The sequence below is a fragment of the Ruegeria sp. BE10 genome (assembly GCF_056538905.1).
Genome location: NZ_JBQFTX010000007.1, coordinates 1 through 115,343, shown reverse-complemented (window position 1 = coordinate 115,343; position 115,343 = coordinate 1). Strand labels below are relative to the sequence as shown.

At 57.4% G+C, this 115,343-nt stretch carries 91 protein-coding genes and 1 tRNA gene (1 of these 92 running past the window's edge); 44 read left to right on the top strand and 48 right to left on the bottom strand.

Annotated elements, in window-relative coordinates:
• The 3 genes from ACR0M2_RS15760 to ACR0M2_RS15750 form a co-directional block, all read right to left on the bottom strand.
• Window positions 1–670, bottom strand: the 5' portion of a protein-coding gene (locus ACR0M2_RS15760) for a M24 family metallopeptidase (RefSeq protein WP_480705922.1). 425 nt of this gene lie to the left of the window's left edge; the window shows 670 of its 1,095 coding nt (coding positions 1–670); its start codon is at window positions 668–670; its stop codon lies beyond the left edge, outside the window.
• A gap of 68 nt (window positions 671–738) precedes the next feature.
• On the bottom strand, window positions 739–2,322 hold the full coding sequence (locus tag ACR0M2_RS15755; protein WP_170350058.1) for an ABC transporter substrate-binding protein: 1,584 nt from the start codon (window positions 2,320–2,322) through the stop codon (window positions 739–741).
• Window positions 2,323–2,625: 303 nt separating this feature from the next.
• Window positions 2,626–3,546, bottom strand: coding sequence for a LysR family transcriptional regulator (locus tag ACR0M2_RS15750; RefSeq protein WP_425081990.1), 921 nt, complete (start codon window positions 3,544–3,546; stop codon window positions 2,626–2,628).
• A 339-nt stretch (window positions 3,547–3,885) separates the two neighbouring features.
• Between ACR0M2_RS15750 and ACR0M2_RS15745 the strand changes: the two genes are divergently transcribed.
• The 3 genes from ACR0M2_RS15745 to ACR0M2_RS15735 all read left to right on the top strand — a co-directional run bounded on the left by ACR0M2_RS15745 (window position 3,886) and on the right by ACR0M2_RS15735 (window position 10,260).
• Window positions 3,886–7,089 (top strand): beta strand repeat-containing protein, encoded by a 3,204-nt coding sequence (locus ACR0M2_RS15745; protein ID WP_480705920.1) that lies wholly within the window; start codon window positions 3,886–3,888, stop codon window positions 7,087–7,089.
• 61 nt (window positions 7,090–7,150) lie between these two features.
• Window positions 7,151–8,893, top strand: coding sequence for a type I secretion system permease/ATPase (locus ACR0M2_RS15740; RefSeq protein WP_480705919.1), 1,743 nt, complete (start codon window positions 7,151–7,153; stop codon window positions 8,891–8,893).
• Window positions 8,890–10,260, top strand: coding sequence for an HlyD family type I secretion periplasmic adaptor subunit (locus ACR0M2_RS15735; RefSeq protein ID WP_480705917.1), 1,371 nt, complete (start codon window positions 8,890–8,892; stop codon window positions 10,258–10,260). Before ACR0M2_RS15740 ends, ACR0M2_RS15735 begins: the two co-directional genes overlap by 4 nt.
• A gap of 86 nt (window positions 10,261–10,346) precedes the next feature.
• Here the strand turns inward: ACR0M2_RS15735 and ACR0M2_RS15730 are convergent, their stop codons facing one another.
• Window positions 10,347–10,964, bottom strand: coding sequence for a TetR/AcrR family transcriptional regulator (locus ACR0M2_RS15730; protein WP_170350053.1), 618 nt, complete (start codon window positions 10,962–10,964; stop codon window positions 10,347–10,349).
• 182 nt (window positions 10,965–11,146) lie between these two features.
• On the opposite strand from ACR0M2_RS15730, the gene ACR0M2_RS15725 reads away from it, so the two are divergent.
• From ACR0M2_RS15725 to ACR0M2_RS15700, 6 genes are all read left to right on the top strand, one after another.
• The gene (locus ACR0M2_RS15725) at window positions 11,147–12,076 is read left to right on the top strand and encodes an AEC family transporter (RefSeq protein ID WP_170376847.1); all 930 of its coding nucleotides are present in this window, start codon (window positions 11,147–11,149) and stop codon (window positions 12,074–12,076) included.
• Window positions 12,077–12,177: 101 nt separating this feature from the next.
• Window positions 12,178–13,011 (top strand): S-formylglutathione hydrolase, encoded by an 834-nt coding sequence (gene fghA / locus ACR0M2_RS15720; RefSeq protein ID WP_480705915.1) that lies wholly within the window; start codon window positions 12,178–12,180, stop codon window positions 13,009–13,011.
• A 3-nt stretch (window positions 13,012–13,014) separates the two neighbouring features.
• Window positions 13,015–14,472: a Si-specific NAD(P)(+) transhydrogenase gene (gene sthA, locus ACR0M2_RS15715; RefSeq protein ID WP_480705913.1), complete on the top strand. Its 1,458-nt coding sequence runs from the start codon at window positions 13,015–13,017 to the stop codon at window positions 14,470–14,472.
• Window positions 14,469–14,924 (top strand): YaiI/YqxD family protein, encoded by a 456-nt coding sequence (locus ACR0M2_RS15710; RefSeq protein ID WP_480705912.1) that lies wholly within the window; start codon window positions 14,469–14,471, stop codon window positions 14,922–14,924. The genes sthA and ACR0M2_RS15710 overlap by 4 nt, the downstream gene beginning before the upstream one ends.
• 136 nt (window positions 14,925–15,060) lie before the next feature.
• Window positions 15,061–16,155, top strand: coding sequence for an S-methyl-5-thioribose-1-phosphate isomerase (gene mtnA / locus ACR0M2_RS15705; RefSeq protein ID WP_170361669.1), 1,095 nt, complete (start codon window positions 15,061–15,063; stop codon window positions 16,153–16,155).
• Window positions 16,156–16,230: 75 nt separating this feature from the next.
• A complete protein-coding gene (locus tag ACR0M2_RS15700) occupies window positions 16,231–18,267 on the top strand; it encodes a bifunctional aldolase/short-chain dehydrogenase (RefSeq protein WP_480705910.1) in 2,037 nt (678 codons plus the stop codon).
• Window positions 18,268–18,287: 20 nt separating this feature from the next.
• Here the strand turns inward: ACR0M2_RS15700 and ACR0M2_RS15695 are convergent, their stop codons facing one another.
• Window positions 18,288–19,526 carry an MFS transporter gene (locus ACR0M2_RS15695; RefSeq protein ID WP_480705908.1) on the bottom strand — a complete coding sequence of 413 codons (1,239 nt, stop codon included), beginning with the start codon at window positions 19,524–19,526 and terminating at the stop codon, window positions 18,288–18,290.
• A 150-nt stretch (window positions 19,527–19,676) separates the two neighbouring features.
• Between ACR0M2_RS15695 and zapE the strand changes: the two genes are divergently transcribed.
• Window positions 19,677–20,735, top strand: a complete 1,059-nt coding sequence (zapE, locus tag ACR0M2_RS15690) for a cell division protein ZapE (RefSeq protein WP_170350046.1) — start codon at window positions 19,677–19,679, stop codon at window positions 20,733–20,735.
• 78 nt (window positions 20,736–20,813) lie between these two features.
• Here zapE and ACR0M2_RS15685 read toward each other — a convergent pair whose 3' ends face one another.
• From ACR0M2_RS15685 to ACR0M2_RS15670, 4 genes are read right to left on the bottom strand one after another with little or no spacing between them, the layout of a single operon-like run.
• The gene (locus ACR0M2_RS15685; RefSeq protein ID WP_480705906.1) at window positions 20,814–22,088 is read right to left on the bottom strand and encodes a bifunctional folylpolyglutamate synthase/dihydrofolate synthase; all 1,275 of its coding nucleotides are present in this window, start codon (window positions 22,086–22,088) and stop codon (window positions 20,814–20,816) included.
• The gene (accD, locus tag ACR0M2_RS15680; RefSeq protein ID WP_170361659.1) at window positions 22,085–23,017 is read right to left on the bottom strand and encodes an acetyl-CoA carboxylase, carboxyltransferase subunit beta; all 933 of its coding nucleotides are present in this window, start codon (window positions 23,015–23,017) and stop codon (window positions 22,085–22,087) included. Before accD ends, ACR0M2_RS15685 begins: the two co-directional genes overlap by 4 nt.
• A gap of 58 nt (window positions 23,018–23,075) precedes the next feature.
• The gene (locus ACR0M2_RS15675) at window positions 23,076–23,966 is read right to left on the bottom strand and encodes a CPBP family intramembrane glutamic endopeptidase (RefSeq protein ID WP_170361657.1); all 891 of its coding nucleotides are present in this window, start codon (window positions 23,964–23,966) and stop codon (window positions 23,076–23,078) included.
• Window positions 23,959–27,066: an ABC transporter transmembrane domain-containing protein gene (locus tag ACR0M2_RS15670; protein WP_480689037.1), complete on the bottom strand. Its 3,108-nt coding sequence runs from the start codon at window positions 27,064–27,066 to the stop codon at window positions 23,959–23,961. Before ACR0M2_RS15670 ends, ACR0M2_RS15675 begins: the two co-directional genes overlap by 8 nt.
• A 241-nt stretch (window positions 27,067–27,307) precedes the next feature.
• On the opposite strand from ACR0M2_RS15670, the gene ACR0M2_RS15665 reads away from it, so the two are divergent.
• The 3 genes from ACR0M2_RS15665 (at window position 27,308) to ACR0M2_RS15655 (ending at window position 30,040) form a co-directional block, all read left to right on the top strand.
• The gene (locus ACR0M2_RS15665; protein ID WP_170376866.1) at window positions 27,308–28,069 is read left to right on the top strand and encodes a DUF6478 family protein; all 762 of its coding nucleotides are present in this window, start codon (window positions 27,308–27,310) and stop codon (window positions 28,067–28,069) included.
• 11 nt (window positions 28,070–28,080) lie between these two features.
• On the top strand, window positions 28,081–28,434 hold the full coding sequence (locus tag ACR0M2_RS15660; RefSeq protein ID WP_170376868.1) for a hypothetical protein: 354 nt from the start codon (window positions 28,081–28,083) through the stop codon (window positions 28,432–28,434).
• Between the two features lie 79 nt (window positions 28,435–28,513).
• A complete protein-coding gene (locus ACR0M2_RS15655) occupies window positions 28,514–30,040 on the top strand; it encodes an MFS transporter (protein ID WP_480705904.1) in 1,527 nt (508 codons plus the stop codon).
• 43 nt (window positions 30,041–30,083) lie between these two features.
• On the opposite strand, the gene ACR0M2_RS15650 is transcribed toward ACR0M2_RS15655, so the two are convergent.
• The 7 genes from ACR0M2_RS15650 to ACR0M2_RS15620 all read right to left on the bottom strand — a co-directional run bounded on the left by ACR0M2_RS15650 (window position 30,084) and on the right by ACR0M2_RS15620 (window position 37,452).
• A complete protein-coding gene (locus ACR0M2_RS15650; RefSeq protein WP_170394663.1) occupies window positions 30,084–31,424 on the bottom strand; it encodes a S41 family peptidase in 1,341 nt (446 codons plus the stop codon).
• A gap of 6 nt (window positions 31,425–31,430) precedes the next feature.
• Window positions 31,431–32,561, bottom strand: a complete 1,131-nt coding sequence (locus ACR0M2_RS15645; protein WP_480705902.1) for a murein hydrolase activator EnvC family protein — start codon at window positions 32,559–32,561, stop codon at window positions 31,431–31,433.
• On the bottom strand, window positions 32,558–34,075 hold the full coding sequence (gpmI, locus tag ACR0M2_RS15640) for a 2,3-bisphosphoglycerate-independent phosphoglycerate mutase (RefSeq protein WP_480705900.1): 1,518 nt from the start codon (window positions 34,073–34,075) through the stop codon (window positions 32,558–32,560). Before gpmI ends, ACR0M2_RS15645 begins: the two co-directional genes overlap by 4 nt.
• Window positions 34,076–34,163: 88 nt before the next feature.
• Window positions 34,164–35,852, bottom strand: a complete 1,689-nt coding sequence (locus ACR0M2_RS15635; RefSeq protein ID WP_480705899.1) for a sulfatase-like hydrolase/transferase — start codon at window positions 35,850–35,852, stop codon at window positions 34,164–34,166.
• A gap of 64 nt (window positions 35,853–35,916) precedes the next feature.
• On the bottom strand, window positions 35,917–36,159 hold the full coding sequence (gene nqrM / locus ACR0M2_RS15630; protein ID WP_170350034.1) for a (Na+)-NQR maturation NqrM: 243 nt from the start codon (window positions 36,157–36,159) through the stop codon (window positions 35,917–35,919).
• Between the two features lie 15 nt (window positions 36,160–36,174).
• Entirely contained in the window at window positions 36,175–37,200 is a 1,026-nt protein-coding gene (locus ACR0M2_RS15625) for an FAD:protein FMN transferase (RefSeq protein ID WP_480705897.1), read from the bottom strand.
• A gap of 66 nt (window positions 37,201–37,266) precedes the next feature.
• Window positions 37,267–37,452, bottom strand: coding sequence for a hypothetical protein (locus ACR0M2_RS15620; protein ID WP_170361640.1), 186 nt, complete (start codon window positions 37,450–37,452; stop codon window positions 37,267–37,269).
• 125 nt (window positions 37,453–37,577) lie between these two features.
• Here ACR0M2_RS15620 and ACR0M2_RS15615 point away from each other — a divergent pair, with 125 nt between their 5' ends.
• On the top strand, window positions 37,578–38,102 hold the full coding sequence (locus tag ACR0M2_RS15615; RefSeq protein ID WP_170350031.1) for a CBS domain-containing protein: 525 nt from the start codon (window positions 37,578–37,580) through the stop codon (window positions 38,100–38,102).
• Between the two features lie 74 nt (window positions 38,103–38,176).
• Here the strand turns inward: ACR0M2_RS15615 and nqrF are convergent, their stop codons facing one another.
• From nqrF to ACR0M2_RS15585, 6 genes are read right to left on the bottom strand one after another with little or no spacing between them, the layout of a single operon-like run.
• Window positions 38,177–39,400, bottom strand: coding sequence for an NADH:ubiquinone reductase (Na(+)-transporting) subunit F (gene nqrF / locus ACR0M2_RS15610; protein ID WP_170516240.1), 1,224 nt, complete (start codon window positions 39,398–39,400; stop codon window positions 38,177–38,179).
• 10 nt (window positions 39,401–39,410) lie between these two features.
• Complete coding sequence (gene nqrE / locus ACR0M2_RS15605) at window positions 39,411–40,019, bottom strand: NADH:ubiquinone reductase (Na(+)-transporting) subunit E (RefSeq protein ID WP_170350029.1); 609 nt, start codon at window positions 40,017–40,019, stop codon at window positions 39,411–39,413.
• The gene (locus ACR0M2_RS15600; RefSeq protein WP_170350028.1) at window positions 40,019–40,672 is read right to left on the bottom strand and encodes an NADH:ubiquinone reductase (Na(+)-transporting) subunit D; all 654 of its coding nucleotides are present in this window, start codon (window positions 40,670–40,672) and stop codon (window positions 40,019–40,021) included. The genes nqrE and ACR0M2_RS15600 overlap by 1 nt, the downstream gene beginning before the upstream one ends.
• Window positions 40,672–41,499, bottom strand: coding sequence for a Na(+)-translocating NADH-quinone reductase subunit C (locus tag ACR0M2_RS15595; RefSeq protein ID WP_480705895.1), 828 nt, complete (start codon window positions 41,497–41,499; stop codon window positions 40,672–40,674). Before ACR0M2_RS15595 ends, ACR0M2_RS15600 begins: the two co-directional genes overlap by 1 nt.
• The gene (locus ACR0M2_RS15590) at window positions 41,492–42,700 is read right to left on the bottom strand and encodes an NADH:ubiquinone reductase (Na(+)-transporting) subunit B (RefSeq protein ID WP_170350026.1); all 1,209 of its coding nucleotides are present in this window, start codon (window positions 42,698–42,700) and stop codon (window positions 41,492–41,494) included. Before ACR0M2_RS15590 ends, ACR0M2_RS15595 begins: the two co-directional genes overlap by 8 nt.
• Before the next feature lie 5 nt (window positions 42,701–42,705).
• Window positions 42,706–44,049 (bottom strand): Na(+)-translocating NADH-quinone reductase subunit A, encoded by a 1,344-nt coding sequence (locus ACR0M2_RS15585; protein ID WP_480705893.1) that lies wholly within the window; start codon window positions 44,047–44,049, stop codon window positions 42,706–42,708.
• Window positions 44,050–44,337: 288 nt separating this feature from the next.
• Between ACR0M2_RS15585 and ACR0M2_RS15580 the strand changes: the two genes are divergently transcribed.
• Both ACR0M2_RS15580 and ACR0M2_RS15575 read left to right on the top strand, forming a co-directional pair.
• Entirely contained in the window at window positions 44,338–45,453 is a 1,116-nt protein-coding gene (locus tag ACR0M2_RS15580) for a THUMP domain-containing class I SAM-dependent RNA methyltransferase (protein WP_480705891.1), read from the top strand.
• Window positions 45,454–45,567: 114 nt separating this feature from the next.
• A tRNA-Pro gene (locus tag ACR0M2_RS15575) sits at window positions 45,568–45,644 on the top strand.
• Window positions 45,645–45,692: 48 nt separating this feature from the next.
• Here the strand turns inward: ACR0M2_RS15575 and ACR0M2_RS15570 are convergent.
• The 4 genes from ACR0M2_RS15570 to ACR0M2_RS15555 all read right to left on the bottom strand — a co-directional run bounded on the left by ACR0M2_RS15570 (window position 45,693) and on the right by ACR0M2_RS15555 (window position 49,805).
• Entirely contained in the window at window positions 45,693–46,799 is a 1,107-nt protein-coding gene (locus ACR0M2_RS15570) for a lyase family protein (RefSeq protein ID WP_480705889.1), read from the bottom strand.
• Window positions 46,792–48,306 (bottom strand): tripartite tricarboxylate transporter permease, encoded by a 1,515-nt coding sequence (locus ACR0M2_RS15565; RefSeq protein WP_170412145.1) that lies wholly within the window; start codon window positions 48,304–48,306, stop codon window positions 46,792–46,794. Before ACR0M2_RS15565 ends, ACR0M2_RS15570 begins: the two co-directional genes overlap by 8 nt.
• Window positions 48,307–48,312: 6 nt before the next feature.
• Entirely contained in the window at window positions 48,313–48,780 is a 468-nt protein-coding gene (locus ACR0M2_RS15560) for a tripartite tricarboxylate transporter TctB family protein (protein WP_480705887.1), read from the bottom strand.
• A 65-nt stretch (window positions 48,781–48,845) separates the two neighbouring features.
• Window positions 48,846–49,805, bottom strand: a complete 960-nt coding sequence (locus ACR0M2_RS15555) for a Bug family tripartite tricarboxylate transporter substrate binding protein (protein ID WP_170412150.1) — start codon at window positions 49,803–49,805, stop codon at window positions 48,846–48,848.
• A gap of 103 nt (window positions 49,806–49,908) precedes the next feature.
• Between ACR0M2_RS15555 and ACR0M2_RS15550 the strand changes: the two genes are divergently transcribed.
• The 3 genes from ACR0M2_RS15550 to ACR0M2_RS15540 all read left to right on the top strand — a co-directional run bounded on the left by ACR0M2_RS15550 (window position 49,909) and on the right by ACR0M2_RS15540 (window position 54,187).
• Window positions 49,909–50,826 carry a LysR family transcriptional regulator gene (locus ACR0M2_RS15550; protein WP_480705885.1) on the top strand — a complete coding sequence of 306 codons (918 nt, stop codon included), beginning with the start codon at window positions 49,909–49,911 and terminating at the stop codon, window positions 50,824–50,826.
• Between the two features lie 324 nt (window positions 50,827–51,150).
• Window positions 51,151–52,881: a type I secretion system permease/ATPase gene (locus ACR0M2_RS15545; protein ID WP_170350011.1), complete on the top strand. Its 1,731-nt coding sequence runs from the start codon at window positions 51,151–51,153 to the stop codon at window positions 52,879–52,881.
• Entirely contained in the window at window positions 52,871–54,187 is a 1,317-nt protein-coding gene (locus ACR0M2_RS15540) for an HlyD family type I secretion periplasmic adaptor subunit (protein ID WP_425082019.1), read from the top strand. The genes ACR0M2_RS15545 and ACR0M2_RS15540 overlap by 11 nt, the downstream gene beginning before the upstream one ends.
• A 12-nt stretch (window positions 54,188–54,199) precedes the next feature.
• On the opposite strand, the gene ACR0M2_RS15535 is transcribed toward ACR0M2_RS15540, so the two are convergent.
• Window positions 54,200–56,239, bottom strand: a complete 2,040-nt coding sequence (locus ACR0M2_RS15535) for a beta-propeller fold lactonase family protein (RefSeq protein WP_480705883.1) — start codon at window positions 56,237–56,239, stop codon at window positions 54,200–54,202.
• Between the two features lie 156 nt (window positions 56,240–56,395).
• On the opposite strand from ACR0M2_RS15535, the gene ACR0M2_RS15530 reads away from it, so the two are divergent.
• From ACR0M2_RS15530 to ACR0M2_RS15510, 5 genes are all read left to right on the top strand, one after another.
• Window positions 56,396–60,292, top strand: coding sequence for a beta strand repeat-containing protein (locus tag ACR0M2_RS15530; RefSeq protein ID WP_480705881.1), 3,897 nt, complete (start codon window positions 56,396–56,398; stop codon window positions 60,290–60,292).
• Window positions 60,293–60,348: 56 nt separating this feature from the next.
• Window positions 60,349–61,167, top strand: coding sequence for a SapC family protein (locus tag ACR0M2_RS15525; protein WP_170376918.1), 819 nt, complete (start codon window positions 60,349–60,351; stop codon window positions 61,165–61,167).
• A 106-nt stretch (window positions 61,168–61,273) separates the two neighbouring features.
• A complete protein-coding gene (locus ACR0M2_RS15520; protein WP_480705879.1) occupies window positions 61,274–62,518 on the top strand; it encodes a TolC family protein in 1,245 nt (414 codons plus the stop codon).
• Window positions 62,515–64,662: a type I secretion system permease/ATPase gene (locus ACR0M2_RS15515; RefSeq protein WP_480705878.1), complete on the top strand. Its 2,148-nt coding sequence runs from the start codon at window positions 62,515–62,517 to the stop codon at window positions 64,660–64,662. Before ACR0M2_RS15520 ends, ACR0M2_RS15515 begins: the two co-directional genes overlap by 4 nt.
• Window positions 64,646–65,956 (top strand): HlyD family type I secretion periplasmic adaptor subunit, encoded by a 1,311-nt coding sequence (locus ACR0M2_RS15510; protein WP_480705876.1) that lies wholly within the window; start codon window positions 64,646–64,648, stop codon window positions 65,954–65,956. Before ACR0M2_RS15515 ends, ACR0M2_RS15510 begins: the two co-directional genes overlap by 17 nt.
• Before the next feature lie 66 nt (window positions 65,957–66,022).
• Here ACR0M2_RS15510 and ACR0M2_RS15505 read toward each other — a convergent pair whose 3' ends face one another.
• From ACR0M2_RS15505 to ACR0M2_RS15490, 4 genes are all read right to left on the bottom strand, one after another.
• The gene (locus ACR0M2_RS15505; protein WP_480705875.1) at window positions 66,023–67,789 is read right to left on the bottom strand and encodes an ABC transporter ATP-binding protein; all 1,767 of its coding nucleotides are present in this window, start codon (window positions 67,787–67,789) and stop codon (window positions 66,023–66,025) included.
• Between the two features lie 270 nt (window positions 67,790–68,059).
• On the bottom strand, window positions 68,060–68,761 hold the full coding sequence (locus ACR0M2_RS15500) for a response regulator transcription factor (protein ID WP_170350002.1): 702 nt from the start codon (window positions 68,759–68,761) through the stop codon (window positions 68,060–68,062).
• Window positions 68,761–70,626: a hybrid sensor histidine kinase/response regulator gene (locus tag ACR0M2_RS15495; protein ID WP_480705873.1), complete on the bottom strand. Its 1,866-nt coding sequence runs from the start codon at window positions 70,624–70,626 to the stop codon at window positions 68,761–68,763. The genes ACR0M2_RS15500 and ACR0M2_RS15495 overlap by 1 nt, the downstream gene beginning before the upstream one ends.
• 94 nt (window positions 70,627–70,720) lie before the next feature.
• A complete protein-coding gene (locus tag ACR0M2_RS15490; RefSeq protein WP_480705871.1) occupies window positions 70,721–72,253 on the bottom strand; it encodes a sulfatase-like hydrolase/transferase in 1,533 nt (510 codons plus the stop codon).
• A gap of 275 nt (window positions 72,254–72,528) precedes the next feature.
• Between ACR0M2_RS15490 and ACR0M2_RS15485 the strand changes: the two genes are divergently transcribed.
• The 4 genes from ACR0M2_RS15485 to ACR0M2_RS15470 all read left to right on the top strand — a co-directional run bounded on the left by ACR0M2_RS15485 (window position 72,529) and on the right by ACR0M2_RS15470 (window position 76,427).
• Window positions 72,529–73,641 (top strand): ABC transporter permease, encoded by a 1,113-nt coding sequence (locus tag ACR0M2_RS15485; RefSeq protein WP_480647372.1) that lies wholly within the window; start codon window positions 72,529–72,531, stop codon window positions 73,639–73,641.
• 1 nt (window position 73,642) lies between these two features.
• Window positions 73,643–74,458, top strand: a complete 816-nt coding sequence (locus tag ACR0M2_RS15480; protein WP_170349998.1) for an ABC transporter ATP-binding protein — start codon at window positions 73,643–73,645, stop codon at window positions 74,456–74,458.
• A gap of 5 nt (window positions 74,459–74,463) precedes the next feature.
• Window positions 74,464–75,780 (top strand): MlaD family protein, encoded by a 1,317-nt coding sequence (locus ACR0M2_RS15475; RefSeq protein WP_480705869.1) that lies wholly within the window; start codon window positions 74,464–74,466, stop codon window positions 75,778–75,780.
• Between the two features lie 95 nt (window positions 75,781–75,875).
• Entirely contained in the window at window positions 75,876–76,427 is a 552-nt protein-coding gene (locus ACR0M2_RS15470; protein ID WP_254428493.1) for an ABC-type transport auxiliary lipoprotein family protein, read from the top strand.
• Window positions 76,428–76,473: 46 nt separating this feature from the next.
• Here ACR0M2_RS15470 and ACR0M2_RS15465 read toward each other — a convergent pair whose 3' ends face one another.
• The 3 genes from ACR0M2_RS15465 to ACR0M2_RS15455 all read right to left on the bottom strand — a co-directional run bounded on the left by ACR0M2_RS15465 (window position 76,474) and on the right by ACR0M2_RS15455 (window position 80,601).
• A complete protein-coding gene (locus ACR0M2_RS15465) occupies window positions 76,474–78,423 on the bottom strand; it encodes a vWA domain-containing protein (protein ID WP_480705867.1) in 1,950 nt (649 codons plus the stop codon).
• Complete coding sequence (locus tag ACR0M2_RS15460; RefSeq protein ID WP_170361811.1) at window positions 78,420–78,959, bottom strand: RNA polymerase sigma factor; 540 nt, start codon at window positions 78,957–78,959, stop codon at window positions 78,420–78,422. The genes ACR0M2_RS15465 and ACR0M2_RS15460 overlap by 4 nt, the downstream gene beginning before the upstream one ends.
• A gap of 61 nt (window positions 78,960–79,020) precedes the next feature.
• Entirely contained in the window at window positions 79,021–80,601 is a 1,581-nt protein-coding gene (locus tag ACR0M2_RS15455) for an FMN-binding glutamate synthase family protein (protein ID WP_480705865.1), read from the bottom strand.
• Between the two features lie 197 nt (window positions 80,602–80,798).
• Here ACR0M2_RS15455 and ACR0M2_RS15450 point away from each other — a divergent pair, with 197 nt between their 5' ends.
• Entirely contained in the window at window positions 80,799–81,206 is a 408-nt protein-coding gene (locus tag ACR0M2_RS15450; RefSeq protein WP_226689417.1) for a fluoride efflux transporter FluC, read from the top strand.
• Window positions 81,203–81,565, top strand: coding sequence for a fluoride efflux transporter FluC (locus ACR0M2_RS15445; RefSeq protein WP_170361810.1), 363 nt, complete (start codon window positions 81,203–81,205; stop codon window positions 81,563–81,565). The genes ACR0M2_RS15450 and ACR0M2_RS15445 overlap by 4 nt, the downstream gene beginning before the upstream one ends.
• Here ACR0M2_RS15445 and ACR0M2_RS15440 read toward each other — a convergent pair.
• Genes ACR0M2_RS15440 through ACR0M2_RS15415 form a run of 6 tightly spaced genes read right to left on the bottom strand, consistent with a single transcriptional unit; the run spans window position 81,562 to window position 88,058 of the window.
• Entirely contained in the window at window positions 81,562–83,085 is a 1,524-nt protein-coding gene (locus ACR0M2_RS15440; RefSeq protein WP_170361809.1) for a DHA2 family efflux MFS transporter permease subunit, read from the bottom strand. The two genes, ACR0M2_RS15445 and ACR0M2_RS15440, sit on opposite strands and share 4 nt — an antisense overlap.
• Window positions 83,082–84,056 carry an HlyD family secretion protein gene (locus tag ACR0M2_RS15435; protein ID WP_480705863.1) on the bottom strand — a complete coding sequence of 325 codons (975 nt, stop codon included), beginning with the start codon at window positions 84,054–84,056 and terminating at the stop codon, window positions 83,082–83,084. The genes ACR0M2_RS15440 and ACR0M2_RS15435 overlap by 4 nt, the downstream gene beginning before the upstream one ends.
• 22 nt (window positions 84,057–84,078) lie before the next feature.
• The gene (locus ACR0M2_RS15430; RefSeq protein WP_170376942.1) at window positions 84,079–84,405 is read right to left on the bottom strand and encodes a cytochrome o ubiquinol oxidase subunit IV; all 327 of its coding nucleotides are present in this window, start codon (window positions 84,403–84,405) and stop codon (window positions 84,079–84,081) included.
• Window positions 84,398–85,030 carry a cytochrome c oxidase subunit 3 gene (locus ACR0M2_RS15425; RefSeq protein ID WP_170349988.1) on the bottom strand — a complete coding sequence of 211 codons (633 nt, stop codon included), beginning with the start codon at window positions 85,028–85,030 and terminating at the stop codon, window positions 84,398–84,400. The genes ACR0M2_RS15430 and ACR0M2_RS15425 overlap by 8 nt, the downstream gene beginning before the upstream one ends.
• Window positions 85,027–87,111, bottom strand: a complete 2,085-nt coding sequence (locus ACR0M2_RS15420; RefSeq protein WP_170349987.1) for a cbb3-type cytochrome c oxidase subunit I — start codon at window positions 87,109–87,111, stop codon at window positions 85,027–85,029. Before ACR0M2_RS15420 ends, ACR0M2_RS15425 begins: the two co-directional genes overlap by 4 nt.
• Window positions 87,108–88,058, bottom strand: a complete 951-nt coding sequence (locus ACR0M2_RS15415; RefSeq protein ID WP_480705861.1) for a cytochrome ubiquinol oxidase subunit II — start codon at window positions 88,056–88,058, stop codon at window positions 87,108–87,110. The genes ACR0M2_RS15420 and ACR0M2_RS15415 overlap by 4 nt, the downstream gene beginning before the upstream one ends.
• 186 nt (window positions 88,059–88,244) lie before the next feature.
• Between ACR0M2_RS15415 and ACR0M2_RS15410 the strand changes: the two genes are divergently transcribed.
• From ACR0M2_RS15410 to ACR0M2_RS15380, 7 genes are all read left to right on the top strand, one after another.
• Window positions 88,245–89,480: a lytic murein transglycosylase gene (locus ACR0M2_RS15410; RefSeq protein WP_480705859.1), complete on the top strand. Its 1,236-nt coding sequence runs from the start codon at window positions 88,245–88,247 to the stop codon at window positions 89,478–89,480.
• Window positions 89,481–89,871: 391 nt separating this feature from the next.
• On the top strand, window positions 89,872–91,500 hold the full coding sequence (locus tag ACR0M2_RS15405) for a peptide ABC transporter substrate-binding protein (protein WP_170394809.1): 1,629 nt from the start codon (window positions 89,872–89,874) through the stop codon (window positions 91,498–91,500).
• A gap of 66 nt (window positions 91,501–91,566) precedes the next feature.
• Window positions 91,567–92,490, top strand: a complete 924-nt coding sequence (gene oppB / locus ACR0M2_RS15400) for an oligopeptide ABC transporter permease OppB (protein WP_170349984.1) — start codon at window positions 91,567–91,569, stop codon at window positions 92,488–92,490.
• 10 nt (window positions 92,491–92,500) lie between these two features.
• Entirely contained in the window at window positions 92,501–93,430 is a 930-nt protein-coding gene (locus ACR0M2_RS15395) for an ABC transporter permease subunit (protein WP_170349983.1), read from the top strand.
• Between the two features lies 1 nt (window position 93,431).
• Window positions 93,432–95,237 carry an ABC transporter ATP-binding protein gene (locus ACR0M2_RS15390; protein WP_170349982.1) on the top strand — a complete coding sequence of 602 codons (1,806 nt, stop codon included), beginning with the start codon at window positions 93,432–93,434 and terminating at the stop codon, window positions 95,235–95,237.
• Between the two features lie 305 nt (window positions 95,238–95,542).
• A complete protein-coding gene (galU, locus tag ACR0M2_RS15385; protein ID WP_170349981.1) occupies window positions 95,543–96,436 on the top strand; it encodes a UTP--glucose-1-phosphate uridylyltransferase GalU in 894 nt (297 codons plus the stop codon).
• A gap of 206 nt (window positions 96,437–96,642) precedes the next feature.
• The gene (locus ACR0M2_RS15380; RefSeq protein ID WP_480705858.1) at window positions 96,643–97,719 is read left to right on the top strand and encodes a DUF2793 domain-containing protein; all 1,077 of its coding nucleotides are present in this window, start codon (window positions 96,643–96,645) and stop codon (window positions 97,717–97,719) included.
• Between the two features lie 33 nt (window positions 97,720–97,752).
• Here the strand turns inward: ACR0M2_RS15380 and fcl are convergent, their stop codons facing one another.
• The 3 genes from fcl to ACR0M2_RS15365 all read right to left on the bottom strand — a co-directional run bounded on the left by fcl (window position 97,753) and on the right by ACR0M2_RS15365 (window position 100,888).
• Window positions 97,753–98,730, bottom strand: a complete 978-nt coding sequence (gene fcl / locus ACR0M2_RS15375; RefSeq protein ID WP_226689422.1) for a GDP-L-fucose synthase — start codon at window positions 98,728–98,730, stop codon at window positions 97,753–97,755.
• Window positions 98,731–98,740: 10 nt separating this feature from the next.
• Window positions 98,741–99,865 carry a GDP-mannose 4,6-dehydratase gene (gmd, locus tag ACR0M2_RS15370; RefSeq protein WP_170349978.1) on the bottom strand — a complete coding sequence of 375 codons (1,125 nt, stop codon included), beginning with the start codon at window positions 99,863–99,865 and terminating at the stop codon, window positions 98,741–98,743.
• Window positions 99,866–100,006: 141 nt separating this feature from the next.
• Window positions 100,007–100,888 carry a phytanoyl-CoA dioxygenase family protein gene (locus ACR0M2_RS15365; protein ID WP_480705856.1) on the bottom strand — a complete coding sequence of 294 codons (882 nt, stop codon included), beginning with the start codon at window positions 100,886–100,888 and terminating at the stop codon, window positions 100,007–100,009.
• Between the two features lie 103 nt (window positions 100,889–100,991).
• Here ACR0M2_RS15365 and ACR0M2_RS15360 point away from each other — a divergent pair, with 103 nt between their 5' ends.
• Complete coding sequence (locus tag ACR0M2_RS15360; protein ID WP_480705854.1) at window positions 100,992–101,882, top strand: LysR substrate-binding domain-containing protein; 891 nt, start codon at window positions 100,992–100,994, stop codon at window positions 101,880–101,882.
• Here the strand turns inward: ACR0M2_RS15360 and ACR0M2_RS15355 are convergent.
• The 3 genes from ACR0M2_RS15355 to ACR0M2_RS15345 are packed head-to-tail and all read right to left on the bottom strand — an operon-like array spanning window position 101,855 to window position 104,302.
• On the bottom strand, window positions 101,855–102,934 hold the full coding sequence (locus ACR0M2_RS15355) for a helix-turn-helix domain-containing protein (protein WP_480706064.1): 1,080 nt from the start codon (window positions 102,932–102,934) through the stop codon (window positions 101,855–101,857). The two genes, ACR0M2_RS15360 and ACR0M2_RS15355, sit on opposite strands and share 28 nt — an antisense overlap.
• Before the next feature lie 58 nt (window positions 102,935–102,992).
• The gene (locus ACR0M2_RS15350; RefSeq protein ID WP_480705852.1) at window positions 102,993–103,733 is read right to left on the bottom strand and encodes a hypothetical protein; all 741 of its coding nucleotides are present in this window, start codon (window positions 103,731–103,733) and stop codon (window positions 102,993–102,995) included.
• Window positions 103,730–104,302, bottom strand: coding sequence for an RNA polymerase sigma factor (locus ACR0M2_RS15345; RefSeq protein ID WP_226689425.1), 573 nt, complete (start codon window positions 104,300–104,302; stop codon window positions 103,730–103,732). Before ACR0M2_RS15345 ends, ACR0M2_RS15350 begins: the two co-directional genes overlap by 4 nt.
• Window positions 104,303–104,350: 48 nt before the next feature.
• Here ACR0M2_RS15345 and ACR0M2_RS15340 point away from each other — a divergent pair, with 48 nt between their 5' ends.
• From ACR0M2_RS15340 to ACR0M2_RS15330, 3 genes are all read left to right on the top strand, one after another.
• Window positions 104,351–105,289: a c-type cytochrome gene (locus tag ACR0M2_RS15340; protein ID WP_480705850.1), complete on the top strand. Its 939-nt coding sequence runs from the start codon at window positions 104,351–104,353 to the stop codon at window positions 105,287–105,289.
• Window positions 105,290–105,374: 85 nt separating this feature from the next.
• On the top strand, window positions 105,375–106,397 hold the full coding sequence (locus tag ACR0M2_RS15335) for an Ldh family oxidoreductase (RefSeq protein WP_480705849.1): 1,023 nt from the start codon (window positions 105,375–105,377) through the stop codon (window positions 106,395–106,397).
• A 73-nt stretch (window positions 106,398–106,470) separates the two neighbouring features.
• Window positions 106,471–108,777, top strand: a complete 2,307-nt coding sequence (locus ACR0M2_RS15330; RefSeq protein ID WP_480705847.1) for a Tex family protein — start codon at window positions 106,471–106,473, stop codon at window positions 108,775–108,777.
• Between the two features lie 35 nt (window positions 108,778–108,812).
• Here the strand turns inward: ACR0M2_RS15330 and ACR0M2_RS15325 are convergent, their stop codons facing one another.
• A complete protein-coding gene (locus ACR0M2_RS15325) occupies window positions 108,813–110,072 on the bottom strand; it encodes a replication initiation protein (RefSeq protein ID WP_170394840.1) in 1,260 nt (419 codons plus the stop codon).
• Between the two features lie 580 nt (window positions 110,073–110,652).
• On the opposite strand from ACR0M2_RS15325, the gene ACR0M2_RS15320 reads away from it, so the two are divergent.
• Together ACR0M2_RS15320 and ACR0M2_RS15315 are read left to right on the top strand one after the other, a co-directional pair.
• On the top strand, window positions 110,653–112,038 hold the full coding sequence (locus tag ACR0M2_RS15320; RefSeq protein ID WP_170349970.1) for an AAA family ATPase: 1,386 nt from the start codon (window positions 110,653–110,655) through the stop codon (window positions 112,036–112,038).
• Window positions 112,031–113,116 carry a ParB/RepB/Spo0J family partition protein gene (locus tag ACR0M2_RS15315; RefSeq protein WP_480705844.1) on the top strand — a complete coding sequence of 362 codons (1,086 nt, stop codon included), beginning with the start codon at window positions 112,031–112,033 and terminating at the stop codon, window positions 113,114–113,116. The genes ACR0M2_RS15320 and ACR0M2_RS15315 overlap by 8 nt, the downstream gene beginning before the upstream one ends.
• Before the next feature lie 175 nt (window positions 113,117–113,291).
• On the opposite strand, the gene ACR0M2_RS15310 is transcribed toward ACR0M2_RS15315, so the two are convergent.
• Window positions 113,292–114,323 (bottom strand): LacI family DNA-binding transcriptional regulator, encoded by a 1,032-nt coding sequence (locus ACR0M2_RS15310; RefSeq protein WP_480705842.1) that lies wholly within the window; start codon window positions 114,321–114,323, stop codon window positions 113,292–113,294.
• A gap of 104 nt (window positions 114,324–114,427) precedes the next feature.
• On the opposite strand from ACR0M2_RS15310, the gene ACR0M2_RS15305 reads away from it, so the two are divergent.
• On the top strand, window positions 114,428–115,343 hold a 916-nt coding region (locus tag ACR0M2_RS15305; protein ID WP_480705841.1), incomplete at its 3' end, for a DUF1989 domain-containing protein.

Here is a 115,343-nt window from a genome sequence, read left to right as displayed (position 1 = left end):
CACCGAAATCGAACAACAGCGCGTCGCCGGGTTTGATCCTGTAATCCGCCCGCGCCTTGCCATGCGGTTGAGCCGAGTTATCGCCCGCGGCGACAATCGGCGCAAAAGCCAGCGAGGCGGCGCCTTCGGCAAACAACGCCTGGATCAGGGCCTGTTCGATCTGAACCTCGGTCTGACCGATACGCACATCTTCGATGACGCGCGCCAGCGCTCGCTCCGAGATATCAATTGCCGCCTGTAGCGCCGCGATGTCCTCATCGGTCTTGATGATACGCAGACCGGAAATCTCACGCTCGCCGTCTACAATGCGCAGATCCGGCATCGCGCGGGTCAGCGCCTTTGAAACGAAAACCCGCATCACCTGACCTTCGACCGCCAGTGACGACAGTGGCATATGCGCGGCCAGCGCGGCAAAGGCTTCGTCATAGCCTGCTTGATCGCGCCAATCAAAGACAGCGCTGTCGAACCCGACCAGCGCCCAAGACCCCAGCTCAAGATTTGGCACAATCGCGGCCGGGGCACCTTCGGCTGGGATCACAACCACGAAAGGCCGTTCGTGGCTCATGAAGGGTTTTCCCAAAGCGCGTGTGAAATTCGGGCCAGGCACCAGCGCCACGGCGTCTACTGACATGTCCTTTGCCAGTTGACGGTACTCGGACAAATCCGGCATTCGCGCCGACCTCCAGAAATAGAAAACCGGAGCCGCCAATTGGGCGGCTCCGGTCAGTGAGTGGTGATTTATTCGACGCTCACGCCATAGAAGATGTGGCCACCCAGCGGATGCACCTTGTAGCCCTGCACCTTATTGCTCATCGGCATGTAAACGACCGAGTGTGCGATGGTGGCCCATGGCGCCTGCTCTTTGAAGACGACCTGAGCATCCTCATACAGCTTGGTGCGTTCAGCCTGATCGGTGGTTTGCTTGGCTTTCAGGATCAGATCTTCGAACGGTTCGTGGCACCATTGTGCCCGGTTCGATGCTTCGCGACCGTCACAGCCCAGAAGCACGGCCAGGAAGTTGTCTGGATCGCCGTTGTCACCGGTCCAACCCAGCAGAACAGCGCCATCGCGGTTCAGTTCTTTCGAGCGCGACAGATACTCGCCCCATTCATAGGACACGATCTCAACATCCACACCGACCTTAGCAAAATCCGCCTGGATCAACTCCGCCATGCGGCGTGCGTTCGGGTTGTACGGACGCTGTACCGGCATCGCCCAGATCTTCATCGACAGATCGGAAACACCTTCGGCTTCCAGCATCGCCTTGGCCGCTTCGGGGTCATAGGCATCGTCGGTGATGGCGTCGTTATAGCCCCACATGGTCGGCGGGATCGGGTTCTTGGCCACCTGGCCCGAGCCCTGGAACACAACGTCGATAATGGCGTTCTTGTCGATCGCCATGTTCAACGCCTTACGGACGTTCGGATTGTCGAACGGCTCCATAGTGGTGTTATACGCCAGATAACCGACGTTTAGGCCTTCCTGCTCCATCATGTTGATGTCGCCGTCATCCTTCATCGCCTGAATGTCAGCCGGGTTCGGATAAGGCATGATGTGGCATTCGCCGGCCTTCAGCTTTTGATAACGCACCGAAGCATCTGGAGTGATCGCAAAGATCAGGTTTTCCACGTCTGCCGGGTCTTTCCAGTAGTCGGCATTCTGCGCATAGCGGATCACGGCGTCTTTCTGATAGGCCACGAACGAGAACGGACCAGTGCCGATGGGCGCAGTGTTCAGCTTTTCAGGTGTACCTGCCGCCATCATCGCATCGGCATATTCAGCCGACAGGATCGAGGCGAAATCCATCGCCATGTTGGCCACAAACGGCGCTTCGGGCTTGGTCAGAGTGAATTTGACCGTATAGTCATCGACCTTTTCGATGGACTCGACCAGATCTGGCATGCCCATACCCTGGAAGTATTCCCAGGTGCCGCCGGACACCTGATTGAACGGGTGACCTTCGTCCTTCTGACGCATGAACGAGAAGATCACGTCATCGGCGTTAAAGTCACGGGTCGGGGTGAATTCGTCGTTGGAATGGAACTTGACGCCCTGACGCAGCTTGAACGTGTACTCCAGACCGTCATCGCTGGCTTCGACGCTTTCGGCCAGACCGGGAATGACGTTGGTCGTTCCGGTTTCGAATTCCAGCAGGCGGTTGTAGATCGGGTGCGAAGACGCATCAAAAGTCGTCCCGGCGGTGAACAGGGCCGGATCGAACCCTTCGGGCGATCCTTCAGAGCAATACACCAGAGTGTTTGCCTGTGCCGCGGCAGCCGACAAGGCGATCGCAGCAGTTGCGGCCATCAATTTCAGTTTCATGTGGGTCTCCCAGAAATGAATTTATTCAGACATTCGCGTTGCTCTTTGTGGTCAGAGCATTCCTAGACGACTCGTGTCATCGCGATATCTCTGCCCAATGTATCCAAAATACAAAATCCATTGTCAACTGACTTGCACACGCTAATTTGAGCAACCCGTTAACAAGGCGGATACCCCCACACGTTCGGCCTTTTGGGTCGTTCGGGCAAGAGGATAATCACCATGACCTAACGGCCCATGTCTTGCTACGTGACAGCGTGCCGGCCGCCATCGCAGGTCAAGATACAAGAGATCAGTTGGCGCTCAGTGCGAAAAAGTGGGCGTAACCCCGACAGGTGGCCGTTCATTAATATAGGCACCGATACGGTCCAAAAGCGGTCGGCGGGGACAGCCCGGACGCGTTGCCGCGCCCAAGTTTCGCAGATTGCCGGGGCCTTCGAATGGGACAAAGCACAAAGGCCACTTGTCCCGTTTGAACTGTTCCGCCGCCAATGCCGAGACGATGGTGCAATCATCCGAGTGGCAGATATGGCGGCAGATCGTCTCGAACCGAAGCGCACTTAGATCAAACCGCTTGCTGGCCCGGTTCGAGGGGTCTGATTCAGGCAACCGGTCTTCCAGTTCATAACCAAAACTATGGGGAAGCCGAATAAAGTCATGCACCGGCACATCTTCTGGCGCGATGGTTGGCAACATGCACAGTGGGTGGCCCTCGCGTACGGCCAGAAACAGGGGTTCAGACCAGATCGAAGTGAAATCCAGCGCTTCGCTGTTGTTGACCTTTGCCACCAGGGCGACGTCAAGCGTGTGATCTTCAACCATTTGCAACATGTTCTGTGGCAGATCTTCGACCATGGTGACACGCATGTTGGGAAAAAGCGCGCTGAACAGCTCGGAAAAGTACTGCGTCAGATAGGGGGCCAGTGTCGGGGTCATACCGATATTGAAAGGCACTGCCTCGGGGTTGCGAAACTGAGTCGCGGTATCTCGGATGTTCTGGGCGTCTTTCAGGATGCGCTCGGCAATGGCGATCACGCGATTGCCACAAGCAGTGGGGCGCACTTCGCTATTCAGGCGCAGGAACAGATCCGTTCCCAATTCCTGTTCCAGCTTCTTTACCTGATTAGACAAAGCGGGCTGCGAGACATTGCAGGCCACAGCCGCCTGACTGAACTGGCCGTGTCTGGCAATGGCGAGCACATATTCCAGGTCTCTGAAGTTCATAGTTTTGAGCCCGTGATCCGTTTCCGATCCCGCTGGAGATGCCCTTTACATACGCCAACCGGCGCGCCGCTGCAGAAAATCGGCATCACAATCACTGACAAAACCGTCAATCCGCGCCATTGAATAGAAGGGCACTGCGGAGACATGCCACGTAACCAATTGAAAAGGAACGAGGAACGGTGGCCAGATATCACGCCATCCGTGACTATTTGCATTGGTTATACCGCCAATTCGAAGGATGAATTTTAGCTGCGCCGTGGAGGTGACTACCCCTTTGCTACGTGGAATGCCCAGACCAGCGGGCGGACCGCATTACGCAAACCCATGATGGAGTCCCCCATGCTGTCCCAACTTATGGAAAGCTTACGCGCACGTCTTTTAACCACGTCCACATTGGCACAAGAGACCAGCCGCGATGGCCAAACCCTTTTGAACAACTTTTTCCAAAGCACGGTTGTCGATGACACTCCGGCCTTTGTGCTGGCCAATGATTTCTCGCGCCTGCTGAACTTTGGTGAGATAGTCACCAACAACGCCGTGGCCGCTGTGCAGGCGCAGGGTGAAGATGTCGACATCTTCAACTTTGCCTCGGGCCGGATCGAAGCAAATAACGGTCCCGAAGTTCTGGCCACCGGCGTTCAGGTGACCGGCAGCGCCGCAGTCCGAAACTTCGGAGAGATAGCCGGGGAATTTAACGGAGTGCAGTTTGCCGGGCCTGACAGCTCTGGCAGCCTGGATAATTTCCGCGGCGGCGTGATCAGTTCGGACAGTCGTGCGGTTGATATTCAGGGTCAGGGCATTGATGTGCGCAACTTTGGCGACATCATCGGCACCGGCGATCAGCGCAACGGCACGATTTATACCAACAGCACCGCCGAGGATGTTTCGATCTCGAACTTCTCAGGCGCCACGATTGATGCCGGTGACGGCAATCAGGGCGCCGGTATTTCGCTGCAAGTCGGTGATGAGGTCGGAGACCGCGTGGAGACCGACGTGTTCAACGGCTTTGGCGCGACCATTCAAGGCCGCGGTCAGGCGGCGGCAAATACAGGTCTGGCCGGAGACGGCATCCGCATCGATGATGGTGCCGAAGGTGCCATTCTTGAAACCGAGATCATCAATAGCGGTCTGATTTCGACCGAAAGCAATCAGGGCACCGCCGCCGGTATTCGCATTGCCAATGGCGCAAATGCCGAAGGTGAGATTCTGAACACCTCGACCGGTGTGATCGAAGGGCCTCGCAACGGTCTCTATATCGGTGAAGGCGAACATGATCTGGATGTGCTGAACCTTGGCACCATCCAATCAGGCAGCCGCGCGGTTAATATCGACGGCTCCGGCGTTGATCTGGTCAATGGCGGTGACATTCTGGGCTCTGGCGATCAGCGCAACGGCACGATCTACGCCGACGACACCGCGTCTGATTTCTCGATCAACAATCTGGCAACCGGCTCAATCGATGCAGGCGAAGGCAACCAAGGCGCTGGCGTTTCACTTTCCCTGTCTGCCGAAGGCAATGGTGAGGTCGAAGTGACCAACGCAGGCTCCGTCGCCGGTCGCGGCAATGCAGGCGCTGGTCTGGGCACCGCCGGAGATGGCATCCGTCTGGAAGGCGCCCGGCTGGAAGGCGGCGGCTTTGGCCCTGCTCTGTTCACCGGAACGATCACCAACACAGGTTCGGTCTCGTCCGAAGGTGCAAATGGCACTGTCGGCGCGTTCCGCGCTGTAAACAACGTCAATTTCCAAGGCCAACTGGTCAACGAGGAAACCGGCGTCTTTGCGGGTGGTCAGAACGGTGTCTACTTTGGCACAGGCGATCATTCGGGCGGGTCCTTCGTCAACCGGGGTATTGTCACCTCGGACAGCCGCGCGCTGAATATTGACGGAGAAGGGCTCGAGGTCATCAACGAAGGTGACATTCTGGGCACCGGCAACCAGCGCAACGGTACGGTTTATGCCGATGGTACCGCCGACAACTATACCTTTACCAACACCGGTCTGGTTGACGCGGGCGAAGGCAATAACGGCTCAGCCGTCTCGTTGCAAACCGGCGATGTTTCTGGGGATGTGGTCTCGGCCGCTGTCGTCAACGAAGGCACGCTGCAAGGCCGCGGAGACGCCGCGGAGGGCAACCAGGTGGGCGATGGCTTGCGCCTGTTCACCAGCCAGGATGACGCGTCCTTTGCCGGAGTTGTCGTCAACGAAGGTCTGATCGCGGGATCCGAGGACTCGGACGCTGCGGCGGGCTTGCGCGTTGATGGCGGTCTGAACCTTGTTGGTGCCGTCCTGAACGAGGGCGAAATCCGCGGCACGGTCAACGCAATCGACGCCTCGGACGCAGGCACCGTCACCATCGTTAACGACGACGAAGGCGTGATCAACGGTGACGTTCTGCTGAGCGATGGCGACGATATCTTTGTCGATCTGGGCACTACCAATGGTGACATCGACGGCGGCGCAGGTGATGACGTTCTGATTGCCGGCGATGCCGACAATGTTCTGACCGGTGGTCTGGGCAATGACTTCATCGACGGTGGAGACGGCATCGACACGGCCGACTTCTCGGATCTGGACGTCGCGGTCGAGGTTCGTCTGGACGCCAACGGCAATGGCACCGCCACCCGCGATACCGGGTTCAACATCTCGGTCACCGATGCGGTTATCGCGGCACCGGATCAGTTCGGGTCCAACATTGCCGATGGTGCCGGTTTTGTTGAGCAGGCGGTTCAAGGCAACCTCTACTACAACATCCACACCAACCAGTTCCCGGCGGGTGAAATCCGCGGGCAGCTATCGGTCGACAGCGACGTGACCGAAAACGGTATCCGCACCGTTAGCCTGAGTGGCGGTTTGGACGCGGCGCAAGAGCCAGGGCCGCTGTCAAACAGCGAAGCGACCGGTGAGGCCACCGTTGTCATCACGCAGAACCTGAACACTGGTGAGGTCACCTATTCCAGCGAGCTGAGCGTTGTTGGCATCAGCGAAGCAGAGCTGGGCACCCCAATCCCCGGCGCTGTTTCGGCGATCCATCTGCACAATGCTCCGGCGGGCGTGAACGGCCCGGTGGTGCAGGACACTCTGGTCGACGCAGGTGCAACGCTGGATGTGAATGCGACCGGGGGCACCGGTGTCATCGGTCAGGACGTTGTCGAAAACCAGTTCGAGACCGACGTGCTGCAGTCCATTGAAAACGTCATCGGGTCCGATGATGGCGATGTGATCGTCGGCAGCGATCTGTCCAACGTGCTGAATGGCGGCGCGGGCGGAGACCTGATCTCGGGTGAAGGCGGTGATGACATCCTCATCGGCGGGCTGGGACGAGACACGTTCTCGTTCGGTGAAGACTTCGGCAATGACGTGATCCAGGACTTTGAGATCGGTCGCGATCAGCTGCAGTTCGGCGACCTCGGACCCGATTTCGGCGGCGCGGTGAATGTTGCGCAGGATGGCAATGACACCCTGATCACCTTTGGCAACGAAGGCTCGGTCCGTCTGGCTGGGATCAACAGCGCAGACCTAACCGAAGACGACTTCGTCGCCTAAGCGATCCACAACGGGGCGGTCTTGTGGCCGCCCCGCTTGCCAAACCGGAAAGGGCTATCCGATGTTCCAGAATTCCAATCCCGTCAAAACCGCCTGGGGATCGCTGCGCAAAGGCTTTGTTGCGGTTGCGATCTTCAGCCTGTTCCTGAACCTCTTGATGCTGGCCGGGCCGCTATACATGCTGCAGGTCTATGACCGGGTTTTGACCAGCCAGAACATAGACACATTGATCGCCTTGTCCGTGCTGCTGGCGGGGGTATTCATCGTCATTGCGTGCCTCGACCTGATGCGGATGCGCATTCTGGGCCGCCTGGCCGCCCGGTTCGAACTCAGCGTCGGCGCGCCCGTCCTGAGTGCCGCCATGCGCCGCCGGGTTCAAGGAGAAGCTGAGGCAGGCGAAAACCTGGTCGAGGATGTGAACGGGTTCCGCGAATTCATTTCCGGCACCACCCTGACCGCCTTTTTCGATGCTCCGTGGATACCCATCTATCTGATGGTTCTTTATGTGCTGCACCCGTTTCTGGGTCTGTTGGGTCTGGCCGGAGCGCTGACCTTGACATTGATGGCGCTGATCAACAACGCCCGATCCCGAGGCCCGATGCAGCAGGCCGCGCAGGCACGAGGGCGGTCGGATGCGCTGTTCAAGATCAGCGACAGGAATGCCGAACTGGTCCATGCGCTGGGTATGAAATCCGATCTGGTACGCCGCTGGACCGCGCTGCAAACTGACGCGCATCAACACAAAACCCGCGCCGCTGATCGAGTGGCCAGCTTTTCCGTATTGTCCAAGACCATACGTATGGGCCTGCAATCAGCGGTTCTGGGGATGGGTGCGGCACTGGCCGTGATCGGCGAGTCCACCGCAGGCGTCATGATTGCCGCCACGATTGTTCTGGCCCGCGCGCTTGCTCCGATTGATCAGTTGATCGGGCAGTGGCGCACTTTTCTGGCTGCACGCGGATCCTATAGCAAAATCAAACAATTGACCGAAGATTTTGCCGAGGCGCCTCCAAACCTGAACTTGCCGCGTGCGTTCAAATCGATGGACGTCCGCATCGCTCAGGCAGGCCCTCCACTTGCGCTCAATGCCACCATCCGGGCGATTGATTTCAGCCTCACGGCCGGGGACGTTCTGGCAGTGATTGGCCAGAGCGGTTCGGGCAAGACCACGCTGGGCAAGATGCTTGCGGGCATCTGGCATCCGCAACGGGGCGAGGTTCTGCTGGACGGCAGCCCGATGTCGAAATGGAATCCCGAAGACTTGGGCAAACAGATCGGATACCTGCCACAGGATGTCGAGCTGTTCGATGGCACAATCCGCGAAAACATTGCCCGGTTCTCCACCGCGATCGACGATGCCGAGGTCCTGCGTGCCGCGCGCGAAGCAGGGGTTCACGAACTGGTCAGCGGTTTGCCCGACGGGTACGAAACCAGGCTTGGCCGCGGTTTTTTCCTGTCCGGCGGTCAGCGTCAGAGGCTGGCTCTGGCACGTGCGCTATACGGTGATCCGTTTGTTCTGGTTTTGGATGAACCCAACTCGGATCTGGACGCCGAGGGCGAACAGGCCCTGCGCGATGCTTTGCTGGCTGTGCAGGAACGCGGCGGGATTGCCATTGTCATGACGCATCGCCCAGCCACGCTGCAGGCGGCGAACAAGGTGATGGTGTTGCGCAATGGCAATCAAACCCAGTTCGGCGACAAGCAGGACGTTCTGAAAGTCAAACGCCGCAACGTTCTGGACAAACCAACACAACCGGCACCCAGCCGGGTGGATGAAACTCAGATCACAGGAGCGGCCCAATGACTGACCTGGTCAAATACTCAGCCCCTCGAACTGCCGTGGGATTTCACGACGCACAGCTGAAAGAGATTTCGGACAGTTCCCCTGGCATCGCCCGCTATGTCCTGTTCGGCCTGTTCACCCTGGCGGTATTCGTCGGTGGTAGCGCCTATTGGGCCTTTGCCTCGAAACTCGATGGTGCCGTGGTTGCACCCGCATCCTTTGTGGTAGAGGGCCAACGCAAAACGGTCGAACATCTGGACGGCGGCATAATTCAGTCGATCCTGGTCACAGACGGCCAATTTGTGCAGGCAGGGCAGCCTCTGGTTCAGCTCGACAGCACCGAGATTAACGTGGATCTTAGCGTTCAGGGTAGCCAGTTGGGTGAGCTGTCGGTTCGCCGCGCGCGCCTGCTGGCGCAAATGAGCGGGCAGAGCCAATTTGAAGAAACCACCGCCCTGGCGGGATTCCGCGAAGGAATGGACCGCCTGCATTGGGTGTCGCCTTACCTGACCCAGAAACAACTATTTGACGCCGAAGCCCGTGCCCGCCGGACCGAAGCGCAGATCAACGCGCAACGTATCGCGGGCCTACGCAACCAGGTCACGGGTCTGGATGAACAGCGCCGCGCGGCCCGGAACCAGATCAAGATCACGCGGGTTGAGTTGTCCAACTTAGAGACGCTGTTGAATAAGGGGCTGGTCGCCGTCACGCGGGTCAGCGCACGGCAGATCGAGTTGGAACGGCTGGCTGGCGTTGACGCATCATTGCGCACCCAGATCGCCCAGGCCGAAGATCAAGTGCAAGAGTTGGAGCTGTCCCTGCTCAGCCAGCAAAAACTACGCGATGAGGTCCTCGCCGGGGAGCTGGCTGTTGTTGAGGCCCAGCTTGATCTGGTTCGACCGCAATTCGCGGGCACGCTGGCACGCCTGAAGCGAACACAGGTTCTGGCCCCGACCAGCGGACGCGTTGTGAATTTGGAAGTGTCAACCAATGGCGGGGTGATCCGCCCGGGTGCGCCGATCATGGATATCGTCCCAGCCGATCAAGCCCTGATCGTCGAGGCACGAGTCAAGACCGGCGACATTGATAAGCTGCGGATCGGTCAATCCACGCGCATCCGCCTGTCGGCCTTTGCGCAAGCGGACGTGCCCGAAGCTGTGGGGCATATCTTCGACATCTCAGCCGATGCGCTTGAGGATGAACGCACCGGCGAAGCCTATTACAAGGCGCGGGTAAAGCTGAATGCCGAACAACCGCGAGACGTGGCCGCATTGGAACTGGTGCCCGGCATGCCCGCAGATTTGTTCGTCAAGACCGGCGAACGCGCCGTCATAAGCTACCTGTCGCAACCCATCAGCGATCGGTTGGCCAAGACCTTTATCGAGTGATTACGGCTGCCTGCGCCCGCGATTTGGGCGCAGGCATTTCTGAGATCGTTGTCCCGATCCAACCAGTATCAATGCGTGCTTAAGTGTCAGACGCCGTAACGCGCCATGAACATGTCCACTGCGTGCAACGCGATCTCATCAATCTCGGATTGTTTGAAATTGGTCTGGATGCCCAACGCGGCTTTGGTCCAGAAGCGAACCTTGCACAGTTCTGAGAACTGTTCGGCTGCAATCTGAACATCTTCGATTACCAATTCGCCTTTTTGAACGGCCTTTTCCAAATATTCGACCATATGACGCTGGCCATTCTGAGGTCCGGATTCGTAAAACGCTTGGCCCAATTCAGGGAACCGATCCCGCTCGGCCACGCAGATACGAAATACCTGCTGCGCGAAATCGGACACTAGAAATGCGGTTAGCTGCGTCGCCGTGATCGTCAACACTTCGCGCGCAGGTTTGGAGTCGTCGATCATCGAAATGACTCTTTCAGCCATACGCTTGCATTCGGTCTGGGCGACTTCCATGAACAGCAGACGCTTGTCAGGGAAATAGCTGTAGAGCGTCGCCTTGGACACGCCCGCCGCCCGCGCGATGTCATCGACGCTGGCACCTTCGAACCCATCCGCCATGAAAACTTCTCGGGCTCCGCGCAAAACCTGATCGAATTTGCGGCCCGTGCGAAGGATGGCGGCTGTCTGAGTCATGAGCTCTCCTAGGGTTAGTGTTCCCCTCAAACTATAAACCGATCAGTACAGATACAACGATTCGCGTTGTCCCGTTGCGTAACGGAATGTGAATTCTGAATGTTTTGCCCCGCAAACCCGCGGCTTCCGGTCGTTGTCGTTCAAGGCTTGCTGCGCGGTCAAACGATGCTAACACTTTGGGCATGGTCGAAATATTTCTGCGCACGCTTCCGTTTTTTGCAATCATCGGCCTGGGATACTGGGCCGGGCGCAGCCGCTTTTTCACCGAAGACGCGACAGCCTATCTGACAAAGTTCGTGTTCTATTTCGCACTGTCGGCGATGCTGTTTCGCTTTGCCGCCACCCTGCCCTTTGCCGACATTTTCAACGGTCGGCTGATGGCGGGCTATCTGCTGGGAACTCTCGCCGTGTATGGTCTGGCAACTGGAGTGGCCTGGGTTCGCAGGCTTGATATTCCTACCGCGGCGGTCGAGGCCCAATGTGCCGCCATCGGAAATGTCGGCTTTCTGGGACTACCGATGCTGGCGCTGTTGTTGTCCGAGGCCGCCATTGGGCCGGTCATGCTGGTTCTGACCGTTGATCTGGTGGTGTTTTCGTCCTTGATCGTGATTTTGATCAACGCGGGGCGCGACGGACGGCTGACCCCGGCAACGTTGCGCCTGATTGGGTTGGGATTGTTGAAGAACCCAATGATCGTTTCGATTTCCGCAGGGCTTCTGTGGTCGGCTTTGGAAATGCCGGTTCCGGCGGCACTCAATGATTTTCTGACCATTCTGGGCGGGGCGGCCACACCGGGGGCTTTGTTTGCAATTGGGGCCTCTTTGGCGTCCAAGTCCGCCGAACGCATTCAGGTTGCGGCATGGCTGAGTTTTTGCAAGTTGGTCATTCACCCGGCTTGTGTGGCCGTGGTGCTGCTGTGGTTGATGCCCGTCGATGCCTTTTCCGCCACGGTCGCAATTGCGGCAGCGGCGCTACCGGTGGCCGGAAATGTTTACATGCTGGCAGCCCACTACCGTGTGGCCCCGCACCGGGCCTCAGCAGCGATCCTGCTGTCGACTGCGGTCAGTATCCTGACCGTGCCGGTGGTCATCGCCTGGGTTGGGACGCTCTGAGCCAAAGCATTCAAAAAAACGCGCGCCGAAGTCGTGCGGCCTTTACGCGGCGTCCTTGGATCGTTAGCCATAACGCGATCTAAATTTAAGGACTCTGCCAGATGGAAACCCTTTCGGAAAACGCCTGTTTCGGTGGCGTGCAGGGCGTCTACCGCCATGCGTCGCCAGCCTGCCAATGCGACATGACCTTTGGTCTGTTTCTACCTGCCGAAGCAAAGGACGGCCCGGTTCCCGTCCTGTGGTATTTGTCTGGCCTGACCTGCACACACGAAAACGCCATGACCAAGGCCGGTGCGCAGGCCTGGGCAGCCGAACAAGGCATTGCCGTCGTGTTCCCCGACACCTCTCCACGGGGTGAAAGCGTGGCCGATCACGATGACTATGATCTGGGCCAGGGCGCCGGGTTCTATGTGAATGCAACACAAACCCCATGGGCACCGCATTTTAACATGTGGAACTACGTGGCCGAGGAACTGCCGAACCTGCTGGCAGAAAACTTCGCCATCGACATGGATCGTCAAGCGATCACTGGTCATTCAATGGGTGGCCACGGGGCGCTGACCCTGGCGATGAACTTGCCAGGTCGGTTTCGGTCGGTTTCGGCCTTCGCGCCGATTTCGAACCCGACCGGCGCGGATTGGGGGCGCAAACAGCTGAGCGCCTATCTGGGTAATGACGAAGCCACTTGGGCCAAGCACGATGCCTCGCTGATGATGAAAGAGGTTGGCTTTGACGGTCCAATCCTGATCGACACAGGTGCCAGTGATCAGTTCATCGACCTTCTACGCCCCGAGGCGCTGGCGACAGCCATCGCGGAACGACGCCAGCAGGCAACCTATCGTTTACAGCCGGGCTATGATCACTCGTATTTCTTTGTATCGACCTTCATGGAAGACCACATCACCTTCCACGCCGAAGCGATGTACGGGGACTGACGGATGAGCAAATTTGACTATGACCTGATCATCATCGGGTCAGGGCCATCAGGGCGTTCCGCGGCAATCCAGGCGGGCAAACTGAAACGTCGTGTGCTGGTGATTGACCGCAAAGACCGATTTGGCGGCGTGTCGGTTCATACCGGCACAATCCCCTCGAAAACCTTGCGCGAAACGGTGCTAAACCTGTCCGGCTGGCGCGAGCGCAGTTTTTATGGCCGATCTTACCGGGTCAAGGATCAAATCCGCGCCGAAGACCTCAAGGCACGTCTGCACATGACGCTGGATCACGAGGTTGACGTGCTGGAACATCAGTTCAACCGCAACCACGTGGAAACCCTGAACGGTCTGGCCAAGTTCGTCGGCCCGCATGAGATAGAGGTCGCCACTGATGCCGGTGAAACCACACGCCTGACGGCAGCCAAGTTCCTGATCGCTACAGGGACCAAAACCTACCGCCCGGATTACGTGCCCTTTAACGGCAAAACCGTGGTCGACGGCGATGACTTTCTGGAAATGGCCGAGATTCCGCGCTCGCTTGTCGTGATCGGCGCGGGGGTAATCGGCGTTGAATATGCCACGATGTTCTCGGCACTGGATGTGCGCGTGACCCTGATCGAGCCGCGCGAAACCTTCCTTGATTTCATCGACAAGCGGTTGATCCACGATTTCACCCATCAAATTCGCGAAAACGGCGTCGATCTGCGGCTGGGCTCTGCCGTGGAAAAGATCGAGGACACAGGGGATCATGTCGAAGTCACACTGGATAATGGCCGCCATGTCCGTGCTGAAATGCTGCTGTTTGCGGCCGGGCGCATGGGTGCGACCTCAGCGCTGAATTTGAACTCAGTTGGTTTGGAGACGGACCATCGCAACCGCATCAAGGTGGACCGCAAAACCTATCAGACCACTGTGCCGCATATCTATGCCACCGGCGATGTGATCGGGCACCCGTCGTTGGCCTCAACCTCGTTGCAACAGGGCCGTGTGGCGGCCTGTCATGCGTTGGACACCCCCACCCTGCCAGAAAGCCCTTGGTATCCCTATGGCATCTATTCGGTGCCCGAGATTTCCACCTGCGGTATGTCCGAGGAAGAATTGGAGGAACGCGGCATCCCATATGAGGTTGGTGTGGCGCGGTTCCGCGAAACCTCACGCGGGCATATCATGGGGTTGGAGCATGGCATGCTGAAAATGCTGTTCTCGCTGAAAACCCGCCGGGTGCTGGGCGTGCAGATCGTTGGCGAAGGGGCGACTGAGTTAATCCATATCGCGCAGGCGGTGCTGAACCTGAAAGGCACGGTGGACTACTTCGTGCAGAACACGTTCAACTACCCGACCTTGGCCGAAGCCTACAAGATCGCCGGTCTGGACGCGTTCAACCGGATGCCGATCCCCGAAGAGTTCAAGGTGCGCAAGAAACCCGCAGAACCCGCCAAGAAACAGGCAAAGAAGGCGTGACCACCCTGTATGTCGATGGCGATGCCTGTCCTGTGAAGGCCGAAGCCGAGCGGGTGGCGACACGCCACAAGGTGCCGATGGCGTTGGTCTCGAATGGTGGGTTGCGGTCATCGGCCAATCCATTGGTGCAGGTCGTCATCGTTGCGGAAGGTGCGGACGAGGCGGACAAGTGGATCGCCGAGCGTTGTGGATCAGGGGATGTGGTGGTGACGTCGGACATCCCTCTGGCTGCAAAATGCGTCGAGGCCGGCGCGCGGGTGTTGCGCCCCAATGGTGAGGCATTCACGGCTGCCAATATAGGTCAGCAACTGGCGATGCGCGATCTGATGGCCGATCTGCGCGCCGCCAACCCGCTGGGTGCCGGTGGTGGCGGTAAACCTTTTGGGAAAGCCGACCGATCCCGGTTTCTGGACGCGCTGGAACGCGAGATCAGGGCCGCGCTTCGCCGGTAGCCTATCCATCTGTCGAGCGGGAAAGGCCAAAACGTCACATCCCTGATTTGGCGGCAGCTTTCACTTGCGCATTACGACCACAACCCGGACACTCAAGCCCAAACTGGAGCGCGCATTTGAAACGGGAGACGGCATAATGAAGGTGAACGGCGATCATTACCGGTCGATTTGGTGGGACAAAGCGGCCAGAGAGGTTCGGATCATCGATCAGCGGTGGTTGCCGCATGAGTTTCGGGTTGTCACGATCAAATCGTTGGACGAATTTGCCGCGGCGATCCGCGAGATGTGGGTTCGTGGCGCGCCGCTGATTGGCGCGACCGCCGCTTTCGGGATTGCCGAGCAGATGTCGCGCGACGCTTCTGATGCCTCATTTGACGCCGCTTACGAGATTCTGTATGCCACGCGGCCCACGGCGATCAACCTTCGTTGGGCGCTGGACCGGTGCCGGGACGCGTTGATGCCTTTGGCCCTCAGCGACCGTGCGGGCTACGCCTGGGCGCTGGCGCAGGAGATTGCGGATGAGGATGTCGAAATCAACGCGTCAATCGGAAGGCACGGGCTGGACCTGATCAAGGAGATTGCCGCTCGCAAGCCTAAAGGCGAGCCGGTGCGTCTTTTGACCCATTGCAACGCCGGATGGCTGGCCACAGTAGATTGGGGCACCGCCACCAGCCCCATGTACCACGCACATGAGGCCGGCATTCCAGTTCAGGTCTGGGTCGATGAAACCCGGCCCCGCAATCAGGGCGCGCTGACCTCGTGGGAGCTGGGCGAGCACGGTATTCCCCATCGCTATATCGTCGACAATGCAGGCGGGCATTTGATGCAGCACGGGCTGGTCGATGCGGTAATCACCGGAACCGATCGCACAACAGCACAAGGGGACGTCTGTAACAAGATCGGGACCTATCTCAAGGCACTGGCGGCCAATGACAACGGTGTACCATTCTATGTCGCCCTGCCCTCGCCCACCGTCGACTGGACCGTGCTGGACGGCGTGGCGGAGATTCCGATTGAAGAGCGCGATCAGCGCGAAGTGACTCACATCATGGGCGTGGACGATCTCGGGGCCGTTGAAGATGTCCGGATCACACCAAACGGAACCGAGGGCGGCAACCCGGCATTTGATGTCACCCCCAACCGGCTTGTGACGGGTCTGATCACCGAACGCGGCATCTGCGATGCATCCGCCGAGGGGCTTGCGGAGCTGTTTCCCGAGCGCGCCGGTTAACAAATTGTTTTCAGGCATTCCGGAAGGTGCGGCCACCGCTTGTAGAGGCGTTGAAGAAATGGGCTGGGAAAAGCGATGATTGAAAACTGGTACAAGGCGGATGAGGCCGAGAAATGGCGTCAGAACGCGGGTGCGGACCCTGCGGATCAGGAGCTGGGCGAGCGTATCTACACGTCGCGTCTGATCGGTCAAAACCCCGACCTGCTGATGCATGGGGGCGGAAACACCTCGGTCAAATTGGAACGCCCCGATCTGTTTGGTCACATGCAGCGTGTCCTTCACGTAAAGGGCTCGGGCTGGGATCTGGACACGATTGAGCCACCGGGGCTTCCCGGCGTTTGGCTTGATCCACTGATGAAGCTGCGCGCACTGGATCGTTTGTCTGATTTCGACATGGTGAACGTGCAGCGCGCCAACTTGCTGGATTCAGGTTCACCCAATCCGTCGGTCGAAACGCTGCTGCACGCGTTTCTGCCGCATAAATACGTCGATCATACGCATGCTACACCGTTTCTGGTTCTGGCAAACCTGCCCAACGCTGCCGAGGTTTGCCGCGAGATTTTTGGTGATCGTTTGGGCATAGTCCCTTACATCATGCCGGGCTTCGGGCTGGCAAAAAAAGCCGCTGAGGTATTTGAGGAAAACCCTGAGGTCGAGGGGTTGCTGCTGCTGCAGCACGGGCATTTCACTTTCGGAGAGAATGCGCGGGAAAGCTATGACCGGATCGTAGCGCATACCAACGAGGTCGCCGCCTATTTTAGTATGAAAGAGTTAACGCCCCTGGGTGTGCGCGATCCTGCGGATAATCTGGATGTGCTGCCCGCCCTGCGCGGAGCCATTGCCGATGTCTCAGCCGGGCGCGACGATCCAATGCCGGTGTTTGACCTGCGCAACGGATCTGACGTGATGGCGTTTTTTAACCGGACGGATATTGAGGCCTTGGCGGCGCGCGGTATGGCTTCGCCCGACCATGTCTTGCGCACCAAGGGGGTTCCGCTGGTGCTGCGCACGCATGATCTGTCGGGTGGGCCTGCGCGACTGAAGGAAAAGGTCAAGGCATTCGCCGAATCCTACCGCGCCTATTTTGAACGTCAGGCGGCGCAGACTGATGAGCCCAAGAAAATCCTATCGACCGACCCGAAACATGCCTGGGTCGAAGGGATCGGCGTGGTCGGAATGGGTGTGAATGCCAAGGCGGCCTCCATCGCCGCTGATCTGGCCGAACAAAACCTGCGGGTCCGTGCTGTTGGAGAGGATGCAGGTGGATACTACCCGCTGGACGAGAAAGACCAGTTCGACTGCGAATACTGGTCACTAGAACAGGCCAAACTCGGTAAGGGTAAGCGCCCTGCCTTTCAGGGCAAGGTGGTCGTGGTCACGGGAGGAGCAGGGGCAATCGGACTGGCAACGGCGAAGGCGTTCGCCCGTGAAGGGTCAAATGTTCTGCTAGTGGACCGGGACGAAACCGCTCTGGCCGAGGCAGGCAAATCGCTGGGACGGTGGCATGCCACCCATGCCTGCGACATCACGCAGGAGGGTGCGGCCAATGCTGCGGTTCAGGCTGCCGTTCAGCGGTTCGGAGGCCTCGATATCCTTGTCAGCAATGCAGGGTCTGCCACCGGCGGCGCGCTATTGGAGCTGAGCGATCAAGCGTTCCGCGCCGCGTTTGAGTTAAACTTCTTTGCGCACAAATCTTTTGCCCTCAGCGCGGCCCGCGTGATGCAGGCGCAGGGTCGCGGCGGGCAAATTCTGTTCAACATCTCAAAACAAGCGATCAATCCAGGCCGGAACATGGGCGCCTACGGCACGCCCAAGGCGGCCACTCTGTTCCTGCTGCGGCAACTGACACTGGAACTCGCTGAGTTCGGGGTGCGGGTAAATGGCGTCAATGCCGACCGCATCCGGTCCGGGTTGCTGACGGATGATTTCATCAATGAACGCGCCAAGGCGCGCGGGGTTACGACCGATACCTATATGGAAGGCAACCTGCTGCGGCGCGAGGTCGAAGCCGTCCATGTCGCCTGCGCCTTTGCGGCACTGGCCAAAATGGAACGGACCACGGGTCATGTCGTAACCGTCGATGGCGGAAACACCGAAGCGGAACTACGCTGACAAATCCGCAGTGGCCCGGATCAGGCCGCCACTGCAACCGGTCGATTTTCACGGATGGGCAGGTGAACTATAGCGCTGAAGGCGCCAACGGCTACGCCAATCCACCAGACCATCGTGTAATCGCCATAGACGTCATACATGTGCCCGCCCAGCCAGACGCCCAGGAAACCGCCAATCTGGTGGCTGAGGAAGATGAAACCGTAAAGAGTACCCATATAGCGCAGCCCGTACAGATGCGCGACAAGACCCGAGGTCAGAGGCACAGTCGCCAGCCAGAGCGAGCCCATGACAATCGAAAATACGATGACCGACATTGGTGTAATCGGCATGAGGATAAAGACCGCAGCCGCCAATGTGCGGGCGGTATAGATCGAAGCCAGCAGGTATTTCTTGGGGAAGTGATTACCGGCCCAACCGGCCAGTAAGGTGCCACCAATATTCGCCAGCCCCACCAGCGAGATTGCCACAGCCCCCAGGGCCGAGGTGGTGGTGATGCCCAGCGAATGCAGCACACCACCGGGTTGGATCGGGCCGCACATCTCGGTCACGAAGGCTGGGAAATGGGCGGTGATGAACGCCAGTTGATAGCCGCAGCTGAAGAACCCCAGAAAGATCATCGCATAAGAGGGGTCACGGAACGCACGGCTCAGAATCTGGCTCATGCTCTCTTCCAGTTCGGCCTTGCTGACCGGTTGTGATGCGCGCATGAAAGGCAGCGTCAGCCCAAGGGCTAGAATCGCAGCTGCAAAGACAAGAAACACCTGTTGCCAGGGCAGGAAGCTGAGCAACCATTCTGCCGTCGGTGCGCCAATCACCTGTCCGAAACTGCCCGCCGCCGTGACAATGGCCAAAGACATCGAGCGGTTCTTGTCGGACGACGCACGCCCGACCACCGCCAGTACGACACCAAAACCCGTGCCCGCGATGCCAAATCCAACCAGCCACGCATACATTTGATGACCAAACGGCGTTACAGACCAAGCCGACAGAACCATACCAGCCGCATAGGTCAACGCGCCAAGAATGATGGCTTTTCGGTCGCCAATCTTTTCAGCCATTGCAGCAAAGATCGGCTGTCCAATCCCCCAGGCCAGGTTCTGGATCGCGATGGCCAGCGAGAAATCGGTGCGTAGCCACCCAAACTCAGTGGCAATTGGAATCTGGAACACTCCGAACGACGCCCGCACGGCAAAGCTGACCGTGATGATAATACATCCTACGATCAGGATCGGATTCAGCAGGCGCGTAGAATGCGACATAGGGACCTCGGGGGTATCGGTTCGACGGACGGTAGTGGATTTGAGCAGTCGGTCAAATCAGCAGATTTGCGGTCACGGATAAGGAAATTTGATGGGTCGTGGGAAATGGCCGCTTTTCAAGGCTCAACGCGGGCGCTATGGCTCGAATCCATGACGGATCTGATTTCGATTTACAACGCCCGCATTGCCGAGGGCAGCCTGACCCGGGACGATGCGCAAGAGGCCGTCCTACCCCATTTCGAACGCATCCGCGCGGCGCTGTCCGCCCCGGTTAAACGCGGGTTGTTCCGCAAGGCTCCGCCCCCGCCCGAGGGGTTGTATCTTTGGGGTGGCGTGGGGCGCGGGAAATCCATGTTGATGGATATGTTTGTCGATGCGCTGGAGGATATTCCTGCGCGTCGAGTGCATTTTCATGCGTTCATGCAGGAAATTCATGCCGGCATGCACAAAGCCCGTCAGGATGGGGTCGAGGATGCCTTGGCTCCGGTGGCGAAAGAGGTCGTGAATTCGGTCAGGCTGCTTGCTTTTGACGAGATGCAGATTATCGATATCACCGATGCCATGATCGTCGGGCGTCTGTTCGACCTGCTTTATGAAGGCGGCGTTGTGGTTGTGACCACGTCAAACCGGCACCCTGACGATTTGTACAAGGACGGGCTGAATAGGCAGTTGTTCCTGCCTTTCATCGCCCGCATCAAGGAACAGCTTCAGGTGTGGGAGCTGGTATCTCCCACAGATTACCGCCAAAACCGGCTGGAGGGCGCACCGGTATACTTCACCCCAATCGGACCCGAGGCACGGCAGAACATTCGTGACGTCTGGACCGATTTGTCGGGCGGTGCGGCGGAACCGCTAGTCTTGCAGGTCAAAGGCCGGTCGGTCGAGCTGCCGGCCTTTCGGAACGGAGTTGCCCGGGCCACGTTCTACGATCTGTGTGGTCGCATGTTAGGCCCGGCGGATTACCTAGCAATTGCAGATGAGTTGAAGGTTCTGGTGCTAGAGGACATCCCGCGCTTGTCGCGCAACAACTTCAACGAAGCCAAACGGTTCGTCACATTGATTGACGCCTTGTACGAGGCCAAGGTTCGGTTGATCTGTTCCGCCGCGGCTGAGCCCGAGATGTTGTATGTCGAAGGCGAAGGGACGTTCGAGTTTGAACGCACTGCCTCGCGACTGCGGGAAATGCAGGATCAGGACTGGGGGAAATAGGGGGCTCAGCCCCCGCCGCGCTTTGCGTGGCTCCCTCGAGGTATTATTGGCCCGATGAAGCCCCTGCGGGCAGAGAATTTAGCCGTTTTCGCGCAAGATGTTTCCCGCCAGATACAGCGAGCCGCAGATCAGAACGCGGGCTTGTGGGTTTTCCCCGACAATTGCTTTCAGAGCGTCGGCAACACTGTCGGCGGTTGTGGCGGTTAGGGTGACTTTAGCCGCGGCAGCGGCCGTGTCTTCGGCACTCAGCGTTGCGGCCTCGCCGGGGATCGATACTGCGGTCAGGCTTTGGACCTGTTTCGCGAGCGGTGCGAGGTAACCCGTCACGTCTTTGGTGTTGAGCATTCCGCAGATCATATGCGTCGGGCGCTCTGGCAGTTTGGTCAAAACATCCGCCAGTGCTACTCCGGCGGCGGTATTGTGACCACCATCCAGCCACAGCTCAGCTTGTGGCGCAGCCTCGACCAAGGGACCGGTTTTCAGGCGCTGCATACGGGCGGGCCATTCGGCACGGGTCACTGCGGCCTCGTAGGCGTCGTCGCCCAGATCAAGGTACCGTAGAACGGCCAGCGCAGCACCTGCGTTCTGCATCTGATGCGCACCCAGCAGGTTGGGCAATGGCAGGTCACGCAACCCGGTTTCGTCCTGATAGATCAGGCGCCCGTTTTCCTCATGCACATGCCAGTGCTGACCGTGGACCAGCAGCGGCGCTCCCAGGCGTGCGGCGGTGTATTCGATGACCTCTAGCGCCTCGTCCTGTTGCGGGCCGACGATACAGGGCACACTAGGTTTTATGATGCCCGCCTTTTCGGCTGCGATCTTGCCCAGCGTATCTCCCAGAAACTGTTCGTGGTCGATCGAAACTGGCGTGATCACCGTTACGGCCGGTTCGTGTATGACATTCGTGGCATCCAGACGGCCACCCAAGCCGACCTCAAGCAGCGTGTAATCTGCCTGCGTCCGTGCAAAAGTCAGCAGGGCCGCGCAGGTCGTGATCTCAAAATAAGTGATGTTTTCGCCATCATTGGCGGCGTAGCATTCATCCAGAACGGCGGTCAAAGCGGGTTCCGAAATCAGCTCTCCGGCCAATCGGATGCGTTCGTGAAACCGCGCGAGGTGGGGCGAGGTATAGGCGTGGACTGACAGCCCCGCGCCCTCCAACCCGGCACGGATCATCGCCTGGGTCGAGCCCTTGCCATTGGTTCCGGCGATATGGATCACCGGTGGCAGCTTGACCTGCGGATTGTCCAAAGCTGCCAGCAAACGCCAGACACGATCCAAGGTCAGGTCAATGATCTTGGGATGCAGCGCCATCATCCGGTCGAGGATGACGTCAGATGTCGGGCTGGTCATTCTTCGACCGTTTCCTCGGCTGGGGTTTCGGCCTTGGCCTCTTCGGGCTGGGGCGCGGGAAGATCGCCTTTGACTGCTGGCGGCTGGTTCATCAGCATCCGGGTAATGGTGATCAGTTCCTCTCGCATCTCGGTCCGCTTGGTCACACGGTCCAACATGCCATGATCCAGCAGGTATTCCGCGCGCTGGAACCCTTCGGGCAGTTTTTCACGGATGGTCTGTTCAATCACGCGCGGCCCTGCAAAACAGATCAGCGCATTGGGTTCCGAAATATGTACATCGCCCAGCATCGCGTAAGATGCGGTCACGCCACCGGTAGTGGGATGCGTCAGCACGACAATATAGGGCAGGTTCGCCTCTTTCAGCATCTCAACGGCCACGGTTGTACGCGGCATCTGCATCAGGCTGAGGATACCTTCTTGCATCCGTGCGCCACCTGCGGCTGAGAACAGAATCAAGGGGCGCTTCAATTTTACCGCCTCTTGTGCGGCGGCGATGATGGCGTTGCCGACATACATGCCCATCGATCCACCCATGAACGAGAAGTCCTGTGCGGCAGCCACAATCGGGGTGCGCCCGATTTCGCCCCGAGCAACCAGCATTGCCTCAGATTCGCCGGTCTTTTTCTGAGCTGCTTTCATGCGATCCGGGTATTTCTTCTGGTCCCGGAATTGCAGCGGGTCAGCTGTTGGTGCGGGAACTTCGACCTCGGTGAAAATACCACCGTCAAACAGGTGTGCGAAACGGTCCCGCGGGGTGATCGCCATGTGGTGATCACATTGGGTGCATACATTCTGGTTTTCCGCCAGCTCGCGGTGGAACAGCATCGTGCCGCATTCATCGCACTTGTGCCAAAGGTTTTCGGGCACTTCCCGGCGCGAGAAGATCGAATTGATCCGGGGACGGACGTAGTTTGTGATCCAGTTCATGTCGGAACCTTGTTTTGCGGCATTGACGTCAAATAAGACGCAACGGAAAGAAATGCAATCAACGCCTGAGCGCAAGACGTGCAGTTAACCAGCTGACAGTCATTACCGCAAAATCAACGAACAGCCATTGCCGTAACGAGCCGGTTTCGGACATGTCGTAAGGCAGCAGATACAATGCCAACCCGCTTAACGTTTCAGGCAGCGAAATGAACAGAAGCGCGACCGCATTGTTCAGAAAATGCAATGCAATAGCAGGTCCTAATGTTCCCGACCTTGCGGTCAAATCCGCCGCCAGCAGGCCGAAAATACACGCCCAAATGGCCACCAGAAGGGCATTCTCGCCGGTGACACCGGGCGCATAATGCCCTGCTGCGAACAGTACCGAAGGTACTCCCATCCAGATCGCCGGAGATCGGAATCTAGCCGCCAAGCATTGCTGGATATAGCCGCGAAACAGCACTTCTTCGGCGCTGGTCTGAATCAGGACCGCAATCACCGACACTGGCAGCAAAAGCAACCATGTGGACAGGGCCAGGTTTTGCGTCAGCGTCTCACCCATACCATAGGGTGGCAGGGCCGCCATGATCAGGCCCAGAATCACCAAGGCACGCAGGACCATCCAGAATTGTTGCAATAACAGGCGGCGCGGGCCAAGGATGGCGGCCAGAGACCGGTGCTGCATTTGACGGGCGGCGATAGCCACGCCCAGCGTCAGGAAACCGAAACTCAACAGCAGAATCAGCGCGGCCGACGTTGAGGTTCCTTGCAAAAGACCTTGCGCCTGATCTGGTTGAAGCAATTGCCCGACAAAGGCAAACAACACTGCGTTCAACGTCACATAGAGAACAAGGACAATACCCAGACCCGCCGCGAGGCGCCACAGTTCGGGCCGGGCGCGTGCGTCGCCCACAAGCCCCTCATGGGCGGCATATGCGTGAGGGTCAGGCATTGTTGCCAGAGCTTTCACCTTCGATGGATTGTGGGATTTCAGGGAACACCTCAGATGCGTGTTGGATGGTGTTGATCCTTGTGGACAACGTGGTCAGATACCCGGCAACGGTTTGCAGCAACTGAACCGCGACCGACGCATCGCTTTCGATCACAGCGCGCAATTCCTCTGCTCCGATGCGCAGGAACGTACAATCTGTGGCCGCTGTCAGATCCAATTGACGGACATCGCCGGTGATAATTGACAGATCGCCGATCAACCGACCGGGTTCAATGATTGATATAGTGCGCGTGCCACCGCTTTCATCGGTCCAGTCCAGATTGGCCTGCCCCTTGATGCACAGATACGCCGCGTCGGGTGCCTGCCCACGGGAAAAGATCATCTGCCCCGACGCAGCCTCGTACCATTGTGCCGAAAAGGCCAGCAGCCGCTGATTGCGCGCATCCAGCCCCGAAAACAGCTCGGTCGAGGATATGATCTGCAGCTTACGACTCAGATCAGCCGAGGCCCCGTCTTCGTGGTGGGTTTGGGTGCGCGAGACACCGTCAATCCGACCATCCTTGATCTCGATGAACAAGTCATAGGCCTCAGGGTGAGCAAAATGATCCTCCATGAAGATCATGATCGAGTCGGGCAACAATTCACGCAGCCGCAGACGTGTACGCAGACGGCTTTGGGAATCGTGGCTGGCCAATGCCTTGTCGAGGATCAGGATATCGGGACGTTTGATCCCCGCGCGGGAAAACGCCGCGCGCTCTTGAAACACGGTTGGCAGGTTGTTTCCGCCCAACCCGGTCGGCAGATCGTACAAGGTCGACGCGGCCCGACGGCGCAGGCCCGCCTCGTTTACGGCCTGAGCAACGACATCTTCGATCTCATCGGCATGGGCACCGGCCATCAGGGACACCCGGCCATAAATCGCATTCTCCATCACCGTCAGGCGCGGGATGTAGCTGTCGGGCGACAGCGGCACGAACATACCATCCAGCGCCCCACGAAGCCGTTCGGCCTGATCCTTGCGGATTGACAGAATCTTGTCCTTGTATTCCTCGGGAAAATCCGGGCCGATCTGCTCAGCCGTCAGCAGGAACGGCAGCGTCAGCAGCAACGCGCGCTCATCCTCGGAAATTCCGTTGTCTCCTCTCGACTTACGCCGATCCTTGATGTCGAGCAGACGGTGATACATGTCCTTGGACATCCCCAGACGCAGGAACAGCGGGTGATCGGTGCCGTCGCGGCCAAAGGCCTGATCCAATGTTTCCATCACGGCGCTGGCCATGGACATGGCGTCATCGGCAAGATCATGCATCCCAAGCATGTTCTTGAACCGCCGATCATCCGCCATAGACTCGGGCGTGATATCCCGAGACGGGGTCGCATAGAGCAGGTTACCCCCCAAAGGAACAGCCGGGTTAAAACGATCCGGGTCGAACCGGTAAACGTGTTGGTCCAGCCCTTTTTCCTGCAGCTTTTCCGCAATCGTCCCCCGCAGGTTGACCACGTCCTGCGCCAGATCGGGATGCAAAATGGGATCAAATTGTGTGCGCAGGGTACGGCGCAGCATAAGTTCGTCAGTACCCATCGCTTCGACCAGTTGGAACCACCAGGCGCGAATGTCATCAACATCATCCAGCCCGGCAAGCCCCGGATCAATCCATTCATCCGTCAGCGAATCCGTCGGGTTTCCGGCGCGGGCAGCTTCGATTTGCCAGCGAGTCGGCGCCACGGCGGCATCGGCCTCATGCTGAGGATGCGGACGCAGGGGCATCAACAGATTGTCGCCCAGCGTGCCGTCGAACAGATAGGGCCGCGAATAGGCATAGCCGATCCGGGCCGCAATCACGACCTGATGCAGGTCTTTCAGATTGTGGCCCGCCATGATCACGTCGCCCTGCACCGGCAGGACTTCGCGGGTCAGGACCTGCGCCAGCGCATTTCGTTCCGCGGCATGGGTCGATTGGATGGCGACCCGCGCACCCTTGGGTATGGTCAGGTCGATATCTTCCAGAATGGTCTTGCCGTCATCATCGCGCACGGTGACGTTTCGCAACTCGATATCGCCCGTCAGATGCGGAATAGTCTCAGGCTCACCCACGAACAGATTTTCAGGGATCATGTTTGAAGGCGCAAAGCGTTCGGTCACGACCTCCCACCGCAGGGACATGTCCTGTACCTGATTGTAGTAGGTCAGCAGGTCCTTCCACGGGCCGCTCAGATCCTTATAGGCCCCAAGTGCAGCAACCAGCGCCCCGACTGTCACCTCACCCGTGATCGCCAGATAGCCGCCTACCGAATAGAACAGAAACGGCGTCATCTGCGTAATCAGGTTGTTGAGGAACTTCATGAAGAACTTCTTGTTGTAGATCTTGAACCGGATCTCGAACAAAAGCCCCAAACGATGACTGAACTGCGCCTGCCGATACCGCCAGCCGCCATTGGTGCGCAGATCGCTGATCCCAGCCGCACTTTCGCCAATTTCTGAACTGAGGTTGCGGACCTCTTGAATACGTTCCTTGTTCAGCAGGTTGATCTGGCGTTGCAACTTTGGAATCAGCCAGGCCTGCAGAGGGATCAGAGCCACACTGGCAAGACCGAACCAGACGCTCTGCATGAACAGGAAGGTGACGATGGTCATCATCTGCCCGAACTGGAACACCGGCTGCGCGATCGCGTCGCCCATCAGGCCACCCATCGGTTCGGCCTCAGAAGTGATCATCGACACCAGCTCACCCTGGCTGGTGGTGGCGAAATAGGATTTCGGAAACCGCATCGTGCGATGGATCAAAGTGAACCGCAAACGGCGCAACATGCGTTCAGCAAGGATGCCCTTCATCGTGTTGATGCGCATTTTCATCAACCCGCTGGCAATCACGGTTGCCAAAAAGGCGAAACACAGGATCAACAGATACTGCACCTGCGTTACCGAGAAGCCCAGGAAAGTCACCGTATCACTGGGCGCGCCAATGGCCCCGTTGATGATCTGCTTGGGCAACTCCAGCGAGGCATAGAGGAACGGGAATGACAGAACCGTCAGAAACAGCAGCACAAGCTGTTGTTTCTTCGAATGTTTCCATATGAAAGCGAATAGAGTGGGTTCCATGCCCCGGCCTTGCCTCAAATCTATTGGATGCGTTTTCGGATGATCCACTGCAATCAGGTATCAGACGGTACGCACTGACCTTTACGATTGCAAGAATGGCTGGGCTAACAGGTTTCAAATCGATTGCCCATCCGCCCCATTAGTCACAAATTCGCGAGATTTGCCCCCCAGTATCGTTTATTCTCCTTTAAACCCTGCGTTGTCTTTGACTAAACAGGGTCACACTTTGAATGATGGGGCCATGGGCAGACTTCTGGATCGCTATATTCAACGCCGCGCCGTCGAACGCTGGCGTCAGGCCCTGCGTGGTGCGTCTGCTGCGCCTGAACCGCAACTACGGCAACAGCGTGATGATGCGCGCAAGCTGCGCACGCATCTGCAGTTGCTGATTCATGAGGCCGACAGCCGTCTGGCCCGACCTCGAATTGGGTCGACCCAATTCCCAAAACCCCTTGGCACCGATTGGTGCTGGCGACCGGATCTGTGGCGCGGGCCATTGGCGCGTCCGGGTGTGGCCTCGGCCGCACGAAAGGCGCAGATGGACCGGCAGGTGACCTTGTTCCACGACTGTTCCCTGGCCGAAATAGCAATGCGGCAGACCCGGAATTCCCGCGACAAGGATCTGGCCGCATATGGGATGACAGTTGAAGTGTTCGGGTTTTCCGGTTCTTTCCTGTCCCTGTCTGTGGAATTGCCCTACGAGGCTGCTCAGGGCCTGACCAAACAGCATCTCATGCGTGTGGATACCCTGATCGAGGCCGAGCAGCCGCTTGAGATATTCGCCCGTCTCAACATCCAGCACGGACCCAACGCTGAACAGGTTCTGCGCAAGCTGGACCTGTCTGCAAGCTCCTGCTCAGTCGATTTCGATCTGGCACATTTGCCCTTGAATGAGTCGCGGATCGAGAAGATCTGGCTGGACCTGATCTTTGAAAACCCGCAGATGAATCGCGTTTCCCTGCGCGATCTGACCTTCTGCCGCCACCATCGCGCCGATTTGTAAGAGGTTCGGCCATGACGCAACCGACATTGACACCCATCCGGTTCGAGAACGGCCTCTGGCAGGGTCACCTGCAAGCCGAGGTGGCGGTTGAGGTTCTGTACTTGGGCGAACCTTTGGAAGACGTGCGCGTGACACCAGCAGATGACGGATGGGCACTGACTGTCCCTGTACCCGTGAAGGCACTGTCCGATGGCGTGCATTGCTTTGTCATCGTGGACGCAGGCACGTCCGAAAAACTTGGCGATTTTACCATTATCGCAGGCGCCCCGGCAGCGGATGATCTTCGCGCTGAGGTCGAGCTGCTGCGCGCGGAACTGGATATGCTGAAACGGGCATTTCGGCGGGCGCAGAGCGTGGGCGAATAGCCCGTATAGGGCCAAGTCCCTATCTTTTCATCAGAATCCCGTGCATCCTTGAGCGACCCGCAGCAACTTGGGCAAGCTCATGGATCGCAGCAGCATCATTAAACTCATCGCGCTGATGGTGACGGGGTTCGGGATCGGCATCGACTTTACCGGCGCGTTGATCCTGGTTCCGGCTATCGAAAACAGTTTCGACGCCGATATCACCAGCACCCAATGGGTTTTGAACATCTATGCCCTGTTCTTTGCCATGACGATGGTTGCCGGGGGGCGGCTTGGCGACATGTACGGGCACCGCAAGTTGATGCTGATCGGCCTGTCGATCTTTCTGTTTTCCTCAGTCATGTGTTTTGTATCGCCTAGCCTGGATTTTCTGATTGTCTCACGCGCATTACAGGGGATCGGCGCGGGATGTGTCTGGCCCTGCACGCTGGCCTACGGCGCCACCAAAGTCTCGCGCCCTGAACATCGCGCCATGATCATGGGGCTTATTCTGGCAGGCGTCACATGCGGTAACGTCATCGGCCCGCTGATCAGCGGTACGGTCGTGAACCTTGGGGATTGGCGGCTATTTTTCCTTGCAAACGTGGTGTTTGCGACCATTTCGATGGTCACCGCCTTAGTGTTGATGGAGCGCGAAACCCAGCACAAAAAAGGCGAACACATCGATGTCGCAGGTATGGGCGTACTGTCTTTGGCTGTCCTGCTGTTGCTTTATGGGTTGGACGTGGGTGCAGATTGGGGCTGGACCTCATCGCCGTTGCTGATGTTGTTCTTCGTCTGCGCTGTTCTGTTCGTCTTGTTCCCACAAGTGGAAAAACGAGTGAAAGAACCCCTATTGCTGCCCCAGATGATGGCAAACAGAGAGTTTCGCATCACGCTGGGCCTGAACATGTTCAATGTCTCAGCAGCGTTCGTAGGGTTGATGTATTTCCCCCAATACATGCAAAAGGTATTGGGCTGGTCGACGTTGCAATCTGCATTCGGGTTGGCCCCGCTTACTGTTCTGCTTGCCGTGGGGTCCATCTTGTCGGGCAAACTGTACAACGATTTCGGTCCCAAACGGCTTTTGTTCTGGGGTTACCTGTGCGCCACTATCGGTGCGGCCAGTGTTGTCGTGTTGCCCGCAGGGTTGGGCTATTTTCAGATTCTGCCCGGTATGGCGATGATTGGGTTGGGGGCCACGCTGACGGTTGGCCCATCAGGCACCGCTGCGGTTTGCGCGGTGAAACCGGAACGGGCCGGGTTGGTCGGTGGGCTGAGTTTCATGACACACCTCGTCTATGGTGCCATCTCGGTGGCCTGCGCGACCGCGATCATGTATCTGGCCAGTCTGCGCAGCCTGGGTGAACGTCTGGCGACCGCCGGGATTGATATGTCGGAATCCGATCAGCGGGCCATCAACGGCGGGACGCTGACCACAACCTCTGCACGCGCGATCATGGACAAACTGGGCACGGCCGAGGCCGAAAAGGTCAAAACCGCCATCACCGCAGCGTTTGACACTGGCATGAACATGGCGTTCATTTTCGCCACTGTGTCAGTATCTGTCGGCGTCTTATTGGCGATGTTGCTGGATGAGGAAAAGCTGCACAAAGTGGAAAGCTGATCCACCAAAGAAAAAGGGCCGCCTGATTGGCGGCCCCGTTGGTTTACTGCGACGGCCCGTTCGGGTTGAAGGCCGACAAACCTTTGAGGATATCGATGGCATAGGCCATTTGGTAATCCTCTTCCCGAAGCTCAGCTGTGGCTTCGGCCCGGGCGCGGTCTTCCTCGATCTGACGAATCTCATCTTCGCTGAGGCTGTCATTGTTCAGGCTGCCGCGCAGGTCGGCTTCGGACCGGGCGGGACGGTTCGAATCTTCCTCTTCCGAATCCGGCACCGGGCGCGGTTGCTCGACAATGATGTCGGGGCTGACGCCAAGCGCCTGGATCGAACGACCCGACGGTGTGTAATACCGCGACGTAGTCAGGCGCATGGCCCCGTCGCCACGCAGCGGCATGACCGTCTGAACAGAACCTTTGCCAAAGCTTTTGGTGCCGACCACGATGGCGCGGCGGTGATCCTGCAAGGCACCGGCAACAATCTCGGACGCCGAGGCCGAACCCCCATTGATCAGAACCACAATCGGCTTGCCTTCGGCCAGATCGCCTGGGGATGCGTTGAACCGCTCGCCCTCGCCCGGGTCGCGGCCACGGGTAGACACGATCTCACCCTCGTTCAGGAAGGCATCGGAAACCTTGATCGCCTGCGTCAGCAGACCGCCCGGGTTGTTGCGCAGGTCCAGAACAAAGCCATTGACCTTTTCGATGCCACCAGCCTCTTCGATCTGTTCGTTCAGCCCTTCCTGCAGGTTGGGGAAGGTCTGGTCGTTAAAGGTGGTCACTCGCAGCACGACGCTGGTGCCTTCGGTGCGGGCACGCACAGCGGTCAGCTTGATCGTGTCGCGAATGATCGTGACGTCAAAGGGTTCCTGTTCCCCTTCGCGCACGACCGTAATCACGATTTCCGAACCCACAGGTCCGCGCATAAGATCCACCGCCTTGTCCAGCGTCAGGCCCAGAATGCTTTCGCCATCGACATGGGTGATGAAGTCCCCAGCCTCGATCCCAGCCGCATCCGCCGGGGTGTCATCGATCGGAGAGACAACTTTCACAAAGCCCTCTTCCTGCGTGACTTCGATACCCAGACCGCCAAATTCGCCGCGTGTCTGCACGCGCATCTGTTCAGCATCGTCAGGCGACAGATAGCTGGAATGCGGGTCCAGCGATGTCAGCATTCCATCAATCGCTGCTTCGATCAGCTCCTCGGGCTCTACCTCTTCAACATATTGCGCACGGATGCGTTCGAAAATGTCCCCGAACAGATCAAGCTGCTCATAGACGCTGGCCTTGTTTTCGGCCTCTTGTGCCAGCAGGGGTCCTGCGATCTGAGTAGTTGCGAGTATGCCTGCCACGGTTCCGGCCAAACCGGCCATCACAAATTTCTTCATATGTATTTATCCATCCTTGCTGGTCCGAAACCACGATTCCGGGTCCACGGGGCTGTTATCCTGTCTTACCTCTATATAGAGCGTTTCTGACCGGTCAGTTCCAGTGCCATCACTGCTTGTTGACAAAATAGCGCCGATTTCGGGCGTTTCACCAGGCATCAAGCCGACCGGAGTGCCCTCGGGAATCACCTGACCGGGGTTGCCGTAGACCTCTTGCAGCCCCGAAAATACGAATAAAAGACCGGGTTGAGGCTCTAGGATGACCAGATTCCCCAAATCCAGCAGCGGCCCGCGATAACGTATCGTAGCCGCAGTCGGCGATGTCACAATCGCGCGTGGACGTGTGCCCACCACCACACCCGGGCGCTTGACCCCTGCTGCATCCGTGTCACCAGCGCGGTGCAGCACAACACCCTGAGCGGGCAAGGCAACTTCACCCTTGCGCTGTGAAATATCCGCGTTGGTTTCAGCAATCTCCCCTTCTGAGATTTCCGACAGTCCGCTGGCAAACCCTTCCAGCGTTTCTGTGGACGAGATCAGGATCGCCGTTCGAACCGGATCTTCGACAAAACGCACTGGCAAATCGGTCCGATCTGCTATGGCGGTACTGAGTTTCGTACGCGCGGTCTGCACGCCGGTCAGACCTTCGGTCAGTGTATCAGCGGCGCTTTGTTGTAGCTGCCGCAGGGTCTGGACCTCTTGCAGGTCGTGGGCCAGTTCTTGCGCGCGAGCGTTCAAACCTGGCGTGACCTCGGACAGCATCATACCTGCGCGGGCCGATCCCAACGGGCCAGAGGGGTGCAGCATCAGAACCGGTGGCGCGGTTGTTTCGATGGTTTGCAACACGCCCAGCAACTGCGCAATTTCATCCTCGCGGCTGCGCAATTCAGTGGTCAACTGTGCCTCGCGCGTGGCGGCGCGGCGCAGACCCTCGCGCATGGCGGTCAGACCGGCCTCATAGGCCTGAATGGTTTCGGTCAGGGCACGCACGCGGTCACGGGCGCTGTCGGCCTCGGTCAAAGCGACGGATGCATCTTCCAGCATTTGCGCCGCATTCAGCGCCGCTGTGGACGGGTCGGTCTGGGCGTGGACCGGCGTCGCAAACAGCACTGCCCAAAGAAGCGCGCGCAAGGTCATAACAACAGACTCTTGCCGGTCATTTCGGGTGGCTGTTCAAGGCCCATCAACTGCAACAGGGTCGGTGCCAGATCGGACAGACGCCCATTGCGCAACGTGGAACCTTCCGGCCCACCCACCAGCGCCACGGGAACGGGATTCAAGGTATGCGCGGTGTGCGGTCCGCCGGTTTCGGGATCCACCATCATTTCACAATTACCGTGGTCGGCAGTGATGATCATCGCACCGCCTGCCTTTTTCAGCGCGGCAACCACCTGTGCCAGGCCCTGGTCCACCGCCTCGCAGGCTTTGATTGCGGCTTGAAGATCACCGGTGTGACCCACCATATCGGGGTTGGCATAATTGGTGACGATCAAGTCGTACCCGGCCTCAATCGCCTCGACAAACTTGGCGGTAACCTCGGCCGAGGACATTTCGGGCTGCAAATCATATGTCGCCACTTTTGGTGACTTCGGCATATAACGATCTTCACCCATTTCGGGCGTTTCTTTTCCACCGTTGAGGAAAAACGTAACATGCGGGTATTTCTCGGTCTCGGCCAGGCGGAACTGACGCAGCCCCTGTTTGGCGACCCATTCGCCCAGCGTGTTCACGATATCGCGCTTTGGGAACACGGTTGTCATATAGGCATTGTGACCGTCCGAGTATTCCACCATCCCCAATAGCGCAGACAGGTGCGGGCGCGGACCGGTGTCGAAATCAGCAAAATCCGGCTCGCCAATCGCGCGTAGAATCTCGCGCGCCCGATCAGCGCGGAAGTTGAGGCAGAAAACACCATCGCCATCACTTACGCCGTCATAGCCTTGTAGAACCGTCGGCACAATGAACTCGTCGGTTTCCGACTGGTTATAGGCGTGGTCAACCGCACCGTGGGCTGTGGCCGCAGTCCGCCCCTGCCCCTTGATCATCGCCTGAAAGGCCTCACTGACGCGTTCCCAGCGGTTGTCGCGGTCCATCGCGAAATATCGCCCGCTGACAGTCACAACGCGCGCACCTTCGGGCAGTCGGTCCTCAAGCTCGGCAATGTAAGTGAAAGCCGATTTCGGGGCCACATCGCGCCCATCCGTGATCGCGTGCAGCGCGACAGGAACGCCCGCATCGGTGATGGCTTTGGCCGCTGCGATGATGTGGTTCAGATGCCCATGCACCCCGCCATCCGAAACCAGCCCCATCAGATGCGCTGTACCACTCGCGGCCTTCACCTTGGCGATGAAGGCCTGCAGGGCGTTGTTGTCGAAGAATGAGCCATCTTCGATCGCCAGATCAATCTGACCCAGATCCATGGCCACGATGCGGCCCGCGCCAATATTGGTATGGCCGACCTCGGAATTGCCCATCTGACCGCTGGGCAGGCCAACATCGGGCCCGTGCGTTATCAAAGTGGCATGCGGCCCGTTGGCCATGATTGCGTCGAACGTAGGGGTATTGGCCAGATACGGCGCGTTGGCTTTGGTGTCCTCGGACAGGCCCCACCCATCGAGAATGCACAGGACAACGGGTTTGGGGGCGGTCATTATAGCTCTCCGGGTTTCTGCTCTTGGTCGATCTTTTACCGCCTGACCATCGGCGGGTGAACCGCCTTTTGACCTGTGGTGGGCAGATTTAATGCCGGGGCGGTTTTTCATTGCCGAAATATTCGGTGAATGGCCGAGCCTTGCGCCCCCGGTACTTGACGGTCAGATCCAGCGGGGCATCGTTTTCGTCATAGACCCCGACAACAACACCCCTGCCGCGGCTTTTGGTCCGCATATCGATCAGTTGTTGTTCCGAGCGCGTGGTCCGTTGCGAGGCGCGGCGCGTCCACGCGAAAAGGTAATCGTACATACGGTCGATAATTTCGGCATGATCCGCGCTTTCACCAAGATCGATCAACTCGTCCGGGTCGTTTTCCAGATCAAACAGGATTGGCCGATGGCCACCTTCACAATGGATCAGCTTCCACTTTTTGTCGGCAACCATGAACATCACCGCATCCCGGACCGAGGCGTTCAGCGTATCGGCAATCGGTGAGGCCGAATAGTCATATTCACAGATCACCACTTCGCGCGCGGTCTCTTCCTGCTGCCCGTATAGGATCGGCAGCAAGGAATGCCCTTCGAGGATGTGCAAAGGCGCATCGCCCCCCGCAACCTCCACAAAAGTCGGGGCAAGGTCGATGGATTCGACCAGCGCATCACTGACAGTACCGCGCGTGGCGTCGGCCTCGGCTGACGGGTCGTAGATGATCAGGGGCACTTTGGTCGAGGCATCGTGGAAGAAGGTCTTCTCCCCCATCCAGTGATCGCCCAGAAAATCCCCATGGTCCGAGGTCAACACGATCATCGTATCGTCCATCTGGCCGGTTTTCTCCATCCAGTCGAACAGGCGGCCCATCTGGTCATCGGCCTGTTTGATCAGGCCCATATAGGCGGGGATCACCGCCTCGCGCACATCCTGGCGCGAGAATGTCTGGCCGATCTTCGTGTCCATAAAGGCCCGCAGCACTGGGTGGGCTTTTTGGCGCTCGACCTCGGATCGCACCACAGGCAGCACATGTTCGGGACCATACATCGAGGCATAGGGCTCGGGCACGATATAAGGCCAATGCGGCTTGATGAAGCTCAGGTGACAACACCATGGACCGTCCTGCGATTGCATAAAGTCTATTCCGCGACCCGTCAGATACGGGGTTTCGCTGTCTTCTTCGGCTATATTGGCGGGTTCGGGGGAATTCTTCAGGAACCAGCCCGACAGGACGTTGCCATCCGCATCCAGCCCCGAGTTGGCAAAGTCGTGCCAGGGGTTGTCGCTCTCATATCCCTTGGCGCTGAGGTATTTATTGTATTCCCTGGCCCCGTCCGGATCGTAAAACCCGTCCGGCCCCTCGGGACGCATCCCATCATCGCGTTCAAACACGTCAAAGCCGCATTCTGCCACGCGGGCACCGATCAGGCTGTCGGGTTCCAGCCCCAGCCGTGCCATGCCTTCGGCATCCGCACGCATATGGGTTTTGCCGACCAGCCAGCACCCCATCCCGGCCTTGCGAAGATGATCGCCCATCGTCATCTCGCCCACTTTCAACGGGATGCCATTCCAGGACGCACCATGCGAATGCACATAGCGCCCGGTATAGGTCGACATGCGTGAACTACCGCAAATGGGGGACTGGATAAAAGCCCGGTCAAACCGCACACCCCGCGCGGCCAAACGATCAATGTTCGGAGTGTGCAGATGCGGATGGCCGTAGCAACTCAGATAATCCCAGCGCAGCTGGTCGAACATGATGAACAGAATGTTTTTGGCTTTGGCCAACGCGGCACCTCCCCGATAGTCAGGGACTTAGTTAGCCAATTCCCGGCCCGCAGCGAAGCGTAATTTATGCCTCGGCCTGCCGCTCCATCTGTTCCAGCATCTTCTTGGCGCGTTTGCACTGCAACTGATCACGCAGCGGGCTGTCAGGATCAATGTCTTTGTGGCAGACCACACATTTGTCCGCGCCGGAGATCGCGTTCAGGCCACCACAACTGCCTTTGATGGTTTTGCCCATCAGCATAACACCCAACGACATACCTACCATCACAAGGGCAAGCAGAATAAAGGCCAGAATAAAGGTGCTCATTGTGGTACCTACCAGTCAGTTGGTCTCAAGCGCGTCTTTGAACGCGGTGCTGTGTACCGTGATATAGGCATCTTCGCCACCCGTCACATCCCGCGAGATGAAATACACAGCAAGTTTATGTTCTTCGGCCAGCTCAAGGCCCTTTTCCTGCCCCAGCGCAAGCATTGCGGTTGCCCATGCATCCGCCATCATAGCGTTTTCAGCCAGAACAGTCACCGATGTTGTCCGATGCGTGATCGGGCGCCCGGTTGTTGGATCGATGATATGCGAATACCGCACACCGTCTTGTTCAAAGAAATTCTTGTAATCGCCCGAGCTGGCCATGCCCAGATCGCTGACCGACACAATCAGCTGATAGGTCTGCGCTCCCGCTTGTGGCTTTTCGATACCGATGCGCCAGGCCTCGCCCTTGTCGTTCTGCCCCATGGTGACCAGATCGCCACCGATCTCGACCAGATAATCTTCAATCCCGGCGTCGCGCAGGGTCTTGGCCACCGCGTCGATACCATAACCCTTGGCAATAGCGGACAGGTTGATCCCAACACCGGGTTCGGATTTGGTCAGCGTTCCCGCCTCGGCATCCAGAGTTAGCAAACGCCCCTGCCCGACACCGTTGAGTGCTTTCAGAATTTCGACATCCGCAGGCACCGGGTCTTCCGGTTTGCGGGGCCCAAAGCCCCACAGTTCGATCAAAGGTCCAAGGGTGACATCAAAGGTGCCGCCGGTTTTTTCATGCACATCATTCGCGGCAGCCATCACCTGTGCGAATTCTGCGGAAACCTGCACCGGTTCGGTGCTTGTCGCGGCGGAAAAGGTCGAGACCTCGGAATTTGGGTCCCAGTTGGACATCTTGGCGTTAACGTCTGCAAGAGTTTCTTCGACCGCCACAGCCAGCGCGTTTTCGTCCAGGTCCTGGCCAATTGCTGTGATGTTGAAGGTTGTTCCCATCGTTTCGCCCGATAGGCGAACCACCTCTGGCTCTTTGTCGAACAGACAGCCGGACAGCAAAGTGACGAAGGCCAAAACTGGCACAAGACGCATGGGGCGATCTCCTGGAAAATCAGTGTCCGGCATATGCCAGCCACCCCCGCCAGAGTCAAACCGACTTCACAGTTTCAGCGGCAAAAAGCCCAGTACCAAAAGGCCAATTCCTGCCGGCACACCAAACAGCCAGGCCCGTTTCTGCCATCCCGGCGGCTGCTGTTTCCACGTCTTGCGGAAATTATGGCCGCACACGACCACCACAAAGAAAATCAAGGCAGCCACCGGCGGGGTAAGATACAGATCGTTCAAAGGCTTAAGCGTCCTTTTTTTGATGGGGGTTTCTGCCGATCAGCGCAATTGCACCCTATACAGGTCGTTTAGCTGCGCTAAGGTAAAAGGGAAAGACTTTGCAAGAACCACGAAGGAGATTGCCCATGGCCCCGACCTCTTACCAAGCCCCCAAACGTGGCGACAAGGCTGACAAGACCACGTACAGCCAATCGACTGAATCGAACTTGTCGCATGCGCAGACAACTGTGGCCAAGCTGATGGATGGTAAAGGGGATGCGGTGTTTTCGGTCCGCCCGAACGATACGATCCATTCGGTGGTCAATACGCTGAAAGAAAAGCGGATTGGGGCTGTGCTGGTAACCGACCAGAACGGCACATTGCAAGGCATCCTGTCCGAGCGCGACATTGTACGGCGCATGGCGGATACGCCCGGCCAGACGTTGCCTCAAGCGGTCGAGGATCTGATGACGCGCGAGGTCAAGACTTGTTCGCCGGACGATCTGCTGGATGATGTTCTTAAAACCATGACCGACGGTCGGTTCCGCCACATGCCAGTGCTTCGCGATGGCAACCTGTGCGGCGTGATCACCATTGGAGACGTTGTGCATTTCCGTCTCAAAGAGCTGGAATACGAGGCGCTTCGCATGAAGCAGATGATCGTCGGCTAATGGCTTTGATCTAGAAAGCCAGCAACCTTGCGGCTTAAAAAAAACCGGCGCTGAATGCGCCGGTTTTTCGTTTCCTACCCGCCGAAATCGTCGAGCATAATGTCTTCGCGGTCCACACCCAGATCCAGCAGCATGTTGATGACCGACTGGTTCATGATTGGCGGGCCACACATGTAGAACTCACAATCTTCGGGCGCGGGGTGGTTTTTGAGGTATTCCTCGAACAGCACATTGTGGATGAAGCCGGTATAGCCTTTCCAGTCATCCTCGGGCTGCGCATCGGACAGGGCCACGTGCCATTCGAAATTGTCAAATTCCTTGGCCAGCGTGTCGAAATCCTCGACAAAGAACATCTCTTTCTTGGATCGCGCACCATACCAGAAGCTGATCTTGCGGTCTCGGTTTTCAAGACGTTTGAGCTGGTCAAAGATATGGCTGCGCATCGGCGCCATACCGGCACCACCACCGATGAAGACCATCTCTTTTTGCGTGTCGCGGGCGAAGAATTCGCCGAACGGACCCGAAATGGTGACTTTGTCGCCTGGTTTCAGATTGAAGATGTACGACGACATCTGACCCGCCGGAATACCTTCGGAACCCGGAGGCGGTGAAGCAACCCGGACGTTCAGCATGATCATGCCTTTCTCATCCGGATAGTTGGCCATCGAGTAAGCGCGTTCGATCGGTTCATTTACCACAGATTCGTACTGCCACAGATTGAAGCGATCCCAATCCTCGCGGTATTCCTCTTCGACGTCGAAATCAGTGTATTTCAACTGGTGCGCGGGGGCTTCGATCTGGATGTAACCACCGGCCCGGAAATTTACATCCTCACCCTCGGGCAGGTCCAGCGTCAGCGCCTTGATGAAGGTCGCCACGTTCTCATTCGAGCGGACGGTGCATTCCCATTTCTTGACGCCAAAGACCTCTTCGGGGACTTCGATATCCATGTCCTGTTTGACCGCAACCTGACAGGACAAACGATCGCCGCATGCAGCCTCACGCTTGGTGATGTGACTTTCTTCGGTCGGCAGGATCGACCCGCCGCCCGAATGCACCTTGACCCGGCATTGCGCGCAAGTGCCGCCACCGCCGCAGGCTGATGGGACAAAGAGCTTCTCAGCCGCCAGCGTTTGCAGCAACTTGCCGCCTGCGGGCACCGAGATGGTTTTTTCGCCATTGATAGTGATGTTCACATCACCGGTGGATACAAGTCTGGAGCGTGCCGCCAGAATGATCGTTACCAGCGCGATAACGATCAGGGTAAAGAGGATGACGCCAAGGCTAAAAGTTTCCATTCGTCCCTCCTTAAAGTTTCACGCCCGAGAAGGACATAAAGGCCAGCGCCATCAGTCCTGCGGTGATGAAGGTGATCCCCAGACCCTGCAGGCCGTCAGGAATATCCGAATACTTCAGCTTTTCCCGAACCCCTGCCATCGCGGTGATCGCCAGCGCCCAGCCAAAGCCCGAAGACAGACCATAGGTCGCGGCTTCGGCAAAGTTATAGTCGCGTTCCACCATGAACAGCGAACCACCCAGAATTGCGCAGTTCACCGTGATCAGCGGCAGGAAGATCCCCAGCGCGTTGTAGAGCGGCGGAAAATACTTATCCAAGATCATCTCTAGGATCTGCACCATCGCCGCGATCACACCGATATACGAGATAAGGCCAAGAAAGGTCAGGTCCACATCCGGGAACCCGGCCCAGGCCAGCGCGCCCGGTTTCAGCAGATAAGTCAGCAGCAGGTTGTTGGTAGGCACGGTGATCGCCTGAACCAGCATCACCGAAATGCCCAGACCCAGCGCGGTCGAAATCTTCTTGGAAACGGCGATGAAGGTACACATCCCCAGAAAGAAGCTTAGCGCAAGGTTTTCGACAAAGATGGCCTTTACGGCCAATGAAATCAGACCTTCCATTAGTGGGCCTCTACCTGCTGAATTTTGTATTCACGTTCTTCAACCTGGCTCGGCTTCCACGTGCGGAAGGCCCAGATGATCAGACCGATGATGAAGAACGCCGATGGCGGCAGCAGCAGCATGCCGTTGGGCACATACCAGCCACCATTGTTGACGGTTTGCAGAATGGTCACGCCAAACAGCGACCCCGCCCCGAACAATTCGCGGAAGAAACCGACCAGCAGCAGGATCAGGCCATAGCCCATCCCGTTGCCCAATCCATCGATGAACGATGCGACCGGAGGGTTCTTCATCGCAAACGCCTCGGCGCGGCCCATCACGATACAGTTGGTGATGATCAGACCGACAAACACCGACAGGGTTTTCGAAATCTCAAAGGCATAGGCCTTGAGAACCTGATCCACCAAGATCACCAGCGAGGCGATGATCACCATCTGCACGATGATCCGGATCGAGCTGGGGATCTGGTTGCGCAGGCACGAGATAAAGAAGGACGAGAACGATGTCACGAAGGTCACCGCCAGTGCCATCACGAACGACACCTGCAGTGACGAGGTCACCGCCAAAGCCGAACAGATGCCAAGCACCTGCAGGGTGATCGGGTTGTTGTCGACAAGCGGGTCGACCAGCATTTCTTTCTTGGTCTGGGACATCAAATCTCTCCTGCTTGCAGTTTGGCCAGGAACGGAGCGAAGCCCGCATCACCCATCCAGAATTTCACCAGGTTATCGACACCAACCGAAGTCAGCGTGGCACCGGCCAGCGCGTCGACGTAAAAGTCGGGGCCAGCTGCCGGTTGCGATTTCGCAACGGTAATCTGCAGATCACCCGCGTCATCACGCAGTTTCTTGCCGCTCCACAACGCTTTCCAGCGGGGGTTGTCCACCTCGGCCCCAAGGCCCGGCGTTTCACCATGCTGATAGAATTGCAGGCCGTAGATATCGTTGCCGTTGTTTTCCAGCGCGATAAAGCCATAGAGCGTGGACCACAGACCATAGCCGTGCAGCGGCAGGATCACCTTGTCCAGATCGCCCGCATCATCACGCAGCAGGTAGATCACGCGATACTTGGCCTTGCGGCCGATCCCGGCAGGGTCGTCGTCCAGCACAACGCTCAATTCGGGGTCGCTTGCGGCAGCGATGTCATCGAAAGTGGCCGGATCAAACTGGTCATCGACGAATTCGCCGGTGGACAGTTCCACAACATGCGGCTCAAACGCGGCGAAGGCTTCAGTCACGTCGACGCCGGGTTCATAAACACCCGCGACCTGCAGGACGTTGATCTGCTTGTCCTTCAGCTTGTTCGCTTCTTGCACGGGGCGCAGACTTACAGCAGCCGAGGACACGACCATCGAGGCGACAAGGCAGACAGCGACGGCGATAAAAATCGTCTTGCCGACCGAATCCGGCGAGGCTGCCAGGAACTTGGCAATCGCCCCCTTGGGTGCCTCGTTATTGTCTGGGGATTGCGTATCAGACATGGCGACGCGCCCTCCGTTTGATGTTGGCCTGAACGACGAAATAGTCGATCAGCGGTGCAAAGACGTTGCCGAACAGAATGGCCAGCATCATGCCTTCGGGGAAAGCCGGGTTAATCACACGGATCATCACAACCATGACACCGATCAGCGCGCCATAGATGTAGCGGCCCAGATTGGTGTGGCTGGCCGAAACCGGTTCGGTGACCATGAAGGCCAGACCAAAGGCATAGCCACCAACGACCAGGTGCCAGTACCACGGCATTGCAAACATCGGGTTAGTGTCCGAACCGATCAGGTTCAGCAGCAGGGAAAAGACGATCATGCCCCCCAGACAGCCAACGATCAGGCGGAAGTTCGCAATACGTGTCACCAACAGGAAACCCAGGCCAATCAGACAGGCCAGTGTGGAAGTTTCGCCAAAGCTGCCCTGCATGAAGCCCATGAAGGCATTCCACCAGGTCAGTCCTTCGGCTGCCAGCGCCTGATAGCCTTCGGATGCTGAAACCGACAGCGCAGTTGCACCTGAAAAACCGTCAACCGGGGTCCAGACCGTGTCACCCGACATATTCGCCGGATAGGCGAAATACAGGAAGGCACGCCCGACCAGCGCAGGGTTAAGAAAATTCTTACCGGTACCGCCAAACACCTCTTTGCCGATGACCACACCAAAGATGATGCCCAATGCCACCTGCCACAGCGGGGCGGATGCGGGCATGATCAGCGTGTAAAGCATTGAGGTTACGAGGAAACCTTCATTGACCTCGTGCCCACGCACGGTGGCGAAGATCACCTCGAAAATACCGCCCGCAACCAGTGTGACAATGTAGATCGGCAGGAAATACATCAATCCGTGCATCACGTTGGCGAAGATGCTGGACGGGTCCAGCGAGATGCCAAATGCCTGTAGGATGGCGATACGCCAGCCAGTTGCCGCATCCGGGCCAAGGGCTGCAATTGCACTGTTGGCTTGATAGCCGGTATTCCACATCCCCCACAGGATACAGGGGATCGTCGCGATCACGACATAAGTCATGATCCGCTTCATATCTATGTAGGACCGCGCGTGCGGTGCGACGGTGGTAACGGTTTTCGGAGTGTAGATAAAGCTTTCTACCATCTCGTAGATGGGGAAATACTTCTCGTACTTGCCGCCTTTGGTAAAGTTCGGCTCGATCCGATCGAAGAAGCTGCGCAAACCCATTTGGATCAGCCCTCCTTTTCAATCTTGGTCAGGCAGTCGCGCAGCGCCAGCCCGTATTCATATTTCGCGGGACAGGCAAAGCCGACAAGGCCCAGATCCTCTTCGTCCAACTCCATCGCACCCAACGCCTGGGCGCTGTCAGTATCCATCACCAGCAGCGCGCGCAGCAGTTGTGTTGGCAGATAATCCTGCGGCATCAGCCGCTCAAACACACCCGTCGGCACCATCGCGCGGCGACCGCCGTTCAGGTTGCTGGTGAACTTATAAAGCTTGTGAGAAAACGCCGAGCCCAGCACCGGTTGAACTGAGTATTTCGACGGCATCGGACGAATCCAGCCCATTGGAATCTGGTCGTGATCTTCGCGGATGATGCTGATCTGACGCGCGAAACGTCCCAGATACGCGGTTGGTCCTTCAGCCTGCGTACCTGACAGGATCGACCCCGAAATGATGCGCGGAGTGCCATCCACGTCGATCTCGTCGTTGGTCAAATCGTCGGTCGAAGCACCCATGACGGTGCGGATCAGACGCGGCTGACGCGCGGCCGGGCCGCTGAGTGCGATCACGATGTTCGGATCCAGATGACCGGACTGCATCAAGCGACCAATGGCGATCACGTCCTGATAACCGATGGTCCAGACCTGCTTGTCCCCCGCTAGGGGCTCAAGGAAATGAATATGCGTCCCGGCCAATCCGGCGGGATGCGGGCCCGAGAAAGCCGCAGCTTCGACCCCCGGCACTTCCGCGCCCGGAATGGCGTCGCCTTCCTTGTGGCACAGATAGGTCTTGCCTTCGGTCAGCTTGGTGATTGCGGCCAACCCGGCTGCAAAGGCCTCACCGGCATCGGCAATGATTACGGCCGCGTCTGCCGCCAACGGTTCACTGTCCATGGCGGTGACGAAAATCGCGGCCGGAGTGGTACCCGGCATCGGCAATTTCGAATAGGGCCGGGTACGGAAGGCGGTCCAAAGACCGGCCGCGCACAGCTTTTCCGTCACGCCTTCGGCACTGTCCGCATTGCCCACACCCGAGAAATCAATCCCTGTATCGTTCGGGTCCGAAACCTCGATCACGACGCTCTGCAATACACGGCGCGCACCGCGATTGATTGCCACGATCTTACCACTCAGCGGGGCGACCATCATCGCCTCGGGCGCATCCTTGTGGCAGAACAACGGCGTACCGCGCCGAACCGCGTCACCTTCCTGCACCAGCATGCGCGGTTTCAGGCCTAGGTAATCCCCGCCCAATACCCCAACGGTTTTAAATTCAGGTCCCGGCTGGATGGTTTGATCCGGCGCGCCTTGCACCGGCAGCTCCAACCCTTTTTTCAGTTTGAAAGTTTGCATGTTGCTACTGTCTTCCAAGCCTCTTTATCTGCGCCGGTTAGACCAACACTTTAACAGTGTCGGACAATAACGCAGGATTTTTTAACAGTCGTCGCAAAAGCGTCGAAATGCGTCCAAATTCCGCGGGCGTAACTCCGATTTGGGCTCCTTTACGCGGGGATGATGCTAAAAGCAAACCCGTTGCCGCCAAAATCACACAATGATTTTCACTTTCCTTTGAAATGTTTCCATTTTAGCGCCCAAAAATTGCTGGTCGCGCCCAGTGCCCTTCCAGTGTAAGCACGCCCAATGGAACAGACGCGCGAATTTGAGATTTTTCTGGTGGCCACCCCCGGGCTTGAGGCGCCTTTGCAGGCCGAAGCCGTCGAAAAGGGATTCGCAGATGCCAAAATTGTACCCGGCGGGATAAGCTGCCATGGCGGTTGGCCCGAGGTTTGGCGAGCAAACCTGTGTCTGCGCGGTGCCAACAAAGTACTGGTCCGGATGGGCAAGTTTCCGGCAGTACATTTGGCGCAGCTCGACAAGCGGGCGCGCAAGTTCCCCTGGTCCGAATTTCTGCATGCCGACATCCCGGTCAAGGTTGAGGCTACAAGCCGGAAATCCCGCATCTATCATGCCGGGGCCGCCCGCCAAAGGGTCGAGCGGGCGATCTCCGAAACGCTGGGTGCGCCGATTTCGTCCGACGCCGGGCTGCGCGTGTTGCTTCGCATCGAAAAAGACATTTGCACCTTCTCGGTCGATACCTCTGGCGAGCCCTTGCACAAGCGTGGCCACAAACCGGCGGTGGCCAAGGCCCCGATGCGCGAAACCATGGCTGCTATGTTTTTGCGCGAATGTGGTTTCGACGGGGCTGAGGCTGTTCTGGACCCGATGTGCGGTTCGGGTACTTTCGTTATCGAAGCGGCCGAGATCGCAGCCGGGCTGAATCCAGGCCGATCCCGCTGTTTTGCCTTCGAAGACCTGCACGGATTCGATTCGCGCGCTTGGGCCGAACTGCGCAAAGACGGACCGCCGGTAAACTTGGACACTGTCTTTTACGGCTCGGACCGGAATGCCGGGGCCGCCGAGGCCGCCGCCACCAATGCCGATCGAGCTGGGGTTGCCGCACACACCCGGTTTCAGTGCCGGTCGGTCAGTGACATCAAGCCGCCACCGGGCTCCACGGGTCTGGTCATCGTCAACCCGCCCTATGGTGCAAGAATCGGGGACGAGAAACGCCTGCGCTCTCTGTACGGCAGCCTGGGCAAGGTTCTGATGTCGCGGTTCAGCGGCTGGCGGGTGGGTATCGTGACCAGCAATCAATCACTAGCCCGGGCCACGCGCTTGCCTTTGCTCCCTGCCGGGCCAGTCGTCGATCACGGTGGCACGAAAATCCGGCTGTACCGCACGGATCCCCTACCCTAATTGCTAATGCAGCGGTGGCGCAAAGGACAGTTTCTGCTGGGCACGAAATCCTGCATTTGGTCCCATAATCCCCTTGCACATCCGATTCCTCGGGTATAGATCACCCGCCACGGTCGGAGTGTAGCTCAGCCTGGTAGAGCACTGTCTTCGGGAGGCAGGGGTCGGAGGTTCGAATCCTCTCACTCCGACCAATATCATCTAACAGACTAACAGATCTAAACGGTGCAACCGCGTCTCTACTAATGATGCGTTTGCTGTTCGGCAGTAAGTTTGGCCGAGAGCGATCTGCTCATCGCGTCCGTATCAAAAACCAAGTTTTTTAACATCCGTTCCAACCACTGCAATGCGCCCGAGGTCAGAAGAAACGTCTCGGGCACCGTCACCCATTCAGCAATCCAAACGCCACCGGATCGTTCGTGTTCATGCAGGGTCAGTTCGCCTATTTGCTCGGCGCGTTGGCGCCCAAGGCGGGCTACGGCTTCGCCGAATTCCGATGCACGTTGGTTTCGTTTGTGGGCCATTGCGGAAGACGCGCCTTGACCAGGTTCCTGAACCTCAAGAAATTCTCCGATGTCAGACGACGACAACTGATTGACGTTATGTGCAATTTTACAAAGCGTCCCGCACAGCGCACCTAGGGCAGTGATGATGTCAGCCACCCCGTCCCGCGCATTCTGCCAATGAGGCTCGACCACATTCAGTCCAAGAGATGCGGCGATACCTTGTTTGATGCGCTGACCGGTCCCGCTTTCATAGCCACGCAAATCGCCAACAGGTCCACCAATCTGGACATTCAACCCACGTCCTGACGCATCTTTCAGCGCCTGTGAACGGCGTTCAAGTTCCGATCGCCAAACCAATAACTTTGTGGCCAGCTGAATCGGCACTGCGAATTGCCCGTTTGTGCGACCCATCATCATTGTGTCGGGATGAGAAGAAATATGATGATCAATGGCCGCGATAACGCCATCCAGAGCGTCTTGAACAAACTCTAGCCCCAGCCTCATCTGCAAAGCCATCGCAGTATCCATAATGTCCTGCGTGGTAGCACGGAAATGCACATAGGCGGCGTATTCCGGAAGGAGGGTGCGCATCTGTTTGACCAATCCGACAATCGGGCGACCGACAAACATCATTTCCTTTTGCAGATCGGGCTTGTTAAGATCGCAGATTGACAGGGAATTTATTGCCTTCGCCGCCTCATCTGGGATCACGTTGGCCATTGCCTGATGCTCGGCTAGCACCTGCTCCACGCGCAACCAGGCCGAGATGACTGTATGTTCCGACCAGATGGACCGCATGTCGGCGCTGGAAAAACAATCCCGGTAGATACCATAATCAAGCATCTCCAAGCCCTCCTTGTGCGATCCGGCGTTCCTTGACGATACCGCGAATTCGGAATGCCATCGCCGCAAGCCCGACCAGCAGGAACGCAAGCGCGATGGGGCGTTCCACAAAGACCAACGCCCCACCTTCGGACATCAGCAACGACTGGCGAAAGGTTTCTTCCGCGCCTTTGGCCAACACAAAAGAGATGACGAATGCGGCAACATTGAAATCAAATTTGCGCATCAGCCAACCGGCGAAACCTGCAACTGTCATGACGGTCACATCAAACATCGACCCACGTGTGGAATAGGCAGCCACAAACGAGGTCAGAAAGATCAGCGGATAAAGAACATTGGTAGGTATCTTCAGGATCAACCGCGCAACCTGCGTAGCCCCGAAATAGCCGATCAGACCGTAGGCAAGAATGCCAAGCATTCCACAGGCGAACAGTTTATAGACCAGTTCCTTATCCGTAAGGAACAGGGTCGGGCCAACCTGAATGCCGTGGATCAGGAAAACACCCAGCAGGATTGCACCGATGGTTGAACCCGGAATACCAAGCGTCAACAGAGGTGCCATTGATGGGCCGGAAACCGCGTTATTGGCGGCCTCGGGCGCGGCCACGCCTTCCAGCGCGCCCTTGCCCCACATTTCCGGGTTATTGGCGCGGCGCTTGCCTTCACCATATGAGATGAACGCGGCAATGGCTGAACCCAGTCCAGGCAGAACACCGATGCCCGCACCGATGAACCCGCCTCGGAAGGCGTGCGGCAGGCAGGGTTTGTACTCTTCCCATGTCAGAGTGTTTCCGTCCGCCGTGCTTTCGTTCTCTTTGGTGTCACCCGTGGCTTTGCGCCGGGTTTCAAGCTGTGCAAAGACCTCACCCAGAACGAATACGCCGATCATCAGCGGCACAAGACCGATGCCGTTGGACAGCTCGAATGAGCCGAACGTATAGCGTTCTTCGCTTGAAATCGGATCCAGTCCGACCATTGCAATCAGGATGCCCATCAGCGCCGACGCCAAACCTTTGACGATGGAGTTTCCGATGACCGATCCAATCACCACAAAGGCTGCAAAATAGATGGCGAAGGTTTCCGGCGGGCCCAGTTTCAGTGCAATGGCCGCAATGAAACCGACGCCAATGACCAATAGAATGTCACCCATCAAATCCCCGATGATCGATGAGATTGTCGCCACCTTCATCGCTTTGCCCGCCTTGCCGGCGCGTGCCAGCGGATAGCCGTCAATCTGGGTCGCCGCGCTGGCCGCAGTACCGGGCGTATTGAACAGGATCGCCGCAATCGACCCGCCATAGCGGCCGGATTTTCCGATCACATAAAGAAAGGCGAGCGCAAAAATCGGCGACATGTAAAAGGTAATGGGCAACAGCATGGCAATCGCAGCCGATGCCGTGAGGCCGGGCGTGGCACCCACGATCATGCCAACAACCGCAGCAAGGACAATTGCAAACAGCAGCGTGGGGTCTGTGATAACCGAAAGAAGTGCGGGAAAGATTTCCATAGTGGATTACCCCTGAATCCAGCTCAGCAGATCGAAAACCTCGCCATAGGGAGGGTAGACGCCGAGCAGGACAAAAAAGATGAGATGGAAGATCAGCGGGCAAAGGATGACAGACACGGCCAGCCCGATCCGGCTGCGCACACCGAAAAAGTAAAGGACAAGTGGTGCGACAATGGCCGTTGGCAGTAAGTGACCGAACCAGCGGAAGGATTGTTGATAGATCAGAGCAATGATGAACAAGCCAATGATCTGCAAGGCCGCGCCATTATCTTGTGCGTGGCTCGCTCCACCCGTCGTCTGACGTGCTGCACCCGCCAGCATAAGGCCCGAGAGAAACAGCAGGGCAACTGCGGCAGAGAACGGCACAATCCCGGCCCATGTATCCCCGGGAGATGCCGCAGGCACCTGCCAGGCGCCCCAGATGGCAAAAATCGAAATGAGGGCAAGCACCAGACCTTCTGCATAGGCACGCATGACGATCCTCTCTATTTTCCGTCGTTAGAATTGGGCCGGGGGATGATCCGCCGGCCCCAGGAGCTTTAGTTGGTCAGGCTTTCAACCAAGGGGGTGGCGTCTTCTTTCATCGCCGAAAGCGCCGCCTTGGCCTCCGCACCGCTCTGATAGACCGGGCCGGTCCCGCGTGAGGCGAGAAGTTCGGCGAATTCCGGCTTGGCAGCGATCTGTTCGAGCGCGGCCTCCATCGCGGCGACCACCTCTGCAGGCGTCCCTTTCGGAGCAAACACGATTACTGGCGAGGATACTGCAGCAAATGGAATACCCAGCTCCCCAAAAGCGGGCACCTCATTCATAATGCCGTCACGCTCCTGACTGTTGACCGCCAGCGCGCGCAGTTGTTCTTCAAAACCTGCCAGTTGCTGAACTCCAAGGAAGCCGAAATCAGCCTGTTCACCGATCAGCGCGGCACGGGTCGGCCCGCCCCCTTTGAACGGCACATCCTGAGCTTCGATACCGTTATTGGCCAAAAAACCCATGCCGCCAACGTGATGGAAACCACCGCGGCCCGAATGAGCCCACCGCAATTGGCCGGGGTTGGCCTTGGCGGCATCGATCACGTCCTGAACGGATTGGAAGGGGCTGTTGACCGGAACCATCAATGAGGTCTGCAACTGGCCAACCTGTGCCACGAAGTCAAAGCTTTCCAGCGCGTCGATCTCAGTATCGCGGGTCATGGTCGACAGCAGGAACGACCCCCCCGACGTCATCATCATAGTGTACCCGTCAGGACGCGCGCCAACGACTGCATTGGCACCGTTCAAACCACCCGAACCGGGTTTATTCACAACTACCACAGGCACGTCCAGAATACCTTCGGCAGCGGCCGAGATAGCGCGCGCATAAGCATCTGTGCCGCCACCCGCCTTGTAGGGGACAACAAGGTTGATCGGGCGTTTCGGCCAATCCGCGGCAAAGCTTACTGTAGCTGTGGCGCTGACGGTAACTGCCGCGATGGCAACACCAAGAAGAGTTCTGCGTTTCATGAGTAACCTCCCAATTTCACTTGGGATCAAATTACGCGATTTCTTCAATTGTAAAAAATGCAAAGGTGTTATCTACTCTTGCAAATTATGAAAGAGTAGAAGGATGAATATCAAAGCCCTACGCGCGTTTCGCGCTACTTTGTCCGAAGGATCCCTTGTCGCCGCCTCTGAGATCCTCCATCTCAGCCAACCTGCTGTCAGCCGTTTGATCACCGGGCTTGAGGCCGAACTGAAATTGACGCTTTTTGATCGCAGTGGCCGCAACCTGACGCCGACGCCGGAAGGGTTGGCCTTTTACAAAGAGGCCGGCAGGATTCTGGACAATCTTGACGAAGTTCCGCGCATCGCAGCCGAGATCAAAGCGGGGCGCACTGAAACGCTCCGCATTGTGACGATGCCCCGGATTGCACAATCCCTGTCCGCGCCTGCGGTGGCACTGTTCATGCAAGAGAACCCCAGCACCAATGTAAACCTGGATGTCCGGGCAAGACGCGAGGCGGGAAAATGGCTGGCCGGGCGGGAATACGATATTGGAATTGGGGCGTTGCCCGTCGATCATCCCGGCATCGTCTCCAAACCCCTCTTCCGAGTAAAAGCGCAGGCGGTTTTGCCCGCAGGCCATCCGCTTTCATCCCGAAGTCATTTGACGGCGGACGATCTTGCCGGGGAACCCGTTATACGTCTGATGCATGGTCTGCTGTTGCGGGACCAACTGGACGACTTCTTTCGTTCCGCCGGTGTGACGCCCAGACAAACCTGCGAAGTCGCCGCCTCGCAGCTGGCTTGCGCGCTGGTGGCAGAGGGCGCGGGTGTCACGATCGCGGATGAATTGGTGGCCGCTCAGGTCGCGTCCGCAAACCTTAAGCTTGTTCCCGTGGCCCCAGAGCGGTGGATGACCTTTGGGCTGCTCTATCCGGTTTCCGAAACAGGGTCAAAAACTCTGCCGCTGTTCGAAAAGGCCTTGTTCGACGTCGTCAACGAATTGGCACAGCAGAGTGAGACGCTTGAACCCACCAATTAGAGCAACCTCAGGAACCGGACATTGGCGACAAAGGGTCGTCCGATATACGAAATGCGCGGCGGTATCTTGACGGTCCGATTGCCGCGGGGTCTCAAGTAGCTCGGTCCTTTAGCGGCGCGGCAACTGAACCCAGTATGGTATCGGCATGAGCGTATGCGCGCCCACCAGCGTTCCTTTGCCTTGACTGCAAGTAGCTTTTCGCCGATCCACCAATTCTCGCATTTTCTCCGTTGTGCCATAGTTTAAGATGCGGCCCATCGCCACCACTCTGGTCCGGCAGAGAATCAGTTACCAAAGGCCCTGTACGTGAATATTGAAAACCGCATGACACTGCCGCCTCGCCATGAGTTGCGAAATGTGCGCAATCGGGGCATTACCTTCCTGGCCCTGGCGTTTCTGTTCAGCATCTTCGTTAACCTTCTGATGCTGACCGGGCCTTTGTTCATGCTGCAGGTTTACGATCGGGTCCTGGGCTCGCGCGCTGTGGAAACGCTGACAGCACTGTTTTTGCTGGTAGCCCTGCTATATGGCCTTATGGCGATGCTGGATTTTGCCCGCGGCAGAATCGTGGCTAGATTTGGTGCCCGGTTCCAGTCTGAACTGGATGAACGTGTGTTCGACGCCACCCTGCGCCGATCACTTTTTCCACAAGCACGGTCCGCTCCGGCCACGGCATTGCGCGATCTTGAGTCGATTCAGAACCTGTGTGCCTCGCCCGTTCTTTTGGCGGTGATGGATATTCCGTGGACACCAGTATTTCTGGCAGCAATCTTCTTGTTTCACCCGTTGCTAGGCTGGTTGGCCGTGGCGGGCGGGAGTTTGCTTATCCTGATCGCCTTGTTGAACCAGTGGCTAACCCACAGCAAGGTGGCTTCAGCACAAAGGGCGTCGGCCCAGGCCAACGCGTTTTCCGAACACGCAAGACAAGCGGCCGAAGTGGTGCGATCGCAAGGCATGCAAGAGGACATAACCCAACGCTGGCAGCGGCAGCGCACCAATGCCCTGCGTCAGACCATAGCCGCCAGTGACTGGACAGGCAGCTTTACCTCGCTAACCAAATCACTGCGGTTGTTTTTGCAATCGGCCATGCTGGCGCTTGGCGCTTGGCTGGTGCTGCGCAACGAACTAACGCCAGGGGCGATGATTGCCGGGTCTATCTTGTTGGGGCGGGCGTTGGCACCCGTTGAGCAGGCGGTTGGCCAATGGGGTATGGTTGAACGGGCCCGCACGGCCTGGAGTTCGCTTAACCGGTTTCTGGATGCGACCCCACCTGAAAAACCTCGTACCAAACTGCCTGTGCCCGAGGCCCGGCTGACCGCAAAAAGCCTAACTGTCATTCCTCCGGGTGCGGACAAGCCGACGCTGCGCAATGTCGCTTTGCGGCTAGAACCAGGTAAAGCGCTTGGCGTCATCGGTAAAAGCGGCTCGGGGAAATCGACGCTGGCCAAAGCCCTGTTGGGCCTGTGGCAACCTGCCGCCGGGGAAATACGGTTGGGTGGTGCGACACTGGATCAATATGATCCCGACGATCTGGGCCAGCATATTGGTTACCTGCCGCAGGAAGTTACTCTGTTCAACGGATCCGTGGCTGAAAACATTGCCCGCATGTCGGAAAATCCCGACCCTGACGCGGTTGTAGCCGCAGCAAAAATGGCCAACGCGCATGATCTGATCCTGTCATTGAGCAAAGGTTATGACACATTTCTGGAAGGCAATGACAGCCAATTGTCGGGCGGGCAAAAGCAACGTATCGCACTGGCCCGCGCCCTTTACGGCAACCCGGTTCTGTTGATTCTGGATGAGCCGAACTCGGCCCTGGATGCCGATGGGACCGAGGCGCTGAACGCCGCTGTTCGAGGTCTGAAAGAGGCCGGAAAATCAACCATCATCATGACCCACCGCCCTCAGGCAATTTCGGAATGTGACGATCTGGCCGTTGTCGAAAACGGGCAAGTTGTGAAATCCGGCACTCGGGATGAGGTGCTGGGTGCAATGGTACAAAACGCTGGCGCCATCAAACGCGGCCTCAGTCAGGTGAAAAAAGATGCAGGATAAGACGGGTAAAGACACGCGCCCGGTGTGGCACATCACGATACCAGCCTTGGTCGGTTTTGTGGCTTTGCTGATTTTGGTTGGCGGGCTTGGCATCTGGTCCGTGCAGACCCGGCTGGCCGGGGCGATCATATCGCAAGGAACAATCGAGGTTCAAAGTAGCCGACAGGTAGTGGAACATCCTGATGGTGGTGTTGTGGGCGAGATTTTCGTGCGCGACGGTGACGAAGTCGCTAACGGGGACATGCTGGTACGTTTGGACGATACGTTTTTATCTTCGGAGAAAACGATCGTCGAATCTCAGCTGTTTGAGTTGTTGGCACGTAGAGCCCGATTGGTGGCCGAACGCGACGGTGAGGACGCCGTAGCCATGGCAGCTCTACTCAAAGAAATTCAAAAGCAGGACGATATCGACGCTGAACTGATTGCCGGTCAGCAACGATTGTTCGAGGCCCGTCTGGAAACACTGGACCAACAGACCCAACAATTGGGCAAACAGCGGGTTCAGATCGACAGTGAAATCGAAGGAACCGAGGCACAGCTAGTGTCCTTGCGTCGCCAGGTGGAACTGATTCAAAACGAGCTGAAGGACCAACAAGACCTGTTACAACGCGGTTTGACTCAGGCCAGCCGCGTGTCCGCCTTGCAGCGGGAAGAGGCCAGCCTGACGGGTGAGATTGGTAGGCTCGAAGCTGCTGTGGCTCGCCTGAAAGGTCAGATTTCAGCAACCGAGATTGAGATTGTCGAATTGACGGCCACGCGGCGGGAAGAGGCTATTACCGAACTGCGGGACGTTCAGACGCAGATCGCTGAATTGGCTGAGCGACGTCTTTCTCTGGAAGAACGGCTGTCGAGGTTGGACATTCGCGCACCCGTTGCGGGTACGGTCTATGGCAGTCAGGTTTTCGCCCTGCAATCGGTGATCCAACCCGCCGAGCCGATGATGTATGTTGTACCCCAAGACACGCCCTTGCTGGTGGCAGCGCGCGTTGATGCCATCCACGTAGATCAATTGCATATTGGGCAACCAGTGGCGTTACGGTTCCCCGCATTTAATCAACGTGAGACGCCCGAGATTGACGGACGTGTCATCACCATCTCGGCGGATACGTTCACTGATGATGCAACTGGTCAGACATTCTACCGCGCCGAAGTCGCGCCCGAAGACAATCAGATCGAACGGCTGAACGGGCAAGCCCTTTTGCCGGGCATGCCGGTGGAGACCATGATCAAGACCGACGAAAGAACCCCTTTGTCCTATATGGTCAAACCCATGGCCGACTACTTCAACCGGGCTTTCCGAGAATAACAGGTTGCGGCTTCAGACCGGTTCGAGGTTACCCAGAAGGATCGAGGTCATATCGGTGCTAATCATATTGTCGAACACAGTGACATCCACACCAGTCTCATAACTGACATTGTTCTCGGTAATCCCGGACAGGTCTGTGTCATCATCAAGAAAAACCCATTCCGCTTCATGCGCGGTGGGCAGACCTACGGCAATTTGCAAAATAGCCAGCGCATCTAACGCATTGACCATTCCGTCCCGTGTAATATCTGCCGCAATCAGGTTCTCGGGCGTGGCCGGACCCCAGGTCGGGTCCAATCCGACCGACATGCGCAAGACCTGCAACGCATCCAGCGCCGTGATCTCATAGCTGGCCGTTGAATAGGTTTTGATGATTTCCAACTCCCCCTCGAATGTGCCTGACGGCAAATCCAGATCGAACCGCCCCTCGTCATCCGCCCTGACGCTGATGGTTCCGCCGCCATCCGGTGTAAATCGAATCTCAGCGTCCGACAGGCCAGGATTCGCGGCTTCGGAGGCGACAGTCACAGTGCCCTGCACCCCATCCGAGCTGCCAGGATCTAACCCACCAAAATCGCCAAAATCGACAGGGATATGATCCGGCCCGCCAAAGCCCGCGCCAAACACTTCAGCGCTGGTCAGGGGCCCTCCGGTTGAAGAGTTGATCACGATGACCTCATCTAGAAATTTGATCTGCGCCCCCTGCGCCGTGGCTGTGAACATCAGTTGCCCCGGCGTGCGTAGCAGCGGATAGTCGAATAAATCCAACCGGTCGGTTCCGGCCTGAAAACCGTTAATTGTTGTGGGGTCACTGCCGTATTGCATAACAAAGATATCCGCGCCGGCACCCCCATGCATGGTTGTTGCGCCGATACCTGCGATCAGAATGTCGTCACCTGCGCCACCCATCAGGGTTGTTTCGAGGATACTGCCGCTGAGCATGTCATTCCGCGCAGTTCCCGTCACCGTACCAAAGCCATCGCGCACGATGCCCAAATCCGCAATCGAAACGCTGAGTTGCGTCAAGCCTTCATCCTGTTGCGCGCCGACAAGAATCTGAAGCTCGTCCCCGACATGGGCAACACTCAATGTTTCGACATTCTGCAACCCGCTATGAATAGTGTCGGCAAAGCTGTCCTGATGCACCAATTGCCCGCCTGGTGTCAGCGTGAAAAGGGAAACGCCATCATCGCCGCCGCCAGCAACAACAAACACATGCCCGTCAGACTCGATCACGGCTAAATCCTGAACCGTTTCGAACCGTGTATGCAAGGAATCCAAAACATGATCCGTGGGGATCAATCGCCCGTCACCCGCTAACTCCATAACGCTCAGCGAGTTGCTGCCTGCCCCCGCCACAACGACCCAGGATTGGCCATAGGCTTGCACCACTTCGACCGCCGTCGGTGAAGCAATCCCTAAAGTCGCTAGCGCGTCGCTGTTGTCGACCACTGTCAGCACACCGGTGTTTTGATCGACATTGTAGGTGCTGATCGTGCCGGTGGTCGCGTCGGCTGCAATCACGAAATGATCCGCCCCGGCTTGAATAACTTGCATCGAATCAGCCTGCCCCGCGATCGACGCCGACAGGCTCAATGTGCCGTCCCCGTTCACGGTATAGGTTGCAATCTGCCCTGTCGTTTCGTGCGCGATGGTCAGGATATCGCCGAACTGCACTAGGGCCGAGATATCTCCGCCGCCGGTCAGTGTCCCCGTTTCCTGAAGCGGGCCTACGGTTCCATCTGGGTTCAGGTCATACCCGATCAATCCAGTCGCCGTACTTACATCCAGAACAAGCTGATCGTCTCCGGCCAGCGTTACAGGCATACCGATATCGCCAACCTGAAACGTGATCGTTCCACTGAAATATTCGGTGTCTTGCAATTGCGGCAGCGCACCTTCGACCAGCTTCCAAACCGCGATACCGCCGCCCGGACCGGTCACGCTGTACAGGTAAGTGACGTCATTAAGCGTTTTTAAAGCCGTATGGCCGATACCTGAATCGAGCGCTGCGCTCCCCGTTGCAACCACTCCTTCGAACTGAAGCATCATATCCAATCACCCCACGCCACACCTGGCACCGATTACAGGATGATCCGATGCCCAGTCCGAAACCAAAGCTGGAATGTGGAGAAAACGAGGAGTTCGGCTTCAGTTTAACTCAATTTTTTCTGGTCCGACCGCATGAGTCACCGAAGAGAAAGACAGATGAACAAATCCTGGATCCTTCGAGCGGATGCGGAAACCACATGTGAGGGCAAGATGACCAAAGAACCTGAATCCAAGATCAACCCGGCCGATGCTCAGCCTGATACCGAACGCAAGCGACACATCCGCCAGTGGATTGACGGCAAGATGCGCCGTTGGGCCGGACGTGGCATTGTTGGCGGGCTCGGGTCAACGATCCTCGCGCTGCCCGCCCTGGCGCAGGCCACAATCGAAGAGCTTTATGCGTTCCAATTCGCGGAAACGATTCCTGGCGTAAGATCCGTCAAGCTGTTGGACAATGGCGACGTTCTTTTGAAATTGGCCGATGGTCGCAAGATGGTTGTCGCCGCCGAAAACGTACAGGTGCTGGATAGTGGTGCAATCATGATCGCCGAAGACGCCGTGTCCGAAATTGCCCAGTTCAGCCTGGCAGAGGCCGGAGGCGCCGCAGCGGCAGGAGGTCTTAGCGGCGCAACCGCAGCGCTGGGTGGTCTTGGTTTGGCGGGTGCTGCAGCGGCTGCCGGGGGTGGCGGCGGCGGTGGCGGAGACGACGATACCGCGCCGTCACCCGCACCAGCGCCTGCACCGACACCCAGCTATCCGGTTCTCAACTTGGCAGGTTCGCAGGGCGATATGCTAAGCACGGCACGCACTGGACTGACTGCACCAGAGGGTACTGAAACTGTTGAAGTGACGATCGGATCGCTCACAAAAACCGTAACCCCCGAAGATGACGGAAGCTGGAGCCTTTCACTGACTCCTGCCGAGGCCGCAACCTTGCCACAGGGCGTGCAAACCGTAACGGTCCGCAATCTCGACGCCGAGGGCACGGAATTGTCAGCAGAAACAGTGACATTTGCCGTGGATACCATCCCACCGACCCTGACCATTACAGGGTTTTCGGACGGGGCGGTGATGAATGCCTCGGAACAGACCACCGATCTCAACGTAGTCGGGACAACGAACGCCCAGGACGGGCAAACCGTAGTCGTCACGATCAACGGACAACCCTTCACCGGTACTGTTGCTGGCGGACAATGGAGCGTATCGGTCCCTGCCGCCAATCTGGCGACCCTGCCGGACGGTGCCACGATTGCGGTCACCGCAGATGTCAACGATCAGGCAGGCAACTCGGCAACACAAGCCGATGCCAGCTTTGATACAGACTTTACCGCTCCGACGATTACTCTGGACCCTGTTGCCGGCGGGTCTATCGAATTGATCGATGTCAGCGCCGACCTGACCCTGACAGGGTCAACCACAGCCGTCGACGGTCAGACGGTTTCCGTCACATTTGACGGTCAAACATATTCAACCACGGCCACGGGTGGCGCATGGAGCGTAACAGTTCCAAGCGCCGATCTGACCGGGCTATCGACGGGTGTTCCGGCAACCGTCAATGTCACGGTCAGCGATGCCGCCGGCAACATTTCGGTCCCGGCTTCGGCTTCTGTTCCTGTTGATTTGACGGGCCCGTCTATCTCCGTTTCTCCGCTATCCGTTGGCGGGCTTCTCAACGCGGTCGAGGTTGGGTCCGATCTGACAATCTCGGGATCGACGGCCAATGTTGAAGACGGCCAGCAGGTCACCGTTACCTTGAACGGCCAAACTTATACAGACACGGTCTCGGGCGGGAGTTGGAGCGTGACAGTGCCGGCCGCTGACTTGGCATCCCTGGCTGACGGAGGAAGCTTTGCGGTGACTGCCGATGTTTCCGATACCAATGGGCTGGCAGCACCACAAGCCAGTGTACCACTTGCCAAAGATGCCACCGCCCCGACCCTGTCAATTGACAGCTTTTCGGATGGTGCTGTTTTGAACGCGACCGAGCAGGGAACAGACTTGACCATCACCGGTTCGACCACGGCCGAAGATGGTCAGCTCGTGACGGTTTCGATGAACGGTCAAACCTATACCGGGGTGGCCTCGGGTGGCGCATGGTCTGTCACTGTTCCTGCGGCGGATCTTGCCGCCTTGTCTGACGGTGTCACCATTCCGGTCACGGCAGACGTGTCCGACGCGGCGGGAAATCCGGCGATCCAGGCCAGCAACAGCTTTGATACAGACTTTACCGCCCCTTCGATCAGCGTCACAGGCCTGTCGGATGGCGCCGTCATGAATGCCGTGGAACAAGGCACAGACCTGACTGTCAGCGGTACCTCTGACGCCGCAGACGGCACGGTTGTCACGGTCGAAATCGCCCGACCCGACGGAACCGTGGATGTCACGGGCACCGCTACGGTCAATAGCGGCAGTTGGAGCTATACAGCCTCGGCTGCAGATCTTAGCGCATTGCAGGATGGCGTATCATATGATGTCGATGCTTCGGTAACCGACGCGGCAGGCAACAGCGCGCAGGACACCACAAGCTTTGCCACTGATTTCACTGTTCCGACAGTGACTCTCGACCCCTTGCCGGTTGGAACCGAATTGGACGTGACCGAGCAAGGCAGCGACCTCATGATCTCGGGCACGACCAGTGCCGAGGATGGGCAAACCGTTTCCGTCAGCCTGAATGGCCAAACATATACCGGCACCGCGTCGGGTGGTTCCTGGACCGCAACCGTCCCTTCCGCTGATTTGGCAGGCCTTGCAGACAGTACGGGCTATCCGATTTCAGCCAGCGTAACCGATCAGGCCGGAAACCCGGCCACTTCGGCGACCATCACATTGACCACTGACCTCCGGCCGGTATTGACCATGAACCCTGTCGGTTCAAACGGCGCTGTGTCGTTTGCCGACGCGCAGGCGTCAGGTGTAACCGTATCGGGCACATCTGCCGGATTAAGTGCAGGTCAGGCGGTGGACGTCACCCTGAATGGCAGCCCCGTCGGTTCTGCGACGGTCGCCGCAGATGGAAGCTGGTCTCTAGCTGTTCCTGCCTCGGATTTCTCGGGGATTAACGCAGGTGACGACCTTGATTTCGCCGCCGACGCAACTGTTACCGGCGGTCCGGACCCCCTGACCGCAAACGATGACAATACGGCCCATGAACCAGCCGCCTATGTCATCACACAGGCCGGAATCAGTGGAAACACCGTGACATTCGAGATCTACGCAGGTGCGGATCGGGATATCTCAAGCGGTCTTGCCATGACGGCAGAGCTGGGCTTTGACCCATCCGTCGTAACCTTCGACACTGGGTCGGATGTGGGCAACGGGGCATTCGATTTCTTCGTGTCCAACCCGATCGGAGGGAACGTGATCCGCTTTGCCGGTGCAGCAACCACCTTCACGGATCTGAACCAGCCTCTGGTTACATTCGAGATGACCGTTGTTGACCCAAATCAGCCCATCGAGTTGACTATCACGACCCCGGATGGCGGTCCAAGCGTCTACCAGATTGGCACTAGCGGTGACGACACCTTGGTAGCCTCTGGTTTGGATAATTTTATCCGCGGTCAAGACGGTGATGATGCGATTGACGTTTCGGACGCTGGGCGCGACGTCATCATCTTCGAAGCTGATCCAGCTGCAAACGGTGTCGATACAGTGACAGGCTTTACGATTGGCACCGCAGCCGAAGTGTCCGATGCCGTTATGTTCAGTGGCCTAAGCTTCGGAACACTTCGCGGAGATGGCACCGATGTCGAGACACTGGCCGTCGGTGACGCGATCGGCGCAGACACCGGGGTCGTCGGTCTGACTACGGTACTGGGCGACCTGTCTGAGAACACGATCGAAACTGCCGTTGAAAGCCTGACTGGAATTCAAGCTGGCGACGAGATTTACGTGATGGCGACGGATGGGACCGACAGTGTGCTGGTCAAAGTCGACTATACCGCCCCGAACTCTGCAACGGTTGAAACCGTGGCGCAATTCTCCGGATTGGATGACCTAAGCGGTCTGAGTGCGGACAACATCCTGCACACCGACCCCACCGGGGCCACAGCCTGATCAGAAATTCGGCTGCCGCCGTTTCTGGCGGCAGTCACCCAAATCACGGGGTAAAAATGGCGCAGAATGGCCTGGTTCCAGTCACCTTTTCCCGGCATGGGCGGCGTTACTGGACACGTTTCATGTCTTACCAATTCGCGGCCAATCGCGCTGAATGCGCAATTGTCTTTCAAGAAGCTCAACAAGCGGCCGCCACTTTTCCCATTTTGTTCAAGAAAACAGCCAGAGGTTATGAGCCAACCGGTATATTGTCCGTTCTCAAAGATAGGCCTACCCCATTTGTATCGCAGGCGGGCCGGTGGCTTGCCGCCTATGTGCCCTCAGCTTTACGTTGCTATCCTTTTCAGGCCGCACCCACCGGTCGCAAAAAGGCAGATCAGGCACCTCTGTTTCAATTAAATGTGGATGAATCCTCTGGGTTGCTAAGCGAAGACCCAAAGGACGAAGCATTTTTTGACAATACCGGAGCCGTTTCACCTGCCTTGCGTGAGGTGAAAATCTTTCTTCAAGCCCGCGCTGCGGCCTGTGAGGCAACCCTGGCCCTGTGTCAGATCATCAATAGTCTTAGGTTGTTCGAACCAATTGCGTCACATGATGGGATACCGCTGCCGCCCGACAAGTTTGGGGTGTCAGTCCAGCGGCTCAAGACTTTGTCGCAGGTTGAAAAGCTGAAACTGGTCGATTCGGGTGCTCTTTTCTTAATCCACGCGCATCAGATTTCACTGTCACATTGCGGGTGGTTATCCCGGGCTCATCAACAGCTTGCACAGCAAAACCCGCAAGAAAAATACACGGAAAATTCAGATATTTCGGGTTTCCTCTATGCCATGGCCAACGCTCAGAATGACGACTTTCTTGGAACCAATGGGGTGTGAAACACCTATGCCAATACATGATCGCAGAGTAAAATTTGTAGCTTTAATCTGTCTCGCCACGTTGTCTTCGGCTTGCACGCCCGCACCCGATCTGACGGGGGTTGAAATGTCGCTTTCCCGCGGCTCAGTGGGCGCGGGCGCGAACGCTCCTTCACCGCGGCTTGCGCAAAGTGCATTTGGTCAAAAGGTTCGGGTCGCTGTCGAATCCAACCCCGACTTGGCGCAGAGCGCAACTCGACTTGAAGTCGCTGCTGCCAATGAGGACGCCGCCAAAGGGGCGTTCTTGCCGCAAGTGTCCATCGGCGTAAACGCACGATCCGAGCGCATTGAAGCGAATATTGCTGACGTTACCCCCTATTTGCGAATTTCGCAGCTAGTCTATGATGGCGGCGCGGCCTCGAATGACCTGGCTGCCGCAAAAGCCCGCGTGCTTCAAAGCCGGGGCGACCAGTTGCAAACCGCAGCGGCAATCGCGCTTTCGGCAATCGAGGCCTATGTTGTGGTTATTGACAGGCGGAAAATCCTGGGCATATCGGAACAGAACGTGTCGGCTCACGAAGAAATGCTTCGCCAAATAGCCGAGCGAACCGCGCAGGGTGTAGGTTCAAATGCGGATGTTCTGGCGGCCCGCTCTCGCATGGCTGACGCGCAGACAAGATTGGCGGATGCTGAGGCCAGACTAGATCGTGCGGATGCTCAGTTTCGCGAATTTTTCGGCTCTGCCCCCGGAGTATTGCCCCCTCCGGTTGCGGCCCCAAAACTGTCGAGAACTGATGCTCAGATCGTGATGGACAGCCCACAGGTTCGGCGGGCGGATGCAGCGCTGCTATCCGCAAAGGCCGAGCAGGCTGCTGCTCAATCCCGGCGCCAGCCTGGCGTTCAGGTTGCAGCCTTTGCTGATCGGGATGATAGCAATGACGCGAATTTCGGCGTCGACCTGTCATTCAATTACGAGATCGACAGCACAGGACAGCGCCGCGCTGCAATTGCGGCGGCAGAGGCACACGTCAAAGAGGCTGAATTCATACGAGAATCCGTAATCCGAGACATACGGCGAGAGTTAGAATTTGTTCGCTCGGATCAGCAAGCTGGCGCAGCGCGGCTGCAGGCCGCCCGCATTGCAGTGCAGGCCAACGCCGACAGTGTCTCAGCAGCACGCGAGCAATTCACAATAGGACGGCGCAGTCTGATCGAAATCCTGGACGCGCAACGAGATTATGTGAACGCTCAGGAAAGATTGATCCTGGCTGAGCAGAATTTTTTCCTGACCAACTATGCCGCGCTCAGCCTCACTGGTGACATTCTGGACCTTCTGGGGATTTCATCGGCCAAGTGGGGTGAGAGTCTATGACACAACTGCTGCCAATTTCACGAGACCCCGAGCTTACGCCTTTGGAAAAATGCCTGTTGCACGTCGCGGCTCAACTGGATCGGCCGATGACAAGCGCCACTTTGTATGCCGCGCAATCAGGAACGACCGGGGAACTTACCCTCCGTGACGCTATCGAAGTGGCACAAAGGGCTGGTTTGCAGGCCGGATACGGCAAACGAAAGCTGCGGGATTTCGACACCAAACTGGCACCAGCGCTTTTGCTGTTGCAAGACAATAAAGCTGTTGTTTACCACGGTCGTTCGCCCGATGGGCATCTTTTGATTTTCGACCCTGAGCTTGGGGCTGGTATCGGTGAAGTGTCAGAAGATAAGTTGAGGCACATTTACACCGGATATGCCATTCTGTTTCGCCGCAATTATCGCGACGAAGTATCAAACAGCGATTCCTCATACTCCGGGCACTGGTTCTGGTCGGCAATGGCCGCAAACCGATGGTCTTACACACAGGTTATTCTGGCGGCAGCGCTCGCCAATCTGCTTGGCCTTTCAACGTCGATCTTCATCATGGTGGTTTATGACCGCGTTCTACCCAACGAAGCGACTGAATCCCTGATTGCGCTGACCGCTGGCGTCGGCCTCGCACTAGGCTTCGATTTCATCCTAAAGCTGTTGCGCGCCGGGTTCATTGATCGCGCCGGGCAAAAGGCCGACATGCTGATGGGGCGTCGTGTGTTTGACCAGGTTCTGAACATCCGAATGAAATCGCGTACAGGCTCGACTGGCGCCATGGCCAGCACAGTTCGTGAGTTCGAAACTCTACGCGAGTTCTTTACTTCGGCCACGCTGGTTGCGCTGGTTGATCTGCCGTTTATCGCGCTGTTCATCTTTGTCATCCATCTGGTGGGTGGACCGCTGGCGCTTATCCCGGCCCTCGCGGTTCCAATTGTGTTGCTTGCGGGAATTGCCGTTCAACCAGTGTTGGCACGCCTGGCAGAGAAAAGCTTTTCAGACGGGCAATCCAAGCAATCCGTTCTGGTGGAAACGGTTTCAGGGCTTGAGACCATCAAAACCACCGCAGCGGCCAGGCAAATGCGAACCCGTTGGGAAAATGCGATAGAACGACAATCGTCACACGGCGCGCGAAGCCGAACGGTGACGCAGTTTGCCCTGAATCTGACCGGTTTCACCCAACAGGCTGCACAGGTATTGATCGTCTTCTATGGCGTGTTTCTGATCACCGACGGTCAGGCCAGCATGGGGGCGTTGGTTGCCTCGGTCATGCTAACGGGGCGCGCTTTGGCCCCGTTGGGACAGCTTGCCCAAACCTTGACCCGCGTCAACCAGGCCCGAAGCGCTTACCGCAGTTTGGATGCCTTGATGCAGGCCGAAAGCGAAAGGCCACAAGGACGCAATTGGGTAAGCCGAAACGGCTTCGAAGGCCGGATCTGCTTCAAGGATGTTCACTTCGCCTATCCCGATCAGACCGAGGACACTTTGGCCGGCGTGTCATTTTCAATTGAACCGGGTGAGAAGGTCGCGATTTTGGGGCCAATCGGCTCGGGTAAAAGTACAGTGGCCCGGCTGTTGCTTGGACTTTACCAGCCGCGCTCGGGGTCGGTTCTGCTGGACGGGGCAGATATCCGGCAGATCGACCCTGGTGATCTGCGTCGAAACGTTGGCTCGATCCTACAGGATATCTGGCTGTTTTCTGGCACGGTACGCGAGAACATAAACAGCGGCACCGTCAGGCCACGCGATCAGGACTTGATCCATGCTGGGAAGGTGGCCGGGGTCGAAGATTTTATTGCTCATACCCCCAATGGATACGACCTGAAACTGGCGGAACGGGGCGAAGGTTTGTCCGGCGGTCAGCGGCAAGCCATTGCTTTGGCCAGGGCACTGGTCGGACGACCTCCGGTCCTGTTGCTGGATGAACCGACCAGCGCGATGGATGTAAAAACCGAGGCCGAAGTGATCCGTCGCCTGAAACAGGCAACGCAGGACACAACGATGGTCATCGTCACGCATCGCACCAGCCTTCTGGAGCTGGTGGATCGGGTCATTGTGATCGAAGGCGGGCGCGTGGGCGCAGACGGCCCGAAAAGCTTGCTGGCCCAACACGTCCGCAAAACACGGAGGCACCTGAATGTCGCGGCATCCTGATCTGGCCACACTCGCGCGTGAAATACGTGGACGCTCACCTCTACGTGGATCTCTGCTTTTGTTGGTGATTACGTCCTGTCTCATCGTGCTTGGACTGTGGGCGCATCTCACCGTATTGGACGACGTGACGCGCGTTGACGGTCGGATCGTGCCTTCGGCTGACATTCAGGTGATCGAAGCCACTGAACCCGGCGTATTGCAATCCCTGAAAATTCGGGAAGGGCAAGTGGTTGAAAAAGGAACGCTGCTGATGGAGTTCGAAACCACCCAGATCGACAGTCAGCTAAACCAGGAACAACAGCGTGCATTCGGGCTGATGGCGCGCACCCAACGTTTGCAGGCAGAAATTGACGGGACCGAACTGAGGTTTTCGCCGAACCTGATCAAAGGGTCCCCCGAGGTCGTGCATTCGGAAACCGCGCTGTATCAGGGGCGCCAATCCGAATTGCGTGCTGAAATCGCAATTCTTGAAAGGCAGCGCCAGCAACGCCAACAGGAATACGAGGAAGGGCTGGTGGATCGTGTGACAGCAGATCAGACGCTTAAGTTGCTGGCCGAAGAACGCGCGATGATGCAGCCATTGGTGGAAAAGAAAATGGAGCCAACCACAACGCTTTTAACGCTCCGCCGTGGTGAGGCCGAATGGGAAGGCCGCAGAACGCGGGCCGTGGCCGCGACCAACAGGCTGAAAACTGGTCTAGACGAAATAGACGACCGCATCCGCGCAACGCGCAGCCGGTTTCGCAGCGCCGCGCTGACTGATCTGGCGCTGGCGACCACAGAGCTTGCGGCGTTGCAGCCCATTCTGCCAGCACTGCGTAACCGGGCCGATAGAGCACTGGTACGATCGCCGGTTCGGGGTATCGTGAACCGGGTGCATCGCAGCACAATCGGGGGATTGGCCCGCAGTGGAGAGGAATTGATTGAAATTGTGCCCTTGAACGACACCTTGCTTGTCGAAGCCTATGTGCGGCCAGAAGACATTGCCTTTCTTCACTCAGGGCAGCCGGTCAAGGTCAAGATCACAGCCTATGACTTTGCCCGTTATGGGGCTTTGAACGGTCAAATCACGCGCATCGGTGCAGACACGATCACGCGGTCCGAACGTAATGACGAAGAAGTTTTTGTCGTAGAAATTGAGACCAGCAACTCGATGCTGGATGCCAATGGTCTGGCCGTTGAAATCATCCCCGGCATGATTGCCGAGGTTGACATTCTGTCGGGCAAAAAGACGGTGCTGGAATACCTTCTGCAACCTGTGGTCAAAGTCAAAGACAGGGCACTGCGCGAATAGGTCAAAACGGGCTAAGCCCGGTTATAGGTCCACGTTACTGACCAGATCCTACAGAATGGGCGGCAGTCAGGACACCGGTTGTTTGAACTGCTTGTCAAATAATTTCCGGAACACCCCATCGTTCCCAACCAGAGTTTCCAAGTTGCCTTCCTCAATAACCTCACCGTCCTGAATGACAATGATCTTGTCCGCTTCCAACACGGTAGACAGCCTGTGGGCGATTACAATCGTTGTGACATTCTCGGTCAGCTTGTCCAGCGCGGTTTTCACAAGGGTTTCAGATTCTGCATCAAGGGCACTGGTGGCTTCGTCCAGCAACAAGATTTCAGACTTTCGCAGAATTGCTCGTGCAATGGCCAACCTCTGTTTTTGCCCGCCAGACAAAAACGCGCCGTTCTCACCCACTTGCGTGTCATAGCCGAATTGCATCTTGCTGATAAATTCATGTGCATGGGCGGCCCGCGCGGCTTCGGTCACCTCTTCGTCGGTGGCCTCGGGACGCGCAAATCTGAGGTTCTCCAAAATCGAAGCGGAAAACAGGAACGTTTCCTGACCAACATACGAGATCTTTTGGCGCAACGAGGCAAAGCTTGCCCCCTGTAGATCCTGCCCGTCTATTTCAACCGTTCCGCTATCAGGATCATAAAAACGCATGATCAGGCCAAAGATAGTAGATTTTCCGCCCCCGGACTGACCAACAAGAGCCGTTGTCTTTCCAGCCTCAAATGTCACGTTCATATCCGAAATGACATTGGGGTTTCCCTTGTACCCAAAACTGAGATCCCTTAGCCGAATTTCACCCGGTCCAGATTCCAGCGGTTTGGCATCGGGGCTTTCCCGCATGGGCTCTTCTTCGTCCAGCAAATCAAACATCAGGCCGATCGGAACCAGCGCCGTTTCAATGACAACGCGCATCTTCGACAAACGTTTTGCCGGCTCGTATGCCATCAACAGCGCCGTGATGAACGACATCAGCTGACCTGCGGTGGTTGGGCCGCTTCCTGCGATACCTATGGTGCTGATCACCAGAACCCCGGCTATGGCAAGGCCCGCCAGAAACTCCATCAGCGGGCTGGCGACCGATTGCAGTTTCGAAATCGAGTTCGCCCGTTTTTCAACCGATCTGATCGCCCCATTCATCCGTCCGACCATATGATCTTCGAGAGCAAAGACCTTGATGATCGTAATACCCCCGGAGGTTTCCTGAAGAACCTTGATGATCTCGGACAGGGCCGCCATCTCGGACTGCATGATCGAGCGAACGCGCTTGAGCAGGAAACGAACACTCACCAATGCAACCGGGCCCACAACAAAGAACAGCACGGACAATAAAGGCTGCTGATAGACCATTACGAAAACCAGACCGATCAATGTCAGTAAGTCTCGCACAAAGCTGGTGACAACGACGTTGACCAGCCGTCTGGCCGCCTGAGCCCCCTGCGTCACGCGCATCAAAAGGCCCGAGGATTCGTTTCTGGAGAAAAAGCCCACACCGCGCTTGATCAGCTTGGCATAAAGACGTTCTTGTTGAACGGCAATGATGCGGTTCCCAGCCCGCGCCAAAAACACTGCCTGTACGTAAGATGCAGCCGCCTTGCCGAAAAACAGCGCAATTACAGCCCCGGCAACCAGAAAGACCTGCGAGCGCATCTCAGGCTCGGTCATGGTGTTGACGATGTTTTCCATCATCCACGCGGTACCGGCAGTGGTTGCAGCAACCACAACCATGGCCATCATCGCGATCCCATACAACCAGCCCTGGCTGCGCAGGCTTTCGCCCAGCAAACGGCCGATATGACCGGATTGCCATTTGGCCAAGGTTTTTTTGATCATTCTACTCTCCAAAACCCTTAGCTGTTCCGATACCCGGCAGCGTCATGGTCTTAACCCGCATTGCACCGGCAACCCCCGGACAGGATGGTGTTAGTTATGCGCGACTGCGCCGAGAATCCATAGCCCGTGCGCAGATAATAAAAGCGATGTGTTCCAGCTGACATCAGGTTTAGGATTTTGTCCTATTTTTTGTGTAACGAAGTGGTTTTGCTAAATTATTCACAACATGAGCTCTAGTATAAGACCGCCTTCCAGCTATTGATAGGCGCTTTACCGCCACTCGACGTCCCCCAGAAAAATGTAACCTGCGCCATAGATGGTCTTTATCAGGCGCGGGTTTTTCGGATCTTCACCCAGCTTGGTGCGCAACCGAGAGATGCGCACATCCATTGCCCGGTCAAAGCTGTCGCCAGCCGCACCGCCCAGTGCCTCTTGCATCTGAGATCGGCTGATCAGGCGTTTCGGGCTGTCCAAAAACAATCGCAGAACTTCCCCCTCCGCATGGCTGAACGGTGTCTCTGCGCCACTGGCATCGATCAGGACATAGCGGTCAAAATACGCAGTCCAACCATTGAACATCGCCACATCCGACTGCGAGGTCTGCTGGCGAGGGGACCGCAATCTGGCCCGAATGCGGGCCACAACCTCGGCCGGGTCGAACGGCTTGGTAATGTAATCATCCGCCCCAAGCTCTAGCCCGGTCACACGATCTTGCACCTGCGCCCGACCTGAGATGATGATCACCGCTGCCCCCTGTTCCAGTGCCAGCCGATGCACCAACGCCAACCCGTCCGTATCGGGTAGGGACAGATCAACCAGGCACACATCCGGCGTCACACGTTTCAGCGCAGCCTCGAATTCCCGCGCCCGGGCAAAACTTTGGGTGCGGAATCCGGCCTCTTCCAGCGCGTCGGTCAGAACACGTCGGATTTCGGGTTCATCATCGACAATGGTGACCAGCGGTTGAGTCATCAGGTGCCCTCGGTTCGGATCAGGGCGGACAGCTGTGCCCGCGTAAACGGTTTGCTCAGGACCGGCGCCAGTGTCAGCGCCTGCCGGTGAAGCGGGTCAGAATAGGGCAACGAGGTCATCAAAATACACGCCAAGCCTGGCTTCAACTGCGCCAACAGGTCAAGACCCGTCCCCTGCCCTTCCAGTCGGATGTCTGACAGTACCAGCGCGATATCGTCAATATCCGCCGTTAAAGCCAGGGCTTCATCGACCGAAGTTGCCTCGATCACGGAACATCCAAGATCGACCAGCATATCGCGGAACTGCCCGCGCAGATCATCATTGTCTTCGACAAGCAGGACCAGCCCATCCTGCACCGGCGGGGCTGGACGATAGGGCAAACGCATGGCCACCGCTGCGCCCGAAGGCGTGTTGCGCAGGTTCAGGTCTCCGCCTGCCAGTTTTACAGTATCATAGACCATCGGCAGACCCAGCCCCGATCCTTTGCTGCCCTTGGTCGTAAAGAAAGGGTTCAGGGCTTTCTCCAAACCTTCCTCGGAAAAACCCGGTCCGGTATCGGTGACCGCAATCTCAATCCAGATCTCTCCGATCTTATGCGCGCTGATCGTCACCTGACCAAATCCACCACAGGCATCGCGCGCGTTCAGAACAAGGTTCAACAACGCGTCCTGCACCATGCCCGGGTCCAGCATCAGCGCCTCATCCGGCAGAGTGTTGACTACCGACAGGCCGACGCCGCGCGGCAGGGATGGCGAGGCGAGGATGCGTAAGTCTTCCAACAAGCCGCGCATGTCGGTTGCTTTTGGTTGAAAGGTTCGGTTGCCGGTCATATCCGCGATGCGGTTCAGCAATTGCCCGCCCCTCAGCGCGGTTTGCTGGGTCGCGGCCACAAGCTCTCGCGCAGCTTCGGACAAATCCATCTTTTCCAACCGGGACTGCATACCCAGAATGATGGTCAACAGGTTCGAGAAATCATGCGCCAACCCACTGGTCATCTGCGCCGCCATGGCCCGGCGACGTGTCTGTTGCAGGGCCACACGCGCCTGCGTTTCCTCGGTAATATCGACAGACATCACATAGACGCCTCCCTCACCATCTGGTGAAAACGACACGCGAATGCGGCGGGAATCCTGATCCTCTGTGAACTCGAACACCGACGTTTCACCGCCATAGGCTTTGAGCAGGTAAGGTTCCACACGGGTAAAGGCCGCAGCACCCAACGCGTCAGATATGTGCATATCCAGAATTTCAGAAGGTCGGCTCGGCATGACCGAGCTGAGCCGTCGGTTGGAGTAATCATACCGCCCGTCCGGATTCAGATGGGCAATATGGGCCGGCATCATCTCGGTCGTCATGCGTGTGCGGGCTTCGATCTCGGTCAGCTGACGTTTGGCCTCTTCCAGCGCAGAGTTGGTCGCCGCGAGTTTCCGGTTGGCTGCCAAAAGCTCCTCGGCGCGGTCCAGCAATTGATCCGACAGTTCCTCGGACCGGGCACGCAGCAGGGCCTCGGCCTGTTTGGTGTTGGTGATATCGGTGTAGACGGATACCCAACCGCCTGTGGGCAAAGGCGCACCTTCGACCGAAATCACGCAGCCGTTGGCGCGCACACGTTCCATGTAATGAGGCTCGAACGCCAGCGCCTGTTGAACCCGCTGTGCGACGGCATCTTCGACATCAGTAACTTCACCATATTCACCGTGCGCAACCAGATAGCGGATCGTGTCGGCGAACAGCGCTCCGGGCTGCACAAGTTCGTCCGGTAGATCGAACATATCCTGAAAACGGTGGTTGCTGACCACAAGCCGCAATTGGCTGTCGTAGATCGACAGGGCCTGACCGATCAGGTTCAGACCCGCACTGGTCATCGACTTTATCTGTTGTTCAGTTATGTCCAAATTCGCCCTCTCCGCGAACCATGCGTAGCACCGGTTTCGTCACAGGTGTATAGGACAGATTGGATCAGTACCGCGGTTTGGACTTTGCCCCATCCGGCGTGATGGAATGCAGCGACAGCGTATGGTCCATGTTTCGCATCCGATGCCGCAACATTTGCCGTCCCAAACGCGCCAGGTCCACCGCATGATCAGGGTTGCTTGCAACATCCTCCAGCTCGCCCTTGCCGTCGTGATCGAAAAGCAACGGCGGCAAATCAGCAGCAAATTCGACCAAAGTGAACCGGTCGTCGCGCAGAATGCCCAAACACGAGTCGCTGTTGCCCGTGCCCAATTGCTGTTGCCACAACGTAGGGTTTTCGGGTTCCGAGAAATCAAGCTCGCTAAAAGAATAGCCGCGCCAATCCTCAGGTACTTTGCCACGCATAAGCGGCAACAAGGACCGGCCATCCATCGCATTCGGAACCGTCTGACCAACCCATTCGAGGATCGTCGGGGTTATATCGACCGACTCGGTTGGCGCAGACACTACCTTGCCCGCCTGAGATTCATTACCCGGCAACCGGATCATCAGCGGCGTATGATAGGCCGCGTCATAGACTGTCATCTTGCCCCAGCTGTGCCGATCACCCAGCATCTCGCCGTGATCGGCGGTGATCACCAGCAGCGTATCGTCGTATTGCCCGCTGTCTTTCAGGTACTGGATAACACGACCGACATGATGATCCACTTCGGTTGCCAGCCCCAGATAGACCGAGCGCAGCGTCTGGATATTCTCAACCGTGGGGTCAACGTGATCGAAACCCAATACGAAATCCGCCGCCGTCTGCTTGTCCATCGTCGGGCCAAAGAAGGGATGCATCGCCCGTTCCTCAGCTGCTTCAGAGCAACCCGCAGGCAGTGGCAATGACGCAGGATCGTACATGTCATTGTACGGCGCGGGGGCAACCAGCGGTGGGTGTGGTCGGATATAGGTCAAATGGGCAAACCAGTTCTGGCCCTTGAGCGGGGCAAGACTGTTCAGGAATGTGTCGGTCAAAAAGGCCGTGTCGCTGTCTTCGGCCCGGTACAGGGCCGGATCATTCAGGCGCGGTGCATCTCCGGTCGGTGACACCGGTTTGTGAACGTCCCAGTAATCTTCAAAGCGGTATCCTTTCTGCATCAGGTGGGATCGCCACGGGTAGGATTCCTCCAACCGCATCTCGACGATTTCATCAAACCCGGCCATCGGGTTCTCATAGGATTTCAGAACTGGGTCACCTGCGTCATGCACACGCGGATCGGCCGAGGTATCGGTATAGCCGAACAGCATGGGCAGGTAACCGGCCTTACGCATCTCGGTCGCGATATTGGGTGTGTCGTGCCGCAGCGGTGTGCCATTGCGGACCGAGCGGTGATTCATCGCATACTGCCCAGTCAGGATCGAGGCCCGCGAAGGCCCGCAAGGATTGGTGACCGAAAAGTGGCGGTCAAATGTCACGGCCTCATCCATGAAAGCCCGCATGTTCGGTAGATCGACGTGATCCGCAAGGGCACCGTTCAGGCAATCTGCCCGCAACTGATCAATAATGATGAACAGGACATTTCCCGCGTGCTTCATGACACTTACCTTGATTCCAACGAGGCGTTTCCGCTGCAGACTGTGACTTGGTTCCGTGGTCGCGGCAAGCCGTTCATCGCTCTGATATTTGAGCACGCTTTTTTTCGTATCACGTACAAAAAAACAGTCATTTAAGGGGATGGCGCACATGGCTAGCGTCAGGCGGACCCAAATTGTCACACCCCTACTATGGTATGGCGGCAAATCTGGTCACAGCGTAAAAATCCGTTGCAGCACAACGTGGTTTCACATCACATACGACCATGACGCAGCCCATGATACATTCGGAACATGACGCCGACGGCGTCTGCCTGCGTATTTCGGGTGAAATGCTCACCAAATCTCTGGCGTCAGTAGAACAGGCTTTCGCCTCAACTCAACCCCAGGGTGGCAACGTCACGTTTGATCTGTCTCAGGTTGAGGCGCTGGATACCGGTGGCGCATGGCTGGTTGCCGATTTGGCCCGGCGAAACAGGGCCGTAGGCGCCGAGGTTCGGTTCGAAGGGTTAAGCCCGGCTCAGTCCGCCCTGTTGGACACTGTAGCCAAGAACATACCTGACGATTCCGGCATCGAAGCGGAACACCGCAGTTTTGTTGATTGGGTCGCCAGCGTTGGTCAACGCACGGCGGGGGCCTGGGAAGACACCCTTTCGATGCTGGGCTTTCTGGGCCTGACTCTGCATCGGTTAGCCCGCACCATAATTATGCCATGGCGGCTGCGACAGGCAGCGCTGGTATCCCAGATGGAGGAAACGGGTTTTAGGGCCATCCCGATTGTTGCCCTGATGGGGTTTTTGATCGGCGTTGTGCTGGCCTTTCAGGGGGCCACTCAGCTGAAACAATTCGGAGCCGAGATTTTCGTGGTCGAACTGATCTCGATCTCGGTACTGCGCGAGCTGGGCATCCTGCTGACAGCCATTATTGTTGCGGGCCGGTCCGGGTCGGCTTTCACCGCGTCAATCGGATCGATGAAAGTGCAGGAAGAGATCGACGCCATGCGCACGCTGGGCCTTGACCCGATCGAAGTGCTGGTGATCCCGCGCGTCGTCGCTTTGTTGATCATGTTGCCGATCCTGGGTTTCATTGCGGATATGGCCGCCCTGATCGGTGGGGGTTTGATGAGCTGGATTGATCTTGGCATCAGCCCCGGCATGTTCGTGACGCGGCTGAAGGAAAGCACCGGCATCTGGCATTTTGCCATCGGCATGATCAAAGCCCCGTTTTTTGCCGTGGTCATCGGCGTTATCGCCTGTTGGCAGGCAATGCAGGTGAAGGGATCGGCCCAGAGCGTCGGCCAAAGAACAACAGCCTCCGTTGTGCAGTCGATCTTTATGGTAATTGCACTGGACGCGCTGTTTTCGATCTTCTTCTCGGTGTTGGAGGTCTGACATGGACGGGAGCGTGCTTGAAAAGACCTCGGAAACCGGCGCTCAGCGCGAGGCAGTGATCCGCGTGCGCAATCTGACCAACCAGTTTGGAACGCAGGTGGTGCATCAGAACCTTAACCTGGACGTCTGGCGCGGTGAAGTATTGGGCATCGTTGGCGGATCGGGCACCGGCAAGTCGGTGCTGTTGCGCACGATTGTTGGGTTGAACAGACCCGCCGCAGGCAGCATCGAAGTATTGGGTGTCGACGTCCTGAACGGGCCCGAACAGGAACGTCGCCGCATCGAACGGCATTGGGGCGTGGCCTTTCAGGATGGCGCGCTGTTTTCGTCTCTGACAGTTTTGCAGAACGTCATGGCCCCGCTGCGCGAACACACCGGGTTAAGTGAAAAGCTGATGTGTGCCCTTGGCAGCCTGAAGATCAGCCTTGTAGGTCTGCCACAACTGAGCTGCGGCAAGTTTCCGTCAGAACTGTCCGGGGGTATGCGCAAACGCGCAGCCTTGGCCCGCGCACTGGCACTGGACCCCGAGATCGTGTTTCTGGACGAACCCACTGCGGGGTTGGACCCGATCGGGGCGGCGGCTTATGACGAGTTGATCGGCGAGTTGCAACACGCGCTGGGGCTGACCGTGTTTATGGTTACGCATGATCTCGATAGCCTCTATGCCATTTGCGATCGTGTCGCAGTGCTGGCCGAAAAACGCGTTCTGGTTGAAGGACGGATTGAAGAAATGACCAAAGTCGACCATCCTTGGGTGCAGGAATACTTCACCGGCCCCCGGGCGCGCGCGGCGCAAAAGAAGGGGCAGGACAGGTAGAGGCCATGGAAACCCGAGCGAATTATATCCTGATCGGCGCCTTCACCCTTGCGGGTATCCTTGGCGCATTCGGCTTTTTCCTATGGTTGGCGAAATTCGAGGTGTCGCGGCAATACGCCTATTATGATGTACTGTTCGACAACGTATCTGGCCTGTCTGCGGCAGGCGGCGTCAGCTACAATGGTCTGCCGGTCGGTCAGGTTATTTCGCTGAATCTGGACGAGGACGACCCGTCCAAGGTACGGGTCAGGCTTGAGGTCGACGCAGACATCCCCGTAACCGAAGACACAATTGCGCAGTTGCAATCACTGGGTGTCACGGGCGTTAGTTACGTGGAACTGACCGGCGGGTCCGCCAGCGGCACAAAACTGCCACAAGACAGTGTGATTAAAAGCAAGCGCAGCGCCATTCAATCGTTGTTTGAGGGCGCCCCGAAGGTGCTGGACGAGGCCGTTACCCTGCTGGAAAACCTCAATGCCGTAGTCGATGACAAGAACCGCAAATACGTCAGCGACATTCTCGACAATCTGTCTTCCGCTTCAGGCAAGTTGGAAAAGACACTTTCGGATTTCGAAAACCTGTCGACGGACCTTGGGGGCGCCGCCAAAAAGCTTGGCGATTTCACAGATCGACTGGATCAGTTGGCCGACACCGCCGAAACGACCCTGACAACCGGCACGGATACGCTGAAAAGCGTGAAAACCGCATCGGAATCGGCAACCGCAACTCTCGACAGCGCCAAGGTCACAATCGAAACAGCGGATCGCATAATTCAGGAAGATATTCGTCCCTTCATCGAACGCGCCACAAACCTGGCCGAGAACCTGAACGGTCTGACGAGCGAGGCCGAAGTCTCGCTGGCGACTATCACCGAGACATTCTTGAATGCAAATAAAACGCTGGGGTCAATCACGGGTGCGATGGACACGGCAAAAGGCACGCTGACCTCGGCAGAACGTGCCTTTGACTCGGCCAACAAAGTCATAACCGAAGACGTCGGCACTGTAATGAACGACATCCGTACAGCCGCAAATGAGGTATCCGCGACTGTGAAGAACGTCACCCAACGTATAGACGACATATCCGCCGATATCCTGAGCGCATCGAAATCAGCCTCGGAACTGCTGGGCACCATCGACGGTATCGTCCAGGACAACCGCCGTCAGCTGTCCGATTTCTTGCGGGTCGGTCTGCCGCAGTTCACCCGCTTTATCGAAGAATCGCAACGACTGGTCATCAGCCTAGATCGTCTGGTGGATAAGGTCGAACGTGATCCCGCGCGTTTCCTTCTTGGAACCCAAGCATCGGAGTTTCGCCAATGATTAGGCATTTACTTGTGGTTCTCGCCCTGGTGTCGCTGGGGGGATGCGCGGGGCTGGGAACGCTCAGGCAGGCATCAAAGCCTAATGATTTGTACTTGTTGACACCAAAAAGCACGTTTTCGTCTTCGTTGCCGCGCATTCAAAAACAGGTCGTGGTGCAGGAACCAACGGCCACCGCAGCCGTCAACACCGATCAGATTGCTATTCAGCCCACACCGTTGCAGGTCCAGTATCTGCCTCGGGCGCGTTGGGTGGACCGCGCGCCGCTGATCGTTCAGGCGCTGCTGGTGGAAAGCTATGAAAACAGCGGCAAGGTGGCTGCCGTTGGTCGTTCGACCGTTGGGTTGCGCGCGGACTATGTCATCGTTCCGGACTTGCGGGAATTTCAGGGCCTTGTGATTGCCGAAGACGACGGATCGTCAACTGTACGGGTCGAAGTTCGAATGAACATCAAAATCATCGACGAGTTCGAAGACAAGATCATCGCGTCAGATTCCTTCCGGGAATATGTGGTCGCCGCCAGCGATAAAACTCCTGATCTGGTCCGAGCGTTCGATGATGCGTTGGGCAAGACCATGCGGGATGCGGTGGAATGGAGTGTGCGCAAGATCAACACCCACGCCGCGAATAATTCTGATCGATTTTAGGGTAGGTAAACGGGCGCTCTTAGGTTTCAGCGCCCGCATACCGGTTTCATTGAGACAATGTCTGGGCCAAACGCATCAATGTGATGGCTTCGGCACGATACCCGAACGGGTCCTCACCCTTTGCCTCATTTGCAAGCGCAATCGCTTCCGCATAGGACCACGAGCCCAAATATTCTCCGCCGCGCAACAACTGGCCAAAGCCTGCAATGGCGTATGAGAATTCCACATCTTCAGTTACGGCCCCCTGCCCCGGCAGGATTGGATACTGGATCAATTGGCTTTCTGCAACACCAGGGGATTTGTAACGCAGTTTGAAAAACCCTATTTCGTCCGATCCCTCGGACACCGCTTGTTCCGCATAGCGCAAGGGACCATTTCGGATGGCGTCCGACCCCACAGGTGTCACTTCGTAAATCGCAGTCACCGTATGACCAGCCCCGATATCGCCCGCGTCCACCTTATCGTTCGCGAAATCTTCGCGCTTCAAAGCACGGGTTTCATACCCGATCAGACGGTATTCGACGATCTGCGTCGGGTTGAATTCAACCTGTATTTTGACGTCATTGGCAATCGAAAACAGCACGCCGGTCAGCTGATCGACCAAAACCTTGCGTGCCTCGCTTAATGTATCGATATAGGCCGCCTGCCCGTTCCCATTCTGCGCCAGCGCCTGCATGGTCGCATCGTCCAGATTTCCCCGACCAAAGCCCAGAACGCTTAGAAACGTGCCGCTGTCGCGTTTTTGGGCTATGAAATCTTTCAAAGCGTCCGGGTCCGACAGGCCAACATTGAAATCACCATCCGTGGCCAGGATAACGCGGGTGACCTCGCCATCCTCAACCATGCTTTCCGCCACCTGATAGGCCTGCTGCAACCCGGCCTGCCCGGCGGTCGAACCCCCGGCCTCCAACTGGTCCAGCGCGGTCAGGATTTTGGACCGTTCCGACGCCGCCGTCGGCTCCAACACTTGCCCGGCGCTGCCCGCGTAAGTGACGATTGACACCTGATCTTCGGGCCGCAATTCCGATAGCATCAGGCGGAAAGATTGTTTCAGCAGCGGCAGTTTGTCGGTATTTTGCATCGAACCCGACGTGTCGATCAGAAACACCAGGTTCAGCGGTGGGCGATCTTCGATCTGCGGAAGCGCACCCTGAATGCCTATATGGACCAGCTGCGTGCCTTCGTTCCAGGGTGTTGGAGTCACCGAAATCGAAGGCCGGAACGGCACATCACTATCGGGCGCGGGATAGCTGTAGGGGAAGTAATTCACCATCTCTTCAACCCGCACCGCATCTTTCGGCGGCAACTGACCACGCATCAGCGACGACCGGACAATCGAATACGAGGCCGTGTCGACATCAATCGAGAAAGTCGAAACGGGATCTTCGGCTGTCACCTTTAGAGGGTTGGTGGCAGTGTTGGAGAAGGCCTCGGTGTTTTGATTATCACCGATGGCACCTAGTACTCTACCTCCAAGAAATGGCTCAGCGGTATTAGGTGCAATCTCAAACAAAACTGAACCATCGCTTTCGGCAGTAAACCCTTCCTGCCGTTTCGCTGTCCGTGAGACCACCACAGGGACATCTACAACCGGCTTTTCCAGCGGAGCTGCAGCTGTTTCCTCTAAAGAATCCGCTTCGAGCTCAGTAACCGAATGGGGAGCCTGCGACGTCGTGGATCGACTCTCGATTCTCGAATTCGGCTCCAGAACATAATCCCGCGTCTGCGGTAGAATCGCCACCAAGGCCGCAGCAGCAATTGCGGTTGTCGCGGTCAATGCGCCGCGATGCGTCAAGACATTCAACATGGACTTCGCTCCTTCTGTCAGGCGGGCTATTGGGCCTCGCTTGACAGTCGGACGCGCGCCAGATTGCAATCCTTGGGCGTGGGCGAAACTTTTCTGCGCCTGATTCAAATTTTCCGCCCGGCGTTTCGCATCCGGCGCTGGGGTGGCGGCGTTCATCAAAGTTTTGAAATCTTCAAAATCGTCTGTCATTGAGCCAGCTCCTCTTGCCGCAGGGCGCGCAGGCGTTTGCGGATATCCGACATGCGCCAAGACACTGTGCCCTCAGACACGCCCAGCACCTGTGCCGCCTGGGCATGAGTCATTTCATCCTCAAGCGTCAGGGCCAAGGTGTCCTGCAATTCTTGCGGTAACGCGCGCATGGCCCGTTGTAGCCAGTCGACGGCTTCGGCGGTCTCCGCCGCTTCGGCCCGGCGCATTTGCTCGACATCGCCCCACCCGACCGCAGCTCGGCTGTGACTGGCTTGCCGACGGCGCGCGTCTTCGGCGGCGTTGACGACAACACGATACAGCCAAGTGGTGAATTTGGCCTGCGCCCGAAACCCAACAATCTTGGTTGGTAAGGCAGCGCAGATATCCTGTGTCAAATCTTCGGCCTGATCACCGCGCCCACTCAACCGAAAAGCCAAACGAAATATTCGGTCGTAATGGCGCGCAAGAAGGGCAGCGAACGCATCCGCGTCCCCCTTCGCGGCAGCTTTGGCCAGATCCTCATCCGAAGTTGTCATACGCATCACGATGAGTAAGACGGACCAGAAAGGTCAATCCTTGGCGGCGGGTCGAGAAAAATTAAAAATGACTTGCCGATGCCATTTTCCAATCCGCAGCAAAGGCTTCGGGGGGCGTATCGGTCAGCAAGGCGCCTTCATCAATAAAAGTGTACATTTCGGCATAGGATCGCTCGTGTTCATCCGCGTTACGACAGCGGATATCGCTTGGATGCAGGTCAGAGACTTTTTCTTTACCCATAGCTCCCAAAAGCTCTCGAAAGCTTTCCAGCGTGGCGTCATGAAAGCGCTGCACCCGAACGCGTTTTTGCGGCACGTTCACTGCCCGTCCCCGGACCGGGTCTTGTGTGGCGACACCCGAAGGGCAGCGGTTCGTATTGCAATGCAACGCCTGTATGCAGCCGACCGCAAACATCATCGCCCGCGCCGCGTTGCACATATCAGCCCCAAGCGCAAATTTCTCGACCATGTCATAGCCCGTGGCCACCTTGCCCGAGCAGATGATCCGCATCTTGTCGCGCAAACCAGCGCCACGCAGGCAGTTGTTAACAAAGATCAACGCCTCGTTCAGGGGCACGCCGAGGCGGTTGGTGAATTCAACCGGAGCCGCCCCGGTGCCCCCCTCGGCACCGTCAATGGTAATAAAGTCGGGCAAAATTCCAGTTTCTAACATCGCCTTGCAGATCGCCATAAACTCGGAAGGACGTCCAATGCACAGCTTGAAACCGACGGGTTTTCCGCCTGACAATTCACGCAGGTGCTGAACGAAATGCATCAAACCCGTCGGGCCTTCAAAGGCCGAATGGATGGGAGGAGATATGACGTCCTGATGCTCGGGTACGTGGCGGATTTCGGCGATTTCCTTATCCACCTTGGCCGCAGGCAGAACCCCGCCATGGGATGGTTTCGCGCCCTGCGACAGTTTGATTTCAATCGCCTTGACCACATCTTTTTGGGCTTTTTCAGCGAATTTATCCTTATCGAACGTACCTTCGAGCGTACGGCATCCAAAATAGCCCGTACCGATCTGCCAGATGATATCACCGCCCTCGGCCAGATGGTGCGGAGACAACCCACCCTCACCCGTGTTATGCGCAAACCCGCCATCTTTGGCACCGCCATTTAACGCCCGGATCGCATTGGCGCTGAGTGCGCCGAAACTCATGGCGGATACGTTCAGACGCGAGGCATCATAGGGTTTGGTACACTGGGGTCCGCCCAGCATGACCCGTTCCTCACTTTCGGCCACCTCTTTGGGTGCAAGTGAATGGTTGGCCCGGTGATACCCTACGGTCATGATGTCGAATTGTGTGCCAAAGGCCTGTGTATCCATCTGCCCCTTGGCGCGGGAATAGACCAGGCTGCGGATGATACGGTTATAGGGGCGCCCGCTTTCGTTGGTCTCAACAAAGTATTGGCGGATTTCCGGGCTGACGAATTCCAGCATGTACCGGAAATGCCCCAGAACCGGATAATTGTTCAAAACGTTATGCTTTGTGGTCAGCATGTCATACAGGCCAACCACTGCGTAGGGGATCAGCAGGACCAGTAACCAATGCGCCGGTGGCCAGTACAGCCCCCACAACACAGTCAGCGGCAAACACACGTAGCTGAGGAAGTAATAGAGTTGACGTACAATCATTTTGCGCTCTCCCAAGGTGTTGCCAAACCGGCTAATGGCAAGCGTGGATCAATTCGGCTTTTGATTGCAAGCGTTTGAACCAAACATCACGCGATCAGGTTAGATTACGAAACAGGCAGAATACAGAGCCACTGTTGATCCCCCTTGCCCCAATAGGTATGCCAAAACAAAGGTGAAATTGGGCAGGAATCCAGGCCGTGACACAGACCCGACCCGCCGTCCGGACCACGGCCATCATGTTCGCTGCCGTTTTCGTAGGGGGCGCTGCGGGGTCGTTGCTGCGCGAGGCGCTCTCGGCCCAGATCCCCGGCGCTCCGATTCTGACGGCCACGTTTGGGATCAATATTGTGGCCTGTTTCATACTCGGTTGGCTTTATGCAGTGCGGCATCGCGTGCATGCGCATGTATTGCATCTGGGTGCGGTCGGGTTTTGCGGTGGTCTGTCTACGTTTTCCTCATTTGTGGCTGAGCTGGAGCGTATGGCGGCAACGCATCTTTGGGGCGCTATTTCAGCTGCTGGTCTGGAAATCGCGGTTGGCCTTGCTGCTGCTATTTTGGGCGAGACTATCGGACGGCGGTTCCAAGGGCAGAGGTCAGCAAAATGACCGAGCTGTATCTGCACGCCATGTTCGGCCTGGGCGGCGGTCTGGGCGCAGTGCTGCGCCATTGGGTCTCTCTACGGGTTCGCCACGACCTGCCGTTTGCAACACTGATTGTAAATGTTCTGGGCAGCCTGCTTCTTGGTCTGTGGATCGGTTTCCTGGGTGGGCCAGTCGACTTGGGCGAAGAAGAAAAACGGCTGGTCTTCGGGTTCTGCGGCGGGTTCACCACTTTCTCAAGCTTTGCCTATCAATCGCTGGAGTTGCGGCGGCAACGCACGATTGCGCTGGCGGCGGGGAATATTCTACTTAGCCTGATCTTGTGTTGGCTTGCCTTGTTGCTGGGATTGTTCCTGACACACTAATGCGCGGGAACAGCAGACTGTGTGCCTGGCTTAGGAGCGCGGCAGAAAAACAGCAAAGGAATCGTCGCCAGGGCCAGCAAACCCAGGTTATTGAAAACGGTCAGATATGAAATCAGTTCAGCCTGCTGGCTGATCGCTTGCCCCAGTATGGCAGCGCCTTGCGCACTGTCGGGCGTCAGGCCAAGCGGTTGTAGATAAGCCTGCGCAGCCGGGTTGTAGGGGGTCACATTCTGGCCAAGCACAGCGGTATTCGTCTGCAACCCGCGCACCACCCATGTCCCAACAAGTGAAATTCCAACCGACGACCCCAACTGACGGGTCACGTTGAACAATCCAGACGCTTCGTCCTGCCGGGTTTTCGAAATACTCTCGAACGCCAGAATCGACATGGGCACAAAGACCAACCCCATACCCAGACCGCTGACGGCACCTGGCCAGGCCAGCTCCCAAAACCCCGCATTCATATTTAGCGCGCCCATCATGAAGTTGCTTACCGCCGTCAACGCCATGCCCAGCCCGGCCAGAATACGCGGATCAAAACGATGCACCAGTACAGCGCCAGTCACCACCATGGACAGACCCGCCGTAATACCCCGCGGAATGAACAAATGGCCTGAGGCGATGACCGGATAGTCCAGCAGGTTCTGCACAAAAGTTGGCAGGATCGCGATGCCTCCGAACAGCGAGATCGCAAACCCTGCGATGACCAGATTGCACAGGGCAAAATTCCGGTCCGCGAAAAGGCGTAGATCAACGACGGGGCGCTTCGAGCTCAGTGCATGAACAACAAACCCCAACGCGCCCAGGACCGACGCGATCAGCGCCACCTGTATCACACGAGAGGTCAACCAATCCTTGGTTTCCCCCTGATCCAGTATGTATTGCAAGCAACCAATGCCGATGGCCAGCAAGGCCAGACCGATCCAGTCGATCTTGACCTCTTCGGTTTCATCATCCGGCAGCTCTCCGGCCAGCAACAGCAGGGCCATGGCCGCCACCGGCAGGTTTACGAAAAACACCATCCGCCACGAGAAATACTCGGTCAGGATGGCCCCGACTGTCGGCCCCAAGACGGGGGCAACCACGACACCCAGACCAAAAACAGCCATCGCCTGCCCGCGTTTTTCGCGGGGATAGGCATCAAACAGGATGGATTGCGACAACGGGATTAGGAACGCACCGAACATGCCCTGCGCCAGCCGGAAGAAGACGATGGTCTCAAGGCTCCACGAGAGGCCGCACATGACGGACATAGCGGTAAAGCCCGTGATGGAGGTCAGGATCAGCTGCCGCCGTCCGACCCGGCGGGCAACAAACCCAGTCAGCGGCATGACCACGACAGCCGAGACGATATAGCTGGTCAATATCCACGTTGCTTGATCGGTCGTGGCCCCGAAAGCGGCCTGAATATGCGGTAGTGCCACATTGACAATGGTGCTGTCCAACACCTCAAGTATAGCGCTGAGAACAACGGCGATCACAATCACCGGATTGACGCGGCTGGCCGCCGATCCCGTCATTTTTCTGCCTGATCGATGGTCGTGTCCACAGTCACTTTGCTGCTGCCACCCACGCGCAGGGGCACATCGGTCGGATCAAGTTCTACGCGCACCGCAAAGCGGCGGGTGACCTTGACCCAATTGCCGCTGGCATTCTCGGACGGCAAAAGCGAGAAAGTATCCCCCGAGCCGCGCCCAATCGAGGCGACCTTGCCCGTCAGCGTCACACCCGGCAGCATGTCGATCTGAACCGTAACCGGTTGGCCCGGACGAATGCGCGGCAGAGCGGTTTCCTTGAAATTCGCATCCACCCACCAGTCCGAAGACTCGACAATCGAAAACTGCGGCGCATTGGCGGCCACCGCTGAACCTGGCCGCAAGGTCAGGTTAGCAATCCAACCATCCGCCGCTGCATAGACCTTGGTCCAATCCAAATCCGCTTTTGCAATCTCAAGCTGCGCGCGTGCAGAAAGGACGTTGTCCTGCTTTGCGGCCACACTGCTTTGCAAAGCCAACAGCGCAGCCTGGCTGGCGGTCAACCGGGCCGAGGCCTGCGCGAATTCCGTCGTCGCCTGATCCAGCGTGACCTGCGCCACGTCCCCGTCCGAGTATAACGCCTTGTTGCGTTCAAAATTACTTTTGGCCGTGTCAAAGGCCGACTGAGCGGAATTTACAGCCGCTTCAGCTGCCGAAATCTGGGTGGAAATGGTATGAACCTGTTGTATGGCGCTGTCCAGATCGGCCCGTGCTTGATCGACGGATGCCTTGAATTGCGTTTCGTCAATGGCGAACAGCAGATCCCCTGCCTTGATGGGTTGATTTTCCGTGATCGGAACCTCTGCCACTTGCCCGGTAACTTGTGCTGCCACGCTGATGATATTCGCACCAACATACGCGTCATTCGTTGAAGGGTAACGCTCTTCATGACGCCAAAACAGGAACAGTCCTGCACCGATAGCAATAAGCATGGCTGCAACGGCAAGGGCTTTCATGGGTCAGGCCTCAAACAATTGGCTACATCGGATAGGTGTGCATTCGCACCGCCAAATTGCCCATAATCCAGACAGTCCCAAGGATGATGATCAATAGCACCAGCGTGGAGAAAAGGATCAAATCCAGGTCTTCCCGGCTGCTGCGGCGGCGATCAATATGCAAGAAATAAACCAGTTGCACGATCAGTTGCGCCAACCCCAATAACGCGATTGAAAGGTAAACCCCTTTGGTCTCGATACCGTATTTATAGGCTATCGCGAACACCGCCCCTGTCAGCAAAAGCGAGCCACCATAGCCAATTATGTAGCGCCGACGCTCGCGCCGGTGCATCTCGCTGCGCTTATCCATAGGTCAGCCCTCCGAAATAAACGATGGTGATAATCCCGATCCAGATCAGGTCGAGGAAGTGCCAAAACAATGCCAACCGCACCACGCGCGACATCAGCAGATCAGTCAAGCCAAACAGGCGCAGCTGAATGCCCAACACGATCAACCACAAGCACCCAGCAGCCACGTGCAACCCATGCAGAGGCACCAGACCGTAGAAGGCCGATAGAAACCCGCTGCGTTGAGGGACACCGCCTTTTTCGGTCATCGCCACGAAATCGCGGATTTCCAGCACCAGAAAGCTGAGACCCAATACCAGCGTCACGCAGAACCAGAACACGATCCGCCATCTGGGCAGGTTGTATTTCAGCGCCAGCATTGCCAGCCCCACGGTAAGGCTGCTGGTCAAAAGGATTATCGTCTGGGCAAAGATGCTTCTCAGATCGAACAGCTCGTGCGGACCGGGCCCGCCAGCCTGTGCATCGATCATGGTGATGTAAATGGCGAACATCAGGCCGAAATAGACCAGATCGCTCATCAGAAAGACCCAGAATCCAAAAGTGACAACCTCGGCGGCCTGGTCCGCGCTTGCATGCCGCCGGCCGAGGTTCAGCCCCGGATAGCTGTGCGTCGGTGCGCGTTTCATGTCACTGCCTCCAGGTCAGGGCGGGCAAGGCCGCGATTTTCCGGAGCGATTTCATGATCGCGATCCACCGGTGCAGAGCTGCGCACCAAATCAAGCCAGGCTTCGTGTTGTTTGCGAACCTCCTCGGCGGGGATGACCTCTTCGGTGTCCAGCCTGAAGGTCCACAGGATGAAGGACAGCAACATCAACGCTGTTACCAGTGCGGCCAGCCACCAGATCCACCAGACCAATGCGAACATCCAGACTCCGCTGAGTACACACAGGATGAACCCGATCCCAGTGTTGCGCGGCATCGAGATATCTTCGTACTCATCAGGTGTCGGATAGGCCTCACCCCGTTCCTTTGCGGCGGCAAAGTTATCCCGATCCGTCACCTGCGGGATGACGGCAAAATTGTAGGGCGGCGGCGGCGACGGGATCGACCATTCCAGCGTGCGCGCATCCCACGGATCGCCGACTGGCACGCGGGTGTTTTCCCGGTCGCGGATACTGACCCACAATTGCATAACCACCGCCAACAGCGCCGACAAGATCACCAGCGCGCCGATGACGGCGATGATCATATAGGGGTGGAAACTGGGGTCTTCCCAACTGAACGACCGGCGCGGCATCCCCATGAGGCCAACGAAATAAAGCGGCAGGAAAGTCAGCATGAACCCAACCGTCCACAATACCACTGTGATGCGCCCCCAACGCTCGTTCAGCCGGAACCCAAAAGCTTTGGGGAACCAGTAATTGTATCCGGCCAGCAGGCCGAACAGCACGCCCGGCAACAGAACATTGTGGAAATGCGCCACAAGGAACAGAGTGTTATGCACCTGATAATCGACCGTCGGATTGGCAAGGATCACACCCGACAAGCCACCAATCACAAACAACATCAGAAAGGACAGGCCGTACAGCATCGGCACCGAAAACCTGATACGGCCACGATACAGAGTCGCCATCCAGTCATAGACCTTCACCCCGGTTGGAATGGCGATCAGCATGGTGGCGATGCCGAACACAGCATTGATTAGAGCGCTTTGGCCCATAGTAAAGAAATGGTGCAGCCAGACGGTAAAGGACAGCACCGCGATGCACATTGTGGCAATCACTAGCGAGTTGTACCCGTAAAGCCGTTTGGCCGAGAATGTGGCGAAAACCTCGGAATAGATACCATAAGCGGGCAGAACCAGCAGATAGACCTCGGGGTGGCCGAACAGCCAGAACAGGTTGGCATAGTTCATCATGTTGCCGCCAAGGTCGTTGGTGAAAAAATGGAAATCCAGATACCGATCCGCCGCCAGCATCAGTGCGGCCACGCCGAGCGGCGGCATGGCAAAGATGATCAGGATCGAGCTGCTGATGATTGTCCAGCAATACATTGGCAGCCGCATGAACTTCATCCCCGGCGCCCGCAGCTTATAGATCGTGACTGCAAAGTTGATCCCCGTCAGCGTGGTACCGATGCCTGAGACAACAATGGCCCATATCCAGTAATCCGGCCCCACGCCGGGGTTAAAGGCGGCCCCGGTATAAGGCGGATAAGCCGTCCACCCCCCGGTTGAGAAATTGCCAACCACCAGCGACACCATCAACATCATGCCCGCCGAGACGGTCAGGCCCAGACTGATCTGGTTCATTACCGGAAAGGCCACATCCCGCGCACCGATCATCAGCGGGATCAGGTAATTCGCGAGCCCGAAGACAAAGGGCACGGCGACAAAGAACACCATGATCGTGCCATGGGTGCTGAACAACTCGGCAAAGTGTTCGGCCTCAAGGAAACCATCGCCCGGCCCGGCTGCTTGTTGGGCGCGCATGACAACGCCTTCAAGCACGCCGCGCGCCAGCATGACGATGGCAAAGACGATGTACATAATGCCGATTTTCTTGTGATCTGCGCTGGTTAGCCAGTCGCGCCACAAAGGCCCCCACAGGCGGAACCATGTCAGTGATCCGACCACGACAATGACGCCTACGATCACCACGGCCGCCGCCGCGTTGGCCACGATTTCATTTGCGTTAGGGTTTTGGATCAGACCCGTGATCGGGAAGGCATCCCAGTTCAGACGGCCAAAGAATCCTGTTTCGGTCATTGCACGCCCTCTTGCCCGTATTCAGCGGTTCCCGGTTGTTGATCGCGTGGCAACGGTTGCCCACCGTGATAGCGGTGCAAAATGGACTGGAACAGATCACCGTCCTCCAGCGTAAAATAAAGCGCATTGAGTGGCATCAGTGAGGTCCCCAACACTGCCTGTACCTCATCCCGATCCGTGCGCATGGCCAGCGTTCTGTACGTGTCTTCGGTCAGAGGGATCCCATGGGTGCGAACACTTTCAACCCAGGCATTAAAGTCTTCGGGCTGCATCGCCTGAGTCAGAAACTTCTGCTTGGTAAAACCCCGCCCATTATACTGCGTGTTTTCGCCCTGCATCGTCTCAGGCGTATCGGCGACCAGATGCAGCTGAGTCGTCATCCCCGGCATCGCGTAGATCTGCCCCGCCAGAGCGGGGATCATAAAGGATTGCATCACCGTATCCGTCGTCAGCGTCATCGCCACTTGCTGTTTGACAGGAATGCCGAACTCTCCAACGGTGGCGATACCAAGATCGGGGTAAATGAACAGCCATTTCCAATCGAGGCCAACAACCTGCACGTTCAGCGCGGGTGTTTCACCGAACGGAGCGGCGTAAGGGTCCAGCCGGTGGGTGGCTTTCCACAGGTAAAACGAAAGCAGCGCCACGATCACGACCGGCACGCCCCACATGGCAAATTCCAGCTTGCCCGAGAAATCCCATTTGGGCCGGTACTCTGCCGCGCTGCCCTTGCGCCGCCGGTACCGCAAGGCGATCAGCGGCACCAATACCAAAACCGGCAACACGGCGATCATGATCAGAACAGTCGCCCGCAGCAGGTGGGTTTTCTGAACCGCCGCAATAGGGCCTTGCGGGTCCATGAAGCTGTTGCTTGCCCACGCCATCTGTGCCGAGGTCACAACAACCGCGATCATCAGTGCCATTGCTGAAGGTTTGAGTAAGGCCACGCCTGATCGTCCTCTTAAGCCTTCGTTTCGGCCAACTATCGACAGAGTCACAGATTTTCTCAAGGTTTTTTCCAAAACCGTCGATTGTTTCACACCCTGCCTGAACAACCACAGCATTAGGATCGTGCAAATCGCCTTCGATGATGCGGTTGACTTGGCATCGCAGCCGGGTGAGACATTTTGGTGATGCGTTGGATTATTCTCGCCCTCGGCCTTTGGTGCCTTACGACAAGTGCAAACGCACAGGATCGCGCGACGGTGGAACGCCAGTTTCAAGCATGGCTGCAAGATACAGTCTGGCCGCGTGCCAAGGCCCAAGGTGTTTCGCGCGCAACCATGCAGCGGGCCTTTGATGGGGTAACGCTCAACTGGAAGTTGCCCGATCTGGTGCCGCCGGGCAGTTCTGCTCAGACACCCAAACAGCAAAAACAGGCTGAATTTGGATCACCTGGCCGATACTTCAATGCCGGTTCCGTTAAGGGTGCAACTGCCAAAGGGCGGCAGATGGCCCGGCGTCACGCCAAGACCCTGGCGCGGGTCGAGGCGGAAACCGGGGTTCCCGGACGGATCATCCTGGCCATTTGGGGCCGGGAAAGCGGGTATGGCCAAGTACCCATCCGCCACGATGCCTTTCAGGTGTTGGGGACAAAAGGGTTCATGAGCACCCGGGCCGCGTATTTCACCGACGAGTTGATCGCCGCGCTGCAAATTGCCGAGGCCGGCCACGCCCCAACGGGCACGTTGAAAAGCAGCTGGGCGGGCGCGTTGGGTCAACCGCAATTCATGCCTTCGAACTTCCTGACCTTTGCCGCGGATGGAAATGGCGACGGGCGATCCGACATCTGGGGCTCGGCCGAAGATACAATCGCCTCCATCGGGCATTTCCTGTCGCAACATGGCTGGGTCACCGGACGCGACTGGGGGTTCGAGGTCACGGTTCCAACCCAGATAACCTGTGCGCTGGAAGGACCGGATCAGGGTCGACCTATTCAGGACTGGGCTGCCATGGGGATCACCCGCGTATCTGGCAAGCCATTTCCACCACACGAACTGCCGGGTGAGGGGTTTCTGATGATGCCAGCTGGACGCAAGGGACCCGCCTTTATCGTCACGCCGAATTTCTACGTTCTCAAGGATTACAACAAAAGCGATCTCTACGCTCTGTTCGTGGGCCATGTCGGAGACCGCATTCAGTATGGCGTTGGGGACTTCAAAGCCCGCTGGGGCAAGGTTGATACCTTGTACCGGTCAGATATCGCAGCCATGCAACGGGCGTTGGAAAACCAGGGCCATGATGTCGGTGGTGCGGATGGATTGCCAGGGTTCAAGACTCGCCGCTCGATTGGGCGCTGGCAACAAGTGACTGGACGCAGCCCGACCTGCTTCCCAGAAACCAGCATGAAATCCGCTCTGGCGCAGTAGCGATTCGCTGCAAATTTGATGTGATTCGAGCTTCCTTGGCGTCAAGTTTGCGGGGCGACCTTCACAAAAATGTCAAGAAACGATGAAGTTTCATTATTAAATTTCCCAACCTACGTCCATTTCGTTCACGATCCACCTGTAGTTGCTTAAATTGTGGGCACCATCTTTATCCCGATTTGAAATAATGCCACCTTCACCGGCAGTGAAAGGCGACTTTCGCAAACACGTTCCCGACTGCAAACCGAAAGACTGCGACGCGGTGTTCCTTGCGCTCTGAAAAAGCAAAATTCGAACCCGTCCCGGTCTTGTTCAGGGTCGGACAAACAAGGTGGCCTGTACCCATCCTGAAAGGATGCGCGTGCCGGACCCCTAAAAACGGGAGTAGAAAAACATGAACAAGTATATGCGTACATCTCTGGCGGGGCTGTTGACCTCGACCATGATCACCGGTGCCGCCCTTGCTGCGGGCACCCATCCCACAACCGGCGAGGCGCTGGCGGATGACCAGACCTTTATCTACCGCCTTGGCGATGAGCACAGCTCGGTCGATCCGCAGGTTGTTGAGGATACCTATGGCGCTGAGATTACCCGCGACCTGTTTGAAGGTCTGATGAACCAGGACGAAGACGGCAATCTGGTTCCGGGCGTCGCCACCGGCTATACCACCAACGACACCAAAGACGTTTATACCTTTACCCTGCGCGACAACGCCAAGTGGTCGAATGGCGACCCGGTGACAGCAGGTGATTTTGTTTATGCCTGGAAACGCGCTGTCGATCCCGCCCTGTCCTCGCCCTACGCCTGGTTCATGGAGCTGATGTCGATCGAGAATGCTGCAGAAATTATTGCCGGGAACAAGCCTATTGACGAGTTGGGCGTCAAAGCCCTCGACGATCACACTCTGGAAGTCACTCTGAGCGCGCCCCTGCCCTATTTCCCGCAGATGACCACGCACTCCACAACCTTCCCGGCCCCGCAGAAAGTGATCGAGGAACATGGTGACGCCTGGACCCGGCCCGAAAACATCGTCTCGAACGGTGCCTATATCTGGACCGAACACCTGCCGCAGGAACGCTCGGTCCGTGAACGTAACGAGATGTATTGGGATAATGAAAACACGATCTTGGACAAAGTCGTGACGCTGGTCATCAACGACGAAAACGTCGCTTTGACCCGCTATCTGGCTGGCGAACTGGACCGCACCGAAGTTCCCGCAGGGCAGTTTCCCCGCATGAGCCAGGAACACCCGGATCAGGCCATCAGCTTCCCGCGCCTGTGTAACTACTATTACACATTCAACCTGACGGAAGACGGTCCCGAAGCGTTCAAGGACCCTAATGTCCGCCAGGCACTGTCACTGGCCGTTGATCGCGAGATCATCACCGAAAAAGTCATGGCTGGCGGCCAGCCGCAGGCTTACACTTTCGCTCCCGAAGCGACCGCTGGATTCACGGTCCCCGAGGTCGAGATGGCCTCGATGACTCAGCCCGAGCGGGATGAACTGGCTAAAGAACTGCTGGCCGGTGCCGGTTACGGCCCCGACAATCCGCTGAGCTTTGAGATGGTCTACAACACCAACGAAGATCACAAGAAAGTCGCCGTGGCGCTGAGCCAGATGTGGAAACAGAAACTGGGCGTGAATGTCGAGCTGGCCAACATGGAATGGAAAGTCTTCCTGGAAGAGCGCGGCAACCAGAACTTCGATCTGGCCCGCGGCGCATGGTGTGGCGACTATAACGAGGCCTCCACTTTCCTGGACCTGCTGCAATCGCAATCGGGCTACAACGACGGCAAGTACAACAACGCCCGCGTTGACGAGCTACTGGCCGAAGCCAAAACCTCGGACGATCCTGCACCTCTGTACACAGAGGTTGAGCGTATCATCGCGCAGGAAACGCCTGTGATCCCGATTTACCACTATGCCGGCGTCTACATGATGGACACCGACGTCGGGAACTGGCCGATCAACAATGTCGAGCAAAACTGGTACTCGAAGAACCTCTACAAACGCGCCGAGTAATCGTCTTTGAACCTCGCCCTGTCCCGGATGCAACCGGGGCAGGGCCAATAAACATGGGGGCATGAAATGCTTGCCTATAGTCTACGGCGACTGCTGGTCGCCATACCGACGATCCTGTTGCTGATCGTCGCCTGTTTCTTTCTTATGCACTTCGCGCCCGGTGGGCCCTTTACCTCGGAACGGCCTCTGCCACCGGCGGTTCTGGCCAATATCGAGGCCCGCTATGGGCTGGATCAACCGCTGTGGAAACAGTTGTGGGATTACCTCTATAACATCGTCGTGCATTTCGATTTCGGCCCGTCCTTCAAGTTCAAGGACCGCGATGTGAACGACATCATCGCACAGGGTTTTCCAATCTCGCTGACCTATGGGTCGCTGTCGTTCCTGGTTGCTACCACCGTTGGTGTGGGCCTGGGGATCGCCGCCGCAATCAAGCACAACAGCTGGATCGACTACTTCGCCGTGGGTCTGGGCATTGCTGCGCAGGCGCTACCGAACTTCATCATGGGCCCGATCCTAATCCTGACTTTCACCCTGTGGCTGGGGCTGCTGCCCGGCGGTGGTTGGAATGGTGGTCAGTGGCAATATCTGATCATGCCGGTCATTGCGTTGGCGACCTCGTACATGGGGTCGATTGCGCGGATCACGCGGTCGTCCATGCTTGAGGTTCTGAACTCGAACTTCATACGCACCGCGCGCGCCAAGGGCCTGCCGACCAGAACCGTGATCTGGCGCCATGCGTTGAAGCCGACCCTTCTGCCTGTTGTGTCCTATCTTGGGCCGGTCTTTGTCTACGTGCTGACCGGTTCTGTCTTTGTCGACATCTATTTCTCGACCGGTGGATTAGGTCAGGCCTATGTCGGCTCGGCCCTGTCGCGGGACTATGCCGTGCTGTTGGGCGTCACGATCCTTTATGGCGCGCTGACCGTTGTCGTGAACTTGCTGACCGACCTGGCCTATGCCTGGTTCGATCCGAAAATCCGGTACTGAGGGGCTGGCAATGCTTGGAAAATCACAAAAAGCCGCTCAGCTGGCCGGAGACGTAACCGACTACACGGTTATTCAGGGACGTTCGCTGTGGCAAGACGCACGGATGCGTTTTGTTCGAAACAAAGCCGCAATGGCCAGCGTCTTCATTCTGACCATGATCGTCCTGTTCACAATCTTTGGCCCATATTTCGCCGTCTGGAGCAACGAGGAGATTGACTGGAACGTTATGGGGGACGTGGCTGGCATGGGCATGCCCTCAATCGAAACCGGGCACTATTTCGGCGTCGACGATCTGGGACGCGACCTTTACAGCCGCGTCATTCAGGCCACTACAACATCGCTGCTGGTCGGGCTTATCGGGGCGGCAACCGCACTGATTGTCGGAACCTGCTACGGTATCGCCGCCGGATATATCGGCGGGCGCACCGACGGTGTCATGATGCGGTTTGTCGACATCCTGCTGGCGATCCCGGCCACATTGATCGTCATCTTGCTGCTGGTCGTGGCGGGGCGGTCGTTCTTCATGTTGTTCATCGCACTTGGCGCGGTGGGCTGGCTAACCATGGCGCGGATCGTTCGAGGGCAAACCCTGACCCTGAAAAACCGCGAGTTCATCGAGGCCGCCCGTGCAGCTGGTGTCAGCGAGTTCACCATCATGTATCGCCATATCCTGCCAAACCTTTTGGGTGTGGTAATCGTCTATGCGTCATTGTTGGTGCCGGAAATGATCCTGATGGAAAGCTTCATCTCGTTCCTTGGATTGGGCATTTCGGAACCCTACACGTCCTTGGGTCGTTTGATTGCCGAAGGCGCAGGAACGATGGCTTACGGGACGCTGTGGCAGTTGATGTACCCGCTGACAATCTATGTCGCCATCATCATCTCGATGTTCTTCATCGGCGATGGTTTGCGTGACGCTCTGGACCCGAAGGATCGCTGATATGAGCCTGTTCTCTGTTAAGGACCTGAGCGTCCAGTTCAATACGCCCGATGGCGTGGTCGAGGCCGTCAAAGGCATCAGTTTCGACATCAATCCGGGCGAATGCCTTGGCATCGTGGGTGAAAGCGGGTCAGGCAAAAGCCAGACCTTCATGGCCGCGATGGGATTGTTACCGCCTGCCGGGCGGGCCATGGGGTCTGCTACTCTTAACGGCAAGGAAATCCTGAACCTGCCTATCAACAAGCTGAACAAGATCCGTGGCGATGATGTCGGCATGATCTTTCAGGACCCACTGACCGCGCTGACACCGCATCTGCGGATCGGTCAGCAAATGCGAGAGGTTCTGCAGGTACATGAAGGGCTGCAAGGGTCCGCAGCTCGGGCTCGCTGTCTGGAATGGCTGGATCGCGTCCGCATCCCCGAGGCAAAACGGCGGCTGGATCAATACCCGCACGAATTGTCGGGCGGTATGCGTCAGCGCGTGATGATTGCAATGTCGATGCTGTGCAATCCCAAGCTGCTGATCGCGGATGAACCGACCACGGCGCTGGACGTCACCGTGCAGGCCGACATTCTCGACCTGATGGTGCGCCTTCAAAAGGACGAAGGCACGGCGATTGCCCTGATCACCCATGACATGGGCGTTGTTGCGCGGATGTGCGATCGCATTCAGGTCATGCGTCTGGGTCAGTTTGTCGAGGCCGGAGACACGCGCGAAATCTTCCGCGCACCGCAGCACGAATACACCCGCACTCTGCTAGAGGCGATGCCGCGGATCGATGCTGGCGATGCGCCGAAGGCTTTGGACAAGGTCGAAGACCCGCTGTTGAAAGTTGATGACGTCAAGGTCCATTTCCCGATCCACGTGCCGGGTGGCATATTTGGACGCAAGGTGCCATTGAAGGCGGTCGATGGCGTCAGTTTTGACATCCGCAAAGGTGAAACACTGGGTGTTGTAGGCGAATCTGGCTGTGGAAAATCCACTCTAGCAAGGGCGGTTCTTCAACTGATCGAGCCTAGCGGTGGCAATGTCAGCTGGCTGGGCCATCCCATTGTCGGGTTAAAACGGGCCGAGCTGAACAAATACCGCAAAGACTTGCAGATCGTGTTTCAGGACCCGCTGGCCAGCCTCGACCCGCGGATGACGATCTCGGCGTCTATCGCGGAACCGCTCAAGACCTACCGCCCCGATCTGACGGATCGGGAACGCAAGGAAATGGTCGCCGACATGATGGAGCGGGTTGGTCTGAAGGCCAACATGATCAACCGTTATCCGCATGAGCTATCCGGCGGGCAAAACCAGCGGGTCGGCATTGCACGGGCGATGATCAATAAACCCAAGTTGATCATCTGTGATGAGGCGGTTTCGGCACTGGATGTGTCCATTCAAGCGCAAATCGTGGAATTGTTGCGTGAACTGCAACAGGAGTTTGGCCTGTCGATGATCTTCATCAGCCACGACCTGTCTGTGGTACGTGCGGTCTCAAACCGGATCATGGTTCTGTATCTTGGCCGAATAGTCGAGCTGGGGGATGGAGAGGTGATCTGTTCTGATCCAATCCACCCTTACACAAAATCCCTGATCTCGGCGGTGCCGATCCCGGACCCGGATGTGGAACGCAGCCGACAGCGGTTGAAGCTGCCTGGTGAACTGCCCTCACCCATGGACCCCAAAGCCGCATTGCGGTTTCTTCCCAGCCGGTTGGCCGCAGGACAGACCGATTATGTGCCGCAGCTGAGCGAGGTGACGCCGGATCATTTCGTGGCCGAACACGACCCGCTGGAAATCATCATGAACGGGGCCTGACCCTGCTGCCCCGAAGCCGTTCACCCGGCTTCGGGGTTTGCATTGGACCCAGTGACTACGGCAACTGTCGGCAAGGCGGATCTATGGCACGCAGATATCCGTTTCTGCTGCAGATAAGGGCAGAAATCCGCAATGTCGCGCAGGGTAAATCCCGATCGTTTTGACTTCTACCGCACCGGGTGGCACCATCCTTTGCAAATGATACGTTGGTTGTTACAGAGCGTTGATTGTTCGGACCACAGCGCCTAAGAGACCCGCGTAGTACGCTAACAGTCAGACATTGTTTTAGTAACTTGAGAGGTCAAATGACACGTAAGGTCACAAAGGCGATCTTCCCCGTCGCAGGGCTTGGTACGCGGTTCCTGCCCGCGACAAAGTCGGTCCCGAAAGAGATCATGACGTTGGTCGACCGCCCGTTGGTACAATACGCCATCGACGAAGCGCGTGCCGCCGGCATCACTGAATTCATTTTCGTGACCTCTCGCGGCAAGTCTGCACTAGAAGACTATTTCGACCACAACTTGGTGCTTGAGCAGGAGCTGAAAGCCAAAGGCAAGGAAGACCTGCTGGAAACGCTGAACGCCACCAATATGGAAAGTGGCGCGATTGCCTATATCCGTCAGCACAAAGCGTTGGGTCTGGGTCACGCGGTTTGGTGCGCCCGTCGCCTGATCGGCGACGAGCCTTTCGCGGTAATGTTGCCCGACGACGTGATTGCCGCCGACAAGCCTTGCCTGCAACAAATGATCGAAGCCTATGAAGAAACTGGTGGCAACATGGTGGCAGCCATGGAGGTTCCCGAAGACAAGACCAGCGCTTACGGTGTGTTGGACGTAGGTGAAAATATCGGAACGGTCGTACGCGCCCGCGGCATGGTCGAAAAACCCAAGCCCGAGGATGCGCCCTCGAATCTGGCCGTTATCGGCCGCTACGTGTTGGGGCCGTCGGTATTGTACAATCTGAACCAATTGAAAAGAGGCAGCGGTGGTGAGATTCAACTGACCGACGCGATCGCCGAAGATATTGGCAATGGTGTGCCGGTCTTTGGGTACAAATTCAACGGACAGCGGTTCGACTGCGGCTCAAAATCAGGGTTCCTGCAGGCCACGGTAGCCTTTGCGCTGGCCCGCCAGGACTTGCGCGAGGATCTGAGCCAGTATCTGCGTGACGTTGTGGCGACGGATCAGGCTGCTCAGTAACAACTTCTGACGACACATCGACCGGGGTTTTCCTCGGCACGGCATTTCCACAAGCCGGGGCGCTCAGCACCCCGGCTTTTTTGATGCTTCTGAAAAGTTAGCAATTGGTTTTTCGGGCGTCCGGCACGGTCAGACGGGGTTCATCCACCAAAAGGCAATGTGGCGCGCAATGCAATTGTCGGACCGACAGCCACAGGAGGACGCCCGTGCCACAAAATTCACCCCGATTGAACCTTCCATTTCTGCAACCCTCACAGGCCCAGAAACACGTCACCCATAACGAGGCGCTGCGACAGCTGGATGTTGTTACCCAGCTGAGCCTGGCCTCGACGAACGCGTCGACTCCACCTGCCGTTCCAGACCAGGGCGAAGTTCACGCATTGGGCAACGCACCAACAGGGGATTGGACGGGTCAGGCCGGAATGTTGGCTACTTGGCTGGACAACGCCTGGTATTTCGCCGCGCCCGGCACAGGCTGGCGCGCATGGGATGAAAGCACCGGTCAAATGAAAGTCTGGGACGGTGGGGCCTGGATCGATCCTCCGGTCGCGACGCAGAATTTGGACGGAGTGGGTCTCGCCACAAGCTACGACAGCACGAACCGCCTGTCGGTAAGATCTCCGGCTACATTGCTCAGCCATGAGGGCGGCGGGCATCAGTTGAAGATCAACAAGGCCAGCGCGGGCGACACCGCGTCAGTGCTGTTTCAATCCAACTGGACCGGCCATGCCGAAATGGGTTTGTCGGGCAATACCAGCTTTGCAATCAAGGTTTCACCCAACGGCAGCACCTGGACCGACGCACTAAGCTTTGACCCCACGACCGGCATTGTAGATGGCGCAGCAATTCAAGCCAGCCCTGATGACACGACACCCGGGCGCCTGATGCGGGCTGACTACGGTTATGGTCCTGGCAACCTGTTAGGGTCCGTTTCCGAAAATGGCGGTGTACCAGACGGAGCTGTGATCGAGCGGGGCTCAACCCCCAATGGCGACTACGTGCGTTTTGCGGATGGAACGCAGATTTGCACCGTCACCCTGCCCGCAACGGGCTGTATAAATGCTGATGGCGCGCTTTTCGCAGGCGACGTGGCGGTTTGGAATTTCCCGATGACTTTTGCAACCGGTTCAACCATTTCGGTCAGTGGCAGCGGAGGGGCCAGCAATCGGTTCATCGGCTTTGAAGCCCCGACCGAAACGCAGGTAGGTTTCAAGATTTTGGCCGCCAATAGCGATGCGACGGCGCTGACACCAACGGCCATTGCCATTGGCCGCTGGTTCTGACGGAACGAACTGCCCGGGTCCCGACCTGGGCAGTTACTTAGCCCGCAACTCCGCCGCTGCCTGATCCAGGAACCAGGCATAGGTTTCGCGAATGCCGTCTTCCAGCCCAACGCGCGCGCGCCAGCCCATGTCGGCCAGACGGGACACATCCATCAGCTTGCGCATGGTGCCGTCCGGTTTGCTTACATCCTGAGTTATCCGCCCAGTGTAGCCGGTTGTTTTGGCCACCAACGCCGCCAGTTCCGCGATCGAAATATCCTCGCCACAGCCCACGTTGATGTGGCTCAGCATCGGTTGGGTGTTCGCCTCATAGACATCGCGCGGCAGGTCGAGCACGAACAGCGATGCCTCGGCCATATCGTCTACATGCAGGAATTCGCGGCGGGGTTTGCCGGTACCCCAGATCACCACTTCGTCCAGACCATCGCGCTGCGCCTCATGAAACCGGCGGATCAGGGCGGGCAGGACATGGCTGTTTTCGGGGTGGAAATTGTCACCCGGCCCATACAGGTTCGTCGGCATGACCGAGCGGTAATCGACACCGTGCTGCCGATTATAGCTCTCACAAAGTTTGATCCCGGCGATCTTGGCAACGGCGTAAGGCTCGTTTGTGGGTTCCAGCACTCCGGTCAGCAAAGCATCCTCGCGCATCGGCTGTGGCACGGCACGCGGATAGATGCACGAACTGCCCAATTGCAGAAGATGTTTCACCCCAGCGGCAAAGGCCTGATGGATCACGTTACATTCGATCATCAGGTTGTCGTAGATAAAATCCGCCGGGTAGGTGTTGTTGGCGTGGATTCCGCCAACCTTGGCAGCGGCAAGGATCACGACATCCGGGCGTTCAGCCTGCATAAAGTCGCGCACGGCAACCTGATCGGTCAGATCTACTTCGGAATGTGTACGCGTGATTAACTCAAGCGCTTCACCGGCTGCCTGACGATCCTGCAAACGGCGCAGAATTGCGCCACCTACCATGCCGCGGTGACCTGCTACGTAAATCTTGCGCATGTCGTGTTCCTCAGCCGTTTTCCAGACTTACCGGCAGTTCGTAACCATGCTCTTTCAACAGCGCATGGCGTTTCGCGGTTTTCAGGTCTTCGACAACCATTTCGGCGCACATTTCCTGCACAGTCAGTTCGGGCTCCCAGCCCAGCTTGGTTTTCGCATTCGACGGATCGCCCAGCAGTGTTTCCACCTCGGCCGGGCGGAAATATTGCGGGTCGATGCGCATGATCACGTCGCCAGGTTTCAAGGCCGGCGCGTTTTCCCCTTCAATCGACGTGACGGTTGCGATTTCATCCACGCCGTCGCCCGAGAATTCCAACGTGATACCCAACTCGGCAGCGGACCATTCGATGAATTGGCGGACCGAATATTGCACGCCGGTAGCAATTACGAAATCTTCGGGATTGTCCTGCTGTAGCATCAACCACTGCATCCGCACGTAGTCTTTCGCGTGGCCCCAATCCCGCAGGCTGTCGATATTGCCCATGTAAAGGCAATCTTCGAGACCTTGCGCGATATTGGCCAGACCGCGGGTGATCTTGCGGGTCACAAAGGTTTCGCCACGGCGCGGGCTTTCGTGGTTAAACAGGATCCCGTTGCAGGCATACATACCATAGGCTTCGCGATAGTTGACGGTGATCCAATAAGAATACAGCTTGGCCACCGCATATGGCGAACGGGGGTGGAACGGGGTCGTCTCACGTTGCGGCGTTTCCTGGACCAGACCATACAGCTCGGACGTGGACGCCTGATAGAAACGCGTTTTTTTCTCCAGCCCCAGAAAACGGATCGCTTCCAGCAGGCGCAGGGTTCCGATGGCGTCTACATCTGCCGTGTATTCCGGAGATTCAAAGCTGACCGCCACATGCGACTGCGCACCCAGGTTGTAAACTTCGTCCGGCTGCACCTCCTGAATGATTCTCGTCAGGTTCGACGTGTCGCTCAGATCGCCGTAATGCAGGTGCAATTTGGGGTTGGGGTCATGAGGATCTTGATAAATGTGGTCGATCCGCTGCGTGTTAAAGGACGACGCCCGGCGCTTAATCCCATGAACTTCATACCCTTTTTCCAGCAGGAATTCGGCCAGATAGGACCCATCCTGCCCGGTAATACCTGTAATCAACGCCTTTTTCGTCATCTTATTTTCCCACGAAATACTGTGTGCATCTTTTCCACCTCAGAAACAGCAAGAACTCGCGGAATGCAACCCAACGCATTAAATCACTGAAAATACTGGCGGCTATTAACCGCCAGCCTGCGTATACGTCACTATTTAACGTCAGGACGTCCCGTAGAGCGGCACATCGCTTTTAGCACCATCCGCCAGCGCTTTGCTCTGATCCCGGCGTACTTGTTCGTACAGAGCCAGCGATTGTTCAGAGAACGCCGCGCTCGGGGGGGCGACATGAACAAAGTTTGACCGTTCGTCCTGACCGCGCACCAACATGGCATAGTCTCGGTCCGCAACCAGTTGCCGGGCGTTAGGGTTGAGATAGCGGATCGCCAGACCAATTCTGCGATCACCGGATCGGTTCGGACCCGAGCCATGAATAGTCAGCCCGTGATGCAGCGACATTTGCCCAGGGGCAAGTTCGATATGGGTTTTGTCTTCGTCTGCGACATCAACGGCGACTTCCTGCCCGCGCGACAACAGGTTGGTGTCGGAATAGGTGTCGTTATGCGGCAGGATTGGGTTTTTATGACTGCCCTGTACGAAATCCATACAACCGCTTTCGACCGTGGCCGGGGACAGCGCGATCCAGGCGGTCACTTGATCCGGTGTCTCACCCATGCCCCAATAGGTCAGATCCTGATGCATGCCCACCGTGTGTTCGGTATGGGCCTCTTTGACGAAAAACTCGGCGGACCAGACCATGATATCCGGCCCCAATACGCCTTCGACCACATCCAATACCCGCGGGTCCTGTGCCACCCTCGCGGCCAAAGGTATGACCAGATGTGCGTTTACACGCTTGTAGGTGTTCAATGGCAAAGGCAGATCTGCAGATAGCCAGTCGGTCTCGAGTTGTTCGAATTCCGCGCGGATTTCGGCAATCTCATCGGGAGAAAAAACCGTCAGAGGGAACAGAAATCCGTCTTCCCAGTATTTCTTGGACTGGTTCACCGTCAAGGCGTGGGGTGAATTAGATGATTGCGGCATGAGGCACCTCTTGAATGCTGGTTCACGCAGGATAGGCCGGAACGCCACAAGGTCAGCGTGCAACCTCTTGCCCGCTAGACTAAGTTCAGCTTAGCCTGTTCTCATGTCGTCCCGTATCCCGTCCCTCAACTGGCTGCGCGTGTTCGAGGCCGCCGCCCGCACCGAAAGCTTTGCCCGCGCGGCCACGCAGTTGAACATGTCAGCTGCAGCCGTCAGCCAGCAGGTGAAAGCGCTGGAAACGCGATTGGGCACGCCGCTGTTTCACCGCCACGCCCATGCCGTAACCCTGACCGAGGCGGGGCGGGCTTATCTGCCGTCGGTTCAACAATCGCTGCTGATGTTGGAAACCGCCACCACGGGGCTGTTCGGTGAAACGCGGGAACAGCGGTTGTTTGTGCAATCCATTCTGCTTTATGCGCACGGCATTCTGGCCGGTGGGCTGCCGGACTTTCACGCGTCGCATCCGCAGATCAGCCTGTCCTTGACCACCGGCAATCTGGTTTCAGATTTCGCCAACCAGTTCACCGATTTGCAGATCGTGTTCGGCAATCCGACGCTCTATGGCGCGGATAGTGATGTGTTGTTGCATGAACGCCTTTATCCCGTAGCCCGGCCAGATATCGCCAATCAGATTCACCACCCCCAAGATCTGTTCCGTTTCCCTTTGATCGAGGTTTCGACTCACCGCGCCAGTTGGCTGCATCTGTTCGAGACCTTACGTCTGCCGACAGGTCAGGCGCGGTTTTTCTTTGCGGATAACTCCCTGATAGCGGCCGAGATAGCGGCCAGCGGCGGTGGCATCGCACTGGCCCGCGCGCCCGCATCAGATCGGATCATGGAAATGTCGGGCCTTGTCCCCTGCCTGCCCGACATTCAAGTGGCAGGTCACGAAACCTACCATCTGGTCTATCCATCCCGCGCAGCCCTGCGGCCACCCGCGCGTGCCTTTCGCGAATGGCTGCTGGATCACAATGCGGCGGTCCAGACCCGGTAACGCCCCTGCCCTGTCACCTCGCGGATCAGGCCGCGCCGGGTGAACCGGTCGATATTGCGCTGTACCGCTGCACGTGACGCTTTTGTCAGTTCCTCGGCCAGTGGGGCCGAAACCATGGGCCAGGCAGTCAGAACGTCGATCAACAAAGGCGGTGTCCGCCCGCTCAGCCCGCTGGTTGCCTCGCGCGCGCGGTGTTCCCAAGCGCTGACCCGATCAAGATGCATCAGCGCGGCTAAGGTTGCCTGCCCTGCCCCTCTGATCCAGGCCGAAAGCTTTTCGTCTACCTCGCCAACCCCGCGCAGCGCCCCGGGACCGGACAGCGCCAAAGGCATGAACGTCGCCCCGCCCCGCCCCATCGTTGCCGCGTGGCGGGCCGCGATAATTGCGGCTTCGGTATCCTGCCCGATCCCCTGAGACAGCGCGCGCCAGGCATGGAACCCCATGGCCGCCTGTGTCACCGGATGCAAGCCTTCGGCATTGCGCATCACTTCGGCCAGATCGGCCACTGCCTCGGGGATGTCTTCGATACCTTGCGCCATGCGATCCAAAAAGGCGGTCAGGCCAATTTCCCATCCATCCGAAGACGGGCCCGGTCCGGAAGTTAAACGCCGTACCGCCCAACCGGCCCGAAACAAAGCCTGAACGTCATCACCGGTTGCACCGATCCGCAGACCGGTCCACAACGCCAGCCGGTCAACACTGATCCGGTCCCCGGTCCACCAGCCCAGATCGGATACATCCATCAGCGCCAGCCGATGCGTCCATCCATCCGGTCCGGCCCGCAACCTCTCATCCAAAGCACCGAAAATTGCCGCTAGGTCGGCCAGTTCAAAAGACAGCTCGGCCTGAGCCGCACGCCAATCGCGCGGATCGAACAGCAAACGGCGATCCATTTTCGGGCCCGGGGGCAAAAAATCCTCGACCGCCTCTTCATCTTCGGGTGGCAGAAACCACAAATCGTCATCTTCGGGCGGGTCCACGTCATAGATACTGGGAGGACCAACCGCATCGGCGTCCTCATCCGGATCAGGCATGACGGGCTTTTTCTTCATACCCATTATATTTCGAGGATTTGCCTCGCTTCACAAGGCGTTTTTGCGCATTACGCGTTTAACCCGCAAAACTTTCAGTAAGAAAATCCAGCTGACCGCTCAGATCGGTCTGATCGTTACTCCCGATCAGCATGTAGCCATATCCGTCCTGCGCCCAGTTGGCTGTGGCCAGACCGCTCAGCACGGCCTGTTGCACATCCTTGTTCGGCGCGCCCTCACCCTGTCGGATGACACAAAAGGCAAAAGGCCGACCTTCCGCATCGGCAAACACCACCTGAACCAACGGCTTGCCCTTAAATGACAGGACCTGCGCGCGTTTCAGCTCCATCCCCGGCAGGGTTTCAAGCTCTTCGCGGTTCAACGACCGACCCAGCTGTGCCTCAGCCTGCGCGAACTGCTTGTCTAAAGCCTGAGAGGAACTGTCCAGCGACGCAATCGTCTCTGGCACATAGAGCGACTGGTAAATCGCTGCCTGTTGAACCCAGCCCAGCGGCTCGGGGCGCGTCGCCCAAAAGGTCGCCGACGCGGCAATGATCGCGACCGAAGCCGCAACGGCAAGCAGACGCAGCCCATCACCGGCTCGCACGACCGGGACCACCGGCTGTGGCAAATCAACCTGGGGCGTTTCCACTGGCACACGTTCGAAAACCGCCTGCACCACAGGTGCGAACGGGTCCAGCGCCATCAGGCGCTGTTCCAATGCGGGATCGGCCTCAACCGCGCTTTCGATCGCGGCGGCTTCAGCCTCATCCAGTTTGCCTTCCAGATACGCCAACAGCGTCTCATCGGAAAACTTCATTTGCCACTCCGTCGAACGGTGTCTGCCGCCTCATGCTGCATCACAGTTTTCAGTTTCTGCCGGGCATTGGACAACCGGCTCATGATAGTTCCTATCGGCACCTCCAGCAACGCAGCAGCTTCGCGGTAGCTATAGCCCTCGACGAACACAAGTACGACCGTCTCCCGCTGCGCCTCTGGCAGCTGCATCACTTGTGTAAACACTTCAGTGGCGAAAATATTCGTTTCTGAATCGTTTCCGGGTGCAATTAAGTCTGCTTCGGGTGTCACGGACAGCGCCTGCGCCTTGCGCACCGAACGCGCCCGCACCTCATTCAACCAGATCGAGCGGCAGATCGTCATCAGCCAGCTATCCAGCCGGTCATGTGACGTGACCTGGTGGTGTCGTTCCAACGCGCGCAGACATGTGGATTGTAGCAGATCGTCGGCCACGTCGGATGCGCCGGACAGTGCCAGCCCAAACCGCCAGACGCGTTTCGAATGCATCTGGATTGCGCCGCGCACGGCCTGTTCCGAACTAATCTCACCACCCATCGAATAAATCGCGACCTGTGTGTGTTTGCTTTCCACGGACCGGGCCCGCGGGGTCAGGACTGACATAACCCGAGGAGGAAAGAAATGAAACTTCTGTTGAAGGCAGTCACGATTGCGTCGGCAATTGTTGCAACCCCGGCGCTGGCGGACGGCTGGACCCTTGTCCCCGAAGGATCGCATCTGGCCTATGGGACCATCAAGAAAGACACAGTGGGCGAGGTCAATTCCTTCACCAACCTCAGCGGTCATGTCAGCCCGGACGGCAAGGCCGAGATTCAGATCGACCTGTTCTCGGTCGAGACCAATATCGACATCCGTAACGAACGGATGATCGAGTACGTGTTTCGCAAAGCAGGTACTGCGGCGCTGACGGCCACGTTTGACATGGCCGAAGTCTCAAGTCTGGGTATTGGCGAAACCACCACCGTCGATACCAAGGCCGTGTTGTCCCTGGCTGGAACGGATGTGGCCTTCGACGCCGAGATGTTTGTGGCCCGCCTTTCTGAGTCCTCGGTGATGGTGTCGACCAACGACATGGTGTTCATCAGCGCCGAAGACGCAGGCGTCAATGCTGGGGTCGACAAACTGATGGAGTTGGCCAGCCTGCCCGGTATCACTCGCACGGTTCCGGTGACGGCCCGGCTGATCTTCAACTTGGATGGCGAACAGGCTGCGGTTGCCCCTGCTGCCCCGGTTGGCGTCGCCGCAGTGGAAGGAGACATCAAGGCGGGTAAGAAAGTGTTCCGCAAATGCAGCGCCTGCCACAAGCTTGAGCAAGACCGCCACACTGTCGGTCCGTCACTGCACGGTGTTATCGGCGCTACAGCCGGTCAGGCGGACGGGTTCCGGTATTCGGCCCAATTGCAAGAGTCGGGCATTGTCTGGACCGCTGACACCCTGACTGCGTTCCTTTCTGACCCGCGCAGAACGATTCCCGGTAACAAGATGCAGTTTCCCGGCCTGAAAAAAGACGAAGATATCACCAACCTGATCGCCTATCTGCAGGCCGAAGCGCAGGGCTGAACCCGAACCCGGCGAAAACCGGGTTCCCTTTGCCCGCTCTGCCACGCTATCCCTTGTCTCAGCCACGATGAGGGAGAAGCAGGGCATGAGCGAAACGGTCAAATTGTCATTGGACGAAATCCGAGACCTCAGCCTTTCTATTTTGACCACATCTGGTTTCGGGCCAGACCATGCCGCAGCGATCGCCGATACGCTAACCACCTGTCAAATCGACGATTGCCAGTCACATGGATTGTTCCGCCTGTTCATGTGCGCTGACACGATAAAAGCGGGGCAGATCGATGGGCATGTAGATCCAATCCTTGAACCGTCGGAAAACGCAGTCGTTCGGGTTGATGCGCAGGGCGGGATGTCCCTGCTGGCGTTCGAAAAAGCGCTGCCGGTTTTGATCGAGAAAACCCGCACCCACGGCATCGCCGCCATGGCGATCAACCGGTGTTTCCATTTCTCGGCACTCTGGCCCGAGGTGGAGCGTCTGTCCGCGGTCGGTCTGGCGGCGATGGCGATGGGCCCAAGCCACGCCTGGGTCGCCCCCGCCGGTGGCACGCGCGGCAGCCTTGGCACCAACCCGCTGGCCTTCAGCTGGCCTCGCCAGAATAAAGACCCGTTTACCTTCGATTTCGCCACCAGCGCCTTTGCCCGGGGAGAGATCGAACTATACCACCGCGCAGGCAAGCCCCTGCCCGAAGGTGTCGCCATCGACAAACACGGCAACCCGACCACCGATCCACAGGCCGCGATGGACGGTGCGATGCTGACCTTTGGCAGCTACAAGGGCTCGGCCCTGTCGATTATGATCGAACTGCTGGCCGGTCCGCTAATCGATGATCTGACCAGTCTGGAAAGCATGGAATTCGCCGATGGCGCCGGCGGCGCACCTTATCACGGGGAAATCCTGCTGGCCTTCGATCCTGCGCAATTCAGCGGCGGTCGAGTCGATGAGAATGACGCGCGGGCCGAGCGATTGTTCGCCGATATCACCGATCAGGGCGCGCGTCTGCCGTCGCAACGGCGCTTTGCCGCGCGGGCCCGCAACACCGAACGTGGCTATGTTGAGGTTGCCAAGACCCTGTACGACGACCTGCAGGCTTTGGCCGAACAGGCGTAGGCACGCTAAAGCCTCTTTCCCTTGGCGGTGTGGCTGGCTAAGAAGTCCCTCCAGACATATTCAGGAGGCCCCCTTGGACCGCATCGCCCGCACCATCGCCACCGAAATCAATGCCCGCCCCGAACAGGTGGGGGCCGCGGTGAAATTGCTGGACGAAGGGGCCACCGTGCCTTTTGTCGCCCGCTACCGCAAAGAGGTGACGGGTGGGCTGGACGACACCCAACTGCGCACCCTGTCTGACCGCCTGACCTATCTGCGCGAACTGGAAGCGCGGCGCGAGACGATCCTGGGCTCGATCAAAGATCAGGGCAAGCTGACCGACGATCTGGTCAAATCCATCGCGCAGGCCGATACCAAGGCGCAGCTGGAAGACATTTACCTGCCCTACAAACCCAAGCGCCGCACCAAGGCGATGATTGCCCGCGAGAATGGGTTGGAACCGCTGGCGGATGCCATTCTGACGGATCGGTCGGCTGACCCAGAAATTCTGGCGCAGGGCTATGTCACCGAAGCAGTGGCAACCGTCAAGGACGCGCTGAACGGCGCGCGTGACATCATCACCGAACGGCTGACCGAAAACGCCGCCCTACTGGGTGAGCTGCGCAATTTCATGCAGCGCGAGGCCCTGCTGACTTCAAAGGTAATTGAAGGCAAGGAACAGGAAGGCGCGAAGTTCAGCGACTATTTCAGCCATTCGGAGCCTTGGGCAAAAGCCCCGTCGCATCGTGCGTTGGCGATGCTGCGGGCCTCGAAAGAGGGGATCGTGACACTGGATATCGCGCCCGATCCCGAAACCGGCGCCGCCCGTGCCGAAGCGATTGTCGCCGCGCAACTTCACACACGTGGAGACGGTCCCGGAGATCTGTGGCTACGTAAAGTGGCGGGTTGGACTTGGCGGGTTAAGTTGTCGTTGTCGATGATGGTCGAGCTGATGGCGGATCTGCGCGGCCGAGCGCAGGATGAAGCAATTGATGTTTTCTCGCGCAATCTTAAAGACTTACTATTTGCTGCACCGGCGGGTGCCAAGGCAACCCTGGGTCTGGACCCCGGCATTCGAACTGGCGTCAAAGCTGCGGTGGTTGATGCCACAGGTAAAGTGGTCGCGACCGATACGCTTTATCCGTTTCAACCCAAGAACGATCTACGCGGCGCGCAGGCCACCATTCTGAACCTGATCGCTGCGCACGAGATTGAACTGATCGCCATCGGCAATGGCACCGCCAGCCGGGAAACCGAGAAGCTTGTGGGTGATACGCTGAAACTGCTGCCAAAAGCTGTTTCGGCCCCGACCAAGGTTGTTGTGTCCGAGGCTGGCGCATCGGTCTATTCCGCCTCAGAACTGGCGGCGCGCGAATTCCCGGATCTTGACGTGTCGTTACGCGGTGCGGTTTCCATCGCTCGTCGGCTGCAGGACCCGCTGGCCGAACTGGTTAAGATCGAACCTAAATCCATTGGGGTCGGCCAATACCAGCATGACGTGGACCAGCACAGGCTGTCGCAATCTTTGGCATCGGTGATCGAAGATGTGGTGAACGCAGTGGGGGTTGATCTGAACACGGCCTCAGCCCCCCTGCTCTCTCATGTCTCGGGGTTGGGGCCAGGCTTGGCCGAAGCAATTGTCATGCATCGCGACATGAATGGCGCATTTCAATCACGTAAAGAGCTGCTGAAGGTCGCCCGCCTTGGCCCGCGCGCTTATGAGCAAAGTGCAGGCTTTTTGCGCATACGCGACGGGTCGGAACCTCTGGACGCCTCTTCAGTTCACCCCGAGGCCTATGACGTGGCCCGCCGGGTTGTTTCGGCCTGCGGGCGCGACATCCGTCAGATCATGGGTCACGACGGAGCGCTAAAGGGGTTACGCGCAGAACAATTCGTCGACGACACCTTCGGCTTGCCGACTGTGCGCGACATCTTTGCCGAGCTGGAAAAGCCTGGCCGAGACCCCCGCCCCAGTTTTGTCACCGCCTCGTTCACCGACGGTGTCGAAGACATCACCGACCTGAAACCGGGCATGGTGTTGGAAGGCACAGTGACAAATGTCGCCGCCTTTGGCGCTTTTGTGGATATCGGGGTGCATCAGGACGGGCTGGTCCATGTCAGCCAATTGGCCGACCGCTTTGTCAAAGACCCGCACGAGGTGGTCAAGACCGGACAGGTCGTCAAGGTCACCGTGGTCGAGGTGGATGTTCCCCGCAAGCGGATTGGCCTAACCATGCGCAAGGATGGCGGAACATCAGCTCGCGAAGATCGGGCCAGTCGAGGACCAAAAAAGAACTCCGGCCTGTCAAAACCCAAAAGATCGCAACGCGCAAAATCTGATAGTAATGCGCATAACAGCGCATTTGCGGATGCGTTGAAATCTGCGATGAAGGACCGTTGATGAAAACGGGCATTCACAGCCTTTGCCTTTGACGCCTAGGCGAAGGCGTCCGGCTCAAGCTCTTCCCAAAATTCAAAGATGGCATTGGCGTTCAGACCAGAACGCCAGCCATGGGCGCGGAAGTGTTCCCGGTCCAGATCATTGTCGAGCCCTGCCACAAACAAGCGTTTGTCCGCATCCCGCTGGGTTGGGTTTCGCCGCGAAACCAGTTCTTCAACGATAGACAGCTTTCGCGACCGCTCGGTACGCTCAGCCACTCGGGCTGCATAAGCCTGATCTTCTAGCGCCTTCTCGACGTCCCGTATGCGCGCGGCCTCGACGGCTTCGGGGCTGGGTTCAGGCAGAGAATCGTTTTCCGGCGGTTGATAGTCGTCGCGCAAGGCGGCGGACAAATATCCAACCGTTGATTTCACATCCCCCTGCCCGCTTACATAATCCAATTTTTGTTGCACATAGTCTTCACCATGTTCCGCAATCCACTGTCGCGCCAACCGGTCGGACACCCCTTGCTTACGGAGCGTCTTGTAAACTTGCAGATTGCGGACGCCATCGCTGTCATCGATTTCGAACATCGCCTTCTGTGGATTACCTTTGATCAGAAACCGGATATCCGTAACCGTGCGGCCCTTTTTTTGAAACTGTGGCTCTATCAGTATGTCCGAACTTTTATTCACCTCAGCCACGGCGGGTTTGATGATCTTGGCGTTGAGGTGTTTGAAGCTGCCGTAATAGTCGCTGCCGTCTACCCCCATGAGTTTGCGGAACACGTCCAGCGCCCACCAGCCCGTAGAACCGGTTCTGACGAACCTATAACAATTCTCATACAGCGCCAGGCCATGCCCAGAGCTAAAGTTCCTTTGGATCTGCACATTGATCAGGGCATAGATTTTCGGATCATAGAGCTTTTGGGCCAGCGCCGGGGAGTAGGCGTATTCACAGACCCCGTTCTTCAGCTTGGCGAAGCTGAGCAATGAGGACACGCCCCACTCTTGTCTGCCCTGCTCATCCAACATATCCCACTCCGCGACGGTCTCGGCCAGCGCTCGCAAACTCGCCCGCAGCGTATCGAAGTCGTTTGAATTATAGCCGACCATCATCGCAAGCGTCCGCGCGTCGATAGTATGTGTCTGTGCTGAGGTCAGTGCGTCATACGCGTTCAACAACAGGACATTCGAGAGCTTACGCTGCAAAAGCGTAAGCTTGCCGCTGATGTGAATCGCGGCGACGTTTTTCTTGACCGTCTCCCGGCGCAATGCACCAGAGAGCTGATCCATATCCAATTGTGTATCCGGCATGATTCTGCCTGGCTGCTCGTTTTGGTATTTCTTGCACAAAAAGTACCCATGGATCAATTCTATTTGGGTACCCAAATACAGGAAAGAGGGAATCCTGTATCTGGGTACCTGACCTGAAAATCCTCGCAGTTATCCACAGAACCGGATCGAGGGTCGCCCATTTAGAGGGTTTTACATGTACTGCGACCCGGCGAAAAACGAAAATTTAGGGTCTAATCTGGTCGAAATTTCAGCGTCCTGCGAATCGGCCCCCTTCTTCCTGAAACTCGGCACTCGGCAACCTGTAGACGGGTACCTTTGATACCGGAATCTGGTCCCTTTCATACCGTAAACAGGTGCTGAAGTGAATTTAAGTTGTTGGCTTTAAACATTATTTTTCTCGTAAAGATTCTAAAACATCTAAAATAAATAAACTTTTTGTTGGCTCTGGTGTTGCCTATTTTACTGGTTTCGTGGCGAAACCAACTCAGAGGGGCTTATTCTGTGGAAAACTCTCACTCTGAGGATAGCGTCATTAGAAAATGTTCGCTATGTTGGGCAATATACGCCGCTAAGGCGAACATTACCCGAGGCATCGACAGTGAATAAATCTAACCAACCTCCTCTGCCGCCCTATTTGAATCTGGATCCAGAGCTAGCAGCGCAAAAGTTGCCTGATCCTATCGGAACTTCTCGATTCGCCAAAGCGGCTACATTCTGCGCAAAAGGGCGCGAAGACCTGGCGCGACGTGGGTATGCTCCGGACGGCGAAAAAAGACTGCGTAGATTTTCCATCTGGGAGATCACCAAATACCTGATCCCGGTTGCACCGGCGCATCTGCGACGGGTGCTCAAAGCCAATCCCGAATTGCCGCAGGGTGAAGGCGAGGCTGGCTCCAAGTGGTTTTCGCTGGAGGAAGTACTGACCCTCCGACAACACTTTGCAGCCGAGGGTGTCAGCACCAAGGAATATCTGCCGTACCGACCAGATGGCCTTCCTGCAAAGGTGGTTGCTGTGGCCAATTTCAAAGGTGGCGTTGGTAAGACATCAACTGCTGCGCATCTGGCAATGTCAGCTGCGCTGGACGGATATAAAGTATTGGTTATAGATCTGGATAGCCAGGGCTCGATGACCTCAATTCTAGGTGGAAGTGTTGCAGATGAATGGCAAACGGTTTTTCCACTTATAGCCAAAGATTACGCGCGTGCCGTACAAGAGGAAAACCGGGTCCGCAATGCGGCTGGGCAGCCTGAAATCCCCCTGGATGAAACGCTGCAAGAAGCGCTCAATACCCTGCCCCGCGATGTTATTCAGAAAACGCATTGGCCCAATATCGACCTGATTGGCGCCCAGTTGAACCTGTATTGGGCCGAGTTTCAGATACCCGTTTGGCGCATGGGTTTGCGCAGTTGGCCGCTTTGGGATGGTTTGACCAACTTTCTGCAGGATGAAGGTGTGTTGAACGATTACGACATTGTTTTCCTCGATACGCCTCCTGCACTTGGGTACCTAACGATCAACGCGCTGGCTGCAGCTGATATTTTGCTTGTGCCGTTGGGGGCCTCGTTTCTTGAATTTGATTCAACAGGCCGGTTCTTTGACATGCTCTACACGACTTTTGCCAGCATCGAGGACGGTGAGAACGCGGCGCAAAGGGCGGCTGGTTTACCCGAGCTCAAGTTTGAATGGGACGTGGTCAGGGCCATAATCACTCGGTTTGATGCCAGCCAGCAAACCGATATGGCAAATGTGATTCAGGCCTATTTCGGGGACTTCATGAATGCATACCGTCAGGACTATACCGCTCTGGTTGGTCAGGCGGGTGAGCAGGTCAACGGTATCTATGAAGCGGATTACAGGGACTTCAATCGCGATACGTATGTACGAGGTCGGGAAACATTCGACCGGACCTATGCCGAATTCAAGCAGGTCTTGATCGGCTGCTGGTGGCGCGACGCTCAGATGGAAGGAAACGCAGATGGCTAAACGCAGAAGACTGACCGCTCCGGACACGTCAGAATTGGAACAGCTTGAGGCTGGTTTCGCGGCGAAACCGTCGATCAGCCCGTTTGAAACTAAGTCATCGACGCCTCCGATTGCACAGGTCGCGGCTGAGGCTGCAACGCTCAACGGCATGGCAGCGGTGACCGATCGCCTTGCTCTGGCGCAGGATCAAGGTGACGCAGCTCGATGGCGCGATGCGCAGGATGCCGGACTGGTGGCGGAAATGCTGTCGCTGGATCAGATTGATGCCGATTTCATTCGTCGCGACCGAATGGTTGAAGATGAAGAAGCCATGGCGGAACTTTTGGAGTCCTTGCGCGTTCACGGGTTGCGCACACCAATTGAGGTCACGCGTGACGGCGAAGGTTATGGGTTGATTTCTGGCTTCCGGCGATTGAATGCCTTCAGGCGCCTGGCCGAGACTGATCCGGGGTTTTCTGAAATCCCAGCCTTTGTCCGAGAGGCTGGTTCGGGGCAGGGCGCCTATGTCTCAATGGTCGAGGAAAACGAACTTAGGGCAAATCTCAGCCCTTATGAACGTGGACGCATTGCGGTTTTGGCCGCAGGACAGGGGGTATTTGCATCAACCGAAGCCGCTGTTGACGTTTTGTTTGCTGCTGCGTCCAAGGCAAAACGATCCAAGGTTCGTAGTTTTGCGGTGGTACACGAAGCACTTGGTGACTTGTTGCAGCACCCGGTCGCCCTGTCCGAAAAAGCAGGGCTGAAACTAGCGGCCGCATTGCGGGAGGGGGCACAACCCCAATTGCGTCAGGCTTTGGCCGAGGTGGGCGAGCTGGACCAAAAATCGGAATGGGCGTTGCTGGAAGCCGCCCTAAAGACGTCACCTGCCCCTGTGAAAGACAAGGCGAGGGGAGGGCGTCCGCAACAGGTTCAGCGCCTGGCTCCGGTGGCGTTGACCGGAGGCAGCGACATTCTGGCCGAAGTGTCCGCAGGCGAATTGCGCCTTCGTATTCGTGGAATGGATATCCCTGCCGAAGACGCGCAGAACATCGTTGAACGATTGGCCGATTACCTGCGTGAGTTTCGCGGCGAAACATAAAGCGGGAAGGTGAGATAGGACCGCATACTAAGACCAGCTATGTGGTGCTCAAAATGACTTATTTTTGCGCACCATTGGGGCCGAGCGTCTAGCGCCTTAGGAAGCTGGGGTTCCACGTATTGTGCCAACGGTTATGAGGATCATGCCGTAATTGTATGAAACGGGAACTTGGTTTTCAGGACGTCAAACGGGACGGGTTCGGAATGGCTGACCGCCGTCCGATCAACTTACCGTCAAGCCGTTCGGCGCTGGGTCTTTCCTGATCCGAAATCCAGCGTGCGAGGGCAACGGCGGCTTTCTCGCCCATTTGAGACACCGGCAAATGCACTGTGGTGATGGCAGGCACTGCGACAGCAGAACTGGGCAGATCGTCGACCCCAACCAGAGAGATATCGTCGGGCACGCGGACATCCTCGGCCTGAAGACCGAACAAAACCCCCAAGGCAACGACATCTGACAGGCACAAAATGGCGTCCGGTTTTTGAGCCTGTCCGCAGATGTGTTTGGCACTTTCCGCGCCGCCGCGATGGCTGATCTCGGTCTCGTAGCAGGTTAGCTCTCCGGCCCAGGGCAGGTCGTGCAGCCCGGAAAGACGTGCGCGTGTTCGGTCATTATCATGCACCGGACCGTGTACAACAGCTATGTGGCGATGCCCAAGGTCGGCAAGATGCTGCAGGGCAAGCTGAGCCACCGCCTCGTTGTCATACCCGATGGTCGGCAGAGGGTTTGTTGCGTCATAAAAGGATGTGATGATCGTCGGCAGCATCGTCCGATCAATCAAGTCGTGCAGTGCGTCGCTGTGGGTGGCACCTGTGATAATCAGACCTTCGGCTCCGATATCAACAAGGCTTTGCGCTTTCTCGGCTTCGATTTCGAGGTCCGAGTTCGTTGTCGCAACGACAAGGGACAATTGGTGTTCGGACAGCTCACGCTCTAGCGCGGCAAGGAACCGGGCAAAGATCGCATTGTCGAGCGTTGGCACCAAAGCTCCGACAAATCGGGTGCGGCCGGAATTGATCGCCCGTGCGGCGGCGCTGGGTACGAATTTCAACGCGTCAATGGCAGCCTGGACTTTCTCAAGCGTGTCTTTCTTCACCACGCCTGGTTCATTGAGAACACGAGACACCGTTGCGACCGATACACCCGCCGCTTTGGCGACGTCTCTGAGATTTGCGCGTTTTTTGGGTTCAAGGCTTCTTGGCTTCACCGTTTTCTGGGTCCGTTTCTGCGGTCGTATAAGAAAGTGTTGACATATGTAACTAGTTTCAGCAACCTTTGTAACTAGTTACATTTTGGCTATCTGGCTGCACCATGCACGGATCATCAGTCTTACATACGTTCGCGAATACGGGGTTTAACGGCCTTGGCCGGCGGTTTCCGGGCTTTCCGAAAATCTCAGATGCGCGTACGCATATCCTGGCCCCGCGCGAGGCGTTGCAACTGAAAATGTCCGCTGGGGATTTGCTGTCGATAGAAGGGGTTGGCCCGGCGCAACTTCTGGATTTGACGGCATTTGACGAAGTTGGGCAACCAATGTTGGCAACCTTGGGGCTTACTGCAAACGGACAGATCGCAGCGGGCGACTTTGATAGTGCCCAATTTTCAGGATGGATTGCTGCACAGGGCGGGGGGGAACCGGTTCCCGGACACAGGTTGGATCAAGTGACCGATCCGGTGATTCTGCGCGCCGACACGTCCGTTACGGTCTGGGTGATCCGTCCCATTGTGCGTTCGGGGTTGATCGAAGGTGCAGGGGCCGGATGCGTTACGGTTCAACACAAATCATCCGCTGCGCAAGACCCGCACCTGCCACCTTTGCTGGGTGATACACGGGATGAATTCACCGTACCGCGGGGCAGGGCAGTTGCCTATGAACTGAAGGCAGGAGAATTTGTTCAGATCATCGACGTCGAAGGCCAGCAGTGTTCAGATTTCATGGCGCTGCGCGCTGATGGGTTGGATTGTGGTGACGAATGGATGATCGACTCGACCGCCACCCGCTCGATGGTGCGTCGTGCATTCCCGGGGCCCGGGTTGCTGGACAAGTTTTTTGATCGCGAGATGCGTCCGCTGTTGAATGTCATACAGGATACCTGCGGGCGGCATGACACTTTCGGTCTGGCTTGCACCGCACGCGGGTATGAGGAGCGGGGGTTTCCCGGTCATCTGAATTGTTCCGACAACATGTCGAATGCCTTGGCCCCGTATGGCGTCGCACGGCGTGCGG

Excerpts from the sequence above, each read along its gene's own strand:
- ACR0M2_RS15755 (WP_170350058.1), bottom strand. The coding sequence starts at position 2,322 with ATGAAACTGAAATTGATGGCCGCAACTGCTGCGATCGCCTTGTCGGCT.
- ACR0M2_RS15750 (WP_425081990.1), bottom strand. The coding sequence starts at position 3,546 with ATGAACTTCAGAGACCTGGAATATGTGCTCGCCATTGCCAGACACGGC.
- ACR0M2_RS15745 (WP_480705920.1), top strand. The coding sequence starts at position 3,886 with ATGCTGTCCCAACTTATGGAAAGCTTACGCGCACGTCTTTTAACCACG.
- ACR0M2_RS15740 (WP_480705919.1), top strand. The coding sequence starts at position 7,151 with ATGTTCCAGAATTCCAATCCCGTCAAAACCGCCTGGGGATCGCTGCGC.
- ACR0M2_RS15735 (WP_480705917.1), top strand. The coding sequence starts at position 8,890 with ATGACTGACCTGGTCAAATACTCAGCCCCTCGAACTGCCGTGGGATTT.
- ACR0M2_RS15730 (WP_170350053.1), bottom strand. The coding sequence starts at position 10,964 with ATGACTCAGACAGCCGCCATCCTTCGCACGGGCCGCAAATTCGATCAG.
- ACR0M2_RS15725 (WP_170376847.1), top strand. The coding sequence starts at position 11,147 with ATGGTCGAAATATTTCTGCGCACGCTTCCGTTTTTTGCAATCATCGGC.
- fghA (WP_480705915.1), top strand. The coding sequence starts at position 12,178 with ATGGAAACCCTTTCGGAAAACGCCTGTTTCGGTGGCGTGCAGGGCGTC.
- sthA (WP_480705913.1), top strand. The coding sequence starts at position 13,015 with ATGAGCAAATTTGACTATGACCTGATCATCATCGGGTCAGGGCCATCA.
- mtnA (WP_170361669.1), top strand. The coding sequence starts at position 15,061 with ATGAAGGTGAACGGCGATCATTACCGGTCGATTTGGTGGGACAAAGCG.
- ACR0M2_RS15700 (WP_480705910.1), top strand. The coding sequence starts at position 16,231 with ATGATTGAAAACTGGTACAAGGCGGATGAGGCCGAGAAATGGCGTCAG.
- ACR0M2_RS15695 (WP_480705908.1), bottom strand. The coding sequence starts at position 19,526 with ATGTCGCATTCTACGCGCCTGCTGAATCCGATCCTGATCGTAGGATGT.
- zapE (WP_170350046.1), top strand. The coding sequence starts at position 19,677 with ATGACGGATCTGATTTCGATTTACAACGCCCGCATTGCCGAGGGCAGC.
- ACR0M2_RS15685 (WP_480705906.1), bottom strand. The coding sequence starts at position 22,088 with ATGACCAGCCCGACATCTGACGTCATCCTCGACCGGATGATGGCGCTG.
- accD (WP_170361659.1), bottom strand. The coding sequence starts at position 23,017 with ATGAACTGGATCACAAACTACGTCCGTCCCCGGATCAATTCGATCTTC.
- ACR0M2_RS15675 (WP_170361657.1), bottom strand. The coding sequence starts at position 23,966 with ATGCCTGACCCTCACGCATATGCCGCCCATGAGGGGCTTGTGGGCGAC.
- ACR0M2_RS15670 (WP_480689037.1), bottom strand. The coding sequence starts at position 27,066 with ATGGAACCCACTCTATTCGCTTTCATATGGAAACATTCGAAGAAACAA.
- ACR0M2_RS15665 (WP_170376866.1), top strand. The coding sequence starts at position 27,308 with ATGGGCAGACTTCTGGATCGCTATATTCAACGCCGCGCCGTCGAACGC.
- ACR0M2_RS15660 (WP_170376868.1), top strand. The coding sequence starts at position 28,081 with ATGACGCAACCGACATTGACACCCATCCGGTTCGAGAACGGCCTCTGG.
- ACR0M2_RS15655 (WP_480705904.1), top strand. The coding sequence starts at position 28,514 with ATGGATCGCAGCAGCATCATTAAACTCATCGCGCTGATGGTGACGGGG.
- ACR0M2_RS15650 (WP_170394663.1), bottom strand. The coding sequence starts at position 31,424 with ATGAAGAAATTTGTGATGGCCGGTTTGGCCGGAACCGTGGCAGGCATA.
- ACR0M2_RS15645 (WP_480705902.1), bottom strand. The coding sequence starts at position 32,561 with ATGACCTTGCGCGCGCTTCTTTGGGCAGTGCTGTTTGCGACGCCGGTC.
- gpmI (WP_480705900.1), bottom strand. The coding sequence starts at position 34,075 with ATGACCGCCCCCAAACCCGTTGTCCTGTGCATTCTCGATGGGTGGGGC.
- nqrM (WP_170350034.1), bottom strand. The coding sequence starts at position 36,159 with ATGAGCACCTTTATTCTGGCCTTTATTCTGCTTGCCCTTGTGATGGTA.
- ACR0M2_RS15625 (WP_480705897.1), bottom strand. The coding sequence starts at position 37,200 with ATGCGTCTTGTGCCAGTTTTGGCCTTCGTCACTTTGCTGTCCGGCTGT.
- ACR0M2_RS15615 (WP_170350031.1), top strand. The coding sequence starts at position 37,578 with ATGGCCCCGACCTCTTACCAAGCCCCCAAACGTGGCGACAAGGCTGAC.
- nqrF (WP_170516240.1), bottom strand. The coding sequence starts at position 39,400 with ATGGAAACTTTTAGCCTTGGCGTCATCCTCTTTACCCTGATCGTTATC.
- nqrE (WP_170350029.1), bottom strand. The coding sequence starts at position 40,019 with ATGGAAGGTCTGATTTCATTGGCCGTAAAGGCCATCTTTGTCGAAAAC.
- ACR0M2_RS15600 (WP_170350028.1), bottom strand. The coding sequence starts at position 40,672 with ATGTCCCAGACCAAGAAAGAAATGCTGGTCGACCCGCTTGTCGACAAC.
- ACR0M2_RS15595 (WP_480705895.1), bottom strand. The coding sequence starts at position 41,499 with ATGTCTGATACGCAATCCCCAGACAATAACGAGGCACCCAAGGGGGCG.
- ACR0M2_RS15590 (WP_170350026.1), bottom strand. The coding sequence starts at position 42,700 with ATGGGTTTGCGCAGCTTCTTCGATCGGATCGAGCCGAACTTTACCAAA.
- ACR0M2_RS15585 (WP_480705893.1), bottom strand. The coding sequence starts at position 44,049 with ATGCAAACTTTCAAACTGAAAAAAGGGTTGGAGCTGCCGGTGCAAGGC.
- ACR0M2_RS15580 (WP_480705891.1), top strand. The coding sequence starts at position 44,338 with ATGGAACAGACGCGCGAATTTGAGATTTTTCTGGTGGCCACCCCCGGG.
- ACR0M2_RS15570 (WP_480705889.1), bottom strand. The coding sequence starts at position 46,799 with ATGCTTGATTATGGTATCTACCGGGATTGTTTTTCCAGCGCCGACATG.
- ACR0M2_RS15565 (WP_170412145.1), bottom strand. The coding sequence starts at position 48,306 with ATGGAAATCTTTCCCGCACTTCTTTCGGTTATCACAGACCCCACGCTG.
- ACR0M2_RS15560 (WP_480705887.1), bottom strand. The coding sequence starts at position 48,780 with ATGCGTGCCTATGCAGAAGGTCTGGTGCTTGCCCTCATTTCGATTTTT.
- ACR0M2_RS15555 (WP_170412150.1), bottom strand. The coding sequence starts at position 49,805 with ATGAAACGCAGAACTCTTCTTGGTGTTGCCATCGCGGCAGTTACCGTC.
- ACR0M2_RS15550 (WP_480705885.1), top strand. The coding sequence starts at position 49,909 with ATGAATATCAAAGCCCTACGCGCGTTTCGCGCTACTTTGTCCGAAGGA.
- ACR0M2_RS15545 (WP_170350011.1), top strand. The coding sequence starts at position 51,151 with ATGACACTGCCGCCTCGCCATGAGTTGCGAAATGTGCGCAATCGGGGC.
- ACR0M2_RS15540 (WP_425082019.1), top strand. The coding sequence starts at position 52,871 with ATGCAGGATAAGACGGGTAAAGACACGCGCCCGGTGTGGCACATCACG.
- ACR0M2_RS15535 (WP_480705883.1), bottom strand. The coding sequence starts at position 56,239 with ATGATGCTTCAGTTCGAAGGAGTGGTTGCAACGGGGAGCGCAGCGCTC.
- ACR0M2_RS15530 (WP_480705881.1), top strand. The coding sequence starts at position 56,396 with ATGAACAAATCCTGGATCCTTCGAGCGGATGCGGAAACCACATGTGAG.
- ACR0M2_RS15525 (WP_170376918.1), top strand. The coding sequence starts at position 60,349 with ATGGCGCAGAATGGCCTGGTTCCAGTCACCTTTTCCCGGCATGGGCGG.
- ACR0M2_RS15520 (WP_480705879.1), top strand. The coding sequence starts at position 61,274 with ATGTCGCTTTCCCGCGGCTCAGTGGGCGCGGGCGCGAACGCTCCTTCA.
- ACR0M2_RS15515 (WP_480705878.1), top strand. The coding sequence starts at position 62,515 with ATGACACAACTGCTGCCAATTTCACGAGACCCCGAGCTTACGCCTTTG.
- ACR0M2_RS15510 (WP_480705876.1), top strand. The coding sequence starts at position 64,646 with ATGTCGCGGCATCCTGATCTGGCCACACTCGCGCGTGAAATACGTGGA.
- ACR0M2_RS15505 (WP_480705875.1), bottom strand. The coding sequence starts at position 67,789 with ATGATCAAAAAAACCTTGGCCAAATGGCAATCCGGTCATATCGGCCGT.
- ACR0M2_RS15500 (WP_170350002.1), bottom strand. The coding sequence starts at position 68,761 with ATGACTCAACCGCTGGTCACCATTGTCGATGATGAACCCGAAATCCGA.
- ACR0M2_RS15495 (WP_480705873.1), bottom strand. The coding sequence starts at position 70,626 with ATGACCAGTGCGGGTCTGAACCTGATCGGTCAGGCCCTGTCGATCTAC.
- ACR0M2_RS15490 (WP_480705871.1), bottom strand. The coding sequence starts at position 72,253 with ATGAAGCACGCGGGAAATGTCCTGTTCATCATTATTGATCAGTTGCGG.
- ACR0M2_RS15485 (WP_480647372.1), top strand. The coding sequence starts at position 72,529 with ATGATACATTCGGAACATGACGCCGACGGCGTCTGCCTGCGTATTTCG.
- ACR0M2_RS15480 (WP_170349998.1), top strand. The coding sequence starts at position 73,643 with ATGGACGGGAGCGTGCTTGAAAAGACCTCGGAAACCGGCGCTCAGCGC.
- ACR0M2_RS15475 (WP_480705869.1), top strand. The coding sequence starts at position 74,464 with ATGGAAACCCGAGCGAATTATATCCTGATCGGCGCCTTCACCCTTGCG.
- ACR0M2_RS15465 (WP_480705867.1), bottom strand. The coding sequence starts at position 78,423 with ATGACAGACGATTTTGAAGATTTCAAAACTTTGATGAACGCCGCCACC.
- ACR0M2_RS15460 (WP_170361811.1), bottom strand. The coding sequence starts at position 78,959 with ATGACAACTTCGGATGAGGATCTGGCCAAAGCTGCCGCGAAGGGGGAC.
- ACR0M2_RS15455 (WP_480705865.1), bottom strand. The coding sequence starts at position 80,601 with ATGATTGTACGTCAACTCTATTACTTCCTCAGCTACGTGTGTTTGCCG.
- ACR0M2_RS15445 (WP_170361810.1), top strand. The coding sequence starts at position 81,203 with ATGACCGAGCTGTATCTGCACGCCATGTTCGGCCTGGGCGGCGGTCTG.
- ACR0M2_RS15440 (WP_170361809.1), bottom strand. The coding sequence starts at position 83,085 with ATGACGGGATCGGCGGCCAGCCGCGTCAATCCGGTGATTGTGATCGCC.
- ACR0M2_RS15435 (WP_480705863.1), bottom strand. The coding sequence starts at position 84,056 with ATGAAAGCCCTTGCCGTTGCAGCCATGCTTATTGCTATCGGTGCAGGA.
- ACR0M2_RS15430 (WP_170376942.1), bottom strand. The coding sequence starts at position 84,405 with ATGGATAAGCGCAGCGAGATGCACCGGCGCGAGCGTCGGCGCTACATA.
- ACR0M2_RS15425 (WP_170349988.1), bottom strand. The coding sequence starts at position 85,030 with ATGAAACGCGCACCGACGCACAGCTATCCGGGGCTGAACCTCGGCCGG.
- ACR0M2_RS15420 (WP_170349987.1), bottom strand. The coding sequence starts at position 87,111 with ATGACCGAAACAGGATTCTTTGGCCGTCTGAACTGGGATGCCTTCCCG.
- ACR0M2_RS15410 (WP_480705859.1), top strand. The coding sequence starts at position 88,245 with ATGCGTTGGATTATTCTCGCCCTCGGCCTTTGGTGCCTTACGACAAGT.
- ACR0M2_RS15405 (WP_170394809.1), top strand. The coding sequence starts at position 89,872 with ATGAACAAGTATATGCGTACATCTCTGGCGGGGCTGTTGACCTCGACC.
- oppB (WP_170349984.1), top strand. The coding sequence starts at position 91,567 with ATGCTTGCCTATAGTCTACGGCGACTGCTGGTCGCCATACCGACGATC.
- ACR0M2_RS15395 (WP_170349983.1), top strand. The coding sequence starts at position 92,501 with ATGCTTGGAAAATCACAAAAAGCCGCTCAGCTGGCCGGAGACGTAACC.
- ACR0M2_RS15390 (WP_170349982.1), top strand. The coding sequence starts at position 93,432 with ATGAGCCTGTTCTCTGTTAAGGACCTGAGCGTCCAGTTCAATACGCCC.
- galU (WP_170349981.1), top strand. The coding sequence starts at position 95,543 with ATGACACGTAAGGTCACAAAGGCGATCTTCCCCGTCGCAGGGCTTGGT.
- fcl (WP_226689422.1), bottom strand. The coding sequence starts at position 98,730 with ATGCGCAAGATTTACGTAGCAGGTCACCGCGGCATGGTAGGTGGCGCA.
- gmd (WP_170349978.1), bottom strand. The coding sequence starts at position 99,865 with ATGACGAAAAAGGCGTTGATTACAGGTATTACCGGGCAGGATGGGTCC.
- ACR0M2_RS15365 (WP_480705856.1), bottom strand. The coding sequence starts at position 100,888 with ATGCCGCAATCATCTAATTCACCCCACGCCTTGACGGTGAACCAGTCC.
- ACR0M2_RS15360 (WP_480705854.1), top strand. The coding sequence starts at position 100,992 with ATGTCGTCCCGTATCCCGTCCCTCAACTGGCTGCGCGTGTTCGAGGCC.
- ACR0M2_RS15355 (WP_480706064.1), bottom strand. The coding sequence starts at position 102,934 with ATGAAGAAAAAGCCCGTCATGCCTGATCCGGATGAGGACGCCGATGCG.
- ACR0M2_RS15350 (WP_480705852.1), bottom strand. The coding sequence starts at position 103,733 with ATGAAGTTTTCCGATGAGACGCTGTTGGCGTATCTGGAAGGCAAACTG.
- ACR0M2_RS15340 (WP_480705850.1), top strand. The coding sequence starts at position 104,351 with ATGAAACTTCTGTTGAAGGCAGTCACGATTGCGTCGGCAATTGTTGCA.
- ACR0M2_RS15335 (WP_480705849.1), top strand. The coding sequence starts at position 105,375 with ATGAGCGAAACGGTCAAATTGTCATTGGACGAAATCCGAGACCTCAGC.
- ACR0M2_RS15325 (WP_170394840.1), bottom strand. The coding sequence starts at position 110,072 with ATGCCGGATACACAATTGGATATGGATCAGCTCTCTGGTGCATTGCGC.
- ACR0M2_RS15315 (WP_480705844.1), top strand. The coding sequence starts at position 112,031 with ATGGCTAAACGCAGAAGACTGACCGCTCCGGACACGTCAGAATTGGAA.